General features: G+C 71.2%; 87 protein-coding genes, 2 tRNA genes and 1 pseudogene (2 of these 90 only partly in view). 49 read left to right on the forward strand and 41 right to left on the reverse strand.

Annotated elements, in window-relative coordinates; all coding sequences use genetic code 11:
• A protein-coding gene (locus K377_RS00250; RefSeq protein WP_111660997.1) for a hypothetical protein crosses the window boundary here: on the reverse strand, nt 1-356 show its beginning. Its footprint begins 661 nt before the window's first position; 356 of the gene's 1,017 nt are visible here — the first part of the coding sequence; its start codon is at nt 354-356; its stop codon lies beyond the left edge, outside the window.
• 288 nt (nt 357-644) lie between these two features.
• Here K377_RS00250 and K377_RS00255 point away from each other — a divergent pair, with 288 nt between their 5' ends.
• Nucleotides 645-1,640 carry an AraC family transcriptional regulator gene (locus tag K377_RS00255; RefSeq protein ID WP_111660998.1) on the forward strand — a complete coding sequence of 332 codons (996 nt, stop codon included), beginning with the start codon at nt 645-647 and terminating at the stop codon, nt 1,638-1,640.
• Nucleotides 1,641-1,650: 10 nt separating this feature from the next.
• Here the strand turns inward: K377_RS00255 and K377_RS00260 are convergent, their stop codons facing one another.
• From K377_RS00260 to K377_RS00270, 3 genes are all read right to left on the reverse strand, one after another.
• The gene (locus K377_RS00260; RefSeq protein ID WP_111660999.1) at nt 1,651-2,196 is read right to left on the reverse strand and encodes a type 1 glutamine amidotransferase domain-containing protein; all 546 of its coding nucleotides are present in this window, start codon (nt 2,194-2,196) and stop codon (nt 1,651-1,653) included.
• 7 nt (nt 2,197-2,203) lie between these two features.
• A complete protein-coding gene (locus K377_RS00265; protein ID WP_111661000.1) occupies nt 2,204-2,680 on the reverse strand; it encodes a CBS domain-containing protein in 477 nt (158 codons plus the stop codon).
• 67 nt (nt 2,681-2,747) lie between these two features.
• Nucleotides 2,748-3,143 carry a DUF2795 domain-containing protein gene (locus K377_RS00270; protein ID WP_111661001.1) on the reverse strand — a complete coding sequence of 132 codons (396 nt, stop codon included), beginning with the start codon at nt 3,141-3,143 and terminating at the stop codon, nt 2,748-2,750.
• A 318-nt stretch (nt 3,144-3,461) separates the two neighbouring features.
• Between K377_RS00270 and K377_RS00275 the strand changes: the two genes are divergently transcribed.
• The gene (locus K377_RS00275) at nt 3,462-4,280 is read left to right on the forward strand and encodes an RNA polymerase sigma factor SigF (protein WP_111661002.1); all 819 of its coding nucleotides are present in this window, start codon (nt 3,462-3,464) and stop codon (nt 4,278-4,280) included.
• Between the two features lie 3 nt (nt 4,281-4,283).
• On the opposite strand, the gene K377_RS00280 is transcribed toward K377_RS00275, so the two are convergent.
• Entirely contained in the window at nt 4,284-5,411 is a 1,128-nt protein-coding gene (locus K377_RS00280; RefSeq protein WP_111661003.1) for a PAS domain-containing protein, read from the reverse strand.
• 75 nt (nt 5,412-5,486) lie between these two features.
• Between K377_RS00280 and K377_RS00285 the strand changes: the two genes are divergently transcribed.
• From K377_RS00285 to K377_RS00295, 3 genes are all read left to right on the forward strand, one after another.
• Complete coding sequence (locus K377_RS00285; protein ID WP_111661004.1) at nt 5,487-6,212, forward strand: ANTAR domain-containing response regulator; 726 nt, start codon at nt 5,487-5,489, stop codon at nt 6,210-6,212.
• Between the two features lie 444 nt (nt 6,213-6,656).
• A complete protein-coding gene (locus K377_RS00290) occupies nt 6,657-7,943 on the forward strand; it encodes an aminotransferase class I/II-fold pyridoxal phosphate-dependent enzyme (protein WP_111661005.1) in 1,287 nt (428 codons plus the stop codon).
• Entirely contained in the window at nt 7,940-8,998 is a 1,059-nt protein-coding gene (locus K377_RS00295) for an MBL fold metallo-hydrolase (protein ID WP_111661006.1), read from the forward strand. Before K377_RS00290 ends, K377_RS00295 begins: the two co-directional genes overlap by 4 nt.
• Here the strand turns inward: K377_RS00295 and K377_RS00300 are convergent.
• Complete coding sequence (locus K377_RS00300; RefSeq protein ID WP_111661580.1) at nt 8,978-9,607, reverse strand: DedA family protein; 630 nt, start codon at nt 9,605-9,607, stop codon at nt 8,978-8,980. The genes K377_RS00295 and K377_RS00300 overlap by 21 nt on opposite strands.
• Nucleotides 9,607-10,383 carry an MBL fold metallo-hydrolase gene (locus K377_RS00305; protein WP_111661007.1) on the reverse strand — a complete coding sequence of 259 codons (777 nt, stop codon included), beginning with the start codon at nt 10,381-10,383 and terminating at the stop codon, nt 9,607-9,609. Before K377_RS00305 ends, K377_RS00300 begins: the two co-directional genes overlap by 1 nt.
• Nucleotides 10,384-10,465: 82 nt before the next feature.
• Between K377_RS00305 and K377_RS00310 the strand changes: the two genes are divergently transcribed.
• The 9 genes from K377_RS00310 to dnaK all read left to right on the forward strand — a co-directional run bounded on the left by K377_RS00310 (nt 10,466) and on the right by dnaK (nt 22,793).
• On the forward strand, nt 10,466-10,912 hold the full coding sequence (locus K377_RS00310; RefSeq protein WP_111661008.1) for a hypothetical protein: 447 nt from the start codon (nt 10,466-10,468) through the stop codon (nt 10,910-10,912).
• A 66-nt stretch (nt 10,913-10,978) separates the two neighbouring features.
• Nucleotides 10,979-13,114, forward strand: coding sequence for a phage holin family protein (locus tag K377_RS00315; protein ID WP_111661009.1), 2,136 nt, complete (start codon nt 10,979-10,981; stop codon nt 13,112-13,114).
• Between the two features lie 90 nt (nt 13,115-13,204).
• Complete coding sequence (locus tag K377_RS00320) at nt 13,205-14,575, forward strand: amino acid permease (RefSeq protein ID WP_111661010.1); 1,371 nt, start codon at nt 13,205-13,207, stop codon at nt 14,573-14,575.
• A gap of 777 nt (nt 14,576-15,352) precedes the next feature.
• Nucleotides 15,353-15,778 carry an OsmC family protein gene (locus tag K377_RS00325; protein ID WP_111661011.1) on the forward strand — a complete coding sequence of 142 codons (426 nt, stop codon included), beginning with the start codon at nt 15,353-15,355 and terminating at the stop codon, nt 15,776-15,778.
• A 263-nt stretch (nt 15,779-16,041) separates the two neighbouring features.
• Nucleotides 16,042-17,010, forward strand: a complete 969-nt coding sequence (locus K377_RS00330; protein ID WP_111661581.1) for a sugar ABC transporter permease — start codon at nt 16,042-16,044, stop codon at nt 17,008-17,010.
• Entirely contained in the window at nt 17,007-17,933 is a 927-nt protein-coding gene (locus K377_RS00335) for a carbohydrate ABC transporter permease (RefSeq protein WP_111661012.1), read from the forward strand. Before K377_RS00330 ends, K377_RS00335 begins: the two co-directional genes overlap by 4 nt.
• A 54-nt stretch (nt 17,934-17,987) precedes the next feature.
• Nucleotides 17,988-19,640 carry a hypothetical protein gene (locus K377_RS00340; protein WP_111661013.1) on the forward strand — a complete coding sequence of 551 codons (1,653 nt, stop codon included), beginning with the start codon at nt 17,988-17,990 and terminating at the stop codon, nt 19,638-19,640.
• Nucleotides 19,637-20,818 (forward strand): Gfo/Idh/MocA family protein, encoded by a 1,182-nt coding sequence (locus K377_RS00345; protein ID WP_111661014.1) that lies wholly within the window; start codon nt 19,637-19,639, stop codon nt 20,816-20,818. Before K377_RS00340 ends, K377_RS00345 begins: the two co-directional genes overlap by 4 nt.
• Before the next feature lie 106 nt (nt 20,819-20,924).
• Nucleotides 20,925-22,793, forward strand: a complete 1,869-nt coding sequence (dnaK, locus tag K377_RS00350; protein WP_111661015.1) for a molecular chaperone DnaK — start codon at nt 20,925-20,927, stop codon at nt 22,791-22,793.
• 9 nt (nt 22,794-22,802) lie between these two features.
• On the opposite strand, the gene K377_RS00355 is transcribed toward dnaK, so the two are convergent.
• The 6 genes from K377_RS00355 to K377_RS00380 all read right to left on the reverse strand — a co-directional run bounded on the left by K377_RS00355 (nt 22,803) and on the right by K377_RS00380 (nt 31,265).
• The gene (locus tag K377_RS00355; protein ID WP_111661016.1) at nt 22,803-23,663 is read right to left on the reverse strand and encodes a helix-turn-helix transcriptional regulator; all 861 of its coding nucleotides are present in this window, start codon (nt 23,661-23,663) and stop codon (nt 22,803-22,805) included.
• 27 nt (nt 23,664-23,690) lie between these two features.
• Nucleotides 23,691-24,413, reverse strand: coding sequence for a respiratory nitrate reductase subunit gamma (gene narI / locus K377_RS00360; RefSeq protein ID WP_111661017.1), 723 nt, complete (start codon nt 24,411-24,413; stop codon nt 23,691-23,693).
• Complete coding sequence (gene narJ, locus K377_RS00365) at nt 24,410-25,000, reverse strand: nitrate reductase molybdenum cofactor assembly chaperone (RefSeq protein ID WP_111661018.1); 591 nt, start codon at nt 24,998-25,000, stop codon at nt 24,410-24,412. The genes narI and narJ overlap by 4 nt, the downstream gene beginning before the upstream one ends.
• On the reverse strand, nt 25,000-26,613 hold the full coding sequence (narH, locus tag K377_RS00370) for a nitrate reductase subunit beta (RefSeq protein WP_111661019.1): 1,614 nt from the start codon (nt 26,611-26,613) through the stop codon (nt 25,000-25,002). Before narH ends, narJ begins: the two co-directional genes overlap by 1 nt.
• A 4-nt stretch (nt 26,614-26,617) precedes the next feature.
• The gene (locus K377_RS00375) at nt 26,618-30,304 is read right to left on the reverse strand and encodes a nitrate reductase subunit alpha (protein ID WP_111661020.1); all 3,687 of its coding nucleotides are present in this window, start codon (nt 30,302-30,304) and stop codon (nt 26,618-26,620) included.
• Between the two features lie 130 nt (nt 30,305-30,434).
• Entirely contained in the window at nt 30,435-31,265 is an 831-nt protein-coding gene (locus K377_RS00380) for a helix-turn-helix domain-containing protein (protein ID WP_111661021.1), read from the reverse strand.
• Nucleotides 31,266-31,303: 38 nt separating this feature from the next.
• Here K377_RS00380 and K377_RS00385 point away from each other — a divergent pair, with 38 nt between their 5' ends.
• Complete coding sequence (locus K377_RS00385) at nt 31,304-31,609, forward strand: 4a-hydroxytetrahydrobiopterin dehydratase (protein ID WP_111661022.1); 306 nt, start codon at nt 31,304-31,306, stop codon at nt 31,607-31,609.
• Nucleotide 31,610: 1 nt separating this feature from the next.
• Here K377_RS00385 and K377_RS00390 read toward each other — a convergent pair whose 3' ends face one another.
• The 5 genes from K377_RS00390 to K377_RS00410 form a co-directional block, all read right to left on the reverse strand.
• On the reverse strand, nt 31,611-32,315 hold the full coding sequence (locus K377_RS00390) for a TetR/AcrR family transcriptional regulator (protein WP_237551853.1): 705 nt from the start codon (nt 32,313-32,315) through the stop codon (nt 31,611-31,613).
• A 40-nt stretch (nt 32,316-32,355) separates the two neighbouring features.
• Entirely contained in the window at nt 32,356-33,567 is a 1,212-nt protein-coding gene (locus K377_RS00395) for a serine hydrolase (protein WP_237551854.1), read from the reverse strand.
• Nucleotides 33,568-33,673: 106 nt separating this feature from the next.
• Nucleotides 33,674-34,657: an aldo/keto reductase gene (locus K377_RS00400; RefSeq protein ID WP_111661025.1), complete on the reverse strand. Its 984-nt coding sequence runs from the start codon at nt 34,655-34,657 to the stop codon at nt 33,674-33,676.
• Between the two features lie 109 nt (nt 34,658-34,766).
• A complete protein-coding gene (locus K377_RS00405) occupies nt 34,767-35,255 on the reverse strand; it encodes a hypothetical protein (RefSeq protein WP_111661026.1) in 489 nt (162 codons plus the stop codon).
• Nucleotides 35,252-35,740 carry a hypothetical protein gene (locus K377_RS00410; protein WP_111661027.1) on the reverse strand — a complete coding sequence of 163 codons (489 nt, stop codon included), beginning with the start codon at nt 35,738-35,740 and terminating at the stop codon, nt 35,252-35,254. The genes K377_RS00405 and K377_RS00410 overlap by 4 nt, the downstream gene beginning before the upstream one ends.
• Before the next feature lie 50 nt (nt 35,741-35,790).
• On the opposite strand from K377_RS00410, the gene K377_RS00415 reads away from it, so the two are divergent.
• Both K377_RS00415 and K377_RS42110 read left to right on the forward strand, forming a co-directional pair.
• Nucleotides 35,791-36,792, forward strand: coding sequence for a YafY family protein (locus K377_RS00415; protein ID WP_111661028.1), 1,002 nt, complete (start codon nt 35,791-35,793; stop codon nt 36,790-36,792).
• 36 nt (nt 36,793-36,828) lie between these two features.
• Nucleotides 36,829-37,091: pseudogene (locus tag K377_RS42110) on the forward strand (rhamnogalacturonan lyase); the annotation flags it as partial.
• Between the two features lie 64 nt (nt 37,092-37,155).
• Here the strand turns inward: K377_RS42110 and K377_RS00425 are convergent.
• Together K377_RS00425 and K377_RS00430 are read right to left on the reverse strand one after the other, a co-directional pair.
• Complete coding sequence (locus K377_RS00425; protein ID WP_111661029.1) at nt 37,156-39,813, reverse strand: cellulose binding domain-containing protein; 2,658 nt, start codon at nt 39,811-39,813, stop codon at nt 37,156-37,158.
• A 125-nt stretch (nt 39,814-39,938) separates the two neighbouring features.
• Entirely contained in the window at nt 39,939-42,842 is a 2,904-nt protein-coding gene (locus K377_RS00430; RefSeq protein WP_111661030.1) for a glycoside hydrolase family 48 protein, read from the reverse strand.
• 245 nt (nt 42,843-43,087) lie between these two features.
• Between K377_RS00430 and K377_RS00435 the strand changes: the two genes are divergently transcribed.
• Nucleotides 43,088-44,563 (forward strand): cellulose binding domain-containing protein, encoded by a 1,476-nt coding sequence (locus K377_RS00435; protein WP_111661031.1) that lies wholly within the window; start codon nt 43,088-43,090, stop codon nt 44,561-44,563.
• Nucleotides 44,564-44,592: 29 nt separating this feature from the next.
• Nucleotides 44,593-46,332: a glycoside hydrolase family 6 protein gene (locus K377_RS00440; protein ID WP_111661032.1), complete on the forward strand. Its 1,740-nt coding sequence runs from the start codon at nt 44,593-44,595 to the stop codon at nt 46,330-46,332.
• Between the two features lie 112 nt (nt 46,333-46,444).
• Here K377_RS00440 and K377_RS00445 read toward each other — a convergent pair whose 3' ends face one another.
• The 7 genes from K377_RS00445 to K377_RS00475 form a co-directional block, all read right to left on the reverse strand.
• The gene (locus K377_RS00445) at nt 46,445-47,236 is read right to left on the reverse strand and encodes an aldo/keto reductase (protein ID WP_181512465.1); all 792 of its coding nucleotides are present in this window, start codon (nt 47,234-47,236) and stop codon (nt 46,445-46,447) included.
• Between the two features lie 126 nt (nt 47,237-47,362).
• Nucleotides 47,363-48,100 carry an ABC transporter ATP-binding protein gene (locus tag K377_RS00450; protein WP_111661034.1) on the reverse strand — a complete coding sequence of 246 codons (738 nt, stop codon included), beginning with the start codon at nt 48,098-48,100 and terminating at the stop codon, nt 47,363-47,365.
• On the reverse strand, nt 48,097-50,763 hold the full coding sequence (locus K377_RS00455) for an ATP-binding cassette domain-containing protein (protein ID WP_111661035.1): 2,667 nt from the start codon (nt 50,761-50,763) through the stop codon (nt 48,097-48,099). Before K377_RS00455 ends, K377_RS00450 begins: the two co-directional genes overlap by 4 nt.
• Before the next feature lie 22 nt (nt 50,764-50,785).
• Entirely contained in the window at nt 50,786-52,039 is a 1,254-nt protein-coding gene (locus tag K377_RS00460) for an ABC transporter substrate-binding protein (protein ID WP_111661036.1), read from the reverse strand.
• Nucleotides 52,040-52,127: 88 nt separating this feature from the next.
• Nucleotides 52,128-54,434, reverse strand: a complete 2,307-nt coding sequence (locus tag K377_RS00465; RefSeq protein WP_111661037.1) for an FdhF/YdeP family oxidoreductase — start codon at nt 54,432-54,434, stop codon at nt 52,128-52,130.
• Nucleotides 54,435-54,509: 75 nt separating this feature from the next.
• Nucleotides 54,510-56,336 (reverse strand): long-chain fatty acid--CoA ligase, encoded by a 1,827-nt coding sequence (locus tag K377_RS00470; RefSeq protein ID WP_111661038.1) that lies wholly within the window; start codon nt 56,334-56,336, stop codon nt 54,510-54,512.
• Between the two features lie 244 nt (nt 56,337-56,580).
• On the reverse strand, nt 56,581-58,065 hold the full coding sequence (locus tag K377_RS00475) for an MFS transporter (RefSeq protein WP_111661039.1): 1,485 nt from the start codon (nt 58,063-58,065) through the stop codon (nt 56,581-56,583).
• A gap of 139 nt (nt 58,066-58,204) precedes the next feature.
• Here K377_RS00475 and K377_RS00480 point away from each other — a divergent pair, with 139 nt between their 5' ends.
• Nucleotides 58,205-59,185: an Lrp/AsnC family transcriptional regulator gene (locus K377_RS00480; RefSeq protein ID WP_111661040.1), complete on the forward strand. Its 981-nt coding sequence runs from the start codon at nt 58,205-58,207 to the stop codon at nt 59,183-59,185.
• Nucleotides 59,186-59,403: 218 nt separating this feature from the next.
• Here the strand turns inward: K377_RS00480 and K377_RS00485 are convergent, their stop codons facing one another.
• Nucleotides 59,404-60,261, reverse strand: a complete 858-nt coding sequence (locus K377_RS00485) for a LysR substrate-binding domain-containing protein (RefSeq protein ID WP_111661041.1) — start codon at nt 60,259-60,261, stop codon at nt 59,404-59,406.
• Nucleotides 60,262-60,385: 124 nt separating this feature from the next.
• Here K377_RS00485 and K377_RS00490 point away from each other — a divergent pair, with 124 nt between their 5' ends.
• A complete protein-coding gene (locus K377_RS00490; protein WP_237551855.1) occupies nt 60,386-61,468 on the forward strand; it encodes a bile acid:sodium symporter family protein in 1,083 nt (360 codons plus the stop codon).
• Here the strand turns inward: K377_RS00490 and K377_RS00495 are convergent.
• The 6 genes from K377_RS00495 to K377_RS00520 form a co-directional block, all read right to left on the reverse strand.
• Entirely contained in the window at nt 61,437-62,084 is a 648-nt protein-coding gene (locus K377_RS00495; RefSeq protein WP_111661042.1) for a fasciclin domain-containing protein, read from the reverse strand. The genes K377_RS00490 and K377_RS00495 overlap by 32 nt on opposite strands.
• Nucleotides 62,085-62,286: 202 nt before the next feature.
• Nucleotides 62,287-63,135 carry a formate dehydrogenase accessory sulfurtransferase FdhD gene (gene fdhD / locus K377_RS00500; protein ID WP_111661043.1) on the reverse strand — a complete coding sequence of 283 codons (849 nt, stop codon included), beginning with the start codon at nt 63,133-63,135 and terminating at the stop codon, nt 62,287-62,289.
• A gap of 7 nt (nt 63,136-63,142) precedes the next feature.
• Nucleotides 63,143-64,003 carry a 2Fe-2S iron-sulfur cluster-binding protein gene (locus K377_RS00505; RefSeq protein ID WP_111661044.1) on the reverse strand — a complete coding sequence of 287 codons (861 nt, stop codon included), beginning with the start codon at nt 64,001-64,003 and terminating at the stop codon, nt 63,143-63,145.
• Nucleotides 64,000-65,835: an NADH-ubiquinone oxidoreductase-F iron-sulfur binding region domain-containing protein gene (locus tag K377_RS00510; RefSeq protein ID WP_111661045.1), complete on the reverse strand. Its 1,836-nt coding sequence runs from the start codon at nt 65,833-65,835 to the stop codon at nt 64,000-64,002. The genes K377_RS00505 and K377_RS00510 overlap by 4 nt, the downstream gene beginning before the upstream one ends.
• A 2-nt stretch (nt 65,836-65,837) precedes the next feature.
• Nucleotides 65,838-67,799 (reverse strand): molybdopterin oxidoreductase family protein, encoded by a 1,962-nt coding sequence (locus K377_RS00515; protein ID WP_111661046.1) that lies wholly within the window; start codon nt 67,797-67,799, stop codon nt 65,838-65,840.
• On the reverse strand, nt 67,796-68,776 hold the full coding sequence (locus K377_RS00520) for a 2-dehydropantoate 2-reductase (RefSeq protein ID WP_111661047.1): 981 nt from the start codon (nt 68,774-68,776) through the stop codon (nt 67,796-67,798). Before K377_RS00520 ends, K377_RS00515 begins: the two co-directional genes overlap by 4 nt.
• A gap of 235 nt (nt 68,777-69,011) precedes the next feature.
• Here K377_RS00520 and K377_RS00525 point away from each other — a divergent pair, with 235 nt between their 5' ends.
• From K377_RS00525 to K377_RS00535, 3 genes are all read left to right on the forward strand, one after another.
• Complete coding sequence (locus K377_RS00525; RefSeq protein ID WP_111661048.1) at nt 69,012-70,361, forward strand: OFA family MFS transporter; 1,350 nt, start codon at nt 69,012-69,014, stop codon at nt 70,359-70,361.
• Between the two features lie 256 nt (nt 70,362-70,617).
• Entirely contained in the window at nt 70,618-71,565 is a 948-nt protein-coding gene (locus tag K377_RS00530; protein WP_111661049.1) for a beta-ketoacyl-ACP synthase III, read from the forward strand.
• A 124-nt stretch (nt 71,566-71,689) separates the two neighbouring features.
• Entirely contained in the window at nt 71,690-72,367 is a 678-nt protein-coding gene (locus K377_RS00535; protein ID WP_111661050.1) for a GntR family transcriptional regulator, read from the forward strand.
• Between the two features lie 88 nt (nt 72,368-72,455).
• Here K377_RS00535 and K377_RS00540 read toward each other — a convergent pair whose 3' ends face one another.
• Both K377_RS00540 and K377_RS00545 read right to left on the reverse strand, forming a co-directional pair.
• Complete coding sequence (locus K377_RS00540) at nt 72,456-73,292, reverse strand: NAD(P)H-binding protein (RefSeq protein WP_111661051.1); 837 nt, start codon at nt 73,290-73,292, stop codon at nt 72,456-72,458.
• Nucleotides 73,289-74,518 carry a low temperature requirement protein A gene (locus tag K377_RS00545; RefSeq protein ID WP_111661052.1) on the reverse strand — a complete coding sequence of 410 codons (1,230 nt, stop codon included), beginning with the start codon at nt 74,516-74,518 and terminating at the stop codon, nt 73,289-73,291. The genes K377_RS00540 and K377_RS00545 overlap by 4 nt, the downstream gene beginning before the upstream one ends.
• Nucleotides 74,519-74,774: 256 nt before the next feature.
• Here K377_RS00545 and K377_RS00550 point away from each other — a divergent pair, with 256 nt between their 5' ends.
• From K377_RS00550 to K377_RS00620, 15 genes are all read left to right on the forward strand, one after another.
• Entirely contained in the window at nt 74,775-75,956 is a 1,182-nt protein-coding gene (locus tag K377_RS00550) for an ROK family transcriptional regulator (protein WP_111661053.1), read from the forward strand.
• A gap of 244 nt (nt 75,957-76,200) precedes the next feature.
• Nucleotides 76,201-77,688, forward strand: a complete 1,488-nt coding sequence (locus tag K377_RS00555) for a sugar ABC transporter ATP-binding protein (RefSeq protein WP_111661583.1) — start codon at nt 76,201-76,203, stop codon at nt 77,686-77,688.
• 478 nt (nt 77,689-78,166) lie between these two features.
• Complete coding sequence (locus K377_RS00560; protein ID WP_111661054.1) at nt 78,167-79,186, forward strand: ABC transporter permease; 1,020 nt, start codon at nt 78,167-78,169, stop codon at nt 79,184-79,186.
• 20 nt (nt 79,187-79,206) lie between these two features.
• Nucleotides 79,207-80,268, forward strand: coding sequence for a substrate-binding domain-containing protein (locus tag K377_RS00565; RefSeq protein WP_111661055.1), 1,062 nt, complete (start codon nt 79,207-79,209; stop codon nt 80,266-80,268).
• 118 nt (nt 80,269-80,386) lie between these two features.
• Nucleotides 80,387-81,598: a Gfo/Idh/MocA family protein gene (locus tag K377_RS00570; RefSeq protein WP_111661584.1), complete on the forward strand. Its 1,212-nt coding sequence runs from the start codon at nt 80,387-80,389 to the stop codon at nt 81,596-81,598.
• A gap of 12 nt (nt 81,599-81,610) precedes the next feature.
• Nucleotides 81,611-82,609, forward strand: a complete 999-nt coding sequence (locus tag K377_RS00575) for a sugar phosphate isomerase/epimerase (RefSeq protein WP_111661056.1) — start codon at nt 81,611-81,613, stop codon at nt 82,607-82,609.
• 267 nt (nt 82,610-82,876) lie between these two features.
• Entirely contained in the window at nt 82,877-86,611 is a 3,735-nt protein-coding gene (locus K377_RS00580) for a ThuA domain-containing protein (RefSeq protein WP_375605887.1), read from the forward strand.
• Between the two features lie 139 nt (nt 86,612-86,750).
• The gene (locus tag K377_RS00585) at nt 86,751-87,890 is read left to right on the forward strand and encodes an inositol-3-phosphate synthase (protein WP_111661057.1); all 1,140 of its coding nucleotides are present in this window, start codon (nt 86,751-86,753) and stop codon (nt 87,888-87,890) included.
• Nucleotides 87,887-88,771 (forward strand): SCO3242 family prenyltransferase, encoded by an 885-nt coding sequence (locus tag K377_RS00590; protein ID WP_111661058.1) that lies wholly within the window; start codon nt 87,887-87,889, stop codon nt 88,769-88,771. Before K377_RS00585 ends, K377_RS00590 begins: the two co-directional genes overlap by 4 nt.
• Entirely contained in the window at nt 88,768-89,643 is an 876-nt protein-coding gene (locus K377_RS00595) for a sugar phosphate isomerase/epimerase (RefSeq protein ID WP_111661059.1), read from the forward strand. The genes K377_RS00590 and K377_RS00595 overlap by 4 nt, the downstream gene beginning before the upstream one ends.
• Nucleotides 89,640-90,278 (forward strand): EboA domain-containing protein, encoded by a 639-nt coding sequence (locus K377_RS00600; protein WP_111661060.1) that lies wholly within the window; start codon nt 89,640-89,642, stop codon nt 90,276-90,278. The genes K377_RS00595 and K377_RS00600 overlap by 4 nt, the downstream gene beginning before the upstream one ends.
• Nucleotides 90,278-91,129, forward strand: a complete 852-nt coding sequence (locus K377_RS00605; RefSeq protein ID WP_111661061.1) for a TatD family hydrolase — start codon at nt 90,278-90,280, stop codon at nt 91,127-91,129. The genes K377_RS00600 and K377_RS00605 overlap by 1 nt, the downstream gene beginning before the upstream one ends.
• Nucleotides 91,130-91,132: 3 nt before the next feature.
• Entirely contained in the window at nt 91,133-92,305 is a 1,173-nt protein-coding gene (gene eboE / locus K377_RS00610; protein ID WP_111661062.1) for a metabolite traffic protein EboE, read from the forward strand.
• A complete protein-coding gene (locus K377_RS00615) occupies nt 92,302-93,699 on the forward strand; it encodes a nucleotide pyrophosphatase/phosphodiesterase family protein (protein ID WP_111661063.1) in 1,398 nt (465 codons plus the stop codon). The genes eboE and K377_RS00615 overlap by 4 nt, the downstream gene beginning before the upstream one ends.
• A 151-nt stretch (nt 93,700-93,850) precedes the next feature.
• Entirely contained in the window at nt 93,851-95,017 is a 1,167-nt protein-coding gene (locus K377_RS00620; protein WP_111661064.1) for a sugar phosphate isomerase/epimerase, read from the forward strand.
• 75 nt (nt 95,018-95,092) lie between these two features.
• Here the strand turns inward: K377_RS00620 and K377_RS00625 are convergent, their stop codons facing one another.
• From K377_RS00625 to K377_RS00645, 5 genes are all read right to left on the reverse strand, one after another.
• The gene (locus K377_RS00625) at nt 95,093-96,478 is read right to left on the reverse strand and encodes an OFA family MFS transporter (RefSeq protein ID WP_181512451.1); all 1,386 of its coding nucleotides are present in this window, start codon (nt 96,476-96,478) and stop codon (nt 95,093-95,095) included.
• Between the two features lies 1 nt (nt 96,479).
• Nucleotides 96,480-97,877 carry an OFA family MFS transporter gene (locus tag K377_RS00630; protein ID WP_111661065.1) on the reverse strand — a complete coding sequence of 466 codons (1,398 nt, stop codon included), beginning with the start codon at nt 97,875-97,877 and terminating at the stop codon, nt 96,480-96,482.
• Nucleotides 97,878-97,997: 120 nt separating this feature from the next.
• A complete protein-coding gene (locus tag K377_RS00635) occupies nt 97,998-100,151 on the reverse strand; it encodes an acetate--CoA ligase family protein (protein ID WP_111661066.1) in 2,154 nt (717 codons plus the stop codon).
• A 3-nt stretch (nt 100,152-100,154) separates the two neighbouring features.
• Nucleotides 100,155-101,384 carry a formyl-CoA transferase gene (gene frc, locus K377_RS00640; RefSeq protein ID WP_111661067.1) on the reverse strand — a complete coding sequence of 410 codons (1,230 nt, stop codon included), beginning with the start codon at nt 101,382-101,384 and terminating at the stop codon, nt 100,155-100,157.
• A 12-nt stretch (nt 101,385-101,396) separates the two neighbouring features.
• Nucleotides 101,397-103,094 carry a thiamine pyrophosphate-binding protein gene (locus K377_RS00645; protein ID WP_111661068.1) on the reverse strand — a complete coding sequence of 566 codons (1,698 nt, stop codon included), beginning with the start codon at nt 103,092-103,094 and terminating at the stop codon, nt 101,397-101,399.
• Between the two features lie 188 nt (nt 103,095-103,282).
• Here K377_RS00645 and sucC point away from each other — a divergent pair, with 188 nt between their 5' ends.
• The 10 genes from sucC to K377_RS00695 form a co-directional block, all read left to right on the forward strand.
• On the forward strand, nt 103,283-104,416 hold the full coding sequence (gene sucC, locus K377_RS00650; protein ID WP_111661069.1) for an ADP-forming succinate--CoA ligase subunit beta: 1,134 nt from the start codon (nt 103,283-103,285) through the stop codon (nt 104,414-104,416).
• 11 nt (nt 104,417-104,427) lie between these two features.
• The gene (gene sucD / locus K377_RS00655; RefSeq protein ID WP_111661070.1) at nt 104,428-105,312 is read left to right on the forward strand and encodes a succinate--CoA ligase subunit alpha; all 885 of its coding nucleotides are present in this window, start codon (nt 104,428-104,430) and stop codon (nt 105,310-105,312) included.
• A 141-nt stretch (nt 105,313-105,453) separates the two neighbouring features.
• Nucleotides 105,454-106,989, forward strand: a complete 1,536-nt coding sequence (locus K377_RS00660; protein WP_111661071.1) for an aldehyde dehydrogenase family protein — start codon at nt 105,454-105,456, stop codon at nt 106,987-106,989.
• Between the two features lie 224 nt (nt 106,990-107,213).
• Nucleotides 107,214-107,298: transfer RNA gene (locus K377_RS00665), tRNA-Leu, on the forward strand.
• A gap of 171 nt (nt 107,299-107,469) precedes the next feature.
• A tRNA-Leu gene (locus tag K377_RS00670) sits at nt 107,470-107,557 on the forward strand.
• Nucleotides 107,558-107,774: 217 nt separating this feature from the next.
• Nucleotides 107,775-109,406 carry an ABC transporter substrate-binding protein gene (locus K377_RS00675; RefSeq protein ID WP_111661072.1) on the forward strand — a complete coding sequence of 544 codons (1,632 nt, stop codon included), beginning with the start codon at nt 107,775-107,777 and terminating at the stop codon, nt 109,404-109,406.
• Nucleotides 109,407-109,528: 122 nt separating this feature from the next.
• On the forward strand, nt 109,529-111,565 hold the full coding sequence (locus K377_RS00680; protein ID WP_111661073.1) for a prolyl oligopeptidase family serine peptidase: 2,037 nt from the start codon (nt 109,529-109,531) through the stop codon (nt 111,563-111,565).
• A complete protein-coding gene (locus K377_RS00685) occupies nt 111,562-112,626 on the forward strand; it encodes an ABC transporter permease (protein ID WP_111661074.1) in 1,065 nt (354 codons plus the stop codon). The genes K377_RS00680 and K377_RS00685 overlap by 4 nt, the downstream gene beginning before the upstream one ends.
• Nucleotides 112,623-113,471, forward strand: a complete 849-nt coding sequence (locus K377_RS00690; protein ID WP_111661075.1) for an ABC transporter permease — start codon at nt 112,623-112,625, stop codon at nt 113,469-113,471. The genes K377_RS00685 and K377_RS00690 overlap by 4 nt, the downstream gene beginning before the upstream one ends.
• A protein-coding gene (locus tag K377_RS00695; protein WP_111661076.1) for an ABC transporter ATP-binding protein crosses the window boundary here: on the forward strand, nt 113,471-115,343 show its 5' portion. 32 nt of this gene lie beyond the right edge of the window; 1,873 of the gene's 1,905 nt are visible here — the first part of the coding sequence; the start codon lies at nt 113,471-113,473; its stop codon lies off the right edge, out of view. Before K377_RS00690 ends, K377_RS00695 begins: the two co-directional genes overlap by 1 nt.

A 115,343-nucleotide genomic window follows, 5' to 3' on the forward strand; every position in this document is an offset into this window, starting at 1 on the left:
CACAGCGGTTCCGCGCCGGCCAGGTCCAGCAGCGGAGCGATGTGCGGCAGCGCCGCCCAGCGCACCGACGTCCCCGGCGGCGCCGTGCTCAACGGCGGATCGAGGACCACCTCGCCGCCGGTGGCGAAGAACGCCCGCCCGACCGGATCGGAAGCGTGCCGCAGCTCGTCGAAGGCCATCCGCACCGCATGACACGTGGCCTCGTCCGCCCCGGCCCCGGCGAGCGCCCGCTGCACCGCCAGCGACTCCAGTGAGCGCTCCTCGGCGGTGCAGGCGCGGTGGCGGGCCGCGTCGACGTACACGGACGCCCAGGGACCGGGCCGGTCGCACAGTGGGGTGAGGAACGCCAGGTCCATGTCTGCCTCCCGGAGGTCGTGGGCGCGGCGGGGCGGAATACCGCGTTCGGAAGCGGGTACCCCGTGCGCCCCCCGGCAGACGGGAGTGACACGCACGGGTGAAGGGGGCGTGTCGCCGCGCACCCTCGACATGCGGGACGATATGGGGGCGGTCGCGGACCGGTGCCTGGTGCAGGCGTCGTCGCCATCGCCCGGCGACGGTCGTACGCTGCTGGGTCGGCGGACGAACCGGGACGCGGGATTCCCGTACGCACGGCGCGGCATGACAGGGCATCACGAGGAGTCAGGGTGGCGAGAACGTCCTTGCGGACGGAAGACGTCGACCGGGCCATGGAAGCGATCAAGACCGCTTTCTACAGCAACCGGCTGGACGTGCTGTCGCGCCCCGAACGGTTCGGTGCCGAGTTCGACATGCTCGAACTCGGCGGGATCACCGTCGGGGACCTCAGGTGCGGGGCCGATGTCCGCGTGCGCTGCGGGGAGTTGGGCTCCTACCACGTGAACATCCCGGTCGGCGCCGCCCTGTCCTGGCATCAGGCGAGCGGACCCGGACAACTCACCGTGCCCGGCACGGCCGCCGTGTTCCAGCCGGTCGGCAGCACGTCCGTGGACCAGTGGACCGGCGAGGGCCGGATCCTCGCCCTGAAGATCGAACGGCCGCTGCTGGAACGGCGCGTGGAGGAGCTGACCGGCCGCCCGCTGCGCGGACCGCTCGTCCTCGAACCCGGCATGGACCTGACGCGCGGCCGCGGCCGGGCCTGGGCCCGGCTCATCGGCACGCTCGTCGACGACCTCGACGAGGACGTCCATCTGCTCCAACACCCGCTGGTCGCGGCGCCGTTGCGGGACGCCGTCGTCAACGGCCTGCTGCTGAGCGCCGATCACCCCTGGCGCGACGCCCTGGAGCAGCCCGCCGGAGGACTGCGCCCCGCCCCGGTCAAACGCGCCATGGACGCGATGCGCGAACGCCCCGAACACCCCTTCACCACCGCGGAACTCGCCCGCGAGGCGCGGGTCGGCGTGCGGTGGTTGCAGGAGGCGTTCGCCCGCTATGTGGGGATGCCGCCGATGGCGTATCTGCGCTCGGTCCGCCTGGAGCGGGCCCACGCCGATCTGCTCGCCGCGGACCCGCGTTCGGTCTCCGTCAGCGCCGTCGCCCACCGCTGGGGCTTCGGGCACCTGGGGCGGTTCGCCGAGCAGTACCGGGCCAAGTACGGCCAGGTACCGTCCACCACGCTGCGCGCGGTGGACGGCGACACCCTCTGGATCCCCCGGGGGCCCTGACGGCCGCGGCTCACACGCCGCTGACCTGCTCCAGGAGCGCCGCGTCGAACGCCTTGAGGTCGTCCGGGCGGCGGCTGGTGACCAGCACGTTCGGGCCGCCGGTGCAGATCTTGACCTGCTCGTCGACCCAGGTGCCGCCCGCGTTGCGGATGTCGGTGGCCAGGCTCGGCCACGACGTCAGCGTGCGGCCGCGCACCACGTCGGCCTCGACCAGCGTCCACGCGGCGTGGCAGATCGCCGCGACCGGCAGGCCCCGCGTGAAGAAGTCCCGGACGAACGCCACCGCGTCCGGGTCGGTGCGCAGCTGGTCGGGGTTGGCCACCCCGCCCGGCAGCACCAGCGCGTCGAAGCCCTCGGCGCCGGTGGCCGCGAGGTCGGCGACGGTCTTCTCGACGGGGAACGTGTCCGCCTTGTCGAGGTGATGGAACGCCTGCACCTCACCGAGGCGCGTCGACACGAGCACGGGCTCGCCGCCCGCGTCCCGCACGGCCTGCCAGGGATCGGTCAGCTCCACCTGCTCGACGCCCTCGGGTGCCACCAGGAACGCGATGCGCATCAGTCGCTCAACTCCCTTGTACGAATGGATCTTTCTGTACGGGCCCTGCGGCGGGCCCGCCGGCCGGGGCGTCCGGTACGCCGCCGCTGAGGTCGGCGAGCGTCGAACCCGGATCCCGGGCGACCGCCAGATCGCCCAGGCTCACCATGCCGACCGCCCGGCCGTCCTCGACGACCGGCAGGCGGCGCACCGAGTGCTCCCGCATCAGGGTCACCGCGGCCGACACCGGCTCGTCCGGGCCGACCGACACCGGACGCGGCGTGCAGACGGCCTCGGCGCTGACGGTCAGCGGGTCCGCGCCGTCGGCCACGGCACGCAACGTGATGTCCCGATCCGTGAGCACTCCGACGAGTCCCGCCTCGTCCGCCACCAGGACATCACCGATGCCCTGGGCCCGCATCAGTTGCGCGGCCTCCACCAGGGAGGCGTCGGGACGTACCGCCACGACGCCCGGTGTCATGACGTCCCTGACCACATCGGCCATGGCCCCGGCCTCTCTGCTCCGTCGGGCTGGTCCGTGACCCCGGCCGCGGTACCCGGCCGGGGCCCTTTCATTCCTGGTCGCCGGACTCCTGGTCGCCGATGAGGGCCCTGGCCAGCTCCGACGCCGTACCGAACGTGGTGTCCGGCGGCAGGGCGGCCACCCGGTCGACGAGCCCGTCCGGCGCGGACCGCTCGCGCAGCGTCCCCGCGAGCGCCGCCGGCGCCGCCGGGAACGACGTGCGGCCGAGCAGCCGTCCGAGTTCCAGCCGGAGCGCTTCCGGGCGACCCGGCCCCCGGCCGGGCAGCACCGGGCCGCCCGCCACCTCGGGATCGTCGTCGGCCACCGGCTCCGGATCGTGCCACTCGGCGGTCCGCGTGGGATGACCGGACCGCAACAGGCCCTGCAACTCGTGCTTCATCTCGTCGTCGCGGTGTGCGCTGAGCCGGTCGCTGCCTCGCTGCATCTGTCCCTCCTGTGTCTGGGCGGTGCGCGGTCGCGTACCCGAGTGCCCACCGCTGACACCTGCCGTTCCGCCCGGTCCGCGCGGCGGTGTCCGTCCGGGCGGGGCAGCGGTGTTTGTCCGGACAGGGCAGGGGCAGGCGAAAGTGAGTGCTTCGGACAGGAGGCACGTCCGTGGGACGGACGGGTGCGCACCGCGTATCCGCCCCGGGACAGCGACACGCTGACCCCGCCCCGGGTGTGTCCGACTCCGTTCCGGGGCGCGACTCCCACGGTGACCACCGCCAAGGCACCACGACGCACCACCCAGGGAGTTGCGATCATGCGTACGCGTACCGACGCATCCGTGCACCCGGTCAAGCCGGGGCAGCGGCACCCGCACGACGACGCGCCCGACACCGCCGAGGCCTTCACCCGGCTCTGCGACCTGCCCGACGGACCCGAGCGCACCGAACTGCGCCGTGAGGTCGTCGAGGCCTGGCTGCCGATGGCCGACCGGCTCGCGGGCCGCTTCCGCAACCGCGGCGAATCCCTCGACGACCTGCGGCAGGTGGCCGCCCTCGGCCTGGTCAAGGCCGTCGACCGGTACGACCCCGAGCGCGGCAACGCCTTCGAGAGCTACGCCGTCCCCACGGTCACCGGCGAGATCAAGCGCCACTTCCGGGACCACATGTGGACCCTCCACGTCCCGCGCCGGGTCCAGGACCTGCGCAATCGTGTCCGGTCCGCGCAGCACGAGCTCTCCCAGACCGTCTCGGGGCGGGCACCGACCCTCGGCGAGATCGCCGAGCGGGCCGGAATGACCGAGGACGAGGCCCGCTCCGGTCTCGAAGCCCTGGAGAGCTTCTCCGCGCTCTCCCTCGACGCGGAGCTCCCGGGCAGCGACGACGGCTACTCGCTGGCCGACGCGCTCGGCGCCGCCGACCCCGCGCTCGACACCGTCGTCGACCGGGAGGCCGTCAAGCCGCGGATCGCCGAGCTGCCCGAACGGGAGCAGCGCATCCTCTACATGCGGTTCTTCGGCGACATGACGCAGAGCCGCATCGCCGAACAGCTGGGCATCTCGCAGATGCACGTGTCCCGGCTCATCAGCCGGTGCTGCGACCGGCTGCGCGACGAGGTCCTCGCCGACGCCGCGTAGCGCTCAACGGCCCATGGCCAGCGCGATGTGCCGGGACATCACGTCCAGGGCCTGCGCCTCCGCCATCGAGAACGCCGGGCGGCCCGCGGACCGGAACAGGGTGAGGACACCTTGTACCGGTTCGCCGGGGGACGGGATCAGCGGGACGCACAGCAGCGACGTGACGTCGGCGCGGACCAGCACCGGGGCGCCGGACGCGTCCGGGCCCAGGGCCAGCGGATCCTCGGGGCGCACCAGCAGCGCGGGCGCCCCGCCGCGGGCCGCCTCCACCACGAGCGGGGCCGTGGCCGGATCCTGCGCGGCGATGTCCCGCGCCGTCGCGTCGTCGGCGCCCAGCACGCAGGCCCGGGTGAGGCGGGCGGCTCCCGCGTCGGCCACCACCCAGTCCGCGAACCGGGCGTGCAGGACGCGGGCCGCGCGGCGCAGCACCTCGGACGGATCGCCGGCGGGGGCGCCCAGCAGCTCCCGCGACATCGCGTCCAGCAGGTCCACCACCACCTGATGGCGGCTGGTCTCGGCGAGATCGGGGACCGGCGCGTCCTCGCCGTGCCGGACGGGCGCGGATCCGTCGTCGGCGGGCTGGAGCAGGACGAGGACGGTGGTGCGCGGCTCGTTGCCCGGACGCAGGCCCGTCAGGGTCGCCCGGACCGGCTCGTGCGCGGACTGCTGGAGATGCACGGTCATCCCGCGGTCCCCTTCGCCCCGGGCCACCGCGGCGACCTGTGAGCGGAACGCGGCCCGGTCCGCGTGGGCGAGCAGCCCGGTGAGCGGGCGGCCGCTCGCGTACCCGGCGCGCACACCGGTGAAGTTCGTCGCCGCGAAGTTGAGGCGGCGCACCACGCACTCCCGGTCCACGAGCGCCACCGGCAGCGGAAGCCGCTGGAACACGGCGCGCAGCAACTGAAGCTCCTGCCGGTCGGCGGCTGCCGGGCGCCCTCCGGATCCGCTGCCCTCCGCGGTCAGTTGCTCGTACCAGGGCCACAACTTGGCCACTGCGTGGTCGAGTTCGAAGAGAGCGGCGTCCAGCACTGCGGGCAGGTCGTCGGCCGGCACGGACCGTGCCGCCTTCAACTCCCCGATCCGGCGCACGAAGTCCGCCAGTTCCTCACCGAACTCCTCCGTTCGCGCCATGCCGAGAACCTATCCCGGGGAGCTGTTTCCCGGGACCGAGTGCGGGAAGCCGAAGCTGTGAGGAGGCGTTCTCCGATGCGCGAGGCCGATCGGAACGAAGAAGCCCTGCGGTTCGCCCCCGAGGCGCCCGAGCCCGGACTGCCCGCCCGTCGGCTGTCCGAGCTCGCCGAGGAGGCCGTGCGCTGTACGGCCGACTGCTGCGGGGCCGTCGCGACCGCGTGGGACGGCACCGGCGAGCGGCCCTCGGCCGTCACCCATCCCGACCTGACCGCGCTGGTCTCCGTTCAGCTGTGCTCGGGCGACGGTCCGATACCCGTCGCCGAGGAGCGGGGTACGCCGGTCGACGCCACCGATCTGCTGCGGGACCGGCGCTGGCCGCGTTATCGGGCGGTCGCGCTCGACTCCGGGGTGCGCTCCAGTGTGACCCTCCCGTTCCGCAGCGCGGATCTCACCGTCACGCTCAGCCTGTACAGCTTCCGCGCCGGGGCCCTCGTGGACGCGCCGCACGGGCCGGTCCGCGCGCTCGGAGACCTCGCCGCCACCTGCATGGTCCGCGACCGCTCCTACCGGGCGGCTCTCGCCGAACTGGACCAGTTGGGCGCCGCGCTGCGCAGCCGGCCCGTCGTCGATCAGGCGTGCGGGATCGTGATGCATGTGCTGGGCTGCGACGCGGATGCCGCGTTCGCTGTCCTGCGCCGGGTCTCGCAGGCCACCAACCGCAAGCTGACCGAGGTCGCGTCCGCTGTCGTCGAGCGCCGGGGCCGCGGCCTGGAACGGGAGCTCGCGGCGCTGACCCGGTGACGGCAGGGTTGTCTTTCGCGCGCGGCTCACGTCGTGGCTGGTCGCGCAGTTCCCCGCGCCCCTGAGATGCGCACTTCGTGCGCCATCTCATCAGATGAGGTCCGGCCTCCGTCGGGGGAGAGGCGGCGCGAAGCGCCTGCCTCACAGGGGCGCGGGGAACTGCGCGAGAAGCGGCCGCCGGCCGTCAGATGGGGTGCGGCCCAGGGGCGCGGGGAACTGCGCGAGAAGCGGCCGCCGGCCGTCAGACGGGGTGCGGCCCAGGGGCGCGGGGAACTGCGCGAGAAGCGGCCACCGGGCCGCGGGTGAACGAACGGCCCAGGGGCGCGGGGAACTGCGCGGGAAGCGGCCGCCGGGGCGCGGGTGGTGACGGCGCGCGGAGGTGGGCGGGGAGTGTGAGGCTGGGGGCAGCAGCAAGCACGGCTACCGACACGGCACGGAGGCACCATGCGCCCAGCGGACCCCGCAGAAGGACGCGGCCCCGTGCGCTACGGACCCCCGCTGCCCGAGCCCGGACTGCCGGTACTGCCCGAACTGGCCGCGATGGTCGCCGGCGCAGCGGCCCGCGCCCACCCCGAACCCCCCGGCGGCCCACCCGCCCTGCTCGAAGCCGCCCGAGGCCACGGCGAACGCAGAGGCCTGCCCCCGGAATGCGCCCAGATCGTCGCGGCCCCCGGCGCCGCCCCCCTGCTGCTCGCGCTCACCGCCGCGCTCGGCGGCGACGTCCTGGTACCGCGCCCCTGCCCGGCCTGGTGGACCCCGCAGACCCGGCTGCTCGGCCGCGAGGTGTTCTCGGTGCCGACGCCCGCCGAGTGCGGCGGCGTCCCCGACCCGTACGCCCTGCTGGAGACCGTCCGCCGGGTCAGAGCCGAGGGCGGCGACCCCCGGCTGCTCGTCGTCGCGCCGGCCGACGACCCGACGGCGACCGTGCCACCGCCCGAAGTGCTGCACGAGGCGGTGGAGGCCGCGGTGGCGGAGGGACTGCACGTCGTCAGCGACGAGACCTGGCGCGACACCCTGCACCCGGGCCAGGACACTCTCCTGTTCAGCCCCGCCGAGATGTTCCCCGCCGAGGTCACCGTCCTCACCGATCTCACCGGCGGCTACCTGCCCCCGTCCCTGCCCGCGGCCTTCGCCCGGTTCCCGCCCACCCCCGAGGGCGACCGGCTCGCCGCCCGCGTCCTGGACATCCTCACGGCGACCGGCGCGAGCCTGTCGGCACCGGTCGCGGCAGCGGCCACGTACGTCCTGGACGAGGGCGAGACGGTCACCGCCCGCCGCATCGCCGCCACCGGCCTGCACGCCCGGCTGGCCACGGCCCTGCACGGCATCGTGCTCACGGCCGGCGGCCTGTCCCGGCCGCCGCGGGCGGGCCGTCACCTGTACGTCGACCTGGAGCCGCTGCGCCCCCGCCTCATGGCCCGCGGGGTCACCGACGCCCAGGACCTGGAGGACCACCTCACCTCCCGGCTCGGCCTGCCCGTGCCCGGCGGGCACCGCTTCGGCGACGACCTGGGGGCGCTGCGCTGCCGGCTCGGTACGGGACCGCTGCTCGGATCAACCCCCGACGAGCGCAGGGCGTCCCTCACCTCACCGGACCCTCTGGAATTGCCGCACGTGGCAAGGGCGTTGAGCATGGTCGAGTCGGTGCTCGGCGAGTTGTGCGACCTCGGTGACCGCGCGGGCCCGGAAGGCACGGGTGCGGCCGGCGAAGGATGGGAGTCCGAGCGATGACGCAGGCGTCCGGAGCGACGACCGACGAGAGCCCGGAGCGGCGGGGCGGTCCCACCGCGCCCACCGGACCCCGGGTCGACCCGAAGCCGCTCGGTGGCGGCGAGATCGTGGACGTACCCCGCCGCTGGCCCAAGTCGTTCGCCGACCGCCTCACCGCACCGCTGCCCGGCCTGCGGGCCTTCGCCCGGTTCGCCCGCGAGGGCAAGGTGCGCCCGCCCGCCGAGAGCCTCGCCGACATCCCGAGCCTGCCGTTCGCCCCCGGCCCGCTGCCGGACGTCGACACCCGCACCGTCGCCGTCACCTGGGCCGGACACGCCAGCTGGGTGGTGCGCATCGGCGGCCTGACCGTGCTCACCGACCCCGTCTGGTCCCGCAAGATCCTCGGCACCCCGGCCAGGATCACCCCGGTCGGCGTCGCCTGGAGCGCCCTGCCGCCCGTCGACGCGGTCGTCATCAGCCACAACCACTACGACCATCTGGACTGGCCCACCCTGCGCAGGCTCCCGCGCGACACGCCCGTCCTCGTCCCCGCGGGGCTCGGCCGCTGGTTCACCCGCCGCCGTTTCACCCGCGTCACCGAGCTCGACTGGTGGGAGGCCGCGGAGCTGCGCGGCGTCCGCTTCGACTTCGTACCGGCCCACCACTGGTCCAAGCGCACCCTCACCGACACCTGCCGCAGCCTGTGGGGCGGCTGGGTCCTCACCGACCGTGACGGGCAGCGCCTCTACTTCGCGGGGGACACCGGCTACGGCCACTGGTTCCGCGAGATCGGCCTGCGCTACCCGGGCATCGACCTCGCCCTGATGCCCATCGGCGCCTACGACCCGCGCTGGTGGCTGGAGGACGTGCACTGCTCGCCGGAGGACGCGGTGCAGGCGGCGCGGGACGTGGGCGCCCGCTTCATGGCGCCCATGCACTGGGCGACGTTCCTGCTGTCGGCCGAGCCCGTCCTGGAACCGCTCACCCGGCTGCGCACCGCCTGGGAGAAGGCGGGCCTGCCGCGCGCGGACCTCTGGGACCTCCCCATCGGCGGCTCACGCGTGCTGGCTGCCTGACGACGGCCGCCGTATCCTCCGCCACACCGTCGGGATCGCGCTGACCAGAACGGTCAGCGCGATCGCCGCGACCACGCCCTCCCACGGCTCGTCGAACAGCGAGCCGCCGAGAATCCCGATCACCTGGTACGTCGCCGCCCAGGCGAGGCAGGCCGGGATGTCACCGCGCGCGAACTGCCGCAGCGGCATCTTCGCCAGCAGGCACGCCAGCATCACCGGGATCCGCCCGGCCGGCACCAGCCGGGACAGCACGAGCACCATCACCCCGTGGTCGGCCAGCTTGTCCTGCGCCTGGGCGAGCCGCTCCTCCGGCGCGCGGGACCGGATGGCCTCCAGCCACTTCGACCCGTTCTTCGAGTGCATGCCGCGCCGCCCGAGCCAGTACAGGGCGAGGTCCCCGAGGAACGCGGCGAGCGCCGCCACCCCGAACACCAGCAGCAGGGCGAACGGCAGCGTCTGGTGGAAGGCCACCACCGCCGCCGAACTCACCAGCGCGCCCGTGGGCACCACCGGCACCAGCGCGCCGATGGCCACGAGCAGGAAGAGCGTGGGATAGCCCACGGCCTGCTGCGTGGACTCCGGCGTCACGACCGTCGTCGCGGCGAGGATCACTGGTCCGCCACCTCCGGCCGGACGCTCTCGCCGTGCCCGAGCCGGTGCACCGCCACGCCGGGAGCGCGCAGCGCGGCCTGCCGCACGAACTCGTCGCCGGGCGTGTGGAACTCGTGCGGTCGTACGGCGTCCATCCCGATCGGCCAGTACGTCCCGTAGTGCACCGGGACCGCGGAGCGCGGCGCGATCCGGGCCAGCGCCTCGGCGGCCCGCGCCGGATCGAGGTGGTGCGCGCCCAGATAGGGGCCCCAGCCGCCCACCGGCAGCAGTGCCACGTCGACCTCGCCCACGGCCTCGCCCATGCTCTCGAAGAGGCCGGTGTCACCCGCGAAGTACGTCCGGGCGTCGCCCTCCACGAGATAGCCGAGCGCGGGGGCGCGCTGCGGGCCGACGGGCAGCCGCCGCCCGTCGTGGTCGGCGGGCACGGCGCGTACGACGACGTTCCCCGCCTCGATCCGGTCGCCCGCGTCCACCTCGACGATCTTCAGCGTGCGCAGTCTTCGCAGCCCCGGCACGGCCTTCGTCGCACCGCGCGGCACCACGACCCGGGTCCCCGGCGCGAGCCGGGCCAGCGACGGAACGTGCAGGTGATCGGCGTGCAGATGGGAGACGAGGACGAGGTCGGCGAGGGCCGCGCTGGGCGGCGGGGGAGCGCCGCGGCGCCGCCGCAGATGCGCGAGGCGTCGTGCGAAGAGCGGATCCGTGAGGACGCGCGTACCCCTGTCCTCGACCGTGCAGGTGGCATGACCCCACCAGGTGATCTCCACCGGCACCCGTTGCCTCCTTCGTGCGACTGCCCCGAGCCTACGTCCAGGAGTAGGGTCGTCGGCGAAAGCGCGAGGTGAGGGGGACACCATGGGCACGGAGCAGGGAGAAGCGCGGGCAGCGGGGGAAGCGGGGGAGACGGTACGCGTCATGGCCATCGCCGGCCTGACCCCGCTGGAGCAGCTGGACGCGGACCCCTTCCTGGTGGACTCGCGCAGCCAGTACGCGATGTGCTCCCGCTGGGCCGCCGACCGCGGCTATGTCGTCACGCGGCAGCTCCTGGTGCACGCGCTGCGCGCCGATCACGAGGCACTGTGGGCGGATGTCGACGCGGGCCTGGTCGACGCGTTCGTCGCGCCCAGCGACCGGGTGCTGCGGGTGGCGCTGCGCTCGGTGGACGACTTCTCCGCGGAGTGCGTGCGGCGCGGGGTGCCTCTCGAGCGGGCCGGGCTCGCGGAGCCGCGGTACGACGCCGACATGAAGGCGCGGGTGCACCGCCGGCTGTCGATGCCCACGGCCGGATACGACGGCTGCTAGTCCCAAATGGTATGAAACCCTTACTCGGAACAGATTGCGCACGCACAGGGTGAGGGGAGCCGGAAAGTGGCCGAAGGCCGGTGGCGGCGGGCGGCGAGCCAGGGCTGGCGGTCGCTGACCGTCTGGGCGGCGAGCACCCTCACGATGATGATCCTCGCGGGGCTCCTGCCGGACTTCCAGCTCCAGTCGGACACCGGCGACAGCCTGACCCGCGTCGCGCTGACCGCGGCCTGGGCCGCCGGCGCGTTCGCGGTGCTCTCGGCGCTCGTCTGGCCGCTCCTGGTGCGTGCCCTGCTGCTCGTCCCGGCCCTCGTCCTGGGCCTCGTCGTCTTCTTCCTCAACGGCGCGCTGCTCCTCTTCGCCCTCAAGCTCGTCCCGGAGAACCGGGGAGAGGTCGGCCCGGAGACCGCCGTGGTCGTGGCCGCCGTCATGTCGGCCGTCGCCTCCGCCACCGGCGGTGCCCTCGCCGTACGGGACGACGACGCCTACCGGCGCCGCCTGTACCGCCTCGCCGCGCGGCGACGGCGCAGGGCCGACGGGGAGGGCGCCTGCCCGCCCACCCCCGGCACCCTCTTCCTCCAGCTCGACGGCGTCGGCCACGAGGTGCTGGACCGCATGGCCCGCGACGACGTCATGCCCACGGTGGGCGGCTGGCTGCGCGACGGCGGGCACCGCCTCACCCCCTGGCGCACGGACTGGTCCAGCCAGACCGGCGCCAGCCAGCTCGGCATCCTGCACGGCTCGAACGAGGACGTCCCCGCCTTCCGCTGGTACGAGAAGGACACCGGCGAGATCCAGGTCTCCAACCGGCCGACCAGCGCCGCCGAACTCCAGCGCCGCGCCATCGAGCGCACCGGCGACGGCGGCCTGCTCACCGTCGACGGAGCGAGCCGCGGCAACCTCTTCAGCGGCGGCGCCGAACAGGTCGCCCTGGTGCTGTCCGTGGCCGCCCGGCGCGGCAAGGAGAACCGTTCCCGCGCCGGATACTTCGCCTACTTCTCCGACCCCGCGAACGCCGTCCGCACCGCCCTGTCCTTCTTCGCCGAGGTCGGCCGGGAGATCGGCCAGTCCACCCACGCCCTGATCCGCGAGCGCCGCCCGCGCGTCTCCCGCGGCGGGCTCTACCCGTTCATCAGGGCGTTCGCGACCGTCGTCGAACGGGACGTCGTCGTCGCGGCGGTCATCGGCGACATGCTCGCCGGGCGCAGCGCGGTCTACGCCGACCTCGTCGCCTACGACGAGGTGGCCCACCACTCCGGACCGCTCAGCCGCGACGCGCAGAAGGTGCTGACCCGCCTCGACCGGTCCCTCGCGCTGCTCGCGAAGGTCGCCGAGCACGCCCCGCGCCCGTACCGGATCGTCGTCCTGTCCGACCACGGACAGAGCCCCGGCGAGACGTTCCGCGCCCGCTACGGGCTGACGCTCCAGGACCTGGTCCGCGCCGGCTGCGGGCTGCCCGTGCCGCGCCGGGCACGACGCACCCACTCCGGCGCCGAGGCCCGGTCCGCCGTGCGCGCCGCGCTGCACCGGCCGGTCGAGGAGGGCGCGGGCAGCGGGCACGCCGACAAGCACAGCGAGCCCGTCGTGCTCGCCTCCGGGAACCTGGGCCTCGTCTCCTTCCCCGACGTTCCGCACCGGATGAGCAAGGAGGAGATCGACGCCCGCCATCCGGCGCTGCTCGCGACCCTCGCCAACCATCCCGGCATCGGCTTCCTCCTCGTCCGCAGCGAGGAGCACGACGGCCTCGTGCTCGGCGCGCAGGGCGCCGAGGTGCCCCTCGCCGAGCTGACCGACGGGCGGGGGCCGCTCGCCGACTTCGGGCCCGGCGCCGCCGACGCCGTGCGCCGCACCCACTCCTTCCCGCACACCGCCGACATCATGGTCAACTCCATGTACGACCCGGTCGATGGCGAGGTGCTCGCCTTCGAGGAGCAGATCGGCTCGCACGGCGGCCTCGGCGGCGCCCAGAGCCGTCCCTTCCTGCTGTCGCCGCTCACCCTGTCCGCGCCGGTCGCGGACGGCGCCGAACTCGTCGGCGCCGAGCAGATCCACCGCGTACTGCGCCGCTGGCTGCGCGAGAGCCACGGCCCGCAGGTGCCGCTCGCGGCCCCGCCCGTCGCCGTGGACGATTCGCTCCGGCCCGACCCGGACCCCGCATCATTTGCGGCCGCACCCCGCGACACGCAGGACAAAACCGTCTGATTTGGCGGCGGGTGTCCGCTCACCGGACGATGGGGCGTCGCCCGGCGATCCCGTGGCGGCCTCAGCACCACCGAGAGGCACACCCCCCACATGCACGACACCGGAACCGCACCCCAGCCGGCTCCGGCCGACGGTCCCGACCCGCAGCACAGCCGGCACGCGCGACGCTTCGGACTGCCCGTCGCGACCTGCCTCGTCATCGGGAACATCATCGGCGGCGGCATCTTCCTGCTGCCGGCGTCCGTGGCCCCGTACGGCACGATCGCGCTCATCGCGTTCGGCGTCCTGACCCTCGGCGCGATCGCCCTCGCCCTCGTCTTCGGCCGCCTCGCCCAGCGGCATCCGCTGACCGGCGGCCCCTACGTCTACGCGCGTGAGGCCTTCGGCGACTTCGCCGGTTTCCTCGCCGCGTGGAGCTACTGGATCACGACGTGGGTGAGCAACGCGGCGCTGGCCGTGGCCGCCGTCGGCTACCTGGACGTCCTCCTGCCCCTCCACGGCTCGACGTTCTGGACGATCGTCGCCGCGCTCGCCTGCCAGTGGCTGCCCGCGCTCGCCAATCTGGCCGGCACACGCTACGTCGGCGCCGTCCAACTCGTCTCGACCGTTCTGAAGTTCGCGCCGCTGCTGCTCGTCGCCGTCGGCGGGCTGTTCTTCTTCCGGAGCGACAATCTCGGGCCGTTCCAGGCGAGCGGCGACTCGGCCCTCGGCGCCGTCTCGGCGTCCGCCGCGATCCTGCTCTTCAGCTACCTGGGCGTCGAGTCGGCGTCCGTGAGCGCCGGGGAGGTCCGCGACCCGCAGCGCAATGTCGGCCGGGCCACCGTCCTCGGCACCGGGCTCGCCGCGCTGCTGTACCTGCTGTGCACCGTGTCCGTGTTCGGCACCGTCCCGCACGACCGGCTGGTGGACTCCACGGCGCCGTTCTCCGACGCCGTCAACGCCATGTTCGGCGGGACCTGGGGTGGCAGCGCCGTCGCCGTCGCCGCGCTGGTGTCGATGGTCGGCGCGCTCAACGGCTGGACGCTGCTCAGCGCCCAGACGCCGTACGCCGCCGCGCGCGACGGGCTCTTCCCGAAGGCGTTCGAGCGCAAGCGACGCGGGGCTCCCACGGTCGGCGTCCTGGTGGCCGTCGGCCTCGCCTCGCTGCTCACCGTGTACAACTACACGGCCGGTTCCGCCGCCGTCTTCAACACCCTGGTCCTGGTGACCACGTTCACGGCCACGGTGCCGTATCTGCTGGCGACCGCGGCGCAGGTCTACTTCTTGTTGTCGGGGCGCGCCGACCGCGTCCATGTCCCGCACTTCGTACGGGACCTGATCCTGTCCCTGGCGGCATTCGGCTTCTCGATGTGGCTGGTGGGCGGCGCCGGCTACGCGGCGGTCTATCAGGGAGTGCTGTTCCTGTTCGTGGGCGTGCTGGTGTACGCGTGGATGGCGTCGAGGAAGCAGCGGCGCGCGTAGCTCTGGGCGGGTTCTTCGTGTGCGCGCCTCTCGTCGCGGCTGCTCGCGCAGTTCCCCGCGCCCCTGGGTTGTTCTTCGTGTGCGGGTGGGTCGGGCTTCTCGCGCAGTTCCCCGCGCCCCTAAAACCAGTTCGTCACGCGCGGCTCTCGTCGTGGCTGGTCGCGCAGTTCCCCGCGCCCCTGAGATGCGCACTTCGTGCGCCATCTCATCAAGAGAGGCGCACCGCCGTCACCCCATCGGGAGAGGCGCGCCACCTGCCCTCATCGGAGGCGCGCGGAGCGCAGCCTGAGGGGGAGGCGGCGCGAAGCGCCTGCCTCAGGGGCGCGGGGAACGGCGCGAGAAGCGGCCACCGGGCCGCGCTCGACGAACGACCCAGGGGCGCGGGGAGCGGCGCGAGAAGCGGCCACCGGGCCGCGCTCGACGAACGACCCAGGGGCGCGGGGAACGGCGCGAGAAGCGGCCACCGGGCCGCGCTCGACGAACGACCCAGGGGCGCGGGGAGCGGCGCGAGAAGCGGCCACCGGGCCGCGCTCGACGAACGATCCAGGGGCGCGGGGAACTGCGCGAGAAGCGGCCACCGGGCCGCGCTCGACGAACGACCCAGGGGCGCGGGGAACGGCGCGAGAAGCGGCCACCCGCCGTCAGGTGATCGACGACCCATCAGGGGCGCGGGGAACTGCGTGACGGGCCCCACGGCCCGCGCGTGAACGACAAGCCACGGCCCGGGATGTGTGGTCGGATGAGGGCACACCAGAACAGACTCCGAGAGGAACCAACGTGGCTACCACGCGCTCCGCGCACACCGTGTGGGAAGGCGACCTGCTCAAGGGCACCGGCACCGTCACCTTCGGCTCGTCCGGCATCGGCGACCAGCCGGTCTCGTGGCCGTCCCGCGCCGAGCAGGCGAATGGCAAGACCAGCCCCGAAGAGCTGATCGCGGCCGCGCACTCGTCCTGCTTCTCCATGGCGCTCTCGCACGGCCTGTCCGGCGCCGGCACCCCGCCCACCCGCCTGGTCACGTCGGCCGACGTGACGTTCCAGCCGGGCGAGGGCATCACGGGCATCCACCTGATCGTGGAGGGCACCGTCCCGGGCCTGGACGAGCAGGGCTTCCAGGCCGCGGCCGAGGACGCCAAGAAGAACTGCCCGGTGAGCCAGGCGCTCACCGGCACGACGATCACCCTCACGGCCAAGCTGAACTGACCGCCTGACACACCGTCAGCCAGGCACGACGACGCCCCGGACCCACCCCTCGGGTCCGGGGCGTCGTCATGCCGCAAAGGATCGCGTGATTGAAACTGCAAGATTGGAGCCCATTTCAATCACCTATTGTCACAGTCGGCTTGAGTGGTGCAAGATTCAGCCAGCCTCGCGGGCCGGTGTCGGAGCCCCGCGGCCCCACCCCGCCACCCTCGATGCCGGAGGTGTATGTGACGTCGCCCGCGACCACATCGCCCGGCCAGGCCATGCCCAGGCCGGCCGACCCACCAGACGCGCGGCAGGACTCCGATACCGGGTCAGGCACACGCAAGCCCACCATCCGGCAGCGGCTGCGGCGCGACAGGACGCTCCTGCTCCTGTGCGTGCCCGGCATCGTGTACTTCGCCGTCTTCTTCTACCTGCCGCTGGCCGGCAACATCACGGCCTTCCAGGACTACCAGCCCTACCTGGGCTTCATGCACAGCCTCTGGGTCGGCGTCGACAACTTCCAGGCGCTGGTGCAGGAGCCCGAGTTCTGGACGGCGGTGTGGAACACCCTCCAGATCAGCGCCGTACAACTGCTGCTCTACTTCCCCGCGCCGATCCTGCTCGCGCTGTTCCTGAACTCGCTGATCAGCACCAGGACACGGCGCCTGATGCAGACCATCGTCTACCTGCCGCACTTCCTGTCGTGGGTCGTCGTGGTCAGCTTCTTCCAGCAGATGTTCGGCGGCGTCGGCACCATCAGCAGCGTGCTGAACGACCACGGGGTGCACGTCGGCAACATCATGAACAACCCCGACACGTTCATGTTGCTCCTGACCTCGGAGTCGATCTGGAAGGACGCGGGCTGGGGAGCGATCATCTTCCTGGCCGCGATGGCCTCCATCGACCCCGGGCTCTACGAGTCGGCGGCGATGGACGGCGCAGGATGGCTGCGCCGCATGTGGCACGTGACTCTGCCGGGCATCCGGCCCGTGATGGTCATGCTGCTCATCCTGCGCCTCGGCGACATCCTCTCCGTCGGCTTCGAACAGGTGCTGCTCCAGCGGGACATGGTCGGCGCCGACGCCTCCGAAGTGCTCGACACCTACGTCTACTTCCACGGCGTCGTCGACGGCGACTGGGGCATGTCCACCGCCGCCGGACTGATGAAGGGCGTCATCGGCTTCGTCCTGATCGTGATCGCCAACAAGGTCGCCCACCGCCTCGGTGAGCAGGGGGTCTACCAGTGAGCAGCACCTTCGCCCCGCGTTTCCTGCGCGGCGGCAGCCGTGCGGACCGCCCGGCCTGGATGGAGCGGCCGAGCCCCGCCGGACAGACCCTGAAGCTGATCGTCATCGTCGCGATGATCGTGGCCGTCGGCTATCCGTTCCTGCTCGCGATCGGCACCAGCCTCTCCAGCAAGGCCGAACTCGCCGCGAACGGCGGCTACGTCCTCTTCCCCGAGCACCCCACCCTGGAGGCGTACCGGGTGGTCCTGGCCGGCGGTGTCGTCACCCGGGCCGCCCTCGTCAGCGTCGGCGTCACCGTCATCGGCACCGCCCTGAGCCTGCTGTGCACGGTCTGTCTGGCGTACGGCCTGTCCCGGCCGAAGACGTTCGGCGGCAAGCCGCTGCTGCTCGTGGTCGTCGGCACGTTCCTGTTCACGCCCGGCGTCATCCCCAGCTATCTGGTGGTCCAGGAACTCGGCCTGATCGACTCCTACGGCGCCATGGTCCTGCCGATCATGCTCAACGCCTTCAACGTCATCGTCGTACGGGCCTTCTTCCAGGGCATCCCCGACGAACTCCACGAAGCGGCCCGGCTCGACGGCGCGGGAGAACTCACGATCATGTGCCGGATCGTGCTGCCACTGTCCAAGGCGGTCATCGCGGTGGTCGGCATGTTCTACGCCGTCACGTACTGGAACAGCTTCTTCAACGCGATGCTCTACATCAACGACTCCAACAAGCTGCCGTTGCAGGTCATCCTGCGCTCGTACGTCATCCAGGGCGACACATTCAACGCCAAGGCGCTCGGCGTGAGCGTCCTCCCGGCCACCACGGCGCTGTCCATGGCGGTGCTCATCCTCGCCGTGCTCCCGATCGTCGCGGTCTACCCCTTCCTGCAGAAGTACTTCGTGAAGGGCGTGCTCACCGGCGCCGTCAAGGCCTGACGTCCCGTCACCTAGCGCGTCTCTCAACCTTGTTCACCGCACCCTAGGAGAACCATGCCTTCCCGCAAGCTCGATCGCAGAGGGTTTCTCGGCGCCGCCGGTGCCGCCGGACTGGCCGTCGCGGGCGGCGGCCTGCTCACCGCGTGCGGCGACGGCGGCGCGCAGGCGGGCGGGGCGGCAGCGTCCGCCAAGCTGAAGCTGCCCACGTACGTACCGGCGAAGGTGCCCGCCCCCGACCTCGCGGGCAACGCCCAGGGCCTGGACCCGGCCTATCTGCGCTATCCGAAGGACCTGGTCAAGAGCGTGACCAAGGCGCCGGGCGACGGCAAGGCGATCACCTGTCTGACGGAGACCTTCACGACTCCGGCGCCGGCCATGAACCGCAACGCGTACTGGCAGGAGCTGAACAAGCGCCTCGGCTCCGAGCTGCGCCTGACCATCGTCAACGGTCTCGGCGCGGACAGCGTCTACCGGGAGAAGTTCAACGCCACCATCGCGGGCGGCGACCTGCCGGACCTGATGTGGTTCCCGCCGAACCAGGGCCTGAAGAACGTCCCCGACCTGCTCCGCGCCAAGTTCCACGACCTCACCACGTACCTCTCCGGCGACGCCGTCAAGAAGTACCCGAACCTCGCCAACATCCCCGAGTACGCCTGGAAGACCGCCGTCATCGACGGCCGGATCTGGGGCTACGCCGTGCCGTACGGCCGCATGGGCCAGGTGTACGTCGCCAACGAGGACTTCTGGAAGCCGGTCGGCGGCACCGACTTCGACAGCGCGCAGGACTTCTTCGACAAGGCGAAGGACCTCCTCGACACCAAGCGCAAGAAGTACGTGCTCGAACCCGCCTACGTGAACCACGCGGTGCAGTTCGCGTACTGGCACGGCGCGCCCAACGGGTGGCGTCTCGACGGCGGCAAACTCACCCACCTCTTCGAGACGGACGAGTACCTGGCGGGCATCGAGTTCGCCCTCAAGTGCCAGCGGGCGCAGCTCTTCTGGCCGGACCCGAACCTCACCACCACCCTGGAGAAGATGGAGGGCGGCTTCCTCGGCCTGCACGTGCAGTCCTTCCCCGGCTTCCTCAACGACAGCGCCATGTACGACTGGCCGGAGAAGGTCGTCGTGCCGTTCGCCGCCGAGCAGGGCATGACGCCCACGTGGGGCTTCGGCTACGGCTCCGTCGGCTTCACCGCCATCAACAACAGCGTCCCCAAGTCCCGTATCCCCACGCTGCTCAAGGTGCTCGACTACCTCAGCGCGCCCATGGGCACCGAGGAGCGGCTCTTCCTCGACAACGGCCTGGAAGGCACCCACCACAAGCGGTCCGCGAGCGGCGACGTGTCGCTGACGCAGAAGGGCAACGCCGAGGTGCTCACCACCCGGCAGGCCATCACCTTCTTCGGCAACGCGCCCGAGAGCCTGTACCTGCCGGACAAACCCGACGTGACGCGCTCCATCCACCAGGCGCAGACCGAGCTGATGAAGATCGCCAGGGTCAACCCGACCACCGGCTACTTCTCGGACACCGCCGCACAGAAGGACGCCTCGTCCAAGGACGAGGTCAACACCGCCGTCAAGGACATCGTCGCCGGCCGCAAGCCGCTCTCCTCCTTCCGCAAGGAAGTGCTCCCCAAGTGGCGGCGCACCGCGGGCGACGCCATGCGGCACGAGTACGAGCAGGCCATAGCGAAGGGCACCAAGTGAGCGACGACCTCCGGATCGGCGTCATCGGCCTCGGCCTGCGCCGCAACCTCGCGACCGCCGCCCACCGCCCCGGCCGGGGCTCGGTCGTGGCGGCCGCCGCCGACCTCGACCCGGCGGTCCGGGCCCAGGTCCCCGACTGGTACGAGGGGGCCGTCGCGGTGGAGGACTACCGCAGTCTCCTCGACAGCCCCGACATCGACGCCGTCATCGTCGCCACCCCCGACGACACCCACGAGACCATCGCGTGCGACGCGCTGCGCGCGGGCAAGCCGGTGTACGTGGAGAAGCCGCTCGGCATCTCCGTCGAGAGCTGCGACACGATCCTGCGCACCGCGTACGAGACCGGCACCCGCCTCTACGTCGGCCACAACATGCGCCACATGGGTGTCGTGCGCACCATGCGCGACATCATCGCGCGCGGCGACATCGGCGAGCCGAAGACCGTCTGGGTACGGCACTTCGTCAGCTACGGCGGCGACTACTACTTCAAGGACTGGCACGCCGACCGGCGCCGCACCACGGGCCTGCTGCTCCAGAAGGCCGCGCACGACATCGACGTCGTGCACTGGCTGGCCGGCGGCTACACCACCCGCGTCAACGCCATGGGCGACCTGATGGTCTACGGGGACCTGCCGCGCCGGGCGCCGGACACCCCGCGCCCCGACGGCTGGCTGCGCGCGTTCGACTGGCCGCCCACCGAGCGCAAGGACCTGCACCACGTGGTGGACGTCGAGGACGTGTCGGTGATGAACATGCGCCTGGACAACGGAGTCATCGCCGCCTACCAGCAGTGCCACTTCAGCCCCGACTACTTCCGCAACTACACCGTCATCGGCACCGAGGGCCGCCTGGAGAACTTCGGCGACCGGCCCGGCGACGAGGTGCGGGTCTGGAACACCGGCCCGAGCGGCTACCGCGCCGACGCCGACGTCGTCCACCGGGTGCCGGACGCCTCCGGCTCGCACGGCGGCGCCGACGAGAGCATCATCGGCGAGTTCTGCCGCTTTGCCCGCGACGGCGGAGCCACCGACACCGACCCGGTGGCCGCCCGGATGAGCGTCGCCGCCGGAGCGCTGGCCACCCGCTCGCTCCGCGACGGCGGCACCCCGTACGACGTGCCCCCGCTGGATGCGGGGCTGCGCGCCTACTTCGCCAATGGGCAGGTCGCCCGAGCCTGACCGCCCGGGCCCTTGACGCAGGCCCGCTCACGTTTTGTGCTGAGAGCAGGACAGCGCTGAAAAGCAGGACACGTGAGCGGGCCACTCAGGGGACAGGAGGCGCGTCATGGGGCGTGCGGTCGGTATCGATCTCGGCACGACGAACTCGGTGGTGGCCGTGCTGGAGGGCGGCGAGCCCACCGTCGTGGCCAACGCGGAGGGCGCCCGCACCACCCCTTCCGTGGTCGCCTTCGCGAAGAACAAAGAAGTGCTCGTGGGAGAGGTCGCCAAGCGGCAGGCCGTCACCAACGTCGAGCGCACCGCACGCTCCGTCAAACGCCATATGGGTGACGGCAGTTGGCACTTTCCGGAGAGCGGCACCGTCGACGGACGCCGGTACAGCGCCCAGGAACTGTCCGCCCGCGTCCTGCAGAAGCTCAAGCGCGACGCCGAGTCCTATCTCGGCGAGGACGTCACCGACGCCGTCATCACCGTGCCCGCCTATTTCGACGACGCCCAGCGGCAGGCCACCAAGGAAGCCGGTGGGATCGCCGGGCTGAAGGTGCTGCGCATCATCAACGAGCCGACCGCCGCCGCCCTCGCCTACGGCCTCGACAAGGGCGACGAGCAGACGGTCCTCGTCTTCGACCTCGGCGGCGGCACCTTCGACGTCTCGCTCCTGGAGATCGGCGAGGGCGTCATCGAGGTCAAGGCCACCAACGGCGACACCCGGCTCGGCGGCGACGACTGGGACCAGCGCGTCGTCGACCATCTCGTCCGGCAGTTCAAGGGCGCGCACGGCATCGACCTCGGCAACGACAAGATGGCCGTGCAACGGCTGCGCGAGGGCGCCGAGAAGGCGAAGATCGAGCTGTCCTCGTCCAGCGAGACGACGGTGAACCTGCCCTACATCACGGCGTCCGCCGCCGGCCCGCTGCACCTCGACGAGAAGCTGACCCGCGCCCAGTTCCAGGAGCTCACCGGCGATCTGCTCGACCGGTGCAAGAAGCCCTTCCACCAGGCGGTGCAGGACGCGGGCGTCGAGCTGTCCGCCATCGACCACGTGATCCTCGTCGGCGGCTCCACCCGGATGCCCGCCGTCACCGAACTGGTCCGGGAACTCACCGGCAAGGACCCGCACAAGGGCGTGAACCCCGACGAGGTCGTCGCCGTCGGCGCCACGCTCCAGGCCGGTGTGATCCGGGGCGACGTGAAGGACGTACTGCTGCTCGACGTGACACCGCTGTCCCTGGGCATCGAGACCAAGGGCGGCGTCATGACCAAGCTCATCGAGCGCAACACGACGATTCCCACCCGCCGTTCGGAGACCTTCACCACCGCCGCCGACAACCAGCCCTCCGTCGGCATCCAGGTCTTCCAGGGCGAGCGCGACATCGCCGCCTACAACAAGAAGCTCGGCGTCTTCGACCTGACCGGGCTGCCGCCCGCGCCGCGCGGGGTGCCGCAGATCGAGGTCACCTTCGACATCGACGCCGACGGGATCATGCACGTGTCGGCGAAGGACCTCGCGACCGGGCGCGAGCAGAAGATGACGGTGACCGGGGGATCGGCCCTGCCCAAGGACGAGATCGACCGCATGATGCGGGAGGCCGAGGCGCACGCCGACGAGGACCGCAAGCGGCGCGAGGCGGCCGAGACCCGCAACGAGGCCGAGCAGCTCGTGTACCAGACGGAGCGTTTCCTGCGGGACAACGCCGACCGCATCCCGAGCGATACACGCACCGAGATGGAGTCCGCCGCCGAGGAGCTGAAGGCGACGCTGGCCACGGACGCCCCGGACGTGCACGCCCTGCGGGAAGGCGCGCGGAAGCTGGCCACCGTCAGCCAGAAGATGGGGCAGGCCATGTACGCCCAGGCCGCCGCGTCGGACGGCGGTGGTGGTGCGCGGGAGGAGGACGCGACGCCGTCCGACGATGTCGTCGACGCCGAGATCGTGGACGACGAGAAGAAGGGCGGCGAAGGCGGCGCGGCCTGACCGCGCGCCCTACAGCTCGGCCCGCATCTTCCGCAGGATCTCCAGCGTCCGCTCCGCCCCGGCCGCCTGCGCCGCCAGGTGGTCCAGGACCTCCAGGTGCGCGCCGACCTCCTCGCGGGAGTCCAGGTACAGGGCGCCGGTCACGTACTCGCTGAAGACCATGTCGGGCAGCTCACGGACCGGGAAGCGGAACAGGGTGAACGGGCCGAACGTCGCCGGGTGCGGGCCCGACGCGAACTCCGCGATCTGGAGCGTCACGTGGGGGAGCCGGGCCGTCTCGATCAAGCGGTCCAGCTGGCCGCGGAGCAGCGCCTCGTCGCCGGGCGGACGGCGCAGCGCCGTCTCGTCCATGACGACCCACAGGTGCGGGGCGTCCTCGCGGGTCAGGAGCGACTGGCGGGCCATGCGCAGCGACACGTGCCGCTCGATGTCGGCCGGAGTCGAGCGGCCGACGGTACCGGCGTCGAAGACCGCCCGCGCGTACTCCTCGGTCTGGAGCAGCCCGGGCACGAAGTGCGGCTCGTAGGAGCGGATCATCTCGGCCGCGCCCTCAAGACTGACGTACAGGCTGAACCAGTCCGGCAGCACGTCGTGGTAGCGCTGCCACCAGCCGGGCAGATTCGCCTCCTCGGCGAGCGCGACGAACGCCTCGATCTCCCGCTCGGGAACCCCGTACAGCTCCAGGAGCATCTGCACGTACGGGATCTTCAGCGCGACCTCTGCGGTCTCCATGCGACGGATCGTCGCCGCGGTGACCCGCAGCGCGCGGGCCGCCTCGTCCCGCTTGAGCCCCACCGTCTCCCGCAGGTCGCGCAGGCGTCTGCCGAGGACGACCTGGCCCACCGTCGGGGCGGGCCGACGTTCACTCACCTCTCCACGCCCCCAAGGAGTCGGGAATCAGGAGCCGGTGCGCTCCCACCCCCGTCGCTCCGGCCTGGCGGTCAGGCGCCGCGGGTCGCGGCTGCGATAGACCACGTACGGACGGAACAGGTACTGCACCGGCGCGCTGAACATGTGCACGAGCCGGGTGAACGGTACCAGCGCGATCAGTGACATGCCCACTACCGCGTGAATCTGGTAGAGCACCGGCACCCCGTGCATCAGGTCGATGTCCGGGTTGAGTGTGAACAGGCTGCGGGCCCAAGGGCCGATCGACTCGCGGTAGTTGTAGCCGTCGCCGGAGGCGTGGGTGAGCTTGGCGGTCATGCCGAGCACGATGGCGGCGAGCAGCACGAGGTACATGAGCTTGTCGTTGCGCGTGGTGGCACGGAACACCGGGGCCTTGAAACGGCGCCGGTACAGCAGCATGAAGATGCCGCAGACCGTGAGGACGCCCGCGAACGTGCCCCCGATCAGCGAGAACATGTGGTACGTGTGCTCGCTGACCCCCACCTTCTCGGTCCACGACATCGGAATGAAGATGCCGATGATGTGGCCCGCGAGGACGAAGAGGATGCCGTAGTGGAAGACGGGCGAGGCGATGTTGAGCAGCTTCGACTCGTAGACCTGGGACGAGCGGGTCGTCCAGCCGAACTTGTCGTAGCGGTAGCGCCAGATCGTGCCCGCGATCAGCAGGACGACGGCGACGTAGGGCAGGACGCCCCAGATCAGGGTGGTCACGGGGCGTGCTCCTTCACCATCAGCGGCAGGGTCGCGAAGGGTTCGAGACCGACCTCCTCGCGGGGCGGGCCCGAGCGGGCCAGCGCGAGCGCCGCCGCCCGGTCCTTGGGCGAGGCGCCCGGCAGTGCCCCGCAGACCGCGGAGAGCACGGTCGCGTACGGGGTGCCGTGCTCGGTGAGGGCGAGGCGCAGCAGCTCGATGCCGCTGCGGTGCTCCTCCAGAAGGAACGAGCCGGCCTGGGCGGAGAATTCGAGGACGGCGGGGAGGTAGTCCGGCAGTTCCTCGCCGGTGAACTCCAGGCCGTGCTCGCGGTAGATCTCCTTCATCTCCACCAGCGACATCCCGCGCCTGCGGGTGTCGCCGTCGCGCCACCACGTCAGGTACAGGCTGTGCCGGTTCTTGAAGTCGAAGACCTGCACGTAGTGGGCGGCCAGCTCCGGGAGCGCGGTGGCCTCGGCGTGGTCGACGAACGGCGCGAGCTCCGGGGCCGCGGCGCGCACCAGCGGCAGCCGCTCGTACAGCTCCTCGTCCGGGTACGTGAGACAGAGCGCCGCCGCCTGGAACAGCAGGGAGGTCCGGTCGGTCATCAGGTCTCCTCCGGATCGTCGGCGGTCTGCCGGCGTTTGGTCAGATGGAAGCTCTCGACGGACACGACGGGCAGCAGCTTGCGGCCGCCGGTGGTGGTGGCCCCGGAGTCGCCGCCGAAGGGGCCCTCGCCGCCCATGCCGGGGCCCTCCTCGTAGTCGAGCGAGCAGGAGTCCGGCAGTGCGGACTCCTCCAGGCGCTGCGCGTCGCCGATGGCCGCGGTCGGGATGACGTAGCGGTCCTCGTACTTGGCGATGGCGAGCAGCCGGTACATCTCCTCGATCTCCACCGCCGACATGCCGACCTGTTCGGAGATCGCGGGGTCGGGCCGGTCGCCGAGGTTGATGGCCCGCATGTGGGAGCGCATCGCGGCCAGCTTCTCCAGGGAGGAGCGGACGGGCTTCACGTCACCGGCCGTGAAGATCTCCGCGAGGTATTCGAGGGGGATGCGCAGGGTGTCGATGGCGCCGAACAGGTTCGCCACGTCCTCGCCGTCGTGCCCGGTCTCGGTGAGCGCGTCGACGACGGGGGAGAGCGGCGGGATGTACCAGACCATCGGCATCGTCCGGTACTCCGGGTGCAGCGGGAGCGCCACCTTGTACTTGCTGATGAGCGCGTGCACGGGGGAGCGGCGGGCCGCCTCGATCCAGTCGAAGGGGATGTCGGCCTGCTCGGCCGCGCGCCGCACCTCGGGGTCCTCCGGGTCCAGGAAGACGCCCAACTGTGCCTCGTACAGCGCGTGTTCGTCCTTCGTCTGGGCCGCCTCGGTCACCTTGTCGGCGTCGTAGAGGATGACCCCGAGGTAGCGCAGCCGGCCCACGCACGTCTCCGAGCAGACCGTCGGCAGGCCGACCTCCAGGCGCGGGTAGCACATCGTGCACTTCTCGGCCTTGCCGGTGCGGTGGTTGAAGTAGACCTTCTTGTACGGGCATCCCGTGACGCACATGCGCCAGCCGCGGCAGTGGTCCTGGTCGACGAGGACGATGCCGTCCTCCTCGCGCTTGTACATCGCGCCGGACGGGCAGGACGCCACGCAGGACGGGTTCAGGCAGTGCTCGCAGATCCGCGGCAGATAGAACATGAAGGTCTGCTCGAACGCGAACTTGACCTTCTCCGCGGCCTGTTCGCGGGTCTTCTGCACCATCGGGTCGAGATCGCCGTACTGCGTCGAACCGCCTAGGTTGTCGTCCCAGTTCGACGACCACTCGATCTTCATCGGCTTGCCGGTGATCTGCGAGCGGGGCTGTGCCACCGGGTAGTCGTCGCCGAGCGGAGCGTCGGTGAGGTTCTTGTAGTCGTACGTCCAGGGCTCGTAGTAGTCCTTGATCTCCGGCAGCTTGGGGTTGGAGAAGATGCCGAGCAGCTTCTTGAACCGGCCGCCGCCCTTGAGCTGGAGGGCGCCCTTCTTGTTCAGCTCCCAGCCGCCGCGCCACTTCTCCTGGTCCTCGTAGCGGCGCGGATAGCCCTGCCCGGGACGGGTCTCGACGTTGTTGAACCAGACGTACTCCATGCCGTTGCGGTTGGTCCACGCCTGCTTGCAGGTGACCGAGCAGGTGTGGCAGCCGATGCACTTGTCGAGGTTCATGACCATCGCGATCTGAGCCATGATGCGCATGGGATCAGTACTCCACCTTCTGCGAGCGGCGCCGGATGACGGTGACTTCGTCTCGCTGGTTGCCCGTCGGGCCGAGGTAGTTGAACGCCCAGCTCAACTGCGCGTATCCGCCGATGAGATGGGACGGCTTGAGGATCAGCCGGGTGAGCGAGTTGTGGATGCCGCCGCGCTTGCCGGTCGTCTCCGCCTTCGGGACGTTCACGGTCCGCTCCTGCGCGTGGTGCATGTAGACCGTGCCGGCCGGCATCCGGTGCGAGACGATCGCGCGGGCCACGACCACGCCGTTGCGGTTGACCGCCTCGATCCAGTCGTTGTCCTTCACGCCGATGGACTCCGCGTCCTGCGGGGACATCCAGATGGACTGGCCGCCGCGGGACAGCGCCAGCATGAACAGGTTGTCCTGGTACTCGGAGTGGATCGACCACTTGTTGTGCGGCGTGAGGTAACGGACCGTCACCTCCTTCTCGCCGTCCGGGCCGAGGTTCGGCTCGCCGAAGAGCCGGTTCATGTCCAGCGGCGGCCGGTACACGGGCAGCGCCTCGCCCAGCTCGTGCATCCAGTCGTGGTCGATGAAGAAGTGCTGACGACCCGTTAGCGTGTGCCAGGGCTTCAGATGCTCGGTGTTGAGGGTGAACGCGGTGTAGCGGCGCCCGCCCGACTCGCTGCCCGACCACTCCGGCGACGTGATCACCGGCACCGGGGCCGCCTGGGTGTCCGCGTATGTGACGCGCTTGCCCTCGTGCTCGGCGGACAGATGCGCCATGCCCTGTCCGGTACGGGCTTCGAGGGTGTGGAAGCCCTGGGTGGCGAGCCGTCCGTTGGTGGTGCCGGACAGCGCGAGGATCGTGTTCGCCGCCTTGACCGCGGTGTCGAGCAGCGGGCGCCCGTCGGCGGGCCCGCCGCGCACCACGCCGTTGCGCTCGCGCAGCTCCTCGACCTCCTGGTCGGGCTTGAGCGTGATGCCCTTGGCGGGCAGCCCGAGCTTCTCGACGAGCGGGCCGAGCGAGGTGAACTTCGCGCCGATCGCGGTGTAGTCCCGCTCGACCACGACCAGGTTCGGCATGGTCTTGCCCGGCACCGGCTCGCACTCGCCCTTGCGCCAGTCCAGGACGACCCCGCCGGGCTGCGCGATCTCACCCGGGGTGTCGTGCTGGAGCGGCGCCGCGACCAGGTCCTTGCGCGTGTCGAGGTGGCCCGCGGCGAGCGTGCTGAGCTTCTCCGCGAGCGCCTTGAACGTGTCGAAGTCGGTGCGGGCCTGCCACGGCGGGTCCACGGCCGGGGTGAAGGAGTGCACGTACGGGTGCATGTCCGTCGACGACAGGTCGTGCTTCTCGTACCAGGTCGCGGCGGGCAGCACGACGTCGGACAGGAGCGTCGACGACGTCTGGCGGAAGTCGAGGGAGAGCAGCAGGTCGAGCTTGCCCTCCGGCGCTTCGTCCCGCCAGGTCACCGTCGTGGGCCGCTCCTCGAGCGACGCCTCCTCGGCCCGCAGGGAGGAGTGGGTGCCGAGGAGGTGCTTGGTGAAGTACTCGGCGCCCTTCGCGGAGGAGCCGAGCAGATTGGCCCGCCACAGGGTCAGCACGCGCGGCCAGTTCTCCGGCGCGTCCGGGTCCTCGCAGGCGAACTTGAGGCTGCCCGCCTTGAGTTCGGCGACGGTGTCCTCGACGCTCTGCTCACCGAGGTCCAGGGAGCTGCGGTCGAACGTCGGGTAGGACGGCATCCAGCCCGAACGGGCCGACAGCGCAAGGCAGTCGGCGCCCGTCATCCCCTCGAAGGCGCCCTTGCCGAGCGGCGACGCGAGCACGTCCGCGCCGAACTTGTCGTAGCGCCACTGGTCGGTGTTGGTGAACCAGTACGCGGCGCCGATCATCTGCCGGGGCGGCCGTGACCAGTCGTTGGCGGAGGCCAGCGAGGCCCAGCCGGTCACCGGGCGGCACTTCTCTTGCCCCACGTAGTGCGCCCAGCCGCCGCCGTTCCTGCCCTGGCAGCCGGTGAGCTGGAGCAGCGCGAGGAAACCGCGGTAGATGGTCTCCGAGTGGAACCAGTGATTGGTGCCGGCGCCCATGAGGATCATGCAGCGGCCGCGCGACTTCTCCGCCGTCGCCGCGAACTCCCGGGCGATCTTGACGCACTTGGCGGCGGGCACCGAGGTGTGCGCCTCCTGCCAGCCGGGCGTGCCGGGGGAGTCCCCGTCCTCGTACGACGAGGGCCACTGGCCGGGCAGTCCGTCGCGCCCGACGCCGTACTGGGCCAGCAGCAGATCGAAGACGGTGGTGACCAGCGGCCCGTCGGGGCCGCCGAGCCGCGTCGCGGGCACCCCGCGCCGCACGGTGTCGCCGCGGCCCTGACCGTGCGCGCCGCCGTCGGTGTCGAAGCGCGGGAGCAGCACCTCCACCCCGCTCGCGACATCGCTGCCGTGCAGGCTCAACTGCGGCTTGATGTTGCCCAGTTCGAGGTTCCACTTGCCCGCGCCCGACTCGGTCCAGCGGAAGCCGAGCGAGCCGTTCGGGACGACCGGAAGGCCGGTCGCCTCGTCGAGCACCGCCGTCTTCCACTCCGCGCCCTCGCCGCCCTGACCGAGATCGGCGGCGCGCAGGAACTTCGACGGGACGAACGCGCCGTCGCGCTCGTCCAGCGTCACGAGGAACGGCAGATCGGTGAACTTCTTGACGTAGTCCGTGAAGAACGGCGTCTCACGGTCGACGAAGAACTCCTTGAGGATGACGTGCCCCATGGCGAGGGCGAGCGCCCCGTCGGTCCCCGGGTGCGGGTGCAGCCACTCGTCGGCGAACTTCGTGTTGTCCGCGTAGTCCGGCGACACGGCGACGACCTTCTGGCCGCGGTAGCGGGCCTCGGCCATCCAGTGCGCGTCCGGCGTTCGCGTGACCGGGACGTTCGAGCCCCACATCATCAGGTAGGCCGCGTCCCACCAGTCGCCCGACTCCGGCACGTCCGTCTGGTCGCCGAAGACCTGCGGGGAGGCGACGGGCAGATCCGCGTACCAGTCGTAGAACGACAGCATCGGCGCGCCGATCAGCGACATGAACCGGGCCCCGGCCGCGTGCGACACCATCGACATCGCGGGGATGGGGGAGAAGCCGGCGACGCGGTCGGGCCCGTACGTCTTGATGGTGTGGACGTGCGCGGCCGCGACGATCTCGACGGCCTCGTCCCACGTGGCCCGCACCAGTCCGCCCTTGCCGCGCGCCTGCTGGTACCTGCGGCGGCGCTCGGGATCGCCCTGGATGTCGGCCCAGGCGAGCACGGGGTCCTTCAGCCGCGCCTTCGCCTCCCGGTACAGCTCCAGGAGCACGCCCCTGATGTACGGGTAGCGCACCCGCGTCGGCGAGTACGTGTACCAGGAGAACGCCGCCCCGCGCGGACAGCCGCGCGGCTCGTACTCGGGACGGTCGGGGCCCACGCTCGGGTAGTCCGTCTGCTGGGTCTCCCAGGTGATGATGCCGTCCTTGACGTACACCTTCCACCGGCACGAGCCGGTGCAGTTCACGCCGTGCGTGGAGTTCACGACCTTGTCGTGGCTCCACCGGTCCCGGTAGAAGACGTCCCCGTCCCTGCCGCCCTTGATCCGCACACTGTGCAGGTCCTCGGCGGCCTTCCCACGCCGGAAGAACCGGCCGGCCTTCAGCAGCGCCACGTCCGGCTCGGCCGGGGCGCCCGTCGTGTCAGTCACCGTCTGCTCCCTCGGTATCCGTCCTTCGCAACGTAGGGGCGTGGCGACGGGAGCACATGCGGTGAGGGCCGTACGGGTTGCGCGGGAGGACGGATTCAGGCCGGTCGTCCCCGGCGCTGGGCCGAACGGGTCAGGCGCGCCGGAGGTATGTGACCGTCGCGGGATCGGCCGGGAGCAACGTCTCTATGGCCAGCTCGGCGACCGTCACGTCCATCGGGGTGTTGAACGTCGAGATGGACGACACGAACGACAGCACGTGTCCGTCGTGCTCGATGACCATCGGCAGCGCGAAGTACGGCACGTCGTCCGACGGTTCGGGGTCCTCGTCCCGCTCCGGCACCGGATAGGCGGCCACCTCGTCGTACAGTGCGCGCAGCGGCGCGGACCGGGCCAACGCGATCTGCCGCTCCATCTGCGCGAGGAGATGCCCGCGCCAGGCGCGCAGATTCCGGATCCGCGGCGCGAGACCCTCCGGGTGGAGCGTGAGCCGCATCGCGTTCATCGGCTCGGCCGTCAGCAGGTGCTCGGGCAGCGACTCCGTCAGCAGCGCGACACCGCGGTTCGCCGCGATCACGTCGTACGTCGCGTTCACGATCAGCGCCGGGTACGGCTCGTAGCCGCGCAGCAACTGCTCCAGGCCCGCGCGCAGCGCGCCCAGCGACGGATCGTCGAGGGACGTCTCGGCGAAGCGCGGCGCGTAACCGGACGCCAGCAGCAGCGCGTTGCGCTCCCGAACCGGTACGTCCAGGTGCTCGGCGAGCCGGAGCAGGAACTCCTCGCTGGGGCGCGAGCGGCCCGTCTCCACGAAGCTGATGTGCCGCGCGGAGGAGTCGGCGCGCAGCGCCAGGTCCAGCTGGCTGACCCGCCGCCGCTCCCGCCAGCCGCGCAGCAGCCGGCCCACTTCGGAGGTGGTCCCGCGCGGCGCCTCGGGCGTGCGGGTCGTCGTCGTCCGGGTCGTCATGGGGAGACCGTAACCGCAAGTGGTGGCAGGCTGGAGGCATGCCTACAGAGCCGCTTTCCCAGAAGGAGATCGAGGACCGTCTCGCCGAGCTGCCCGGCTGGTCGCTCGACGGCGCCCGGATCACCCGCACCTACCGCCTGGGCAGCCACTTCGCGGCGACCGCCCTGGTCGTGCACATCGCCCAGACCCAGGAGGAGCTGAACCACCACTCGGACCTGACCCTCGGCTACAACACGGTCGCCCTCGCCGTGCACACCCACGACGCGGGCGGCGCCGTCACTGCCAAGGACTTCGAACTGGCCCGCAAGGTCGAGGAGTTGGCACCGGGACACGGCGCCGCCTGACTCAGCCCCGCGCGGCCCGCAGCTCCACGGCGTCCAGGAGCAGCGCGAGGGTCGTCTCGAACTGGTCGTCCTCGTCTGCGGCGGCCAGGTGCGGGGCGACCGCCGCCAGATCCGGATAGCGGTCCGGCGACACGGCCAGGTACTCGCGCCGCCACGCCAGCCGGTCACCCTCGCGGGAGGCGCTGCCCAGCGCCACGACCGACGCCTCGTACGCGGCCAGCGCGAGCGAGGTGTCGACCAGCGACCGGTAGTAGCGGGCCGCGTCCCGGTCCCCGAAACCGGCGGTGCGCAGCGCGCCGACGACCACGTCCGCGCCGTGGAACTCGGCGTCGCGCCGGGCGACCCGGGTGGCGACGAGCACGGCCACCCGCGGATGCGCCAGACAGGCCGTCCGCATCCGGCGGGCCAGCGACTCCAGCGTGTGCCGCCAGCCGCCGGACGGGGCGAACCCGTCCATCGCCTCCTGGACCAGCCGCTCGGCGAGCCCGAGCAGGATCTCGTCCTTGCCCGAGAAGTGCCGCAGCACCGCCGTGTGGTTGGCGCCCAGGTCCGCGCCGAGGCGGCGCAGCGTCAGGGCGCCGGGGCCCTCACGGTCGACGAGGGAGAGCGCGGCGTCCAGGATCACGCCCTGGTTGAGCGAGGTGGACGGCGGGCGGCCGCGCCGGGCCGTGGCCTGCGGTGCGGCTTTCGCCCGGGATGCGCTCATGTCCGTCATCCTATCGACCGGCGCCCGCCCGCCCCGGGGCTCAGGCGCCCGCCTCCAGACGGGCGACCAGCGCGGTCAGCGCGGCCACCGTCTCCGCGTCCTTGTCGTCGTCCACCGCCGTGTTCCACGCGCTGGTCTTCACCACGACGACATCCGCGTCCGGGTCGACCCACAGGTACTGCCCGTGGATGCCGATCCCGGTGAACGACCGGCGCTCCCCGTCGAGTGTCCACCACTGGTTCGCGTACCCGTAGTGCCGGGGCAGGTCCCCGCCCAGCGCCCCGACCGCCAGGTGCGGGAGGCCGGCGCCGCGGCTGCGCTCGACCCAGGCGGCGGGCACGATCCGGCGCCCGTCCAGCTCGCCGCCGCGCGCCATGACCAGGCCCACCCGGGCCATGTCCCGCACCGCCGCGTTCAGCGAACCGCCGCCGAGCGCGGTGCGCGGGCGGCCCCGGGTCAGGAAGTAGTACGCGTCCCGCTCGGTGCCGATCCGGCTCCACAGACGGCTGTGCGCGTACTGCGCGAGGCTCGTCCCGGTCGCCGCTTCGAGAACCCAGCCGAGGACCTGGGAGTCCACCGTCGAATAGTTGAAGGTGCCGCCGGGCTCGGCCGCGCGCCGCAGCGACTTCACCACGCCGAGCAGCGAGCCGCCGCCCGACACCGCCTGCTCGAACCGGGCGAACGACGACTCGGGATCGGCGTAGTCCTCCACGAACTCCACCCCGCTGCTCATGTGCAGCAGGTCCTCGACCGTCGGCCCGTCGTACGCGCTCCCCGCCAGCTCCGGAAGGTACGAGACGACCTTGTCGTCCAGCGCCTTGATACTCCCTTCCTCCCTCGCGATCCCGATGAGCAGCGACGTCACCGACTTGGTCAGGGAGAACAGCTGGAACCTGGCCCGCGGCGAGGCGAACCGCCCCGGGTACGCCTCGTGCACCAGCGCGCCACGGTGCAGCACGGCGAACCCGGTCGTGTGGGTGCGCGCGTGCAGCTCCGCCAGAGTGCGCCGCGCGCCCCCGTACTCGTACGTGAATCCGCGCAGCCCCGGCTCGAAGGGCAGCGGTCGCGGCGCCGACGACCGTGGCACGGTCTCGCTGGGCAGCACCGCGGACATGTGCGTGAACGCCCACTCGTTGACCGGCCGGGAGAACGCGATCGCCGCCTGGTTCCGCCACAGCCAGCTCGCTCCGGCGCCCAGGCCCGCGACCGCCGCACCGATCGCGAGCGCGCCGCCCGTCCGCCTCGTGCCCATCCCCATACGTCCTCCGTCGTGCCGCTCGTCGACTCCGGATCCGAATTGCGGACCAATGGTGACACCGGAGGTGAGTGCGGGCAAGAGGCGGCCCGGATGCCGGGGCTCAGGCGGCGTTCAGGCGCGCCCGCTCCTCCTCGGTCAGCTCCAGGTCCACCGCGCTCAGGCTCTCCTCCAGCTGCGCGACCGACGAGGCGCCGACCAGCGGAATCGCCGGCACGTCGGCGCCCAGCATCCAGGCGAGGACGACCTGGTTGACCGTCGCGCCGGACGACGTGGCGACCTCCCGCAGCGCGGTGAGCCGCGCCTCACGGCTGCCGTGGTCGTGCCCGGCGCCCAGCGGCTTGTCCTCGCGCACGTACGCCCCGGTGAGCAGCGGTGAATAGGCGACGAGCGCGAGGTCCCGCTCGGCCCGCACCATGCTGAGCAGGTTGCCGTCGGCGGTGGCGCAGACCCCGTCCGGCGACAGCTCGCTCGACAGATCGGTGCGGTGCCGCAGATAGCTGTGCTGGTACTGGAGCACCTCGTACCCGGCCAGTCCCTCGGCGCGCGCGATCGCCCGCGCCCGCTCCACCTGCCAGGCCCAGTGGTTGGAGACGCCGAGCAGGCCCACCGCGCCTTCCTGCACCAGCGCCCCGAACTCCCGCACCGTCTCCACGAGTTCGACCTTGCGGTCCGGGATGTGCGCGTACAACAGGTCCAGGCGCTCGACGCCGAGCCGGGCCTTGCTGCCCTCCACCGCCGAGCGGATCGCCTTCGCCGACAGGCCCTCGGGGTTGTCGAGGTAGCCGGTGCCCGGCGCCAGCGGCGCCGCGCCCAGCTTGGTGGCGATGAAGATCTCGTCGCCGATGCCACGGCTGCGCCGCCAGTTGCCGAGCAGCGTCTCGCTCTCGCCGCCGACCGTGCCGTCCACCCAGAACGCGTAGTTGTCCGAGGTGTCGATGAACGTGCCGCCCGCCTCCACGTAGCGGTCGAGGATCGCGAACGACGTCTTCTCGTCGGTGACGGTGCCGAACAGCATGGCGCCGAGGCTGAGGACGCTGACCTCGCGGCGGCGGGCCGGGTCGCCGCCGATCGTGCGGTACTTCATGGGAGATCCCCCCTGTCGGGCGGCCCGGTCGCCGGATGCGCGCGGGCCACGGAAAGGGAGTCAACGTCTTGAAGTGCACGCGAAGTCAACGCAGTTGGCCAGAGCACTTCTACTGGCCGATGCGCTGCTTCTCGTCGGTGCGCCGGATGAAGTCCATCGACCAGTTCGGCAGCCACGTCCCGCCTCCGTCGACGGAGAACGCCTGCTCCCAGCGGGCCGTCGTCGCGCTGATGCCCGACCATACGAAGCGTGCCCGCACCTCCTTCCCTTCGTGGGTGTCGTCGCCGAAGAACTCGCCGTACCCGTCCTGTGCGAACCGCCCGGTCACCGGTGGGAAGAGGCGGCCCGTCCGGTCGGTCGACCAGTGCAGCGACCACAGACGGGTCGCGGGATCGAACAGGCGCAGCGTCAGACCGGTCCAGCCCTGTGCGGGCACCGCCATCTCGTCGATGTTCGCGGCCCCGCCGAACAGGGGCCGGCAACTGCTCCTCGCACCGAACTCCTCCCAGCCGCTGTCCGGGTCGAGGAAGTCGAGGCGCCGCCGGTGGGCGACGTCCCACTCGCCGAAGAAGAAGTCGAAGTCGTGCGCGGTGCTCATGAGCGTCCTCCGGTCGTGCCCTCGGGCAGGCTGTCGTGTACGTAGGCGTCGAGATCGGGCCGCTCGGGGGCCAGCATGTGCCGCACCCAGGCGTTCCGTTCGTGGAGCAGGGGCGGCAGCTCCCACACGCAGCCGATCCACGGCCGGTCCGCCGGCTCCGTCGGGACGAAGCGGGCCGGGTCGCGGTCCGGGCAGCCGAGCACCGGCTGGCCTGCGGCGGCACCCCGGAAGTGCAGGACGTTGTCCCACACCCAGCTGTACGCGTTGAGGTACGCGCCGTCGTCGCCGCCCCGGTGCAGCACGACGAACGTGGCGGGCGGCGTGCCGTCCGGCTCGGGAAGCAGCGACGGCAGCATCGCGTACGCCGCCTTTTCGACGTCGGGCGCGATCCCGTGCGGGTCGGCGGTCACGTGGTAGCGCTTGATGCGACGGCCCGCCACCTCGACGGGCGGCGGCACGGTCAGCAGTTTCTCCTCGAAGGCCATGGCGGGACGCTAAGGCCGCTTCACTGACATCCTGTGTCAGTGAAGTCCACATGAAGGCCGGCCGACTCCTCTCGATCCTGCTTCTGCTGCAGACCAGGGGCCTGATGACGGCCGGGCAGCTCGCGGCCGAGCTGGAGGTCTCCGTCCGCACCGTCTACCGCGACATCGAGGCGCTGCACACCGCGGGCGTCCCGCTGTACGGGGACGCGGGGCACGCCGGGGGCTACCGCCTCCTCGACGGCTACCGCACCCGGCTCACGGGACTGACCACGGACGAGGCCGAAGCCCTCTTCCTGTCCGGGGTCCCGGGCCCGGCCGCCGACCTCGGGCTCGGCCCGGTGCTCGCGGCCGCCCAGCTGAAGGTGCGGGCCGCGCTCCCCGCCGAACTGCGCGCGCACGCCGACCGGATCAGCGCCCGCTTCCACCTGGACGCCCCCGGCTGGTACGCGGAGGAAGAGGCGACGGAGCACCTGACGGCCGTGGCATCCGCCGTGTGGGAGCGCCGGGTGCTCCGGGTCGTCTACCGTCGCTGGCGCGAACCCACCGACGTGGAAAGGACATTGGAGCCGTACGGGCTCGTCCTGAAGGCGGGCCGCTGGTACGTCGTGGCCTCCGCCGGAAGCGGCCCGCCGCGGACCTACCGCGTGGACCAGATCCTCGAACTGCATCTCACTGACGAGGAGTTCACCACTCCCGCGGAGTTCGACCTGGCGGAGTACTGGCGGGCGTACCAGGAGGACTTCCACCGCCGTCTGCACTCCGGGGAGGCCGTCGTGCGGCTGGCGCCCGGAGCGGCCGACCGGCTCACCGGCGCCGCCGCGCGGGCCGCCCGCACCACGGGCCGTACCGAGAGCGACGGCTGGCTCCGTGCCGTCCTGCCCATCGAGTCGATCGGGCACGCGCACGACGAGTTCCTCCGGCTCGGCGCGTCGATCGACGTTCTCGAACCGGCGGAGCTGCGGAGGCGTCTGGCGGCGACGGCGAGGGCTCTCGCGGAGCTGTACCAGGGGGCGGCAACTGAACTAGAGGCCACGGCAACTGACGGGACGTAGGCCACTCGCACGTCCTCACCCCAAGGGAGCCCGCACATGCCCCGCCCCCACCGCAGACGCCCCCGTCCGCTGATCGCCACCGCCGCTGCCGCCGCCCTCGCCGCGGCCGGGATCACCTTCCTGCCCGGCGACGACGCCTCCGCCGCCACCGCCCGCCAGGCGGAGAGACTGGACCGCGGCCTGGTCAGCGTGCACACCGACGCCGGGAACCCGGCTACAAGGACGTGCCGATCAGCCCGCCCGCCGGCGGCACCACCCCCGACGGCGTCGCCTACACCTACGAGGCGAACGACGCGGCCGGTGATCACCACGCCATGAGAAGTGCGGCCCGCTCGCTCGCGGGCGGGCCCACGCCCCCTCTGATCAGTTCACCGCACAGCTCTGCCCGTCCAGCCTGATCGCCGTCGGCTTCGCGTTCGCCGTCCCCGGCCGCGAGCCCGTGAATCCGAACGCCGCCGAACTCCCGGCCGTCACCGTCCCGTTCCAGCTGACGTTCTTCGCGGTGACCGACGCGCCCGACTGGGTGTACGAGGCGTTCCACAGCTGGGAGACCTTCTGGCCGTCGGCGAAGGTCCAGTCGAGGGACCAGCCGGACCAGTCCGTCGAGCCGGTGTTGGTCACCGTCACATCGGCCTGGAAGCCGCCCGACCACTCGTTGGTGATCTTGTACGTGACCGTGCAGGCCGCCGTCGGCGTGCCGGGGCCGTCCGCCGTGTCGCCGTAGACGACGCCCCGGCCGTTCGTCGAGACGTACACCCGGCCGTACACGCGCGGGTCACCGGTGATCGCCGCACCGGTCCAACCCCACTGGTGGGCGTCGTCGTTGACGCGGGTCCAGGTCGCGCCCGCGTCCGTCGAGCGGAAGATGCCGCGCACCCCGCCGATCTTCGCGCTCGTGTACAGGGTCTGGTACGTGGCGCCGGGCGCCGCCTTGCCGAAGCCGATCGTGTCGGCCTGCTGCACGTTCGACAGCTTGGTGAACGTGGCGCCGCCGTCCGTCGAGTGCCACAGCCCGTACGCGCCCGACGCCGAGCCTCCGGCCAGCCAGATGTCGCCCTTAGTGCCGGGCACCGCCTTGAAGCGGACCGGACCGTCCGTCGGCAGCCCGGTCGACGCCTTCGCCGTGAAGGACCTTCCCCCATCCGAACTCGCATAGAGAGTGCCGGACTTGAAGGCGTAGAAGAGGGAGGCGTCGGCGCGATCCGATTCGACGACCGCACCCGCCGGTACCCCGCTCGCCGCGGTCCACGACGAGCCCGTACCGGTCTGCACGCCCGCGCCGTCCGGGCTCCACACGAGCCGCCCGCCGTCCGCCGACACCGCGACCGTGCCGCCGCCCGTGACGCCCGACGGATCGGTGCCGGCCGCGGACCAGTTGGCGCCGTTGTCCTGGGAGAGGGCCACGTGCGCGCCCGAGTCGACGTTCCCGGCGCGCACCACCACGTCCGGCTTGCCCTCCGCGAAGTCCAGGCTCGTGCTGGAGGTGAAGTTCGGGGAGGTGTACATCATCGACGGCACCTTCGTCAGGTCCGTGTGCCGGAAGCCGCCGATGTCGCCGAGCGCGGAGAGCAGCGGCGCCCCGGAGGGCGGCGAGGCCAGATCGTTGACCGCCGTCTCCTCAAGTCCCTTGACCATGGGGGTGATCGTGAACGTGCCGCCCGAGTCCCACTTCCCGAGATCCTCGGTTCCGTAGACCGTGGCGCCCGTCCCGTACATCATCCGGTCCGAGTCGAACGGGTCGATCTCCAGCGCCTCCGTCATCCAGCCCAGCTTCGGGGTCTGCTCGGGCGGCGAGGGGTTCGCGCCCCACGTCAGCCACGGCACCGACGACACGTCCATGGTGTAGCGGTTCGCGCGGTTCGGGTACGACGTGTAGTCCCACGCCTTCGTCCAGGTGCCGCCGCTGTCCGTCGAGCGGAAGATCAGCGTGTCCGGCCACCAGGAGCTGTAGCCCGACACCATCACCGTGCCGGGGTGCTGCCGGTCGATCGTCAGACCGCTGAAGCCGTAGTAGGTGTCCGCCTCGGCGACCGGGCTGATGTCCTTCCACTCGCCGGTCTTCGTCGCGTACCGCCACACCTGGCCCTTGCCGCCGTCGTACGGGCCGCCCTTGTCGCTGTAGGCGATGTACAGATAGCCGTTCTCGGCGTCGAGGACGCTCTTGTGCGGGAGGTGTCCGGTGGGCTGGCCCGCCACCCGCTCCCAGGTCGCGCCCGCGTCCGTCGAGCGGTAGACGGAGTTGTCCTTGTCGGCGACGCCGACGTAGAGCGTCCGGGTGCGGTCCGAGCCCGTCGCCGACGACTCGTCGAACGTCACCCAGACCACGCCCTGGTTGTCCGAGGCGTAGCCGGAGGTGTCGGACGGGTCCTGCTGATAGTTCCCGACGTTCGGGAAGGACGCCACCTGCGACCAGGTCACCCCCGCGTCCGTCGACCGCCACAGTCCCTCGCCGCTGGGCGCGCCCAGGTAGAGGACCCGGTCGTCGTGCGGGTCGATCGCGAGCCGCTCGCCCATGCCGCGGCCCGGCATGTTGCCGCCCAGCTTGAAGGGCAGGTCGGTCTTCTTCCAGGTGGCGCCGCGGTCGGCCGAGCGCAGCACCGCGCCGTTGCCCGGGTCCCAGTCGTTCGTGTACGTGCCGACGGCCGCGTACACCTTGTCCGGGTCGACGGAGTCGGTGGCGAGGGAGGCCACGCCCGTGTGACCCCAGTCGTCCCAGCCGACCGAGTCGAGGAGCGGTGTCCAGGACGCGGTGTCCTGGTTCCAGCGGTAGGCGCCGCCGATGTCGGTGCGGGCGTAGGCGAGGTTCTTCTCGGAGCGGTTGAAGACGATGCCGGGGACGAAGCCGCCGCCGTCGATGCGGGCGTTCTTCCAGGTGTACGTGTCGGCGGCGAGCGCCGTGGCCTTCGGTTCGGCCGCCGCTGACACCTGAGTGCCTGTCAGCAGGCCTGCGGTGAGCCCGAGTACGACGGTCAGGAGGAGGCGCGTACGTGAAACACGGGCATGGCGAGGTGGTCGTGGCATGGAGGGTCCCGGGGGTGAAGGGGGAGAGGGAGGCGGGGGGAGAGAGAACGTGCGGTGGCCGGGCGGCCCCCGGGGAGAGAGGCCGCCCGGCTCCTCTGAGCACGGAGCCGCTGCCGGGCGGGGCGTTACTCGAGCAGCTCCGCGTACGAACCCATGGCGAGCGCGATGTCCGCCTGGGCCCAGAACCGGTGGTACGTGAACGTCGGTGCGGCGCCGCCCGCCAGATAGGCCTCGACCTTCGACCAGTTGGGATCGTCCTGGTAGAAGGAGCGCAGCGAGGAGAACGTCGACGAGGAGTTGACGGCGTCGCCGTTCGGCATGGTGCCGGTCCAGCCGGACGGCACGTACACCGGGTCGTCGAACCGGCTGTAGTCGGCCCGCGTCTCGGGCACCGCGATGCCGAGCGCGTCCTGGTCGTTCTCCCACATGCCGTCGAGCAGCGCCTTCGCCGTCGACTTCGCCTCCGCGTCACCGGACCTGGCGGCGTAGTACGTCAGCGTCTTCGCGTACGCGGCCGCCACACCCACGTCGTTCGTGTAGTCGGCGACGGAGACGTGAAGGGACGTGTTCGCGCCGGGACTCGACGCGTTCCAGGTGTCGGGCTTGCCCGACCACTGGAGGGTGGAGGGGATCCGGAAGGTGCCGTCGGGATTGACCGTCGTCTCGGACAGGGCCCAGCCGACCCACTTGTCCAGGACCGCCTTCGCGTCGGCGTCGCCCGTCTGCTGGTAGTACTCGGCGACACGCTCCATCGACCACGCCTGGAAGCCGAACCACTGGTTCGACGGCGGGTCGTGGTAGACCGGCGCCTCGTCGTAGTACATGCCGTAGAAGGTCGGCGTGCCGGACGGAGGCGTCGCGTACCGCCCCTGCCAGCTGTTCGTCGCACCGCCCGCGATGGCGCCCTCGTCCGACTGCAGCCAGCGGTAGAACTCCAGCTGCCGGTCGAGCGACGTGGCCCAGTCCTGCTGTCCGGTCGCCGACTTGGGCTTCAGGTCGGCGGACGAGGACAGCGCGTACGCGGCGAGCGGGTTCTGGTACCCGCCGTGCGTGTGGCTGGAGCCGATGCGCCAGGCCCAGCCCGCCGAGGTGTCGGTGGCGCCGCCCCACGCGTAGTACCAGGACAGCAGATAGTGCGAGGCGTCCTTGCCGGTGCCGGCCGGGCAGGCGGCCGGGCCGACGCAACCGCCCACCTTCTTGAAGTACTTGTCGTACATGGCGTAGCGCAGATAGTCGCCCATCTTCGCGGCCTTGCCGACGGTGGCCGACACCTCGGAGCTCTTGCCCTGCTCCTTGGCCCAGATGTCCGCCCAGTACGCGGCCTGCACGGCCCGCGCGTCGGCGTCCGGCGCGTTCGTGTACTTCCACTGCCTGGCGTACGACGAGTCACCGGTGAACAGGTCCAAGTACCCGTTCTTGCCGCCGTACTTGAAGGCGTCACAGGTGGGCTGCGGGACCGTCTCCCACACCGACTCCTGCGCGCCGCGCTGGAAGGTGTTGATGTAGGACGGGCCGGTCGCCGTCGGGCCCGCCTCACACTTCCCGGGTTCGTTGCCGTAGCCGTACGTGTTGTCGACGTCCTGGAGCCAGTGCATGCCGTAGACGTCGTCGGTGCCGTACGCGCTCTTCAGCTCGGCCGCGATCGGGTCCGTGCCGACGGAGACCGACGGGTCCAGCTTCGCCGGGTACTGCGACGGCAGATCCTCCTCGGGCGCGTACGTCGCGGGTTTCGACGCGTTGTAGAAGGAGTTCGTCGGCTGGTCGGCGTGCGTGGGGATCATGTACTTCTCCATGATCTCCCAGGCGCCGTTGAACTTGGACCAGTCGCCGCTGACCTTGCCGTACATGGCCTGGAGCCACAGCAGGTACGAGTACGCCTCGGAGGTCGTCTCGTGGCCCTGGTCCGGCGCCTCGACGATCAGCGTCTCCACCGAGTGGTACGGGATGCCCTCCGGCGAGAAGTAGCCGTTCGCCGGGTCGGTGATCTTCCCGTAGAGGTCCAGGAAACGAGTGTCGTACTCCTTGCCCGCCGCCAGCTGGGTCACCGTGACCGTCGCCTTGGTGTGGCCGGGCGCGCTGACCGTGAAGGTGGCGGCGCCGGTGCCGGAGGCGTCCGCCGCGACGGTCACCTTCTGTGCCGTGTCCCAGTTCGACGCAGTGAAGGTGAGGCTCGCGCCGGAGGAGACGGACAGCCCCGTGTTGCCGCTGGTGCGGGCCGTGGTGACGGTCACGTTCGCCGTCGGTTTCGTGGACAGCTTCACGTCGAATGTGCCCGACTTGCCTTGCTGGACGCCGAGTTGGGACGGCGTCACCGACACGGCGGGGCCCGCCGCGACCGTGATGCCGACCGGTGTCGACTCGCCGGACGCGCCCTGCCCGTCGTACGCCTTCGCGTACAGCGAGTGCGTGCCGGCCGCGAGGGAGTCCGTGCCCAGCGCGTACGGGGACGTGGTGTCGGTGCCGAGCAGTGTTGTGTCGTCGTAGAACTCGACCTTGCTGATGCCCGCGCCGTCGGCCGCCGCCGCGGTCGCCGCGAGCGGCACCGTGTCACCGGCCGTGTAGACCGCCCCGGCCTGCGGGCTGGTGAGCACCGCGACCGGCGGCTGATGGGCTCCTGTGCACGTCGTGCCATTGATCGCGAAATTCGTGGGGGCCGAATTCGAGCCGCTGTACGTGAATTGCGCGCCCGTGGTCGCGGCGGCGCCCGCCGCGATCTTTCCGTTGTACCCGGCGTCCTTCACCGTCACGTTCTTGCCGGATTGCGACCATGTCCCGTTCCAGCCATTGGTGAGTTTCTGGTCACCGGCGTAGGAGTAGGTGAGGGTCCAGCCGTCGATCGCCGCGGAGCCGCGGTTGGTGATCGTCAGATCGGCGGTGAAGCCGGATCCCCAGTCGTTGGTCCTGTAGTCGACGCTGCACTCAACTGCCGCTGCCTGAGCGGTGGTTGGCAGAGCGGCGAGAGTGGCGAGCGGTAGTGCGAGTGCCGCCGTGGCAGCGGTCCATAGCCGCCGGGCCCGTCTCTTGGGCATGCCCTGGTCCTTCGCTTGGTGGGGGTGAACCTGTGAACCAGTGGGAGCGCTCCCAGGATGATGAGGAGTCAAATGGGGGTCAAGAGACTTGAAGAGTCGAATTAATTCGACAGTGGTTTTCCGGAACGCGTCTGTTGCTTGACGGCAGTTCCTTCCCTACAGTCCTCCCAGCAACCAGTGGGAGCGATTCCATCAGTCGACGCGCCGGCTTTCCGCCGTCGCGCCCGAGCTGCAAGGAGTCGCTCATGCGACACCCCCCGCGCCACCTGTCACTGTGGGCGTGCGCCGCACTAGCGGCGGCCACGCTCGTCCCCCTGACCGGATCCGCGTCCGCGGCCGCACCCGCCTGCTCGGTGGAGTATTCCGTCACCTCGCAGTGGGACAGCGGCTTCCAGGGCGCAGTGAAAGTCACCAACAACGGTGCCGCGAAGGACAGTTGGAGCCTGTCCTTCGATTTCGCCGACGGCCAGAAGGTCACCCAGGGCTGGAGCGCCAGATGGTCCCAGTCCGGTACGACGGTCACCGCGGCCAACGAGTCGTGGAACGGCGCGCTCGCCTCGGGCGGCAGCGTGTCGGCCGGGTTCATCGGGTCGTGGTCGGGCGCCAACACGGTGCCCAGGACCTTCAAGCTCAACGGCGTCACCTGCAACGAGGACATCACCGACCCGACGGATCCGACCGATCCCACGGACCCCGGTGACGGCACCGCCCCGGCCCTGAAGGCGTCGGGGAACAAGCTCGTCGACGCCACCAGCGGGGCCACGCGCCGGATCCTCGGCGTGAACCGCTCCGGCGGCGAGTTCATGTGCGTCCAGGGGTACGGGATCTTCGACGGACCTGTGGACGACGCGTCGGTGGAGGCCATCGCCGACTGGAACGCGAACGCCGTCCGCATCCCGCTCAACGAGGAGTGCTGGCTCGGCCTCGACAACATCAAACCCGAGTACGGAGGTGCCGACTACCGGTCCGCGATCAAGGACCTGGTCACCAAGGTCAAGGCGCACGGCATGACGCCGATCCTCGAACTGCACTGGTCCTACGGCCAGTACACCGGGAACTCGGCCGGCTGCTCCGACGTCCACGCCACCTGCCAGAAGCCGATGCCGGACGCCCAGTACACCCCTGCCTTCTGGTCGTCGGTGGCCAGTGCCTACAAGGACGACCCGCAGGTCGCCTTCGACCTGTTCAACGAGCCGTACCCGGACCGTGCCACCTCCACCCTCGATCAGGCGTGGGCCTGCTGGAGGGACGGCGGCACCTGCCCCGGCATCGGCTACGAGGTCGCGGGCATGCAGACCCTCGTCGACGCCGTCCGCACGGCGGGCGCCGGCAACCTCATCCTGATCGGCGGCCTCGCCTACTCCAACGATCTGCGGCAGTGGCTGGCCCACCGGCCGACCGATCCGGCCGGAAATCTCGCCGCCGCCTACCACGTCTACAACTTCAACACCTGCGCCAGTGAGAGCTGCTGGGACGAGCAGCTCGCGCCGGTCGCGGCCCAAGTGCCGCTGGTGGCAGGGGAGATCGGTGAGAACACCTGCTCCCACGCCTTCATCGACCGGGTCATGAAGTGGTTCGACGACCGTGAGCTGTCATACCTCGGCTGGACCTGGAACACCTGGGACTGCGCCTCGGGTCCCTCGCTGATCAGCGACTACGCCGGCACACCGACCGCGTTCGGCGCCGGTCTGCGCGACCACCTGCAAGCCATCGGCAGCTAATCCAAGCGACAGAAAGGGACACCCCCACCATGAGCCGTACCGGAAACAGCCGTACCCGACTGAGAGGCGGCACCGCGCTCACCGCGGCGCTCGTCCTCTCCGGAGCCGCCTGCGTCGGCACCGCCGTCGCCGCCCCCGACAGCGCGGCCGCGGCCGCCTGCACCGTGGACTACAAGGTCCAGAACCAGTGGGACACCGGGTTCACCACCTCGGTCTCCGTCACCAACAACGGCGCCGCGGTCAGCAGTTGGAACCTCACCTGGTCCTTCGCGGGCAACCAGAAGGTCAGCAGCGGCTGGAACGCGGACATCAGCCAGTCCGGCACCGCCGTCACCGCCAAGAGCCTCTCCTACAACGGCACCCTCGCCACCGGAGGCTCCACCTCCTTCGGCTTCAACGGCACGTACAGCGGCACCAACGCCGTACCCACCGCGTTCAAGCTGAACGGCGTCACCTGCAACGAGGACAGCGGCCCGACGGACCCGACCGATCCCACGGACCCGACCGACCCGAGCGGCCGCGTCGACAACCCGTACGCGGGCGCCAAGGTCTACGTGAACCCGGAGTGGAAGGCGAAGGCCGCCGCCGAGCCGGGCGGCAGCGCGATCGCGAACCAGCCCACCGGAGTCTGGCTCGACCGGATCGCCGCGATCGACGGCGTCGGCGACGGCATGGGCCTGCGCGACCACCTGGACGCGGCCCTCGCGCAGAAGGGCAGCAACGAGGAAGTCGTCCAGCTCGTCATCTACGACCTGCCGGGCCGCGACTGCGCCGCGCTCGCCTCCAACGGCGAACTCGGCCCGAACGACATCGACAAGTACAAGAGCGACTTCATCGACCCGATCGCCGCGATCCTCGCCGACTCCAAGTACGCGGGCCTGCGCATCGTGACGACAGTCGAGATCGACTCGCTGCCCAACCTCGTCACCAACGTCACGCCGCGCGCCACGGCCACCCCCAACTGCGACACCATGAAGGCGAACGGCAACTACCAGAAGGGCGTCGGCTACGCCCTCGACAAGCTCGGCGCCATCCCCAACGTCTACAACTACATCGACGCCGGCCACCACGGCTGGCTCGGCTGGGACGACAACTTCGGCGCCTCCGCCGACCTGTTCAAGACTGTCGCCACCAGCAACGGCGCGCAGCTGTCCGACGTCCACGGCTTCATCGTGAACACGGCCAACTACAGCGCCCTCAAGGAGGACCACTTCGGCATCGACGACTCGGTCAACGGCGTCTCGGTCCGCCAGTCCAAGTGGGTCGACTGGAACCGCTACACCGACGAGCTGTCGTACGCCCAGGCCATGCGGACCAAGCTGGTCTCCCTCGGCTTCGACCAGAACCTCGGCATGCTGATCGACACCTCCCGCAACGGCTGGGGCGGCGCGGCCAGGCCGACCGCGGCGGGCGCCAAGACCGACGTCGACACGTACGTGGACGGGGGCCGCTACGACCGCCGCATCCACCTCGGCAACTGGTGCAACCAGTCCGGAGCCGGCCTCGGTGAACGCCCGCAGGCCGACCCGGCCACCGGCATCGACGCGTACGTGTGGATGAAGCCGCCGGGGGAGTCCGACGGCTCCAGCACCGCGATCGACAACGACGAGGGCAAGGGCTTCGACCGGATGTGCGACCCGACGTACACCGGTAACCCGCGCAACAACAACCACCTGTCCGGAGCGCTGCCGAACGCGCCGCTGTCCGGCCACTGGTTCTCCGCCCAGTTCCAGGAACTGCTGAAGAACGCCTACCCGCCGGTCCAGTAGACCGGCCGCGGGCCCCGCTTTTGCGCATGCGGCAAGTCGACTTGCCCTGCGCGGCGGGGCCCGCGCACGCAGCACGTGCCGGGGGGCCTCCCCGATACCGGGGATCCGTGGATCAGGCCACGTCGAACTCGGCCGGGTTCGGGCCGAGCCGCCGGTCCTCGTTGAGCGCCGAGATCGCGCCGAGGTCCTCGGTGTCCAGCTCGAAGCCGAAGACGTCGATGTTCTCCGCGATGCGCGACGGGGTCACGGACTTCGGGATCACCACGTTGCCCAGCTGGATGTGCCAGCGCAGGACGACCTGGGCCGGGGTGCGGCCGTGCTTCTGGGCGATCGCGACGATCGCCGGGACCTCCAGGAGGCCCTTGCCCTGGCCGAGCGGGGACCAGGCCTCGGTGGCGATGCCCAGCTCCGCGTGGCGCTCGCGTGAGACGCGCTGCTGGAGGTGGGGGTGCAGCTCGATCTGGTTCACCGCGGGGATGACCGAGGTCTCGGCGGTCAGCCGGTCCAGGTGCTCGGGCAGGAAGTTCGAGACGCCGATGGCCTTGGCCCGGCCGTCCGCGTAGATCTTCTCGAAGGCCTTGTACGTGTCGACGTACAGGTCCTTGGACGGCAGCGGCCAGTGGATCAGGTACAGGTCCACGTAGTCGAGGCCGAGCTTGTCGAGGGACTGGTCGAAGGCGCGGAGCGTGGCGTCGTGGCCCTGGTCCGCGTTCCACAGCTTGGTGGTGACGAAGAGCTCCTCGCGGGGCACGCCCGACGCGGCGATCGCCTTGCCGGTGCCCTCTTCGTTGCCGTAGATCGCGGCGGTGTCGATGCTCCGGTACCCGGCCTGAAGCGCGGTCGCGACGGCGCGCTCCGCCTCGTCGTCCGGCACCTGCCACACGCCGAAGCCGAGCTGGGGCATCTCGACGCCGTTGTTCAGGATGATCGGGGGAACCTTGCTCACGAGGTGTCGTTCCTTCGCGTTGTGAGACAGCAGTCGTACTCCCATGGTCAACGATCACGGGTGCACGCGCATTCCTGCCCGGGATCACTTCCCTGCCGGGGAGTGATTCTCCTCTGCCCCCAGATACGCCTCACGCACCCTGCGATCCGCCCGGACCGCCTCCGGGGTGCCCTCGGCGAGCACCGATCCCAGGTCGAGGACGACGACCCGCGCGCACAGCTCCATGACGAACGCCACGTTGTGCTCGACGAGCAGCACCGCGCACCCGGACTCCTCGGCGAGGCCGCGCACCACGGACGCGAGCAGCCCGCGCTCCGCGGCCGTCATGCCCGAGGCCGGCTCGTCCAGGAGCAGCACGCGGGGCCGGTCGGCGGCGGCCCGCGCCAGCTCCACCATGCGGGCCCGGCCGACCGGCAGCGTGCCCGCCCACGCGCCCGCGACATCGGTGAGCCCGCACGCGTCGAGCAGCGTCTCCGCGCGCCCGGCGTCCGCGCCGCCGCGCCGCCACTCCTGCGCGACCCGCAGCTGGTCCGCGACGGTGAGCTGCCCGAACAGCTGCTGGCGCTGGAACGTGCGGCGCATCCCGTGCCGCGCCCGCCACACGGGGGAGCGGCGCGTGATGTCCGTACCGTCCAGCAGCACCCGGCCCGCGTCCGGCCGCCGGATCCCCGAGACGACGTCGAAGAACGTCGTCTTGCCCGCGCCGTTCGGGCCGATCAGCCCGCACACCTCACCCGCCGCGAGGCGCAGGTCCACGCCGTCCAGGGCGCGTACGCCGCCGAACCGCACCCCGACGCCCTCGACCTCCAGTACGTGGCTCATGACCGCTCAGCCTCCCTGACCGCGGCGATCCCGAGGTACGCGTCCGTGAGCCGCTCCGTCTCGACCTGGTCGCGCGGCCCGCACCAGGTGACCCGCCCCTGCGCGAGATACGCCACGGTGTCCGCGACGCCGAGGATCTCCGACGCCTTCTCCTCCACGAGCAGCAGCCCGGTGCCCGCGTCGCGGAGTTCGGCGAGCAGCCGGTACACCTCGTCGACCACGCGGGGCGCGAGGCCGAGCGACGGCTCGTCCGCGATCAGCACGCGCGGCGGAGCGTGCAGCAGCGGCGCCAGCGCGAGGAGCTGCTGTTCGCCGCCGGAGAGCGAACCGGCCGCCACCGCGCGCCGCGCCGCCAGCCCGTCGAAGCGCTCGTACACCACCAACCGGTCTTTTTTGAGCGGTAGTTGAAGGGCAAGGTTCTCGTCGACGGTCAGCGACGGGAAGATGCCGCGGCCCTCCGGTGCCAGGACGACCCCGGCCCGCGCCCGGCGCACCACCCCCTGCCGTCCGGCCGCGACCCCGGCGACGTACACCTGTCCGTGGACCGGGGCCAGCAGCCCGGCCGCCACCTTGCACGTGGTCGACTTCCCGGAGCCGTTGGGCCCGAGCAGCGCCACGATCTCGCCGGGGCGGACGGTGAGGCCGACGCCCTGGAGAACGGGCGCGCCGTCGTATCCGGCCTGTACGTCGACGAGTTGGAGCGCGGCGTCCGAGGTCGGGCCGCTTCCGATCGTCGGCTCCGCGCTCACCGGGACCGTCTCGCGGCGCCGGTGCCGGCGCACGGAGAACGCCGCGCAGTACCCGTCCGGGTCGTTGGCGAGCGCCAGCCCGGCGAGGCCGAACAGGATCACCGGGAGCTGTGCCGAATCGGTCACGTAGTCGCTGACGAGGTGCGGGACGACGGCGAAGGTGAGCCCGGCGACCACCGCGAACTGCGGCCTCCGCACCCCGGCCGCGACCACCACCGCGAGCCAGATCAGACCGGTCATCGCCGTGAAGTCGGTTGCGGTGATCCGGGTGTTGTACGACGCGTACATCACGCCGCCGAACCCGGCGAGCCCCGCCGAGAGCGTGAACAGCAGAAGCTTGGTGCGGACGACGGAGACCCCCGACGCCATCGCCGCCGCCGGTGCCGACCGCACCGCCAGCATCGCCCGCCCGGCCCGTGAGCCGCGCAGCGCGCTGAGCCCCGCCACGGCCGCCGCGCACAGCACCAGCATCGCCACGCCCATCGCCCGGTCGTCGCCCAGGTCGACCGGGCCGAAGACGGCCCGGGGCACCTCCCACCCGGTGTCGCCGTTGCGCAACCAGCCCGTCTGGAACAGCACTTGGTCGGCGAGGAAGGCGAGGGCGAGCGTCGCCAGGGCCAGCGAACGTCCGCCGAGCCGCAGCGCGGGCAGCGCCACCAGGGCCCCGAGCACGGCCGCCGCGCACGTCCCGATCAGCGCCGCCCCGAGGAACGGCACCCCATGACTCATCAGCAGCCCGGCCACCAGCGCGGCGCCCGTCACGAACGTCGCCTGCGCGAGCGAGACCATCGCGCCGAGCCCGGTGACCACGGTGAACGACATGAACACCAGCGAGATCGCGAGCCCTTGGGCGAGGATGCCGCTCCAGAAGGGCGTCGTGACGGTGTAGAAGGCCAGGCCCAGCAGGACGCCCGCCACCGCCCACGGCCCCCACCGCCGTGCCCACGGCTTGCCCGCCAGATAGTCCACGGGTGGCGCGTCCACCGCGGCCGTGCCCGCCGTGCGCTGCCGCCGGGTGAGCAGCAGCAGCCCGGCGAACAGGATCAGGAACGGCACCGCCGTCCGGAACCCGGTGATCTTCTCGGCGAAGGTGGCGTACCCGGCGACCAGGTTCTGCAGCACCCCGAGCCCGAGCCCGCCCGCGAAGGCCAGCGGCACGGACAGGAACCGGCCGAGCACCGCGGCCGTCGCCGACACGAACAGGAAGAGCGTGAAGTCGTGCGCGGAGAGGCCGAGCAGGGGAGTGGCGAGCACTCCGGCGAGCCCCGCGAGCCCGGACGACAGCATCCACGCCACCGACGAGAGCCGGTCCGCGCTCAATCCGCGCAGTTCGACGAGCGAGCGGTTGTCGACGGTGGCCCGCAGCCGCAGCCCCAGCGTCGTACGGCGCAGCAGGATCCACAGGCCCAGTGCGACGACGGCGGTCGTCACCCACGTGATCAGCTGGTCGGAGTCGATGCCGACGCCGTTCAGGATCGGCCAGTTCTTCGCCGGGCTCGGCCCGACCCCCGGCAGCCCGAACTGGTTCTCCGCGGGGAGCACCGCCGCGCCCGCGTCGTCGAGTAGTTCGACGACCCACAGGCCGAGCGCGGGCAGCGCCACGAGGAGCCCGATCGTGGCGACGATCTGCGCGGTCTCCCCGACCCGCGCCAGCTTGCGGAACATCAGCCGGTCGAGCCCCCAGCCGAGCGCGGGGGCCACGACCAGGACGAGCAGCATGGCGGTGGGCACCGCGGGCCAGCCGAAGCCCGAGTGCAGCTCGTAGAAGGCGAGCGCGCAGAGATAGGCGGTGGCGCCGTGCGCGAAATTGAACAGGCCCGACGCCGAGTAGGAGAGCACGAGCCCGGTGGCGAGCAGCGCGTACAGCGCCCCCGACACGAGCCCGCTCAGGACGAAGGCAAGCAGGTCGGTCATCCGGACAACCCTTCAGCGGGACCTACTTGAACGGGATCGGCTCGTAGCACTTGAACGGCGACGACACCGTGTACGTCCCGCCCTTGAGCTGCACCAGCGCGCCGCAGCCGAACGACTCCTTCCGCCCGGCGGGCAGCCGGCGGCTCCCGACCAGCGTCCCCGAGTCCGAGAACCCGTCCGCCGCCTTCTGGAACGACGCCACCGTCAGGTCCTTGCCGGCCTTCTGCGCGATCGCGAGGAAGAGGTCCGCGCTCATGTATCCGGTGACCATGTGCATGTTCAGCGGGACCTTCTTGCCCGCGGCCTTCTCGATGTCGGCCTTGAACTGCCGCATCTTCTCCGAGTCCGACTCGAACGGCTCGAAGGACAGCAGCACGTGCACCCCGTCGAGCGCCTGCTTCGTCGCGCTCTTGGCGAGCAGCCCCGGATCGTAGTCCGTCGGATCGGTGAGCACCCCCTTGAAGCCGGTGCGCTTGACGGCCGTGAACAGCCCGATGTTGTACGGGGTCTGCATGACGGAGACGACCACGTCGGGCGCCTTGCCGCCGTCGCCGCGCAGCAGTTCCTTCGTGTACGCGGACCAGTCGCTCGGCACGGACGTCGCGGGCACCGACGCCTTGGCGTACGTCACCTTGTAGCCCGCCGACGCGAACGACTGCTTGTAGGTGCGGACGGCGAAGGTTCCCGCGTCGTTGTCGTTGGCGAGGATCGCGACCGTCCTGCCCTTCGAGCCGTCCGTGACGTTCTTGAGGCCCTCCGGCCAGGTCTGCGAGATGGTCCCGCCCGGCATCGGCACCATGCAGCCGCCGAAGCCGTAGATGTAGGTCGGGCCGCAGAACGACGGCAGGGTGCCCCAGCCGAACGTCGGCACCTTCTGCTTCTGCAGGAAGTCCGCCCCGGAGAACGTCACCGAGCTCATCGGCGCGATGGCGAACACCTTCTCCTGCTGCACCAGTTTGCGGGCTGCGGCCAGGTTCTTCGCCGGGTCCTGGCCGTCGTCCTCCGCGCCCAGGTAGTCGATCGTCCGGCCGTTGACCCCGCCCTCCGCGTTGGCGCGGTCGAAGCGGGCCCTCGCGCCCAGGTCGGTGTCCTTCTTGCTGTACCCGCTCGCGGTCGTCATCGAGACGATGCCGCCGACTTTGATGGAGTCGTCGCTCACTCCCCGTACCGAGGCGCCCTTGCCGTCCGGCGCGGAGCTGGTGGCGGTGGAGTTGCAGGCGGTGGCGAGCAGGAGCGCCGCCACGGTGGCGGTGATGGCGCGGATCGGTCGCGACACGGTCGGTCCCCCTCCGTCGAAGTGAGGGTGATTCTGTGTCCGACCTGATGAACCGTCAATAACTGACGCGGCGGTATTTGATGAACCGTCAGATCCGGTGCGGCCGCACCTCCACCGCCAGGTGCTTCATCAGCGGCTGATCGCTCTGCGGGCTGAAGTCACCGATCGCGCACAGGACGTTGAGCTCCGGCATGTAGCCCACGGCGCAGCCGCGCGGCACGTCGTACGCCACCGCGCGGTAGCCGTGCACCGACCGCCGCGACCCGTCCCGCGCCACCGAGGTGATGTCGACGAGATCCATCTCCGCGAGGCCGCGCTCCCGCATGTCGTCCGCGTTGAGGAACACCAGCGTGCGCAGGTTCCGCACGCCCCGGTAGCGGTCGTCGGAGGAGTAGATCGTGGTGTTCCACTGGTCGTGCGAGCGGACCGTCGCCAGGGTCAGCAGACCCTCGCCGGGGCTGGGGTCCGGCAGCGCCGCGAGCGAGAACTCGGCCCGCCCGGACGGCGTCTGGAAGATCCGCTCCCGGGCCGGCTGGCGCAGCCGGAACCCGTGCGGCCCGCGCACCCGCCGGTTGAAGTCCTCGAAGCCGTCGAGCGCGCGCTGCATGGTGTCGCGGATCCGGTCGTAGTCGCCGGTGTACTCCTCCCAGGGCGTCACCGAACCGGGCAGCGTGGCCCGTGCCATCCGGGCGATGATCGCGGGCTCGGAGAGCAGATGCGAGGACGCGGGCCGCTTCATGCCCCGCGACAGGTGCACCATGCTCATCGAGTCCTCGACCGAGACCGCCTGCGGCCCGCCCTCCTGGAGGTCCTTCTCGGTGCGGCCGAGGCAGGGCAGGATCAGCGCCCTGCGCCCGTGCACCAGGTGCGAGCGGTTCAGCTTGGTGGACACCTGAACCGTCAACTCGCAGTTCCGCAGGGCCTCTTCGGTGTACGTGGGATCAGGGGCGGCCCGCACGAAGTTGCCGCCCATGCCGACGAACACCGTCGCCTCACCGGCGTGCATCGCCTCGATGCCGCGCACCGTGTCCAGGCCGGGATCGCGCGGCGGATCGATGCCGCACGCCTCGGCGAGCCGGTCCAGGAACTCCTTCTTCGGGCGGTGGTCGATGCCGCACGTGCGGTTGCCCTGGACGTTGCTGTGCCCGCGGATGGGGCAGGGGCCCGCGCCCTCGCGGCCGATGTTGCCGCGCAGCAGCAGGAGGTTCACGATCTCCCGGACCGTGTCGACGCCGTGCTCCTGCTGCGTGATGCCGAGACACCAGCTGATCACCGTACGGGCGGAGGAGAGATAGACCTCGGCGGCCTGTGCCATGGCGTCGCGGTCCAGGCCGCTCGCCGCCTCCAGGTCCGCCCACGCGGTCCTCGCGCACAGGTCGCGGTACGCCTCGAACCCTTCCGTGAAGCGGTCGAGGAACTCCTGGTCGACCGCCTTCGGGTCCTGCTCGGCGCGCTCCAGGACGTGCTTGGCGATGCCGCGGAGCACGGCCAGATCGCCGCCGATGCGCGGCTGGAGGTTCAGGGTGCCGGTCCTGGTCGCCTTGAAGGTGGCCATCGCGGCGAACTCGTGCGGCACGATCGTGCGGCCCGCCGCCGCCTCCACCATCGGGTTGATGTGCACGACCTGCGCGCCGCGCTCGTAGGCGTGGGCGAGGCTGGTGATCATGCGGGGTGCGTTCGACGCGGCGTTCACGCCCATCACGAACAGCGCGTCCGCCTGGTCGAGGTCGTTCAGGTCGACGGTGCCCTTACCGGTGCCGACCGCCGCGGTCAGCGCCCGGCCGCTCGCCTCGTGGCACATGTTCGAGCAGTCGGGCAGGTTGTTCGTGCCGAACTCGCGGGCGAAGAGCTGGTAGAGGAACGTCGCCTCGTTGCTCAGCCGGCCCGAGGTGTAGAACAGCGCCCGGTCGGGGGAGTCGAGGCCGCGCAGCGTCTCGCCGACGAGCGCGAAGGCGGTCTCCCACGACACCGGCACGTAGTGGTCGGTCTCGGCGTCGTACGCGAGCGGGCCGACCAGCCGGCCCTGGTCCTCCAGGTCGAAGTCCGCCCACCGCTCCAGCTCGGTCACCGTGTGCCGGGCGAAGAACTCGGCGCCCGCCCGCTTCGGCGTCATCTCCCACGTGGAGTGCTTGATGCCGTTCTCGCACAGGTCGAGCGTCAGCCCGTGCTGGTCGTCGGGCCAGGCGCACCCCGGACAGTCGAAACCGCGGTCCGGGTGGTTCATCCGCGTCATGATCCGCGCGCTGTCGACCGGCTCCTTCGCCTTCGCCAGCACCTTCCCCACGGACATCGCCGCTCCCCAGCCCGCCGTGGGGTGGTCGTAGGGCTCGCGCGAGGGCTCGCCGCCGGACGGTCCGTAGCCGCCGTTCGGGGTCGCGGGGGGTGCGCTGCTCATCGTTCGGCCTTCCGCAGGTTCCGGGTGCCTCACTGACGAACGTACGGGAAGGTCCGGATCGGTGCCTGCCGGAGGTCACCCGCGGTAGAGCGCCTCGACCTCCGTCGCGTACGCCGTCTCGATCGCCTTGCGCTTCAGCTTCAGGGACGGCGTGAGCAGGCCGTGCTCCTCGCTGAACTGGTGGGCCAGTATCCGGAAGGTGCGGATCGACTCGGCCTGCGAGACCAGCGTGTTCGCGGCCACGACCGCGCGCCGCACCTCCATCTCCAGGTCCGGGTCGCGCACCAGCTCCGCCGGATGCATCATCTGCTTGTTGCGCATGCCCAGCCAGTGCTCGACGGCCTCCGCGTCGAGAGTGACGAGCGCGGCCACGTACGGGCGGTCGTTGCCGACGACGATGCACTGGGCGACCAGCGGATGGTCGCGGACCCGTTCCTCCAGTTGCTGCGGCGAGACGCTCTTGCCGCCGGAGGTCACCAGGATCTCCTTCTTGCGGCCGGTGATGGTCAGATAGCCGTCCTCGTCGAGCGCGCCCAGGTCACCGGTGGCGAGCCAGCCGTCGTGCAGGGTGCCGTCGGTCGCCTTCGGGTCGTTGAGATAGCCCTGGAAGACATTGCCGCCGTAGAGCCACACCTCGCCGTCGTCGGCGATGTGCACGGTGGTGCCCGGGATCGCCTGGCCGACGGTGCCGTAGCGGGTCTGCTCGGGCGGATTGGCGGTGGCCGCGGCCGTCGACTCGGTCAGGCCGTAGCCCTCGTAGATCGCCACGCCCGCGCCCGCGAAGAACAGCCCGAGCCTGCGGTCCATGCCGCTGCCGCCGGACATGGCGTGCCGGATCCGGCCGCCCATCGCCTCGCGCACCTTGGAGTAGACGAGCTTGTCGAAGACGGAGTGCTGCATGCGCAGCGACGCGGACGGGCCCGAACCCGTGCCGAACGCCTTCGCCTCCTGCGCGTCCGCGTACTTCACGGCGCACTCGACGGCCTTGTCGAACGCGCCCGATCTGCCTTCCTTCTCGGCCTTTCTGCGGGCCGCGTTGAAGACCTTCTCGAAGATGTAGGGGACCGCCAGGATGAACGTCGGCCGGAAGGCCACGAGGTCGGGCAGGAGCGCCGCCGCGTTCAGCTGCGGCTGGTGGCCCATCTTCACGCCGCCGCGCACCGCCGCCACCTGCACCATCCGCCCGAAGACGTGGGCCAGCGGCAGGAACAGCAGGGTGGACGCCACCCGCTCCCGCTTGGAGGCGAAGACCGGCTCCCAGCGCGCCACCATGGTGTCCGCCTCGAACATGAAGTTCGCGTGGCTGATGACGCAGCCCTTGGGGCGGCCCGTCGTGCCCGACGTGTAGATGATCGTGGCGGTGGAGTCCGGGGTCACCGCCTTGCGGTGCCGGTGCACCGTCTCGTCGTCGATGTGCGCGCCGGACGCGCTCACCTCCTCCACCGCGCCGCCGTCCAGCTGCCACAGCCGGTGCAGATGGGGAAGCTTGTCGATGACCGTCGCGATGGTCATCGCGTGGTCCTCGTGCTCCACGACCGCCGCCGCCACCTGGGCGTCGTACAGCGTCCAGAAGACCTGCTCGGCCGAGGACGTCGAGTAGATGGGGACGACCTGGGCGCCGATGGTCCACAGCGCGAAGTCGAACAGCGTCCACTCGTAGCGCGTACGGGACATGATGGCGACGCGGTCGCCGAACCGGATGCCCTGCGCGAGCAGGCCCTTGGCCAGCGCCAGGATCTGGTCCCGGAACTCGGCCGAGGTCACGTCGCGCCACTGGCCCTCGGCGTCCTTGCGCCCGAAGGCGACATGGTCGGGGTCGTCCAGCGCATGGTCGAACACGGCGTCGGCCAGGCCGCCCACCGGCGGTGCCGACGTCAGAGCGGGGGTGGTGAACTCACGCAATGTTGCTCCTTGTGGCGCTCCGCACAGCGTCGGCGACGGTACCGGACCGCGCGCCCCGGCGGGAGAGGGTCCGTCTCACCGGGGGCGCGCGGAATATGCACAGGTCAGCCGTTTAAATGCGGCCACAAGGGAAGCGGCGGGACAGATTACTTACCTTTCAGTAAGTTTCGGTGGCGTAATCTCCCGGCGCTCTTCACCGTTCGTCAGCGGTCTCCACCGAATCTGTACGGAGAGGTCACTGCGGTCACCGCGGTGTGGGGGCCGTCTTTTTGGACGGAGCGGTCGGTTCCACTACGGGGGCCTCGGGGGACCGTACCAGGACGAGCACCAGGAATCCCGCGCCGATCGCCACACAACCGGCCAGCACCGACGCGGAGTTGAGCCCGTGCGCGAACGCCGTGTGCAGGGCGTGGCGCGATATCCGCCCGCGCAGCCCGTCCGCCCCGCCGCCCGCGAGCGCGTGCGCGGCCCCGCTCGGCAGCGTCTCCTGCATCCGCGAGAGGACGACGGTGCCGAACACGGCGATACCCAGCGCGTACCCCAGCTGCCGGAACGTATTGAGGGAACCGCCCGCCATGCCGGCCCGCCGCGGCTCCACGGCGGCGAGCGCGGCGCCCGCGATCCCGGGCGAGACCAGGCCGACGCCCACCCCGGCGAGCAGCAGCCCGGGGATCAGCGCGGTCCAGGTCGACCCGGCGCCGAGCACCGCCTGGCAGCAGGCCCCGACGCCGACGAGGAGCAGCCCGCCGCCCACCGTGATCCGGGCCGGCACCCCGTGCAGCAGCTTGCCCCCGATGATCGCCACCACCATCGAGGCGCCCGACAGGGACAGGAAGACCAGACCGGCGTGGACCGGGCTCATCCCCAGCAGCGTCTGCAACCACAGCGAGGTGTACGGCAGCACGCCGAACGCGGCCGCGTTGAACGCGAAGGCACCCACCATCACACCCACGAACGCGGGCCGCCTCAGCAGCCCGAGATCCAGCATCGGATGGGCACAGCGCCGCTCCACGACCACGAAGCAGACCAGCGCCACCACGGCGGCGAGGAAGAAGACGACGGCACCCCGGTCGCCCCAGCCCCGCTCGCCCGCCCGGATCACGCCGTACGTCGCCGCGCCCGCGAACGCCGCGAACGCGGCCGTCCCCGCCCAGTCGATCCGGCGCCCCTTCGGCCCGCGCGACTCGGGCACATGGCGCAGCGTCAGCCACACGGCCGCGACGCTCACCGGCAGATTGACCCAGAAGATCCACCGCCACCCCGGCCCCTCGGTGAGCAGTCCGCCGAGGACCGGCCCGATCGCCGCCGCCCCGCCGCTGACCGCGCCGAACGCGCCGAGCGCCACGGACCGCTGCCGCCCCTGGTAGACGGCTCCGATGATGGGCAGGGTCGTCGCGAACATCGCGGCCGCGCCCAGGCCCTGCACGACCCGGGCCGCGACGAGCGTCGCCGGCCCGCCCGCGAGCCCGCACACGAGGGAGGCGGCCGCGAAGACGACCACGCCCACCACGTGCACGCGCCGCCGCCCGAGGATGTCGGCGGCGGCTCCGGTGCCGAGCAGCAGGGCGGCCAGCGCCAGCGCGTAGCCGTCCATCACCCATTGCAGATCACTGAGCGAGGCGTGCAGCGCGCCCGCCATGTCGGGCAGTGCGACGACGGCGATCGTCACGTCGAGCAGCAGCATGAAGGTGCCGAGGCAGACCGCTGTCAGGGGCCCCCAGGTACGCATGGTGGTGGACCTTTCGTCAGGTTCTCGTGGGAGTTCTCATCGGACGTCGTAGTGCTCCGTACGATGGGCCGGGCGCGGCCGACCGCCGTGATCAGCTGCCCCGAAGCGACGGAATCCGACATCGAAGCGAGGCCGGGCCATGGAATCCACCCCGTTCGACGAACTGGACCTCGGTATCCTCCAGGCCCTGGAGACGGACGGGCGGGCGCCGTTCAGCCGGATCGCGGAGCTGCTCGGCGTCTCCGACCAGACCGTCGCCCGCCGCTACCGCAAGCTCGTCGCGGACGGCGGCCTGCGCGTCGTCGGCCTCCAGGACAGCCAGGTCCTCGGCCGCGACAACTGGATGCTGCGGCTGCGCTGCGCCCCGGAGGGGGCCGAGACCATCGCCGCGGCCCTCGCCCGCCGTCCCGACACGTCATGGATTGGTCTGACCTCGGGCGGCACCGAGATCGTCTGCGGCACGGTGCCGCGCACCCCCGGCGACCACGAGGACCTGCTCCTCGGCAAGCTGCCGCGCACCCCGCACATCGTGGAGATCAGGGCGCACCAGGTGCTGCACCGCTTCTTCGGCGGGCCCGAGGGCTGGCTGCGCAAGTACGGCCCGCTCGCCCCGGACCGGTTCGCGGCCCTGCGCCCGGCGGCGGCGCCCGCCGCGGCGGAGCCCGTGTCGATCACTCCGGAGGACGCCCCGCTCCTCGCCGCCCTCCGCCGCGACGGCCGCGCCACCTATCCCGAACTCCAGTGCGCCACGGGCCGCTCCGAGTCGGCCGTCAAGCGGCGGCTGAGCCAGCTCCTCGCGTCCGGGGCGCTCTTCATCGACGTCGAGTACGACACCCTGCGACTGGGGTACGGGGTGACCGCCATGCTCTGGATCACCGCGGCGCCGCGCCATCTCGACGCCGTCGGCCGGGCTCTGGCGGGCCACCCGGAGATCGCGCACGCGGCCGCCACCGCCGGGCCCTCGAACCTGGTGGCCACGGCGCTGGCCCGCGACACGGCTGACTTCTACCGGTACGTGAGCGGGAAGCTCGGGCATCTGGAGGGGGTGGAGCACGTGGAGACGGCGCCTTACCTGCGCCGCGTGAAGCAGCTGACCTACCGGCCTCCGGCCAGGTGGTAGCGGGTCGACTGCGGCCCGGTGGCCGCTTCTCGCGCAGTTCCCCGCGCCCCTGAAGGCGTGCGCTGCGCGCAGCCTTCCCCTGGAGGCCTGCGCGGCGCTCGCACCTCCGGAGGTTGCGCTTCGCTCAGGGCCCCTGGGCGAGCGGAGCTCGCTTCAGGGGCGCGGGGAACTGCGCGAGAAGCCCCACCGGCCGGCAGCCGACCGGCCACCGCCACCGCTCACCCGGCAGCCCGATGCAACCGCTCCCCGCCCCCCAGAATCGCCTGGGCCAAAACCGCTCCGGGCCCCCGCTCGGCGGCCCCCCGGAGCACGAAATCGACCTCCCCGAGCTCCGGCAACCCCACCCGCTCCGGCACCCGCACAAGCCCCGGCGGAATCAGCCCCCGGGAATGCGCCATCACCCCGAGCCCGGCCCGCGCCGCCGCGATCAGCCCGTTCAGCGAACCGCTCGTACAGGCGATGCGCCACGCCCGCCCGTGCCGCTCCAGCGCCTCCAGGGCGAGCGCCCGGGAGATGCCCGGCGGGGGATACACGATCAACGGCACCGGCCGCTCGGGATCGATGCGCAGCCGCTCCGAACCGATCCACACCAGCCGGTCGTGCCACACGGACTGACCGCCCGGATCCTCGGGCCGCCGCTTGGCGAGCACCAGATCGAGCTTGCCCGCGTCCAGCTGCTCGTGCAGCGTGCCGGACAGCTCGACGGTCAACTCCAGATCCACCTCGGGGTGTTCGACCCGGAACGCCTCCAGGATCTCCGGCAGCCGGGTCAGCACGAAGTCCTCCGAGGCACCGAACCGCAGCCGTCCGCGCAGCCGCGTCCCCGTGAAGAAGGTGGCGGCCTGCTCGTGCACCTCCAGGATCCGGCGCGCGAACCCGAGCATCGCCTCCCCGTCCGGGGTGAGGTCCACGGAGTGGGTGTCCCGGGTGAACAGGGTCCGCCCCGTCGCGTCCTCCAGGCGGCGCACATGCTGGCTGACCGTCGACTGCCGCAGGCCGAGCCGGCGCGCGGCCTGCGTGAAGCTCAGGGTCTGCGCGACGGCCAGAAACGTCCTCAGCTGCCCGGGGTCGTACATGCCCCGACCCTACCCGCGCTCATCACGGAACACGATCACAGTCAGAGCGGTATACCGGATTCCCGATCAAGCGGGAGGGGTGGAGGATGGAGAGGGCACGACCTGAACCGAGAGCAAGGAACCAATGAAACGCCTGAGCTGGCCGTCCTGGATGCCGATCGACCCGTACATCCTGGCGTTGATCGGGACCGTGGGCGTCGCCGCCCTGCTCCCCGCTCGCGGTGGTGCGGCCGACGTGGCGTCCGGCGCCTCGACCGCCGCCGTCGCCTTCCTCTTCTTCCTCTACGGGGCGCGCCTGTCGACCCGTGAGGCGATGGACGGCCTGCGCCACTGGCGGCTCCACGTCACGGTCCTGGCCTGCACCTTCGTCCTGTTCCCGCTGCTCGGCCTCGCGGCCCGCGGTCTCGTCCCGGTGCTCCTGCCGCAGAACCTCTACGAGGGCCTGCTCTTCCTCACCCTCGTGCCGTCGACGATCCAGTCCTCGATCGCCTTCACCTCGATCGCGCGCGGCAACGTCCCGGCGGCGATCTGCGCGGGCTCCTTCTCCTCGCTCGCCGGCATCGTGTTCACCCCGCTGCTCGCGGCGGCCCTGCTGGGCAGCAGCGGCGGCGGCTTCTCGGCCGACTCCCTCGTGAAGATCGTGCTGCAACTGCTGGTGCCGTTCGTCGCGGGCCAGTTGCTGCGCCGCTGGGTCGGCGGCTTCCTCACCCGCCACAAGAAGGTCCTCGGCTACGTGGACCGCGGCTCGATCCTGCTCGTCGTCTACACCGCGTTCAGCGAGGGCATGGTCCAGGGCATCTGGCACCAGGTGAGCGCCGTCCGGCTTGCCGGACTGCTCGTCGTCGAGGCGGTGCTGCTCGCCGTGATGCTGGTGGTGACCTGGTACGGCGCGAAGGCGCTCGGCTTCGACCGCGGTGACCGCATCGCGATCCAGTTCGCCGGGTCGAAGAAGTCGCTGGCCTCCGGACTGCCCATGGCGAGCGTCCTGTTCGGCGCCCACGCCTCGCTCGCCGTGCTGCCGCTGATGCTCTTCCACCAGATGCAGCTGATGGTGTGCGCGGTCCTCGCCAAGCGCCGTGCGAAGGACCCCGAGGAGCCCGAGCAAGCCGCGGACGGGACACCGGGCCGCACCCCGGCCGGGTCGGCCGGGGCAGGCGTCGGCGTCAGCTCTCCGGTCAGCTCTTCGGCATCAGGACCGAATCGATGATGTAGACGTTGGCGTTCGCGGTCTTCACGTTGCCGCAGACCACGTTGGCCGAGCCGTTGACCTTGTAGGACTCGCCGGAGCCCGCCGTCACCAGCTTCGACTTCTCCAGCGTCGGGAACGAGCCCTTCTCCAGGTCCTTCGGCGCCAGCTTCTGACCCACCACGTGGTACGTGAGGATCTTCGTCAGCATCGCCTTGTCGTTGAGGACCTTGTCCAGGTCGGCCTTCGGGATCTTCGCGAAGGCGTCGTTGGTCGGCGCGAACACGGTGACGTTCTGCGCGTTGTTGAGCGTGTCGACCAGACCGGCCTTCTTCACGGCGGTGACCAGCGTGGACAGCGCCGGGTTGTTCGACGCTGCGGTGGCGACCGGGTCCTTGGCCATCCCGTCGAAGGAGCCGGAGCCCTCCTTGGGGACGGAGGAACAGCCCGGACCGAACGGCTCGCTCATCGCCGACGCGCCCTCGGAGGGGCTGGACTTGTCCGAGGAACCGGCGGCCGACGAGGAGGAACTGGAGGCCTTGTCCTTGGAGTCGCTGTCCGAGCAGGCGGTCAGGGCCAGCGGGAGCATGCCCGCGACGGCGACTGCGACGGCGACACGGCGTACTCGAGTCTGCATGACGATCCCTCAGAGTTCTGGTCAGCGAGGACGCTCTGTCCCCGTCGCCAGTAATCCGGCGCCCTGCGCCATGCGGATTGGCCGCTTCCCCGAACGAGTGAGAGATCGGTGGTTCCGGGCGCGCCAAAAGACGGGGCCCGGCCGACGCAGGGGGCGCTCCCCGTCGCGCCGGGACCCCGTCCTTCGTGCCGCGGGCTCCGCGTCAGTTCGACGCGGCCGGAACCCGCAGGTCGAGCCGGTGTTCACCCGCGTACACGTTCATGTTGGAGCCCCGCAGGAAGCCGACCAGCGTGAGGCCGGTCTCGGCGGCCAGGTCCACGGCGAGCGACGACGGCGCGGAGACCGCCGCGAGCACCGGGATGCCGGCCATGACCGCCTTCTGCGCCAGCTCGAAGGAGGCGCGGCCCGAGACCAGCAGGACCGAGCGGGACAGCGGCAGATCGCCGTTCTGCAAGGCGCGCCCGACCAGCTTGTCGACGGCGTTGTGCCGTCCGACGTCCTCCCTTATGTCGACGAGCGTGCCCGCCTCGTCGAAGAGCGCCGCCGCGTGCAGCCCCCCGGTCCGGTCGAACACGCGCTGGGCCTCGCGCAGCCGGTCGGGGAGCGAGGCCAGCAGCTCGGGGGTGAGCCGGACCGGGGGAGTGTCGGCGATCGGGAAGCGGGCCGTGGTGCGCACCGCGTCCAGGCTGGCCTTGCCGCACAGCCCGCAGGACGAGGTCGTGTACACATTGCGTTCGAGCGTGATGTCGGGGAGCACGATCCCGGGGGCCGTCCGCACGTCCACCACGTTGTACGTGTTCGAGCCGTCCTGGGTCGCGCCCGCGCAGTACACGATGTTCTGCAGATCGTCGGCGCCGGCCAGCACTCCCTCGCTGACCAGGAAACCGGCCGCGAGCGCGAAGTCGTCCCCCGGTGTGCGCATGGTGATGGCGAGCGGCTTGCCGTTCAGCCGGATCTCCAGGGGTTCCTCGGCGACCAGTGTGTCCGGCCGGGACGAGACCTGCCCGCCCCTGATCCGGATGACCTTCCGCCGTTCCGTGACGCGTCCCATGTCTTGATCAGTCCCGGTTCTGTACGTGCTGGTAGCCGAAGCGGCCCTTGATGCAGAGGTTGCCGTGGGTCACCGGGTTGTCGTGCGGCGAGGTGACCTTCACGATCTCATTGTCCTGCACATGGAGCGTGAGGTTGCAGCCGACTCCGCAGTACGCGCACACCGTCGTCGTCTCCGTCTGCGCCGACGCGTCCCACGTACCGGCCGCCCGCATGTCGAACTCCGACTTGAACGACAGCGCGCCCGTCGGGCAGACCTCGACGCAGTTCCCGCAGTACACGCACGCCGAGTCGGTCAGCGGAGCGTCGTGCTCGACGGCGATACGGGCGTCGAAACCGCGCCCGGCGACGGAGATGGCGAAGGAGTTCTGCCACTGGTCGCCACAGGCGTCGACGCACTTGTAGCAGAGGATGCACTTGTCGTAATCGCGGACATAGAGGTCGTTGTCGACCCGGGGCTCCTCGTCGACGCGGGCCGCGTCCGGTCCGAACCGGTCCGGCTTCGCCTCGTACTCCTTCAGCCAGTCGGCGACATGGGGAGTTGTCGACAGATCCACACTCGACGCGAGCAGTTCGAGGACCACCTTGCGGCTGTGCCGGACCCGCTCGGTGTCGGTGCGGACCTCCATGCCCGGCTCGGCCCGGCGCGAGCAGGCGGGCGCCAGGGTCCGCGCGCCCTCCACCTCGACGATGCACACCCGGCAGGCGTTCTTCGGGGCGAGGGTGTCGCCCTGGCACAGCGTCGGGACGTCCTTCCCGGCGGCGCGGCACGCGTCGAGGAGCGTGGACCCCTCGGGCGCGCGCACCTGCTCTCCGTCGAGGGTGAACTCCAGCAGGCGCCGGGGGATCCCCAGCGGCACGGTCGTCATGATGCGTATGCCCCCAGACGGTCGATGGCGGACTCGATGGCGTTCCAGGCGGTCTGGCCGAGACCGCAGATCGAGGCGTCCTTCATGGTCCGCCCCACTTCGCGCAGCAGTGCGAGGTCGTCCTCGGCGTCGATGCCCCGCTTCTCGGCGATCCGGTGCAGGGCCTCCTGCTGGCGCACCGTGCCCACCCGGCACGGCACGCACTGCCCGCACGACTCCTCGCGGAAGAACTGGGCGATGCGCAGCAGGATCCGGGGCAGCGGGAGCGCGTCGTCGAAGGCCATGACGACACCGGAGCCGAGCGTGGTGCCCGCCTCCCGGGTGCCCTCGAAGGTCAGCGGGATGTCCAGCTCGTCGGGGCGGACGAAGCCGCCCGCCGCGCCGCCGAGCAGGATCGCGCGCAGCGGCTCCGGGGTCCCGGCGAGGGCGAGCAGCTCGCCGAGGGTCGCGCCGAAGGGCAGTTCGTAGACGCCGGGGCGGGCCACGGCACCGGAGACGCAGAACAGCTTGGGTCCGGTGGACCGGCCGGTGCCGATGGCCGCGTACGCCTCGGCGCCCAGGGTCAGGATCGGCAGCACGTTGACGAGCGTCTCGACATTGTTCGCCGCCGTCGGCTTCCCGAAAAGCCCCTTCTCCACGGGGAACGGCGGCTTGGAGCGCGGCTCGCCCCGGTACCCCTCGATGGAGTTGAACAGGGCCGTCTCCTCCCCGCAGATGTACGCGCCCGCGCCCCGCCGGATCTCGATGTCGAAGGCGAAACCCTGCCCGAGCACGTCGTCCCCCAACAGCCCACGGGCACGGGCCTGTTCGACGGCGTGGCTCATCCGGGCGAGGGCACGCGGGTACTCGCCGCGCAGGTACAGATAGCCGTGGTGGGCGCCGGTCGCGTACGCCGCGATCGTCATCGCCTCGACGAGCGCGTACGGGTCGCCCTCCATCACCACCCGGTCCTTGAAGGTGCCGGGCTCGGACTCGTCGGCGTTGCACACGAGATAGTGCGGCCCGTCCGGCTGCGCGGCCGTGGCCTGCCATTTCCGCCCCGTGGGGAACGCGGCCCCGCCCCGCCCGACGAGCCCGGCGTCGGTGACCTCCCGGATCACACCGGCGGGCCCGAGCGCGAAGGCCCGGCGCAGGGCGGTGTACCCGCCGTGGGCCCGGTAGTCGTCGAGGCTGGCCGGATCGACGATGCCGACGCGCTGGAGAAGGACGAGCCCGGGATCACCGGCCTGGGGCAGTTCAGGCGCCTCCGGCGCCTTGAGTTCTTCAAGATCCTCCGGTGATTGAGGAGCGGGGTCCGGGGCGGAGCCCCGGGACAGCAGCACATGCTCGGCGGAAGGAACGGCCCCGGCCGAGACGCGCAGAGCAACAGGCGCCTGCTCGCACAACCCCAGACACGGTGACTCCTCGACATGAACATCCCCGCCCCGCGCCTTCAACCCCGTACAAAGATCGGCACCGCCCACCCGCGCACACGCCAGATCGGTACAGACGTGCAGCACCGTTGAGGCCCGCGGCCGCACCGAGAACATGGAGTAGAACGTCGCCACCCCGTACGCCTCCGACGGCGGCACGGTCAGCCGTCGGCACAGATAGGCGAGCGCGCCCTCGCTGATCCATCCCACCCGGTCGTTGATCGCGTGCAGCCCCGGCAACAGCAGATCGCGCCGATCACGGGCCGCGCGCCCGCCCCTGGCCCACCGCAGATCGGCGTCCGGCCGGTCGACCCACTCACCGGCGGGTGCCTCCCACGCGGAGGCCGGCGGCCCGAGCAGTGCGTCGACCGCCGCCCGCTCCTCGTCCGTCGGCTTGCTGTCACCGAAGCGCAGATCCACGGTCAGCCCCTCACTCCCTGTGCGGTCAGCTTCTCGATCCGGATCGCCGACGCCTTGAACTCCGCCGTCCCGGCGATCGGGCAATTGGCCTCGATCGTCAGCGCGTTGGTGTCCACCTCGTCGGGGAAGTGCATGGTCATGAAGGCGAGCCCGGGCCGCAGCCCCGGATCGACCCAGACCGGCGCGGTCACCACGCCGCGTCGGGACGACACCCGGACCTGCTCGCCGACGACGACGCCGTACCGCTCTGCGTCCTCCGGGCACAGCTCGACGTACTCGCCGCGGCGCAGCGGCGAGGCGAAACTCCCGCTCTGCACACCGGTGTTGTACGAGTCGAGGCGGCGCCCGGTGGTCAGCCGGATCGGGTACGCCTCGTCGGTCAGGTCGACCGGCGGATCGTGCTCGACGAGCCCGAACGGCGCCCGGCGGCCGCGCTGTTCGGGATCGGTCTCCCACAGCCGCCCGTGCAGGAACGACGACGGCAGTTCGTCGACGTCCGGGCACGGCCACTGCAGCCCCTGGTGCGCGTCGAGCCGGTCGTAGGTCATCCCGAAGTGGTCGGGGGACAGGGCGCGCAGCTCGTTCCAGACCGTCTCCGCGTCCGGGTACTTCCAGTCGTGCCCGAGCCGCGCGGCCACGTCGCAGATGATGTCGATGTCCTCTCGTGCCTCGCCCGGTGCCCGCAGCGCGGCCCGCACCCGCTGGACCCGGCGCTCGCTGTTGGTGGTGGTGCCCTCGGTCTCCGCCCACGAGGCGGTGGCGGGCAGTACGACGTCGGCCATCTCCGCGGTCTTCGTCAGGAAGATGTCCTGCACCACCAGATGGTCGAGCGCGGCGAGCCGGCGCGCCGCCTGCTCGCTGTCGGCCTCCGACTGGGCCGGGTTCTCCCCGATGCAGTACACGGCGTGCAGGGAGCCGTGCTCCATCGCCTCGAACATGTCGGTGAGCGTCATGCCGTAGCGCGGCTGGATGACGGTGTCCCAGGCCCGTTCGAACTTCAGCCGGTGCCCGTCGTCGAGGATGTCCTGGAAGCCGGGCAGCCGGTTGGGGATGGCGCCCATGTCGCCGCCGCCCTGCACGTTGTTCTGCCCGCGCAGCGGCTGCACCCCGGCGCCGTACCGGCCGACGTGCCCGGTCAGCAACGACAGGTTGATCAGCGCGCGGACGTTGTCGGTTCCGTTGTGGTGCTCGGTGATGCCCAACGTCCAGCACAGCTGGGCGCGTTCGGCCGTCGCATAGGCGTGCGCGAGATCCCTGACGGCCGCCGCCGGGACACCGGTGACCTTCTCGGCGAGGGACAGGGTCCACGGCTCGACCAGCGCCTTGAACTCCGCGAACCCGGTCGTCGCCCGTTCCACGAACGCCTTGTTGTGCAGATCGGCGGCGATGATCTCGCGGGCGACGGCGTGCGCCAGCGGAATGTCCGTACCGACGTTGAGCCCGAGCCAGCTCTCCGCCCACTCGGCGGTCGACGTGCGGCGCGGGTCGACGGCGTACATCCGGGCGCCGTTGCGGATCCCGCGCAGCACGTACTGGAAGAAGATCGGGTGCGCGAAACGGGCGTTGGAGCCCCACATCACGATCAGGTCCGTGTGCTCGACCTCCTCGTACGAGGAGGTGCCGCCGCCCGAGCCGAAGACGGCGGAGAGGCCGGCCACGCTCGGCGCGTGACACGTCCGGTTGCAGGAGTCGACGTTGTTGGTGCCCATGACGACCCGGGTGAACTTCTGCGCCACGAAGTTCATCTCGTTCGTGGCGCGGGCGCAGGACAGCATCGCGAACGAGTCCGGCCCGTGCGCGGCCCGCGCCCGCCGGAACCCGGCCGCCGCAGCGTCCAGTGCCTCGTCCCAAGTCGCCTGTCTGAAGGGTGAGTCACGGTCGCCCGGCACCTCGCGCAGCAGCGGATGCGTGAGCCGGGTGTAGCTCTTCGGGGTACGGTCGCTCGTGCGGCGACTCTGCTTCATGCGGCGTCCCTCCTCATGCCGTGGGCGAGCAGATCCGAGAGGGCGTGCACGGTGCGCAGGGTCGGCACCTCGACGCCGGTGATGTCGGCCAGCTCCACCACCGCGGCCAACAACACGTCCAGTTCCAGGGGCTTTCCGCGCTCCAGGTCCTGGAGGGTGGAGGTGCGGTGGTCGCCGACCCGCTCGGCACCGGCGAGCCGCCGCTCGACGGAGATGTCCGGGCGGCAGCCGAGAGCCGCGGCGACGGCCAGCGTCTCGGTCATCATGATCTCGATGACCCGGCGAGTCCCGCCGTGCCGGCACATCTGCCGCATCGTGGCGCGCACCAGTGCACTGATCGGGTTGAACGAGATGTTGCCGAGCAGCTTGATCCAGATGTCGGCCCGCAGATCGGGTTCGACGGGGCACTTCAGGCCACCGGCCTTCATCGCGTCGCTGAACTCCACGCACCGCGCCGACCTGCTCCGGTCCGGCTCCCCGACGGAGAACCGGGTGCCTTCGAGATGCCGGACAACTCCCGGCCCGGAAAGCTCTGTTGCGGCGTACACGACGCAGCCGATCGCCCGCTCGGGCGCGAGCACCGCACTGACCGCGCCCTGCGGATCGACACTGTCGAGCCGGTGCCCGTCGTGCGGGCCGCCGTGCCCGTGGAAGTACCACCAGGGGATGCCGTTCTGCGCCGCGATCACCGACGTACGGGCGTGCAGAAGGGGCTCGATCAGCGGCCCGCACGCCGCGTACGAGGTGGCCTTCAGGCCCAGGAAGACATGGTCGACCGGACCGATGTCGGACGGGTCGTCGGTGGCGTGGACCCGGGCGGTGAAGTCGCCGCGCGGACTGCTGACCCGGACACCGTCCCGCCGCATGGCGGCCAAGTGCGGTCCACGGGCGACGAGATGGACGTCGGCGCCCGCACGGTGCAGCGCGGCTCCGACATAGGCGCCGATCGCTCCGGCGCCGAGGACTGCGACTTTCACTGGAGCGCTCCGTTCGGTCGAGGGTGCCGGATCCGACCCGCTCGCACGGGCGGTGGCGGTCCGGAGGAGCCGAATCTCAGGAGAACGAGCCGACTGAGTCGATGGAATATTGTCTACAGTATGGAAGTTGGGTCGACAAGACTCCGCGCAGGGATGTGCAGGTTCATTGCATACCGTCGACCAATCGAGTTCTCCCTCTTCCCAACCCCCTTGGCCCTGCCTACGGTTCTGGATCATGAGGCCCCCTGTTGCACCCCCCGGCTGGAGCCGCTGGCTCGTCCCCCCGGCCGCTCTCGCGGTCCATCTGTCCATCGGCCAGGCCTACGCCTGGAGCGTCTTCAAACCCGCCGTCGAGGACGCCCTGCATGTGAGCGGCACGCAGAGCGCGCTGCCGTTCCAGCTGGCCATCGTGATGCTCGGTCTCTCCGCGGCGTTCGGCGGCACGCTCGTCGAGCGCAACGGACCGCGCTGGGCGATGACCGTCGCCCTCGTCTGCTTCTCGTCCGGCTTCCTGATATCCGCGCTGGGCGCGGGACTCGAACAGTTCTGGCTGATCGTCCTCGGCTACGGCTTCGTCGGCGGCATCGGCCTCGGCATCGGGTACATCTCGCCGGTCTCCACGCTGATCAAGTGGTTCCCCGACCGTCCCGGCATGGCGACCGGCATCGCGATCATGGGCTTCGGCGGCGGCGCGCTGATCGCCTCCCCGTGGAGCGCCCAGATGCTGGAGTCGTTCGGCTCGGGCAACGGTGGCCTGGAACTGGCCTTCCTGGTGCACGGCGTGGTGTACGCGGTCTTCATGTCGCTGGGCGTGTTCCTGATCCGCGTCCCGTCCGGTACGCCGGAGGCGCGGGGAGCCGCGCGCCAGGCCGCCACCGGCCCGCAGGTGTCGGCGAACCAGGCCATCCGCACCCCCCAGTTCTGGTGCCTCTGGCTCGTCCTCTGCATGAACGTGACCGCCGGTATCGGCATCCTCGAAAAAGCCGCCCCGATGATCACCGACTTCTTCCAGGACTCCAGCACCCCCGTGTCGGCCTCCGCCGCCGCGGGCTTCGTCGCCCTGCTCTCCGCCGCGAACATGGCGGGCCGCATCGGCTGGTCCTCCACCTCGGATCTCATCGGCCGCAAGAACGTGTACCGCCTGTACCTCGGCGTGGGCGCCCTGATGTACCTCCTCATCGCCCTGTGGGGCGACTCCTCGAAACCCCTCTTCGTGCTCTGCGCCCTCGTGATCCTCTCCTTCTACGGAGGCGGCTTCGCGACCATCCCCGCCTACCTGAAGGACCTCTTCGGCACCTACCAGGTGGGCGCCATCCACGGCCGCCTGCTCACGGCCTGGTCCACGGCCGGCGTCCTCGGCCCGCTCATCGTCAACCGGATCGCCGACAGCCAGGAGAGCGCGGGCAAGCACGGCGCGTCCCTCTACGGCCTGTCGCTCATCATCATGATCGGCCTGCTCGTCGTCGGCTTCGTCGCCAACGAACTCGTACGACCGGTCCACGCCCGCCACCACCACGTACCCGCCCCCAGGGAGCCCGCCGATGACGCAGCCAGCACCGCCCGAGACCAGCAGCAATCCGCCTAGGCGCCGCGCCCTCATCGCCGTCGCCTGGCTCTGGGTGGGCGCCCCCCTCGCCTACGGACTGTACGAACTGGTGCAAAAGGCCACACAGCTCTTCACGGGCTGATCGCCCGGCCGATCGGTCGGAACTCTCCAAGCCTTGCCCCGCATTCCTGTCGCATACGTCACCGGTTACTCGCCGGTCGCTGACCAGACTGGAATGTCCGCAGCTCGGACGGGGACACAGGGCCCGCGGGCAAGGCACATGAGGGGACCCTCCATGAACGGTTCGCGCATCGTCGGCATCGGCCACTACCAGCCCGCCAAGATCCTGACCAACGAGGATCTGGCGGGCATGGTCGACACCAACGACGAGTGGATCCGCTCGCGCGTCGGCATCCGCACCCGGCACATCGCGGGCCCCGACGAACCGGTCGACGAGCTCGCCGCGCACGCCGCCGCCAAGGCGCTGGCCGCGGCGGGCCTGACCGCCGACGCCGTGGACCTGGTGATCGTCGCGACCTCCACCGCCGTCGACCGCTCACCCAACATGGCGGCCCGCGTCGCCCACCGCCTCGGCGTCCCGTCGCCGGCCGCCCTCGACCTGAACGTCGTGTGCGCCGGATTCACGCACGCCCTCGCCACCGCCGACCACACGCTGCGCGCCGGGGCCGCCCGCCGCGCCCTGGTCGTCGGCGCCGACAAGATGTCCGCCGTCACCGACTGGACCGACCGCACCACGTGCGTGCTGACCGGCGACGGCGCGGGCGCCGTCGTGATCGAGCCGTGCGCGGAGGGGGCGGAGCCCGGCATCGGCCCGGTCCTGTGGGGCTCGGTCCCGGAGATGGGCAACGCCGTACGCATCGAGGGCGAACCCGCCCGCTTCGCCCAGGAGGGCCAGTCCGTCTACCGCTGGGCCACCCGCTCCCTGCCGCCGCTGGCCCGCGAGGCCTGCGCACGGGCCGGCCTCGCCCCGGCCGACCTGGCCGCCGTCGTCCTGCACCAGGCGAACCTGCGCATCATCGAACCCCTCGCGGAGAAGATCGGTGCCGTGAACGCGGTGATCGCCCGGGACGTCGTCGACTCCGGCAACACCTCCGCCGCGAGCATCCCGATGGCCCTGTCCAAGCTGGTCGAGCGCGGCGAGGTGGAGAGCGGAGAACCCGCGCTGCTCTTCGGCTTCGGCGGAAATCTCTCCTACGCCGGCCAGGTCGTGCGCTGCCCGTGACGTACGGATTCCAGGGGTACCCGGGGCGTCCGGATGTGACGAGTCCAACTGCCCCTGGCTGTAGCGATTGTGCTCGGTAAACTGTATTCCAAAGACAATCCGTCGGAATCGTAGGGGGACCGCGATGTTGTCCACAGGACTGCCGCAGGGGGCCGTGCCCAAGCTGGAGCGCCCCGGACCGCTGCGCGAGCGGGTCTACGAGGCGTTGCTGGAGCTCATCACCACGCGCGCCCTGCAGCCCGGTCAGCACCTGGTCGAGAGCGAGCTCGCCGGACATCTGGGCGTCTCCCGTCAGCCGGTGCGCGAGGCGCTGCAGCGGCTGAACACCGAGGGCTGGGTGGACCTGCGCCCGGCCCAGGGCGCCTTCGTGCACGAGCCCACGGAGGAGGAGGCCGACCAACTCCTTGCGGTCCGTACACTGTTGGAGGCCGAGGCGGCCCGGCTCGCGGCGGCCAACGCGGGCAAGACCGGGATCACCGCCCTGGAGGACCTGTGCGCCAAGGGCGAGCGGGCCGTGGCTGACGGGGACGTGGACCTGGTCGTCGCGACCAACGCCGCGTTCCACGCGAAGGTCATGGAGCTGGCGGGCAACGTCGTCCTCGCCGAACTGGCCGGCCAGGTCGACCGCCGGGTCCGCTGGTACTACCAGCCGGTCGCCCGCCAGCGCGGCAAGCAGTCCTGGATCGAACACCGCGAACTCATCGCGGCCATCTCGGCCCGCGACGAGTCCCGCGCCACATCGATCATGCGCACCCACACGGAACACACACGGGAGACGTATCACCACCGGGACAGGGACTGAAAAGCCCCGTAAGGGGCGCGTGGCGGTGTCGATATGCGGCTCCGCCGCAGGGGCGCGCTCAACCAACCACGACCCGCACCCACCCGGGCTACCGCCCGCCGAACACCCCGGCATGCTCGGCGCCCCACTCCGAGAAGGCCCGGGGCGCCCGCCCCGTGACCTTCTCCACGGTGTCCCGCACGGGAGACTCGTCCAACGTCCCCTCCCCGTAGAACCGAAAGAACGCATCGACAAAAGCCGCAGGCATCCGCGCCGAAAGATCAGCCCGAGCCTCCTCCTCGGACAGCCCCTCGAACCGCAGCGCCCGCCCGAGCACCTCCCCGAGAACGCGCACCCGCTCACCCGGCGTCAGCGCCTCCGGCCCCGACAGCGCGAGCGCCCGCCCGTCGTACCCGCCCGAGACCAGTACCCGGGCCGCCACCTCACCGATGTCGTACGGATCCACGACGGCCGCCCGCACCGAGGGGAACGCGGCCCGCACCAAGTCGCCCTTGCGCAGCTGCTCCACCCACTCGAAGGCGTTGGACATGAACGCGCAGGGCCGCAGAAACGTCCAGGCGATCCCGGAGGCCCGGACCGCGGCCTCGGCCTCCATCATGTAGCGGGTGACGGCGTTCGACTCCTCGCCGCCCGGTACCGAACTGCTGGACAGCAGGACCACCCGCCGCACCCCGGCCACCCGCGCGTCCGCGAGGATCTGCCGCTGCCCCGCGTAACCGGGCAGCAGAAACACACCGGTCACACCGGACAGCGCGGGCCGCACCGTCTCGAACCGGTTCAGGTCGCCGGCCACCGCCTCGACCCCGGGCGGCAGCCCCTCCGTCGCTCCGGAACGGCTCAGGGCCCGTACCGGAGTGCCGGTCGCCGCGACCGCGCGGGCCACCTGCGAGCCGACGTTCCCCGTCGCACCTGTCACGAGAATCATGCGGTTTCCCCTGCCTCGCCTGTCTCGGTCCGTGCCGCACACGGCGACCAGCGCGCCTCGGCGGCCAGCATGAGCACCAAGGACACTACGAGACACAGGAGTTGAGCCAGTGCCGAGATGTGAATGCCGAGCACCGCCGTCGCGAGCACCACCGGAACGGCCGCCGCCCGGAACCCCACGGGGAACAGCCGCATCGACGCGCGGAACGCCACGTCACCGGCGAGGAACAGCGCCACACCACCGGCCAGCGCGAAGGCGGGACCGGTGTGCAGCGGCTCGCCGATGTGCCCGAGGGCCTTCTTGATCCCGGCGGCCAGGAACGCCACACCGAGCAGCATCGGCAGGAACGCGTAGTAGTACGCGATCATCGCCAGCCACCAGCGCCGCTCGGGCGGTGTCGCCGCGAACGCGTGCTCGGCGCCGCCCTCGTCCCGCACGAAGTACGTCCACCACAGCGCCCCGGCGAGTGTGAGCGCGAGGAAGACCCCGCTGAACACGCCCGCTGTGAACGGCAGATCGCCGATCCCCACCCCGATCGCGATGACGGACTCGCCGAACGACACGATGAGCAGCAGACCGTGCCGCTCCACGAAGTGCCCCGGATGCAACTCGCCCAACTGGGCGCGGAGTTCGGACGTGGACCGGCTGCTGCGCCGCGCCGGACCGTACTCCGCGATGCGCGGCGTCAGGAACTGCACCACGATCGCCAGCACCCACAGCCCGTCGGCGAGCGGCCCCGACCACACGCCCGCGCCGGTGACGGCCAGCGCGGCCAGGGAGTTGGGCACGGCGTACCAGATGACATCGCCGCCGTGGCTGCGCGTGTACAGCACGCTGTGCACGAGGACGACCAGCAGGAATCCGAGGCCGAAGACGACGCCCGCGTTCGAGTCCGGGTCGAAGACGTGCGGGATGGACAGGGCGCAGATCATGAACGCCCCCATGCCGAACAGCATCAGCAGCCGCCGGGACGGCCGGTCCGGGGGCACCTGGTTGGTGAGGTACGCGTAGGCCGAGTACATCCAATAGATCACGGCGAAGAGCAGCGTGACGCGGACCGCCGTGGACCAGGTCAGATCGTGGGCGATGACCACGGTGAGCTGGGTCAGGGTGTAGACGAAGACCAGATCGAAGAACAACTCGAGCGTGGTGACGGGCTGCGGGCCCTCCGCACCCCGTGCGGCCGATATGTCTGCGTGCTGCGGCGATGCCGCCTCCGGTGTCATCCCCCGGACCCCCTCCGACGTGGCGCGTTGTGGCGGCGGACAGCCTACGGGCCGGGCGCCGGAAGATGTTCAGGACCGGGCTTTGTCCTGTGACGGGAGAAAGTCATGGGTAATTCCTGTGCAACTTCTTCCCACTCCCGGCAGCCACTGCTACGTTCCCCATCGAAAGCCGGACGGAGCTGCCGGGCGCGACGCCGGCGGACACGAGCGACGGTCCGACGGAGCCCGAAGAGGCGGGGAGGGGCACGTGAGACGCATGACGGCTCGGCCCGCGAACGCGCATCAGGCGCGACTGCTGCGACTGCTGCGTGACGGCGGGCCCAACTCCCGTGCCCAGCTGGGCGATCAGGTCGACCTCTCGCGGTCGAAGCTGGCCGTCGAGGTGGACCGGCTTCTGGAGACCGGACTCGTGGTCGCCGACGGACTCGCCGCATCGCGCGGCGGCCGCCGCTCCCACAACATCCGGCTCGCACCCGAACTCCGCTTCCTCGGTGTGGACATCGGCGCGACCTCGGTCGATGTCGCGGTCACCAACGCCGAGTTGGAGGTGCTCGGACACATCAACCAGCCCATGGACGTTCGCGAGGGGCCGGTCGCGGTCTTCGAGCAAGTACTCGCCATGGCAGCCAAGTTGAGGGCTTCCGGGCTCGCCGAGGGATTCGACGGAGCAGGCATCGGCGTGCCTGGTCCGGTCCGCTTCCCCGAGGGCGTCCCGGTCGCCCCGCCGATCATGCCCGGCTGGGACGGCTTCCCGGTCCGCGAGGCGCTCAGCCAGGACCTGGGCTGCCCGGTGATGGTCGACAACGACGTGAACCTGATGGCGATGGGCGAGCAGCACGCGGGCGTCGCCCGCACCGCCCGCGACTTCCTCTGCGTCAAGATCGGTACCGGTATCGGCTGCGGCATCGTCGTCGGCGGCGAGGTCTACCGCGGCACGACCGGCTCCGCGGGCGACATCGGGCACATCCAGGTCGAGCCCGACGGCCGCCAGTGCGCCTGCGGCAACAAGGGCTGCCTGGAGGCCTACTTCAGCGGCGCGGCGCTCGCCCGCGACGCCGAGGAGGCCGCCCGCGACGGCCGCTCACCCGAACTGGCCACCCGGCTGGAAGCCTCGGGCCGGCTCAGCGCCTCCGACGTCGCGGTGGCGGCGGCCACCGGTGACGGCACCTCCCTCGACCTGATCCGCGAGGGCGGCAACCGTACCGGTCAGGTCATCGCATCGCTCGTCAGCTTCTTCAACCCCGGCCTGGTCGTCATCGGCGGAGGTGTCACCGGACTCGGTCACACCCTCCTCGCCGCGCTGCGCACCCAGGTCTACCGCCAGTCACTGCCACTGGCCACCGGCAACCTCCCCATCGTCCTCGGGGAGTTGGGCCCCACCGCCGGAGTCATCGGCGGGGCCCGCCTGATCAGCGACCATCTCTTCTCACCCGCGTAGCGACACCTTCACCCGCGGAACCATCCATCGCCGCGGGACCGGCATCTCAGTACAGCGCTCTGCTCCGCCCTGCCCTGCCGCACCCTTGCTCCGCCGCACCTCGTTCCGTCGCACCCTGTTCCGCCCTGCTCTGCCCTGAACCCGGCCCGCACCCGTTCATAGGGGAACCGCCATGGCACCCACGGCACCATCGGCATCTCAGGCACCACAGGAACCACCGGCACCAGAATTGCCGCTGCTCACCATGTCCGGCATCACCAAGTCGTTCCCCGGTGTCCGCGCCCTCGACGGCGTGGACCTGGAGGTCCGCGCGGGTGAAGTGCACTGCCTGCTCGGCCAGAACGGCGCGGGCAAATCCACCCTGATCAAGGTCCTCGCCGGCGCCCACCAGCCCGACGAGGGAACCATCACCTGGCGCGGAGAAACGGTCACTCTGCGCTCGCCGATCGCCGCGATGCGTCTCGGAATCGCCACCATCTACCAGGAACTGGACCTGGTGCAGCACCTGTCGGTGGCCGAGAACGTCCACCTCGGGCACGAGCCGACAGCGGCCGGATTCGTCGTACGCCGCCGCGACGCCAAGACTTCAACGGCCTCACTGCTCAAGCGACTTGGGCACGGCGAGATCGATCCGGGCACTCTGGTCGGCGATCTTCCGGCCGCCGGGCAGCAGATCGTCTCCATGGCCCGCGCCCTCTCCCACGACGTGCGTCTGATCGTCATGGACGAGCCGTCGGCCGCGCTCGACCCCGACGAGGTCGACAACCTCTTCCGCATCGTCGCGAACCTCACCGCGGACGGCGTCGCCGTCGTCTACATCTCGCACCGCCTGGAGGAGATCCGCCGCATCGGCGACCGGGTCACGGTCCTCAAGGACGGCCGCGCGGTGGCCGACGGACTCCCGGCGAAGGATACTCCGACCCGTGACGTGGTCGCCCTGATGACGGGCCGCACCGTGGAGTACGTCTTCCCGGACCGGCCGGCCACGGCCGCCACCGCCGAGCCCGTTCTGAGGGCGCGGAACCTGTCCCGCGCCGGTGAGTTCGCCCCGCTCGACCTCGACGTGCGCCCCGGCGAGATCGTCGGCCTTGCCGGTCTGGTCGGCTCCGGCCGCTCCGAGATCCTGGAGACGATCTACGGCGCCCGCAAGCCGACGTCAGGTCAGATCACCGTGGACGGCGCGGAGTTGCGGACCGGCAGCGTCCGCGCCGCGGTCCGCGCGGGTCTCGGGCTCGCCCCCGAGGAACGCAAGGCGCAGGCCCTGCTGATGCTGGAGTCGGTGACCCGCAACGTCTCCGTCTCCTCCATGTCCCGCTTCGCGCGCGCCGGCTGGCTCGACCGGCGCGGCGAACGCACGGCGGCGCTGGAGGCCACCCGCGAGCTCCACATCCGCCCGGACAACCCGTCGGCCCCCGTCCGTACGCTGTCCGGCGGCAACCAGCAGAAGGCGGTCCTCGCCCGCTGGCTGCTGCGCGGCTGCAAGGTCCTCCTCCTCGACGAGCCCACCCGCGGCGTCGACGTCGGCGCCCGCGCCGAGCTCTACGCCGTGATCCGCCGCCTGGCCGACGAGGGCCTCGGCGTCCTCCTGGTCTCCAGCGAGGTCCCCGAGGTCCTGGGCCTGGCCGACCGCGTCCTGGTCCTCCGCGAAGGAACGATCGTCCACGAATCCCCGGCCCGCGACCTGACCGAACACCGAGTCCTGGACCTGGTGATGGAGGGCGCACCGACGTGACCACCCACGCACGCCCTGCCCATGACCCCGGACGGACGAGCCCCGCAAGGGCCGCGAGCGCCCACGTACGACCTGCACGTGACGCCGGACGGATGGGCCCCGTAAGGGGCGCGGGGAACGGCGCGAGCACCCACACACGACCCGCACCTGACATCGGGCGGATGAGCCCCGTAAGGGGCGCGGGGAACGGCGCGAGCAACCACGTACGACCTGCACGTGAAGCCGGACGGAAGGGCCCCGTAGGGGGCGCGGGGAACGGCGCGAGCACCCACACACGACCCGCACCTGACATCGGGCGGATGAGCCCCGTAAGGGGCGCGGGGAACGGCGCGAGCAACCACACACGACCCGCACCTGACACCCGGCGGATCACCCCCGCAAGGGGCGCGGGGAACTGCGCGACCAGCCCGCCACCACCCGCACTCGGCACCCCACAGACCACCCCCCAGCCGCATCCCACAAGAAGGGCCCCGGCGCCATGACGCACCCCGCCTCACCCACCCGCCCGGCGGAGCCGAAACGCGCCGCCGCCCCACAACGCCCCCGCACCCTGGGCGCCCTCCGCATAGACATCCGCACCCTCTCCCTGCTCGGCGTCCTCGCCGCCCTGATCGTCATCGGCGGCATCACCCAGCCCGACAGCTTCCTGGACGGCGACAACGTCCAGCTGATCCTGACCCAGGCCTCCGTGATCGGCGTCGTCACCGTCGGCATGACCTTCGTGATCATCTCCGGCGGCATCGACCTCTCCGTCGGCGCGATCGTGGCGCTCGCCAGCGTGTGGGCCTCGACCGTGGCGACCCAGGAGTACGGCTTCGTCGGCATCCTGTTCACGGCGATCCTGGTCGGCGTCGGCTGCGGCCTGGTGAACGGCGTCCTCGTCGCGTACGGCAACATCGTCCCCTTCATCGCCACCCTGGCGATGCTGGCATCGGGCCGCGGTCTCGCCCTCCAGATCACCGACGGCAAGACCCAGATGATCACGGTCGACGGCGTGCTGAAACTCGGCGAACGCGACTCCTACATCCTCGGCATCCCGCCGCTGGTCCTCGTCTTCGCGGCGGTCACCGTCATCGGCTGGCTCGTCCTGAACCGCACCACGTTCGGCCGCCGCTCCGTCGCGGTCGGCGGCAACCCCGAGGCGGCCCGGCTGGCCGGCATCGACGTACGCCGGCAGCGCCTGTACCTGTACCTGCTGTCCGGCCTGTGCTGCGGCATCGCCGCGTTCCTGCTGCTCGTCCTCGCCGGGTCGGGCCAGAACACCAACGGAAACCTGTACGAACTCGACGCCATCGCTGCCGCCATCATCGGCGGCACCCTGCTCACCGGCGGCCGCGGCAGCATCGTCGGCTCCGTCCTCGGCGTCCTGATCTTCATCACGATCCAGAACATCTTCGCGCTGAACAACCTGGAGACGGCGACGCAGCAGATCGCCAAGGGCGCGATCATCGTCGCCGCCGTCCTGCTTCAGCGACGTACGGCCAACACCACTTCATGAGTCCGGGAAGGGACGACGCCATGCCAGAGCCGACAAGCGTGTCGAGCCGCAGAAGCCTCCTGTTCGGCGCGGCCGCCGCGGTCACCGCCGGTGGCCTGCTCACCGCCTGCACCAGCAATGAGCCGAGCGACAAGAGCGACGACGGCAGCAAGGCCGCGGACCAGCCGGTCGCGGACAGCAAGCCGGGCAAGCAGGTCACCATCGGGTTCGCGGGACCGCAGGCCGACCACGGCTGGCTCAACGCGATCAACGACAACGCCAAGGAGCGGGCGAAGAAGTACTCCGACGTCACGCTGGAGGCGACCGAGGGCTCGAACGACACGGCCGCCCAGATCGGCCAGGTCGAGACCCTCATCAACAAGAAGGTCGACGTCCTGGTCGTGCTGCCCGCCGACGGCAAGGCGCTGACCCAGGTCGGCCTGAAGGCGATGCGCGCGGGCATCCCCGTCGTGAACCTCGACCGGATCTTCGACACCCCGCAGGCGTACCGCTGCTGGATCGGCGGCGACAACTACGGCATGGGCCTGTCGGCCGGCAACTACATCGGCGAGAAGCTCAAGGACAAGAAGAACGCGAAGGTCGTCGAGCTGGCCGGACTCGACAACCTCGAACTGACCAAGCAGCGCAGCCAGGGCTTCGACGACGCCCTGAAGAACTACCCGAACATCAAGAAGGTGGCCCGCCAGGCCGCCGACTTCACGGTCGAGTCGGGCCAGGCCAAGATGTCCCAGCTGCTCCAGGCGCAGAAAAACTTCGACGCGCTCTGGAACCACGACGACGACCAGGGCGTCGGCGCCCTGCGCGCCATCGAGCAGGCGGGTCGCGACGACTTCCTGATGGTCGGCGGCGCGGGCGCCCGCTCCGCGTTCGACGCGATCAAGAGCGGCCGCGGCGTGCTGAAGGCCACCGTCCTCTACCCGCCCACGATGGCCGCGTCCGCCATCGACCTGGCCCGCGCCCTCGGCCAGGGGAAGGGGATCGGCGGCATGGCCGAGTTCGAGATCCCGGCCCACGTGACCCTGTACTCGGCCGTCGTCGACGAGTCGAACATCGACAAGTACATGTCCACCGGCTTCAAGTGATGCGGCCCGCGGGCACGGCGCATCAGGCGAACCCGGCGTGGACGAGGAGGACTTCGGCATGGCAGGAAGCAGCACCGGCACGACGGCCCGTGAACCGGGCGGTGACGACGACGCGGAGATGAAGCCGGCGACGCCCGGCGGTCCGAAGCCCGTCCTCGGCGTCGGCATGGTCGGCTACGCGTTCATGGGCGCCGCCCACTCCCAGGGGTGGCGCACCGTGGGCCGCGTCTTCGACCTGCCGCTCGCCCCGCGCCTCGCCGCGGTCTGCGGCCGCGACGGACAGGCCGTGCGCGCCGCGGCCGACCGGCTCGGCTGGGCCGCGGCGGAGACGGACTGGCGGGCCCTGATCGCCCGCGACGACGTCGACCTCGTCGATGTGTGCACGCCCGGCGACAGCCACGCGGAGATCGCCATCGCCGCGCTGGAAGCGGGCAAGCACGTGCTGTGCGAGAAGCCCCTCGCCAACTCCGTCGAGGAGGCGCAGGCGATGACGGAGGCCGCCGAACGCGCCCAGCGGCGCGGCCAGGTGGCGATGACCGGCTTCAACTACCGGCGGGTCCCGGCCATCGCCCTGGCCCGCCGCATGATCGCCGAGGGGCGTCTCGGCACCCTGCGGCACGTGCGCGTCAGCTATCTCCAGGACTGGCTCGTCGACCCCTCGTTCCCGCTGACCTGGCGGCTGCAGAAGCCGTACGCGGGCTCGGGCGCCCTGGGCGACCTCGGCGCGCACGCCGTGGATCTCGCCCAGTTCCTCGCGGGCGAGCCGGTGGCCGGGGTGTCGGCGCTCACCGAGACGTTCGTCCGTGAACGCCCGCTGCTGGCAGGCGCCTCCTCCGGTCTCTCGGCGGCCGGCGGCCCCGGGGGAGGGGAGCGGGGCCTCGGCCAGGTCACCGTCGACGACGCGGCGCTCTTCACCGGCCGCTTCGCCTCCGGCGCCCTCGCCTCCTTCGAGGCGACCCGCTTCGCGACCGGCCGCAAGAACGCCCTCAAGGTCGAACTCAACGGTGAGCGCGGCTCGCTCGCCTTCGACCTGGAGCGCCTGAACGAACTCTTCTTCCACGACCAGACCGAACCCGGTGTCAGCGCGGGCTTCCGCCGCATCCTCGTCACCGAACCCGAGCACCCCTACCTGGAGGCGTGGTGGCCGCCGGGCCACGGCCTCGGCTACGAGCACACCTTCACGCACCAGGCCCACGACCTGGTGCGGGCGATCGCCGAAGGCGCACAGCCGGCACCGTCGTTCGCCGACGGACTCCAGGTGCAGCGCGTGCTGGCCGCCGTCGAGGAGAGCGCGGCGAAGAACTCGGTCTACACCCCCGTACCGGTCTGAGGAGGCCCACCCGTGCCACGTCAGTTCACCCTGTTCACCGGTCAGTGGGCGGACCTGCCCCTGGAGGAGGTCTGTCGTCTGGCCCGCGACTTCGGCTACGACGGACTCGAACTCGCCTGCTGGGGAGACCACTTCGAGGTCGACAAGGCGCTGAAGGATCCCGGATATCTCGACAGCCGGCACGCGCTGCTCGACAAGTACGGGCTCAAGTGCTGGGCGATCTCCAACCACCTCGTCGGCCAGGCCGTCTGCGACGCCATCATCGACGAACGCCACGAGGCGATCCTGCCCGCCCGTATCTGGGGCGACGGTGACGCCGAGGGCGTCCGGCAGCGCGCCGCCGCGGAGATCAAGGACACCGCCCGCGCGGCGGCCGCGTTCGGCGTCGACACGGTCATCGGCTTCACCGGCTCCTCGATCTGGCATCTCGTCGCGATGTTCCCGCCCGCTCCCGAGGCGATGATCGAGCGCGGCTACGAGGACTTCGCCACGCGCTGGAACCCGATCCTGGACGTCTTCGACGCCGAAGGGGTCCGCTTCGCCCACGAGGTCCACCCGAGCGAGATCGCGTACGACTACTGGACCACGCACAAGGCGCTCGAAGCCGTCGACCACCGCCCGGCCTTCGGCCTCAACTTCGACCCCTCGCACTTCGTGTGGCAGGACCTCGACCCGGTCGGCTTCCTGTGGGACTTCCGCGACCGCATCTACCACGTCGACTGCAAGGAGGCCCGCCGGCGGCTCGACGGCCGCAACGGCCGCCTCGGCTCCCATCTGCCGTGGGGCGACCCGCGCCGCGGCTGGGACTTCGTCTCGGCCGGACACGGCGACGTGCCGTGGGAGGACGTCTTCCGCATGCTCCGCTCGATCGGCTACGAGGGCCCGGTCTCCGTGGAGTGGGAGGACGCGGGCATGGACCGCCTCCAGGGCGCTCCTGAGGCGCTGCGCAGCCTGAAGTCCTTCGACTTCGACCCGCCCACCTCCTCCTTCGACGCGGCCTTCAGCAGCTAGCGCCCCGCAAGGGGCGCGGGGAACTGCGCGACCGGCCACGACGGTCGCGCAGTCGCTGAACCCTGCCCGAAACCCCCTTTGTCCACGGGCAGGAGAAAGAGAAACGAACCCGTGCACAAGGTCTATCGGCGCAAGACAAACGCGGCTAACTTCCTGCCGTGTACATGGCCTAGATGAACCTTCCGGGGTGACGGCGCACCCCGGCGCCCGCACCGCACGTCTACGCACCCATCCCATACGGCCCACCCCGTTCCCGGAGGGACTTTCGTGCACAGCAGCAAGAACAGAACCCGCAAGCGCACCAGAATCGGGCCCGCCCGGCACTCCAGATTCCGCACCGGCCTCGCCCTGCTCACCGGTTCGGTACTGATCGGCTCGTCCCTGGCGCTCTCCGTGCCCGGCACGGCCAGCGCCCACCCGGACCACCCCGACGAGCCCGCCGCCGCATCGGACTTCCAGCAGGTCACCCTCGCCAAGGGCGCCGACGAGACCGGCGAGCCCATGTCGCTCGCCGTGCTCCCGGACCGCAGCGTCCTGCACACCTCCCGCGACGGCACCCTGCGCCTGACCGACGAGGGCGGCAGCACCTCCGTCGCCGGCAAGCTCGACGTGTACAGCCACGACGAGGAGGGCCTCCAGGGCGTCGGCGTCGACCCGGGCTTCAAGGACAACCGGTTCATCTACCTCTACTACGCGCCGCCGCTCGACACCCCGAGCGGGGACGCCCCGGAGACCGGCACCGCCGCCGACTTCGCCGCGTTCGACGGCGTGAACCGGCTGGCCCGCTTCGTCCTCAAGGAGGACGGCACCCTCGACAAGGCCAGCGAGAAGAACATCATCGAGGTCAAGACCTCGCGCGGCACCTGCTGCCACGTCGGCGGCGACATCGACTTCGACGCCGACGGCAACCTGTACCTGTCGACCGGCGACGACACCAACCCCTTCGCCTCCGACGGCTACACCCCGATCGACGAGCGGGCCGACCGCAACCCCGCCTTCGACGCGCAGCGCAGCTCCGGCAACACCAACGACCTGCGCGGCAAGGTCCTCCGCATCAAGGTGAAGGCCGACGGGACGTACGACATCCCCGAGGGCAACCTCTTCGCGCCGGGCACCGACAAGACCCGCCCCGAGATCTACGCGATGGGCTTCCGCAACCCGTTCCGCATCAGCGTCGACAAGCCCACCGGCACCGTCTACGTCGGCGACTACGGCCCCGACGCCGGCGCGGCCGACCCCAAGCGCGGTCCCGCGGGCCAGGTCGAGTTCGCCAAGATCACCAAGGCGGGCAACTTCGGCTGGCCGTACTGCACCGGCGACAACGACGCCTACGTCGACTACGACTTCGCCACCAAGGCCTCCGGCGACACCTTCGACTGCGCCGCGCCGAAGAACACCTCGCCGAACAACACCGGCATCACCGACCTGCCGCCGGCCCAGGCCGCCTGGATCCCGTACGACGGCGGCAGCGTCCCCGAGTTCGGCTCCGGCTCCGAGTCGCCGATGGCCGGTCCCGTCTACCGCTACGACGCGGACCTGGACTCCCCGGTGAAGTTCCCCGAGGAGTACGACGGCGACTTCTTCGCCGGCGAGTTCGGCCGCCAGTGGATCAAGCGGATCGAGCAGGACGGCGACGGCAACGTCTCGAAGATCAACGACTTCCCGTGGACCGGCACCCAGGTCATGGACAGCGCCTTCGGCCCCGACGGCGCCCTGTACGTCCTCGACTACGGCCTCTCCTGGTTCGGCGGCGACGAGAACTCGGCGCTGTACCGCATCGAGAACGCCACCGGCGGTCACTCGCCGATCGTCGAGGCCAAGGCCAGCAAGACGTCCGGACAGTCGCCGCTGCGCACCACGTTCACGGCGACCGGCACCGACGCCGACGACGACCCCATCACCTACAGCTGGGACTTCGGCGACGGCTCCAAGGGGACCGGTGCGAACCCGAGCCACACGTACCGCAAGGACGGCACGTACACGGTGACGGTCACGGGAGACGACGGCACCGGCCGTACCGGCTCCGCCAACGTCCGCGTGGTCGTCGGCAACACGGCGCCCAGCGTGAAGTTCCAGTCCCCGGCGAACGGCTCGCTGTTCAAGTTCGGCGACACCATCCCGTACAAGGTCGCCGTCAGCGACCCCGAGGACGGCACGATCGACTGCTCGAAGGTCACCGTGCGCTACCTCCTGGGCCATGACAACCACGCCCACGAGCTGACCTCGGTCAAGGGCTGCGAAGGCACCATCACCGTGCCCGCGGACTCCGAGCACGACCCGAACGCCAACATCTACGGCGTGCTCGACGCCGAGTACACCGACGGCGGCGGAGGCGGCCAGGCCGCGCTGACCACGCACGACCAGGTCCAGCTCCAGCCGCGCCACCGCCAGGCCGAGCACTACAGCAAGCAGCAGGGCACCACACAGCAGAGCAAGACCTCGGCCAACGGCGGCAAGACCGTCGGCGACATCAACGACGGGGACTGGATCTCCTTCACCCCGTACAACCTGACCGGCGCCAAGAAGCTCACCGCCCGGGTCTCGTCCGCCGGCGCGGGCGGCTTCCTGGAGGTGCGCACCGGCTCGCCGACCGGCACCCTGCTGGGCTCCACGACCGTCCCGGTCACCGGCAGCTGGGACACCTTCCAGAACGTCGACGTCGCGCTGAAGAACGTCCCGAAGAAGACCACCGACCTGTACCTCGTCTTCAAGGGCGGTGACGGCGCGCTCTACGACGTCGACGACTTCGAGATCTCCAGTGACGCCCCCGTGAAGGGCGCCAAGCGGGTCCTCGTCTTCTCCAGAACGGCCGGCTTCCGCCACGACGCGATCCCCGAGGGCATCGCCGCCCTGAAGGAACTCGGCACGTCCAGTGACATCACCGTCGACGCCACCGAGTCCGCCGACCAGTTCACCACCAACAACCTCGCCCGCTACGACGCGGTGGTCTTCATGTCCACCACGGGTGACGTCCTGAACGACGCCCAGCAGAAGGCGTTCGAGGAGTACATCGCCAAGGGCGGCGGCTACATGGGCATCCACGCCGCCGCCGACACCGAGTACGACTGGTCCTACTACGGCGGCCTCGTCGGCGCCTACTTCGACTCGCACCCGGCCATCCAGAAGGCCACCGTGCGCGTCGAGGACAAGACCAACCCGGCGACGGCCCACCTCGACGACGCCTGGGAGCGCACCGACGAGCTGTACAACTACCGCACCAACCCGCGCGACAAGGTCCACGTCCTGGCCACCCTCGACGAGACCACGTACTCGGGCGGCACCATGAAGGGCGACCACCCGATCGCCTGGTGCCAGAGCTACGGCGGCGGCCGCTCCTTCTACACCGGCCTCGGCCACACCAAGGAGTCCTACGCCGACGACGCCTTCCGCACCCACCTGCTCGGCGGCCTGAAGTACGCCACCGGCCAGGCCACGGCGGACTGCAAGCCGAACAAGGACTACCGGCCGATCTTCAACGGGCAGTCCCTGGACGGCTGGAAGCAGGCGGGCCCCGGAAAGTTCAACGTCAAGGACGGCACGCTGGAGTCCGAGGGCGGCATGGGCCTGCTCTGGTACCAGGCCAAGGAGCTGAAGTCGTACTCCCTCAAGCTGGACTGGAAGATGCGGGGCGACGACAACTCCGGAGTCTTCGTGGGCTTCCCCGCCTCCGACGACCCCTGGTCCGCGGTGAACAAGGGCTACGAGATCCAGATCGACGCCACCGACGCCGCCGACCGCACCACCGGGTCGATCTACACCTTCAAGGCGGCGAACATCAAGGCCCGTGACGCGGTCCTGCGCCCGCCCGGCCAGTGGAACTCCTACGAGATCAAGGTCCAGGGCGAACGCCTCCAGGTGTTCCTCAACGGAGTCAAGATCAACGACTTCACCAACAAGGACCCCGAGCGGAGCCTGACCGACGGCTACATCGGCATCCAGAACCACGGCGCCGACGACCAGGTCTCCTACCGGAACATCCAGCTCAAGGAACTGCCCCAGTAGGGCACCCCGAACGGCGGCGGGCGGAGGACGCCGGACCTCCGCCCGCCGTCCCGCCCGGCACTCTGCCGGGCGCAGCACCCCGCACATTCCGGCCTGCTCTCGCGCCACCCCCGGTTCGCGTACGACAAGGAGGCTGCCCATGTCCGCCGAACCGTCCCTCCCCACCCCCACCCCCCGCTTCGGTGTCTGGCTGATCGGAGCACGCGGCTCCGTCGCCACGACCGCGATCGCCGGCTGTGCCGCCGTCGCCGCCGGACTCCACCCGCCCACCGGCATGGTCACCGAGACCACCCCCTTCCTCTCCTGCGGCCTGCCGCCGCTGTCCTCCCTCGTCTTCGGCGGTCACGACACCGTCGACTGCCCGCTGCCCAAACGCGCCGAACACCTCGCCGCCGGCGGCGTCCTGCCGCACGGCCTGCCCGCCGCCGTCCACGCCGAACTCACCACCGCAGAACGGGAGATCAGGCCCGGTGGCCCGCTGACCGGCCACGACGACCCCCGCTCGCAGGACGAGCTCATCGACGCGTTCGCCACCGACATCGTTGCCTTCGTCCGGGACCAGCACCTCGCCGGCGCCGTCGTCGTGAACGTCGCCTCCACCGAACCCGTCCCCACCGGCGACACCCTGCCGCCCAGCTCCCTCTACGCGGCCGCCGCCCTCCGCGCCGGCTGCCCCTACGTCAACTTCACCCCCTCGTCGGGCCTGCACCACCCCGCCCTCGCCGTCGACGCCGAGGCCGCCTCCGTCCCGTACGCGGGCCGCGACGGCAAGACGGGACAGACCCTCCTGCGCTCCGTGCTCGGCCCGATGTTCCTGCACCGCGCCCTCGCCGTCCGCGCCTGGTCCGGCACCAACCTCCTCGGCGGTGGCGACGGCGCCGCCCTCGCCGACCCGGCCGCGGCCGCCGCCAAGAACGCGGGCAAGGAACGCGTCCTCGCCGACACCCTCGGCGCCGCCCCGCAGGGCGAGGTCCACATCGACGACGTCCCCGCCCTCGGCGACTGGAAGACCGCCTGGGACCACATCGCCTTCGACGGCTTCCTCGGTGCCCGCATGGTCCTGCAGACCACCTGGCAGGGCTGCGACTCCGCGCTCGCCGCGCCCCTCGTCCTCGACCTGGCCCGGCTCCTGCTGCGCGCGCACGCTGCCGGACTCACCGGCCCGCGCCCGGAACTCGGCTTCTACTTCAAGGACCCCGACCCCGGCGCGGGCGCCGCACTCGGCGAGCAGTACGCCGCCCTGGTGGACTTCGCGGACCGGCTGCGAGACGCCCGATGAGCCGCACGGCCCTGCGCGCCTGGGCCGAACTCCTGCGGCTCCCGGCCCTCTTCACCGTCCCCGGCGACGCCCTCGTGGGAGCGGCCTCCGTCGGTGCACGCCCCGGCCGCGGCACCTTCCTGGCCATCGGCTCCTCCCTGTGCCTGTACGAGGCGGGCATGGCCCTCAACGACTGGGCGGACCGCGCCGAGGACGCCGTCGACCGCCCCCACCGGCCCATCCCCTCCGGCCGCATCCGCCCCGGCGCCGCCCTCGCGGCGGCAGGGGCGCTCACCGCGGCCGGAGTGGGGCTCGCCTCCCGGGCAGGGCGGCTGCCCGCGGCGCTCGCGACCGCGCTGGCCGCCACCGTCTGGGCGTACGACCTCGGCCTGAAACACACCCCCGCCGGACCGGCCGCCATGGGCGCAGCCCGCGGCCTCGACGTCCTCCTGGGGGCGGGCGCCTCCCAGGACGCCGGTGCGAAGTCCTGGAGCTCGGCCACCGGCGCCGCTCTCACCATGACCGTCCACACCACGGCCGTCACCGCGGTGTCCCGCCACGAGACGACGGGCGGCAACGCCCTCGCACCGGCAGCGGCCCTGGCCACCACCGCCACCCTGGCCGGCGCCCTCCTCAGAACCCCGGTAGGCCGAGGCGCCGCAGCCCCCCTCGGCCTACCGGGCCCCACCGCGTACGCCCTGACCGCCGCCCGCCCCCTGCTCCACGCCGCGCTCAACCCCTCCCCACCCCTGACCCAGCGCGCCGTGGGCGCCGGCATCCGCGCGATGATCCCGCTCCAGGCAGCCCTGACGGCCCGCGCGGGAGCCCCGGCGGCGGCCCTCCTCACCGCCGCCCTCGCCCCGCTCGCCCGGCGCTTCGCGAAGAAGGTGAGCGTCACATGACCCACCCCGCGCAGCCCGCCACCCCACGCTGGGGCTACGGCACCAACGGCCTCACCGACCTCCGCCTCGACGACGCCCTCGCCCTCCTGGCCGACCTCGGCTACGACGGCGTCGGCCTCACTCTCGACCACATGCATCTCGACCCCCTGGCCCCCGACCTCGCGACCCGCACCCGCCAGGTCGCCCGCACCCTGCACCGCCACCACCTCGACGTCACCGTCGAGACCGGCGCCCGCTACGTCCTCGATCCGCGCCGCAAACACGGCCCCTCCCTCCTCGACCCCGACCCGGACGCCCGCGCGGCCCGCGTCCGCCTGCTCCTGCGCGCGGTCCAGGTCGCCGCCGACCTCGGCGCGCACGCCGTGCACTGCTTCAGCGGCATCACGCCGGACGACACCGACCGGGACACGGCGTGGAAGCGCCTCGCCGACGCCCTCGAACCCGTCCTGCACGCGGCCGACGGCGCCGGCGTCCCGCTCGCGATCGAGCCCGAGCCCGGCCACCTCCTCGCCACGCTCGACGATTTCCACCACCTGCGCCGCGCGCTCGGCAGCCCCGACGCGCTCGGCCTCACCCTCGACCTCGGCCACTGCCAGTGCCTGGAGCCCGAACCACCCGCCGACTGCGTACGCGCGGCGGCACCCTGGCTGCGCCACGTCCAGATCGAGGACATGCGCCGCGGCGTCCACGAACACCTGCCCTTCGGCGAGGGGGAGATCGACTTCCCGCCCCTCCTCGACGCGCTCGCGGCCACCGGCTACCAGGGCCTGACCGTCGTCGAACTGCCCCGCCACTCCCACGCGGGCCCGCGCCTCGCCGCCGAGTCCCTCGCGTTCCTCCGCACCGCGGCACAAGGAGGCGGCAGCGCATGAGCGGACCAACCACCATCGCCACCCTCCGGGGCCACCTCGACACCGCGCTGCCCGGCGCCGCCCGCGCCTGGCTCGACCAGGCCCTCGACGAAGCGGCGGCCACCGGCTCCGCCCGTGACCACACCCAGCCCACGCTCTGGGAGTCACGGTTCGCCGAAGCCGGCCGACGCACGGGCCAGGACCACGCCGACACCGCCCGCGTCCTGCTGCTGCACGCCGCCCGCGCCGACACCGCCACCCTCACCCGGCTGTACGCGCAGGGCACCGCCGCCGAACGCCGCGCCGTCCTGCACGCGCTGCCCCACCTCGTTCCCGGACCCGAGGGCCTGCCCCTCGTCGAGGACGCCCTGCGCACCAACGACACCCGCCTGGTCGCCGCCGCGGTCGGTTCGTACGCCGCCGAGCACCTGCCCGCGCACTCGTGGCGGCACGCCGTCCTCAAGTGCCTGTTCACCGGAGTGCCCACCGACACCGTGGCCGCACTGGGCGAACGCGCCCACGGTGACGCCGAACTCGCCCGCATGCTCGGGGACTTCGCGCAGGAACGCACGGCCGCGGGCCGGCCCGTCCCCCCGGACCTGCCCCGGGTCCTCGCCCTGACCTCCCCGGCAGCCCCCACGGCGAAGGAGTCCTGATGCGCATCTTCGACCCCCACATCCACATGACATCGCGCACCACCGACGACTACGAGGCCATGTACGAGGCGGGTGTGCGCGCCCTCGTCGAACCCGCCTTCTGGCTCGGCCAGCCCCGCACCTCGCCCGCGTCCTTCTTCGACTACTTCGACGCGCTCCTCGGCTGGGAGCCCTTCCGGGCCGCCCAGTACGGCATCGCCCACCACTGCACGATCGCCCTCAACCCCAAAGAGGCAAACGACCCCCGCTGCACCCCGGTCCTCGACGACCTGCCGCGCTACCTCGCCAAGGACGGCGTCGTCGCCGTCGGCGAGATCGGCTACGACTCGATGACCCCCGCCGAGGACACCGCCCTCGCCACCCAGCTCCAACTCGCCGCCGACCACGAGCTGCCCGCCCTGGTGCACACTCCCCACCGCGACAAGCTCACCGGCCTGCACCGCACCCTCGACGTCGTCCGGGAATCCGCGCTGCCCGTCGACCGGGTCCTGATCGACCACCTCAACGAGACCACGGTCAAGGACGCCAAGGACGCCGGGAGCTGGCTCGGCTTCTCCGTCTATCCCGACACCAAGATGGACGAGGACCGCATGGTCGAGATCCTGCGCACCTACGGCACCGAGAAGGTCCTCGTCAACTCCGCGGCCGACTGGGGCAAGAGCGACCCGCTCAAGACCCGGCGGGTCGGCGAGGCGATGCTGAAGGCCGGCTTCGGCGACGACGACGTCGACCTGGTCCTGTGGCGCAACCCGGTCGCCTTCTACGCGCTCAGCGGCCGGCTCCAACTCGACCCCACCGAACCACCGTCGCCCACGCACGAGGGCAACTCCATCCTCCGCGGCGGAGCGTGACCGATGCGCTTCCGCCATCCCGACGGCTCCACCGTCCACCTCGCCTACTGCACGAACGTGCACCCCGCCGAGACCCTCGACGGCGTCCTCGCCCAACTCCGCGACCACTGCGAACCCGTCCGCCGCCGCCTCGGCCGCGACCGCCTCGGCATCGGCCTGTGGCTCGCCAAGGACGCCGCCCGCTCCCTGACCACCGACCCGGCGGCACTGCGCGGACTGCGCACCGAACTCGAACGGCGCGGCCTCGAAGTCGTCACCCTCAACGGCTTCCCCTACGAGGGCTTCGGCGCCGAAGAGGTCAAGTACCGCGTCTACCAGCCCGACTGGGCCGACCCGGAACGCCTCGCCCACACCAGCGACCTGGCGCGCCTGCTCGCCCAACTGCTGCCCGCCGACGTCACCGAGGGCACCATCTCCACCCTCCCGCTGGCCTGGCGCACCGCCTACGACCCCCCGCGCGCCGAGGCCGCCCACACCGCGCTCGTCACCCTCGCCGAACGTCTCGACGCCCTCGAAGAACTCACCGGACAATCCATCCGGATCGGCCTCGAACCCGAACCGGGCTGCGTCGTCGAGACCACCGCCGACGCCATCGCCCCGCTCACCGCCGTCGACCGGCCCGACCGCATCGGCCTGTGCCTCGACACCTGTCACCTCGCCACCTCCTTCGAAGACCCGAAGACCGCACTGGACGGCCTCGCCGCCGCACACGTCCCCGTCGTCAAATCCCAGCTCTCCGCAGCCCTGCACGCCGAACACCCCCGGACTCCCGCGGTGCGCGAAGCCCTCGCCGCCTTCGACGAGCCCCGCTTCCTGCACCAGACCCGCACCCTCACCGACCAGGGACTGCGGGGCACCGACGACCTCGGCCCCGCCCTGAACGGTGCCGAGCTGCCAGACGCCGCCGCCTGGCGCGCCCACTTCCACGTCCCCCTGCACGCGGCTCCCGCCGCCCCGCTCACCTCCACACTCGACGTCCTCAAGGACACGCTGACCCGCCTCGTCGGCGGCCCGCACCCGCTCACCCGGCACCTGGAGGTCGAGACCTACACCTGGCAGGCGCTCCCGCCGGAACTGCGCCCACGGGCCCGCCCCCAGCTCGCCGACGGCATCGCCGCCGAACTCACTCTCGCCCGCGACCTGTTGACGGACCTCGGCCTGAAGGAACTGCCATGACGGACACGCCCTCCCGGCCGACCCCCCTCCTCGTCCTGGACGTCGTCGGCCTCACCCCGCGGCTGCTCGACCACATGCCGCACCTCAAGTCCCTCGGCCAGTCCGGCACCCGCGCATCCCTGGGCACCGTGCTGCCCGCGGTGACCTGCGCCGCCCAGTCCACGTTCCTCACCGGTACCATGCCGAGCGAACACGGCATCGTCGGCAACGGCTGGTACTTCCGCGAACTCGGCGACGTACTGCTCTGGCGCCAGCACAACGGCCTCGTCGCCGGCGACAAACTCTGGGACGCCGCCCGCCGCGCCCACCCCGGCTACACCGTCGCCAACATCTGCTGGTGGTACGCCATGGGCGCCGACACCGACATCACCATCACCCCCCGTCCCGTCTACTACGCCGACGGCCGCAAGGAGCCCGACTGCTACACCCGGCCCCCGGCCCTGCACGACGAACTCACCGAGAAATTCGGCACGTTCCCCCTCTTCCACTTCTGGGGCCCGGGCGCCGACCTCGTCTCCAGCCAGTGGATCATCGACGCCACCCGACACGTCATGGCCACCCGCCACCCGGACCTGACCCTGTGCTACCTCCCCCATCTCGACTACGACCTCCAGCGCTTCGGCCCCGACGACCCCCGCTCCCACCGGGCCGCCGCCGAACTCGACAGCGCCCTGGCCCCACTGCTCGACGACGCCAGAGCCGAGGGCCGCACGGTCGTCGCCCTGTCCGAGTACGGCATCACCCGCGTCGAGCGAGCCATCGACATCAACCGGGTGCTGCGCCGGGCCGGCCTGCTGGAGGTGCACACGCAGGACGGCATGGAGTACCTCGACCCGATGGCCTCACGCGCCTTCGCCGTCGCCGACCACCAGATCGCCCACATCTACGTGCGCCGTCCCGAAGACCTCGACGCCACCCGCGCGGCCCTCGACGGCCTGCCCGGCATCGACCAACTCCTCGACGACGAGGGCAAGAAGGCCCACCACCTCGACCACCCGCGCTCCGGCGAACTCGTCGCCGTCGCGGAACCCGACGCCTGGTTCACGTACTACTACTGGCTCGACGACGCCCGCGCGCCCGACTTCGCGCAGCTCGTCGAGATCCACCGCAAACCCGGCTACGACCCGGTCGAACTGTTCATGGACCCCCACGACCCCTACGTCAAGGTGAAGGCCGCGAGCGCGCTCGCACGCAAGAAACTCGGCCTGCGCTACCGGATGGCGGTCGTCCCGCTCGACCCGTCACCTATTCGCGGCAGCCACGGCCGCCTCCCCGCAGACACCGACAGTGACGACGGCCCTGTCCTCATCAGCTCCACCCCCCATGCGTTCCCCGGTCGCGTCCCCGCGACCGCCGTGAAGTCCCTGCTCCTGGAACTTGCAGGCCTGGGCTGAGGCATACGCCGCCCCAGGCCCGCTCACCGAGGAGCAGTTACAGAGAGTGAAGCACACGCCACCGACGACACGCCAGTGGCGTCCGACCCGCACAGCGAAAAGCGCCGACGCATCCGCACCCATCCCGCACGAGAACCGGAAAGAGGCACCCGTGACCGACTTCCACGAGGCTCCCGCCACCACCTCGGCCGACGACGCCCTCAGACGACGCCTCGGCATCGACCGCCGCCGTTTCCTCAGCACCTGTACCGCCGTCGGCGCGGGCGCGATCGCCGCCCCCGTCTTCGGCGCCGCACCCTCCTTCGCCCAGCCCCGGCACGAAGGCCACAGCCACGGACGCGGCCAGGAGCTGGTGCCGGCCGACAAGCGCGGCATCATCCTCTACACCGTGCGCGACGCCACCGGCCGCGACCCGCTCGCCTCCGACCTGCCCTCCGGATTCCGTGAGGTGTTCAAGGAACTGGCCCGCTACGGCTACCGCCAGGTCGAGTTCGCGGGCTACGGCCAGCACGCGAACGCTCCGGGCGGCGCCAACCTCGAATCGGTCGAGGGCGCCAGACTGCTCCGCTCCTGGCTCGACGAGTACGGGCTGCGCGCCCAGGGCAACCACGGCTTCATCCCGTCGTCCTGGCCGTTCACCCAGCCCGACCTCGACACGTTCAAGAAGCACCTGGAGATCGCCAACATCCTCGGCATGGACCACATGGGCACCGGCGGCGACCCCACCGGCAGCTCCTACAAGGCGGACTGGGACGTCGCCGCCGACAAGTGGAACGCCCTGGGCGAGATCGCCCGCCGCGCCGGGATCAAGCTCTACACCCACAACCACGACGCGGCCTACGGATTCCTCCTGGACGGCGGACCGCTGGACGCCCAGGGCCGCCCGACGCGCAGCTCCGGCATCCGCAAGCTCGAATACTTCTTGAAGGTCAGCGACCCGAAGACCGTGTGGCTGGAGATGGACATCTACTGGGCCCACGTCGCCCAGTACAAGTTCCACACCTACACGGCGCACGACGGCTCCCAGCGCAAGGACGTCTTCGACCCGGCGGCCCTGGTCCGCTGCCACACCAAGCGCTACCCGCTCTTCCACGCCAAGGACGGCACGCGCAACGACACCAGCGGCGAGGGCTACGACATGGTGCCCTTCGGTACGGGAGTCATCGACTACAAGACCTTCTTCAGCCGGGTCGGCGCGAAGAACTACCACAACCCCATGGTCGAGCAGGACAACGCGCCGTCCGCCACGGACCCCGCCCAGTCCCTGAAGCACGCGAAGATCGGCTACGGCAACCTGGCGGCCCTGCGCAAGAAGTGATCGCCGCACCACGCGCGTGAGAGGCACGCAGAGGGCCCGGCCGACCGGCCGGGCCCTCTGCGTGCGGTGCGTGACTCAGCCGTGGGTCACGGCCGGCTCCACCTCCTTGCGCCCCGGCTGGCGCAGCAGCAGCGCGAAGGCGGCCGCCACCATGGATATCCCGCCGGCCAGCGCGTACGCCCCGTTGTAGCCCCACGCGGCGACCACCATCGAGCCGAGCCCGCCGCCGAACAAGCCGCTGATCAGCTTGCCGCTGTAGACGAGCCCGTAGTTGGTGGCGTTGTAGTTCTCACCGAAGTAGTCCGGGGTCAGGGCCGCGAACATCGGGTAGAACGCGCCGCCGCCGAAGCCGGACAGGAACGCGAAGAAGAGGAACAGCCACTCGCTCTTGATGTCCCCGGCCCAGATGATGCCGAACTGGGCGAGACCCAGCACGACGATCACGAAGACCAGGCTCCTCTTGCGGCCCCAGATGTCCGACAGCCAGCCGACGACGGCCCGGCCGACGCCGTTGATGACGGCCATGACGCCCATCGAGGAGGCCGCGACCAGCGGTCCGAAACCGACCTCTTTGGCGAAGTCCACCTGGAACGAGATGCCGAAGATGGACACCCCCGCGGTGAGCACCAGGCTCAGCCACATGACCGGCAGCATTCCGGTCCTGATGGCTTCCATAGGCGTGAACTGGCGTACCGCGGGCGGATTCATGGCCAGCGACCTGGCCCGCTTGCTCGTCCCGGACTTGTCGAGCGGATCGACGTCCTGGGGCCACCAGTTCTTCGGCGGATCGCGGAAGAAGAACGCGCAGACCAGAACGACCACCAGGACATACGCGCCGATCATGTCCAGCACACGGTGGTAGTTGGAGGTGTCGAAGGCGTAGTTGAAGATGAAGATGAAGGGCAGCGAACCGTAGGCGAATCCGCCGTTGACGAAACCGGTCTTGCCGCCCTTTCGCTCCGGGAACCATTTGCCGACCATGTTGATGCAGGTCGAATAGACGAGGCCGGAGCCCAGCCCGCCGATGACTCCGAATCCGAGGATCGCGAGCCACACATTGTGCAGGTGCGACAGCGCGATGAAGCCGATCATGCACATGAACGCGCCGAGCATCACGGCCCGTTTGGCGGGCAGGATATTCTTCTCCCGCAGCCACCCGGCCGGAAAGGCGATTCCCGCCTGGAAGAACACCCAGACGCTCAGGATCCAGAAGGTGTTCGACTGGGTCCAGCCGTGGGCGGCGGACAGGGTGTCCTCCGCCGAGCCGTACGCGTACTCGGAAACGCTGATGGCCATCATCGCGACCCATGGCAGGTACACCATGAACTTCCGTGAATGGCCGAGGATGTCGCGGTCCGTCTCCCCGATGCGGTAGACGCGGCCGTTCTCATCCGTGATCTCTTGATACCTGGCGCCGGTCGACGATCTCGAATTTCCTGCGGCGATGGGCTCCGCCGTCATATCAGGCCATCTCCTCACCGAGCGGTTGCGGGTTGGGTACGATCCGGCGCTGCCTCTGGGGTCTGGGCTTGCCGGGAGCCTTGAGGAAGAGTGCGAGCACGGCCGAGCCGAGTCCGATGGAACCGGCGAACGCGAAGGCGCCTCCGTATCCCCAAGCGTCGACGAGGAAGGCCCCGCCGCCGGCGCCCACCAGGCCGGAGATCAGCTTCGAGCTGTAGACCATGCCGTAATTGGAGGCATTGTTGTTCTCGCCGAAGAAGTCGGCGGTCATGGCCGCGAACAACGGGAAGATCGCTCCGCCGCCGAATCCCGAGACCATCGAGCAGAACAGGAAGAACGGCATCGAGCCCATGTTTCCGGAGAAGAACACACCGAACTGCGCCGTTCCCAGGACGAGACAGACGATGATCAGTGTGTTGCGACGCCCGGCGCGGTCCGAGATCCAGCCGATCACTCCGCGGCCGGTCCCGTTCACGATGGCCTTCAGCGACATGGCGGTGGCCACGATGCCGCCGGCGAATCCCATCTCCTTGCCGAACGGAACCTGCATGGCGATGCCGTAGATGTTGATTCCGGCGGTGCACAGCAGGCAGAACCACATCATCCACAGCACGGGCTGACGGGCCGCCTCACGCGGGGTGTACTGGTGCACGGCGGGCGGGTTCTTCTTCAGGGCACGCCGCACGCGCGGGTCGTCCGTCACCTTCAACGGGTCCACGTGCGCGGGCCACCAGTACTTGGGCGGGTCCTTCAGGAACCAGCCGGCGAAGGCCACCACGGCGCAGCAGATCACGCCGACCATGACCAGGACGCCCTGGTAGTTGGACAGGTCCATGAAGGACGTGAAGACGAACACGAAGGGCACGGAACCGTAGGCGAAACCGCCGTTGACCAGCCCCGTCTTGCCGCCCTTGCGCTCCGGGTACCACTTGCCGACCATGTTGACGCTGGTCGCGTAGACCAGGCCGGCCCCGATACCGCTGAACACACCGAAGCCGAGATAGGCGACGGTCACATGTGGTGCGTAGGCCAGGGACAGATAGCCGCACAGTGTGCCGCCGGCGCCCAGCATCATCGCGTACCGGGCCGGCAGCCTGCCGCTCTCCCGCAACTGCCCGGCGGGAAAGGCCACGGCCGCCTGGAAGAAGATCCAGACACCCATCAGCCAGAAGATGTGCCCGCTGTCCCACAGGTGGGCCTCGTGCAGGGTGTCCTCGGCCGAGGTGAACGCGTACTCCGAGGAACTGATGCCCAGCATGCCCATCCAGGGAAAGAGCACCATGGTCCATCGTGGTCGCCCCAGGATGTCCCGATCGGTCTGTCCGATCCGGTACAGGCGGCCGTTCTCGTCCCTCACCTCCCTGACGGGGCCGGACGAGGATAGGTCGGTGGTCGTCATGACGGTCGCACCCCTTGCGTCGAAAGATCTGGCCAGCGCCCCCTGTCCAAATTGCTTTCGTGCGCGCACGGGTCCTGGGTCCGGCCGACGCGCACCGCCGACCGGACCCGCCGGGTCACCTCATCGACCGCCCCCCATCAGCCCCGCCGCGCGAGCCCACCGGTACTTGGCCCCGAGCACCGCGACCGGCTTCTCGGTCGTGTACGGATAGGCGACCACGCCCCGCTCGAACAGGTACTGGCACGCCTCCTCGACCTCGACGTCCCCGGCCAGCGAGGCGACCACGGGCTTCTCGATGCCGCGCTCCCGGAACTCCGCGACCACGCGGGCCGTTACCTCCGCAAAGACCATGGGAGGGGTGACGATGGTGTGCCAGTAGCCGAGCACGAGCGCGTGGATGCGCGGATCCTCCAGGCCGAGCCGGATCGTCGCCTCGTACGTCGACGGGGGCTCGCCGCCCGTGATGTCGACGGGATTGCCGGCGGCGCCGAAGGGCGGGATGAACGCCCGGAAGGCCGCGTCCAGATCGTCCGGGATCTCCATGAGTTGGAGCCCGTTGTCGGTCACCGCGTCCGAGAGCAGGACGCCGGAGCCGCCCGCACCGGTGATGATCACGACGTTGTCGCCCTGCGGGGTGGGCAGCACGGGCAGGGCCCGCGCGTACTCCAGCATGTCGTTGAGGCCAGGGGCCCGGATGACGCCTGCCTGCCGGAGGATGTCGTCGTACACCGCGTCGTCGCCCGCGAGCGCGCCCGTGTGCGACCCGGCGGCCTTCGCGCCGGCCGCCGTACGGGCCGCCTTCAGGACGACGACGGGCTTCTTGGGCACCGTCGCCCGAGCGGCCTCCACGAAGGCACGCCCGTCCTTCAGGTCCTCCAGATGCATGGCGATGCACTGCGTGTGCGGATCCTCGCCGAACCAGGTGAGGAGGTCGTCCTCGTCCAGGTCCGACTTGTTGCCGAGGCCCACGATCGCCGACACCCCGGTCCCGGTGGTGCGCGCGAAGCCCAGGATCGCCATCCCGATGCCCCCGGACTGCGAGGTCAGAGCGACCCCGCCCTTCACGTCGTACGGGGTGCAGAACGTGGCACACAGGTCCTGCCACGTCGAGTAGTAGCCGTAGATGTTCGGTCCGAGGAGCCGTACTCCGTGCCGCTCCGCGATCGCCACGATCTCGTCCTGGAGCGCCTGTTCACCGGTCTCCGCGAAGCCGGAGGGGATCAGCACTGCGTTCGGCACACCCTTGCGCCCCACCTCCTCCAAGGCCGCTGCCACGAACTTGGCGGGGATCGCGAAGACCGCCACATCCACCTCACCGGGGACGTCCGTGACACTCTTGTACGCCTTGCGGCCCAGGATGTCATCGGCCTTGGGGTTCACCGGATGGATCTCCCCGGAGAAGCCGCCGTCGACGAGGTTGCGCATCACCGAATTGCCGATCTTGCCCTGCTCGTTGGAAGCGCCGATCACCGCCACCGACCGCGGCTGCATGAGCCGACGCATGCTGGTCAGGATCTGCTCGCGCGTGTAGGTGCGCCGCGGTGCGGCCGTGCCCTCGGCGAGGATCACCCGGATGTCCGCCGCGACCGCGCCCTCGGGCGTCGCGATCACCGGATTGAGATCGACCTCCGCGATCTCCGGGAAGTCGTCGACCAGCCGGGAGACACGGCGGATCTGCTCGGCGAGCGCCCACCGGTCGACGCCCCGGGCGCCGCGCACCCCGCGCAGCACCTCGGCCGCCCTGATGGAGTCGAGCATCCCGACGGCCTCGTCGGCGTCGACGGGCGCGAGCCGGAACGTGACGTCCTTCAGGACCTCGACCAGCACACCGCCCAGCCCGAAGGCGACGACCTTGCCGAACGTCGGATCGGTGACCGCCCCGACGATGACCTCCTGCGAGTCGCCGCCGGTCGGCAGCATCTCCTGCACCTGGATGCCCTCGATCCGGGCGTCCGGCGCGTACGCGCGCGCGTTGTCGATGATCCGGTGGAACGCGGCCCGGATGTCGGCCGCACCTTCCACGCCGACCACGACACCGCCCGCGTCGGTCTTGTGCAGGATGTCGGGGGAGACGATCTTCAGTACCACCGGCTTGCCGAAGCGGGCGGCGGCGGCCACCGCCTCGTCGACATCGGTCGCCAGCTCCTCGCCGGGGACGGCGATCCCGTACGCGTCGGCGATCACCTTGCCCTCGGGCGCGGTGAGCGCCGTGCGTCCCTCGGCCCGCACGGTGTCGAGCAGTGCCCGCACCGTCAGCGTCCGGTCCTCGGCCATCAATCAGATCACTCCGTTCGACTTGAGCAGACGCAGCTCCTCGTCACCGAGACCGAGTTCGCCGATGAAGACCTCTTCGTTGTGCTCGCCGAGCAGGGGCGAACTGCTGACGTCCACGGGGGAGTCGGAGAGCTTGAGCGGGGAGCCGACGGTGGTGAAGGTCCCGCGCCGCGGGTGCGGAACCTCGACGACCATCTCGTTGGCCACCAGCGAGGCGTCCTCGATGATCTCCTTGGTGGACAGGATCGGCCCGCACGGGATGTTGTGGGCGTTGAGCTGCTCCAGGACGTCCCACTTGGGCAGCGTCGAGGACCACTCCTCGATCAGCTGGAACATCTTGGTGAGCTGCGGCAGCCGCGCCTCCGGAGTCGCCCACTCGGGGTCCTCGGCGAGCTCGGGCCGCCCGATGAGCCGGGTGAGCGGCTCCCAGCCGACCGGCTGCACGATGACGTACACATAGTCGTTGGGCCCGCCCGGCGCGCACTTCACGGCCCAGCCGGGCTGCCCGCCGCCCGACGCGTTGCCGGAGCGGGGCACCTCGTCGCCGAAGTCCTCGTTCGGGTACTCGGCGAGCGGCCCGTGCGTGAGCCGCTGCTGGTCGCGCAGCTTGACCCGGCACAGGTTGAGGACCGCGTGCTGCATGGCGACGTTCACCCGCTGCCCGCGCCCGGTGTTCTCCCGCTGGAAGAGCGCGGCCAGGATGCCGGCCACCGCGTGGACGCCGGTGCCCGAGTCGCCGATCTGGGCGCCGGTGGCGAGCGGCGGTCCGTCCTCGAAGCCGGTGGTGGACATCGACCCGCCCATCGCCTGGGCCACGACCTCGTACGCCTTGAAGTTGGTGTACGGGCCTTCGCCGAAGCCCTTGATGGAGGCGTAGACGATCCGCGGGTTGATCTCCTGGATGCGGTCCCAGGTGAAGCCCATGCGGTCCACGGCGCCCGGCCCGAAGTTCTCGACCATGACGTCCGAGCGCCGGATCAGCTCGGTCAGGAGTTCCTTGCCGCGCTCGGACTTGGTGTTGAGGGTGATGCTCCGCTTGTTGCAGTTGAGCATGGTGAAGTACAGGGAGTCGACGTCCGGGATGTCGCGCAACTGCTTGCGCGTGATGTCTCCGGTCGGCGCCTCCAGCTTGATCACGTCGGCGCCGAGCCACGCGAGGAGCTGGGTGGCGGAGGGGCCCGACTGGACGTGGGTCATGTCGAGGACGCGGATGCCTTCGAGGGCCTTGGTCACGAGGGACTCACCTCACTTGTACATCGTCTGGTTCATGGTTCCGGGGGCGTACGCGTCCGGATCGACCCAGACGTTGATCAGGGACGGCTTGCCCGACTTGCGCGCGCGGCGCAGCGCGGGAGCGATGTCGGCCGGATCGCTGACCTCTTCGCCGTAACCGCCGAGCATCTGGGCGAACTTGTCGTAGTGGACGTCGCCGAGGGTGTTTCCGACGCGCTCGCGCGCGTCGCCGTACTTGGCCTTCTGGCCGTACCGGATCTGGTTCATCGAGGAGTTGTTGCCGACGATCCCGACGAAGGGCAGGTCGTAGCGCACGAGCGTCTCGAAGTCCCAGCCCGTGAGGGAGAACGCGCCGTCGCCGAAGAGCGCCACGACCTCCTTGTCGGGCCGCGCCTGCTTGGCGGCGAGGACGAACGGGATGCCGACGCCGAGGGTGCCGAGCGGCCCCGGGTCCATCCAGTGCCCCGGCGACTTGGGCTGGACGACCTGACCGGAGAAGGTGACGATGTCGCCGCCGTCACCGATATAGATCGAGTCCTCGGTGAGGAAGTCGTTGATCTCGCTGACCAGGCGGTACGGATGGATGGGGGAGGCGTCGGAGCGCAGGTTCGGCAGCCGCTTCTCGATGGCCGTCTGTTCGGCGGCGCGCAGTTCGTCGAGCCATTCCTTGCGCCTTGCGGCGCCCCCGTTGATCCGTCCCGAGGCGGCCTCGGTGACGGACTTCAGGACGAGGCCGGCGTCGCCGACGATCCCGAGGTCGATGTCGCGGTTCTTGCCGACGGTGCGGTAGTCGAGGTCGATCTGGACGACGGTCGCGTCCGGCGACAGCCGCTTGCCGTAGCCCATCCGGAAGTCGAAGGGCGTGCCGACGATGACGATGAGGTCGGCGTTGGAGAACGCGTAACGGCGCGACAGCTGAAAGTGGTGCGGGTCGCCGGGCGGCAGGGTGCCGCGGCCCGCACCGTTCATGTAGGCGGGCACGTTCAGGGTGCGCACCATGTCGATGGCGGCCTCCGTGCCGCGCGTCGTCCACACCTGGCTGCCCAGCAGGATCGCCGGCTTCTCGGCGTGCACCAGCAGGTCGGCGAGCTTCTCGATCGCCTCCGGGTCGCCCGCCGACTTGGTGGAGGCCCGGTACCGGCCCGCCTTCGGGACACGCGCCTTGTCCACCGGCACCTTGGCGTCGAGCACGTCCCGGGGTATCTCGAGGAAGGAGGGCCCGGGCGCTCCGTGGTAGCACTCGCGGAACGCCATGGACACCATGTCGGCGGCGCGCGCGGTGTCCGGCACCGTCGCCGCGAACTTGGTGATGGGCGTCATCATGTCGACGTGCGGAAGGTCCTGCAGAGACCCCATCTTGTGCTGCGTGTGGGCGCCTTGGCCGCCGATGAGCAGCATCGGTGACTCCGCGCGGAAGGCGTTCGCGACACCGGTGACCGCGTCCGTGGTGCCGGGGCCCGCCGTGACCACCGCGCAGCCCGGCTTGCCGGTGATGCGGGCGTATCCGTCCGCCGCGTGCGCGGCGACCTGTTCATGGCGCACGTCGACGACCTCGATGCCCTCGTCGACGCAACCGTCGTAGATGTCGATGATGTGGCCGCCGCACAGGGTGTAGATGACCTCCACCCCCTCGGCCTTCAGTGCCTTGGCGACCAGATGGCCTCCGGAGATCTGCTCCTGGCCGTTGTCCGCGGTGGACGACTGGGGCATGGCGAAGTCCCGTCCCTTCGTAGGGGATTGGCGAGCCGCTTCGGCCGAGGTTCAGCACGGCTGGAGCACGGCTCTCGTGCGTCGCTCGTACATTGCATACAGTCGACGAATACTGTATGAACCTTGTTATCCCGCATCCGATGGGTGGTGTCCAGGGGGCGTGCGGCACTTTCAAGTCAGGAGCCGAAATGGACCTGTACGAACACCAGGCAAGGGAACTCTTCGCGGAACACGGCATCTTGGTGCCGCGCGCGGAGATCACCGACTCCTCGAAGGAAGCGCGCGAGATCGCCCGCAGGCTCGGCGGGCGTGTCGTCGTCAAGGCCCAGGTCAGGACCGGTGGGCGGGGCAAGGCCGGCGGCGTGAAGGTGGCCGCCGACCCGGCCGCCGCCGAGCTCACGGCACGTCAGATCCTCGGCATGGACATCAAGGGCCACACCGTCGGCACGGTGATGCTGGCCCAACCGGTCGACATCGAGGACGAGTTCTACGTCTCCTACGTGCTCGACCGCACCGCCGGAACCTTCCTCGCCATTGCGTCCGCCGAGGGCGGCATGGAGATCGAGGAGGTCGCCGCCGCACGGCCCGAAGCCGTAGCCCGGATCCCCGTCGACCCGGCGGAGGGCGTCACCACGGCTACAGCCGCACGGATCGCCGAGGCCGCCGGACTGCCACCGCAGACCGTCGACGTCCTCGTACGCCTCTGGAACGTCCTCACCCGCGAGGACGCCGTCCTGGTGGAGGTGAACCCCCTGGTGCGCACCGCGCAGGGACAGATCCTCGCCCTCGACGGCAAGGTCACCCTCGACGACAACGCCCGCTTCCGGCGCGAGCGCTGGGGCGCCCAGGAGACCGCGCACGACGACCCGCTGGAGGCGGAAGCGGCCGCCAAGGGCCTCAACTACGTCAAGCTCGACGGCGAGGTCGGCATCATCGGCAACGGCGCGGGACTGGTCATGTCCACCCTCGACGTCGTCGCCGGCTGCGGCGCCCGCCCCGCCAACTTCCTCGACATCGGCGGCGGCGCCTCCGCCCGGACGATGGCCGACGGACTGAACGTCATCCTCTCCGACCCGTCCGTGAAGTCCGTCCTCGTGAACGTCTTCGGCGGCATCACCGCCTGCGACGCGGTCGCCGACGGCATCGTCAGCGCCCTCGACAGCGTCCGGCTGACCAAGCCGCTCGTCGTCCGGCTCGACGGCAACAACGCCGCCCGGGGCCGCGCCGTCCTCGACTCCCGCGCCCACCCGCTGATCCAGCAGGTGCCCACCATGGACGGCGCCGCGCGCCGCGCCGCCGAACTCGCGACCGACGTCGACTGAGGAGACCGGACATGGCCATCTATCTCACCCAGGAGAGCAAGGTTCTCGTCCAGGGCATGACGGGCGCCGAAGGCATGAAGCACACCAGCCGGATGCTCGCCGCGGGCACGAACGTGGTCGGCGGCGTCAACCCCCGCAAGGCCGGCCGCACCGTCGACTTCGACGACCGGGCCGTCCCCGTCTTCGGCGGCGTCGCGGACGGTATGGCCCGCACCGGCGCCGACGTCACCGTCCTCTTCGTCCCGCCCGCCTACGCCAAGGCCGCCGTCGTCGAGGCGGCCGACGCCGGCATCCCCCTCGCCGTCGTCATCACCGAGGGCATCCCGGTCCACGACTCCGTCGCCTTCCACGCGTACGCCCGGAGCAAGGGCACCCGCGTCATCGGCCCCAACTGCCCCGGCCTGATCACACCGGGCGAGTCCAACGCGGGCATCATCCCCGCCGACATCACCAAACCCGGCCGCATCGGACTCGTCTCCAAGTCCGGCACCCTCACCTACCAACTCATGTACGAGCTCCGGGACATCGGCTTCTCGACATGTGTCGGCATCGGCGGCGACCCCGTCGTCGGCACCAGCCACATCGACTGCCTCGCCGCGTTCCAGGACGACCCGGAGACCGAACTGGTCGTCCTCATCGGGGAGATCGGCGGCGACGCGGAGGAGCGGGCGGCGGCGTACATCCGCGACCACGTCACCAAGCCCGTCGTCGCCTACATCGCCGGGTTCACCGCCCCCGAAGGCAGGACCATGGGGCACGCCGGAGCCATCGTCTCCGGCTCCTCGGGTACCGCGCGGGCCAAGAAGGAGGCGCTGGAAGCGGTCGGTGTGCGGGTCGGCTCGACACCGACCGAGACGGCACGGCTCGTGACGGAGTGCCTCGCCGACGGCGAGTGACGCGATTCATACGTGCCGACCGCCGTTCCCCGTACGGTCCTTGGCATACGGGAGGTGTCCAGCGGGCACCTCCCGTCCACAGCACCAACAGCCAGCAAGACGCCCGCCCCGACTGTGCACCGTGAGCGGAGACCGAACGCAATGGCAACCACCCTCAAAGCAGGAACGTCCTGGAACGACGCCTGGCAGCGCTGCCTCGGCGCGGCCCCCGAGGCCTTCCGTGACGACCGCGTCCTCAACCTCTGGAACGGCGACTGGCAGGCCGACGGCCGTACGCTGCCCGCCACCACCCCCGTCGACGGCAGCCCCATCGCAGGCCCGCCGCGCCTCGACGCCGACACCGCCCACCAGGCCGTACGCGCCTCCCTCGACCAGCACCGCGCCTGGCGGCACGTACCCCTGAACGAACGCCGCGCCCGCGTCGCCGCCACCCTCGACGCCCTCACCCAGCACCGCGAACTGCTCGCCCTGCTCCTCGTCTGGGAGATCGGCAAGCCGTGGCGGCTCGCCCAGGCCGACGTCGACCGGGCCATCGACGGAGTGCGCTGGTACGTCGACGGCATCGACGAACTCCTGGGCGACCGCACGCCGTTGGCCGGGCCGGTGTCCAACATCGCCAGCTGGAACTATCCGATGAGCGTGCTCGTTCACGCCATGCTGGTGCAGGCACTGGCAGGAAACGCGGTCATCGCCAAGACCCCGACCGACGGCGGTGTCTCCTGTCTGACCCTGGCCTGCGCCCTCGCCGCCCGCGAGGGGATCCCCGTCACCCTCGTCAGCGGCAGCGGCGGGCAGCTCTCCCAGGCGCTGGTGCGGGCGCCCGAGATCGGCTGCGTCTCCTTCGTCGGCGGCCGTGACACCGGCGCGGCCGTGGCCACCGCCGTCGCCGACCTCGGCAAGCGGCACATCCTCGAACAGGAAGGACTCAACACCTGGGGCATCTGGAACCACACGGACTGGGACGCGCTGACAGCCGCGATCCCCAAGCTCTTCGACTACGGCAAGCAGCGCTGCACCGCCTACCCGCGGTTCGTCGTGCAGCGCGACGCCTTCGACGCGTTCCTCGCCGCGTACCTGCCCGCGGTGCGCACCCTGCGCGTCGGACACCCGCTCGCCGTCGAGGACGCCGAGGACCCGTACCCGCAGCTCGACTTCGGCCCGCTCATCAACGCGGCCAAGGCCAAGGAACTCACCGACCAGGTCGGCGAGGCGATCGACCGCGGCGCCGTGCCGCTGCACCGCGCCGTCCCCGACCCGGACCGCTTCCTGCCGGGCCAGGACACCAGCGCCTACGTCCATCCGGTGACGCTCCTCGGCCCGCCCCCGTCCTCGCCGCTGCACCACGCGGAACCCTTCGGCCCGGTCGACACCATCGTCCTGGTCGACACGGAGGCGGAGCTGCTCGCGGCCATGAACGCGTCGAACGGCGCCCTGGTCGCGACCCTCTCCACCGACGGCGAGGAAACCTACGAGCGGCTCGCCCCGCAGATCCGCGCCTTCAAGGTCGGCCACGGCAAGCCCCGCTCGCGCGGCGACCGCGACGAACTGTTCGGCGGCTTCGGGGCGTCCTGGCGCGGCGCGTTCGTCGGCGGCGAGCTGCTGGTGCGCGCCGTCACGCAGGGACCGGCGGGGGAGCGGCTGCCCGGGAACTTCCCCGACTACCACCTGATGCCGTGATCACGCGGACCTCCGCCCGGCGGGCCTAGCGGCCGATCCGCCCACCGACGGCGAAACCCGAGGTCGAAGCCCCTTTCCGTGCACTGACGCGATCATGCGGTCACGCACGGTGAAGGGGTGCCGGCCGGTCTCCGGCGGGCGGATACGCGGGTGAAGGGCACCCGCAAGTCTTGGTATTGTTGTCCATGTCGCCGCGGGCATCGCCTCGCGAGCGCCAACACCTTGTCCGGGTGGCGGAATGGCAGACGCGCTAGCTTGAGGTGCTAGTGCCCTTTATCGGGCGTGGGGGTTCAAGTCCCCCCTCGGACACACAGGGCCACACAGGTGGCCGGAGTGCCGATCGGAAGAGATTCCGGTCGGCACTTCTGCGTTGTGCGGACGCTCCGCAAGAGGGGCGTTTATGCAGGTGAGAGGTGCCGCGAAGTCTTGGTATGGTTCTCCGTGTCGCCGCGGGCATCGCCCCGTGAGCGCCGACACCTTGTCCGGGTGGCGGAATGGCAGACGCGCTAGCTTGAGGTGCTAGTGCCCTTTATCGGGCGTGGGGGTTCAAGTCCCCCCTCGGACACCAGTAACCAGCAGCATCCAGTTGTACGAAGGCCCCGGCCGGGAGCGATCCCGGGCCGGGGCTTTTTGCTGTCCGCTCACCCCGCCCGGTCACCCTTGTCCCTTCACCCTCACGAAGTCGATAAGCCGACCTTTGACATCCCCCAAGCCTCCCGTATACCGTCCACGCCCAGATGGGCTCACGCAGTGGACGCGAGGGTCGATGGCGATAGGTGGATACGGTGAACTCCGAGGCCGGCGGACGGTTCAGCAGGCGTGGTGTGCTGCGGATGACGGGAGCGGGCGCCGGTGTGCTCGCCGCGTCCATGGTCGTCTCCGCGTGTTCGCCCCAGCGTAAGGACGACGGCGCGGACGGAACGGCCGCCCGGGGCACGGACACGCCCGTCGACAAGCTCACCCTGGCGCTGCCCTCGTCGCTGTCCAGCCTCGACATCAGCCGTGAGGCGGGCATCCTCAACTACCTGGTGGCCGCGCTCGTCCAGGAGTCCCTGCTCGCGGTGAGCCCCACCGGAGAGCTGGAGCCCGGGCTCGCCACGTCCTGGAAGCAGCCCGACGCCAAGACGTACGTGTACACGCTGCGTTCCGGCGCCACGTTCTCCGACGGCGCCGAGGTCACCACCGACGACGTCATCGCCTCCATCGAGGCCGCCCGCGCCGAGGGCAGCGCCCTCGCCTACGCCTGGGCGAACGTGGCCTCGGTGAAGGCCACCGGCGACCGCGAGATCACGATCAGGCTGAAGACGGCGGACGCCGCGTTCGCCTGGACCCCGACGCCCGGCACCCTGCTCATCAGCAGCAAGGCGTTCCTGGCCGAGAACAAGGGCAAGGTCGGCACCGCCAAGACCCTGCTCCTCGGCACCGGCGCCTACAAGGTGACCTCGTTCGTGCCCGACGACCACGTGCAGTTGGAGCGCAACGGCGACTGGTGGGGCGACACCCCCTCGGTGCGGACGCTGAAGCTGTCGTTCATCCCCGACGCGGGCACCCGCCTCGTGGCCATGAAGTCCGGCTCCGTCGACGGCGCCCTGAACCTGCCCTCCGACGAGGCCCGCAGCTGGGAGTCGACGGCCGAGGTCACCTACACCGGCGACCGTTCCGTCGTCGCGCTGGCCTTCGACACCGCCAAGGCCCCCTTCGACGACGTGCACGTACGCCGCGCGTTCGCGTACGCCGCCGACCGGTCCGGCATGGTCCGCGGCATCCTGCACGGCAAGGCCGAGGTCGCCTCGACGCTCGTGTCCCCGCAGATGTGGGGCGCCCTGCTCGACGAGAGCAAGGTCAAGCGCGGCTACGCGGCACTGCCCGCCTTCGACCACAGCATCAAGGCCGCCAAGGCGGAACTGGCCAAGTCGCGGCACAAGGACGGCTTCAGCCTCGACCTCTCGTATCCCAACAGCGGCCCGCAGCTCGGCAAGGCGGCGCTCGCCCTCGCCGACGCGCTCAAGGAACTGGGCATCACGCTCAAGGTCAAGGAGGTCACGCTGGAGCAGTGGATCGCCGACCTGGTGCCGGGCAAGAAGCCGTTGCAGTTCCTCTGGTACTTCCCCGTGACCGGCGACCCCGCCGAGCTGACGGACTCGTACCTCGCGAGCGCGGCCTCGGCGACGAACCTGCCGCACTACGAGAACAGCGACGTCGACGACGCGCTGGCCCGCGCCAAGACGGAGACCGGCAAGGCGGAGCGCGGCCGGCTGCTCCTCGGCGCGCTCCAGGACGCGGCGCCCGACCTGCCGTACCTGCCGCTGTGGTGGGCGCAGACCGCGACGGCCCTCGCGAAGGAGTACGTCTTGGAGGAGCCCGGCGCGTTCGCCCTCGTCGGCCCCTGGGCGACCCGCGTCAAGAAGACCGCCTGACCGGAACCACCCCTGCGCGGTCCGGCCGGACCGCCCCTCGACCGCGTGTGCCGGGTGCACCCCCGCATCCCCCTCCCGCGCCCGGCACACGCACCCCACCAGGCACCACGAACGGACCGAGCATGCCCCGCCCCGCCCACTCTCCCGACCGTGAACGCCCCACGGCAGCCGCGGTCCGGCACGTGCTGGAGGCGGTGCTCGACCTCGACCATCCGCTGGAGGCGCGGCCGAGCCCCGACGGGCGGCGAGTGGCGGTGACCGTCGCCGGACCCGGCGGCACCCACGTCCAGCTCGTGGACACGGAGGGCCGCGCGGCGGGCGGCACCCGCTCCGGACAGTTCCCGCGCTGGCTGCCCGACTCCCGCACCCTGCTGCTCGTCACCGAGACGGACGCCACCGGGCTGCCCGCGCTCACCCTCTGGGACAGTCTCGACGGCCGTACGACGACGCTCGCTTCGATACCCGGCGAGACCGAGGACCTGCTCGTCGCCGACGACGGGAGCGAGGTGCTGCTGCTTGTCGCCGACGACGGCGCCGAGCGCGACGGCATGCACCTCGGGCTCCCGGTGCGGCTGGGCCAGGACCCCGCCCCCGAGTCCTTCCGGCCCGCCGCCGGACGCCGCCGGCTGCTGCACGGCACGCTGCCCGAGCAGCCGGGGACCGTCGTGCTGCGCGAGGCGGGCCCGACGGACCTCACCGTGTGGAACGTCGCCTGGCGCGGCGGCACCCGCGCGATCGCGACCGCCTCGCCCGAGAACCTGCCGAGCGGCTACTACCGGGGCCGGCTCGTCGACGTCGACCTCACCGACGGCGGCACCCGCACCCTCTACACGCCGCAGGGGCAGTTGGCCGCCCCCGCCCTGACGCCGGACGGGCGGCGCGCCGTCGTGGTCGAGGGGATCTCCATCGTCGCGGGGCGACCGGTTCTCGTGGATCTCACCGACGGCACCGTCACCCGGCCGACCGCCGCCGAGGACGCCACCTGGCTGCTGCCCGATCCCGACGACCCGGACCGGCTGCTGCTGGCGGGCTGGGCCGGGACCGGCAGCCGGGTCGCACGCGTCCGTCTCGATCCCGAAGCCGACGGCGGCGCCGACGTCACGACCGTGTGGCAGGAGCGGGCCGTGCTCGGCGGGCCGGCCTTCCAGCCCGCGCTCGCCCTCAGCGCCGACGGCACGCTCGCCGCGGCCGTCCTCGACGCACCCGGCCGCCCGCCGCAGGCCGTCGTCGCCGCCACCGCCGGTCCCGACGCCTGGGCCTGGCGCCCCGTCACCGCGCTGAACCCGGACTCCGCGGCCTCGACCGCACTCGCCCCGGTCCGCACCCGCGAGACCTCCTGGACCTCGGCCGACGGCCGCCCCGTGCACGGCCTCCTGCTCGACGCGCCCGGCACCCCGGCTCCCGGCGGCGACAGTCCCGGCCCGCGCCCCCTGGCCGTCCTCGTGCACGGCGGCCCGTCCTGGCAGTGGTCCGCGGGACACGCGCCCGGCGACGTCCTCGGCCTCGCCCCCGCGCTCGCCGCGGCGGGCTGGCTGGTGCTGCTGCCCAATGTGCGCGGCAGCAGCGGCTACGGCCTCGACCATGCGCTCGGCGTCGTCGGCGTCGTCGGCCGCGGCGACTTCGACGACCTGCTCACCGGCGTCACGGCCGCCGTCGAGCGCGGCGAGGCCGCACCCGGCAGGGCAGCCGTGCTCGGGCACAGCTACGGCGGCTACCTCGCCGCCATGGCCGCCCGCAGCGGCGCCTTCCGCGCCGCCGTCGTCGTCTCTGCGCCCACCGACTGGCTCAGCTTCGCCCACACCTCGAACATCGGCGGCGGCTACGAGCACACCTACGGCATCGGCGACGCCCGGACGCCCGAGGGCCGTGCCGCGCTCGTCGCGCACTCACCCGTCTTCCGTCCCGCGCCCGACACCCCCGTCCTGGTGCTGCACGGCGAACGCGACCGGGTCACCCCCGTCTCCCAGGCCCACGAGCTGTACCGGGCCTGGAGCCGGGGCGGCGCCGCGCCAGTGGAGCTGCACGTCTACCCCGGCGAGGGCCACGAGTTCACCGACCCCGCGCACCTCCTCGACGCCGCGGCCCGCGCCGAGGCCTGGCTCGCCCGCCACGTCGTCGGCGAGGACGCCGCACAGCCCCCGAAGGACCGGACCCCGTGACCGCAGAACTCCCCGCCACCGGCGCGCCGTTCGGCGGCCGGCCCGTGCCCGTGCCCCGGCTGCGCGAGCGGCTCGGCACGGCGCTGCCCTGGCGCTACGTGGCCCGTCGGCTCGCCGGGACCGCGGCGCTGCTCGCCGTGCTGTCCGTCGCCGTGTTCGCCCTGGTGCGGCTCGCGCCCGGCGACCCGGCCCGCACCCTGCTCGGCGCCCGCAGCGCCACCCCGGACGCCCTGGCCGCCGTACGTGCCAGGTACCGGCTCGACGAACCGCTGGCCGCGCAGTACGGACACTGGCTGCTCGACGCCGTCCACGGTGACCTCGGGGTCTCCATCCGCACCGGCGCCGACGTCACCGCGGTGCTCGGCGACCGGTTCGCGCTCACCGTCCAACTCGTCCTGCTCGGCTTCGCCGTGGCGCTCCTGGTGGGGCTGCCTCTCGGGGTGCTCGCCGGGCTGCGTGCCCGCCGTGCGAGCGACCGGGTGGCGCAGAGCCTCGGCGTCGTCGCCCTGTCCACGCCCGCGTTCGCCGGGGGCCTCCTCCTCATCTACGTGTTCTCGCTGCTGCTGGGCTGGTTCCCCGCCTACGGCACCGGCGACGGCGGCGCGGGCGACCGGCTGCTCCATCTGATCCTGCCCGCCGTCACCCTGGGCCTCGCCGTCACCGGCGTGCTGCTCAAACTGACCCGCGCCGCGGTGATCCGCGAACTCGACCGGGAGCACGTGACCTTCGCGCGCGCCCGCGGCGTCCCCACCCGCACCGTCCTCACCCGCTACGTCCTGCGCGGCACGGTCGTGCCCGTCACCACCGGCATCGGCCTGGTCCTCGCCTATCTGCTCGCGGGCACCGTGATGGTCGAACAGGTCTACGCCCTCCCGGGGCTCGGCCAACTGCTCGTGTCGTCGGTGACGTTCCGGGACGTGCCGGTCGTCCAGGCCGAGGCGCTGCTGATCGCCGCGCTGATCTGTCTGGCCAACCTCGTCACCGACCTCCTCCACCCGTTGGCCGACCCGCGGCTGCGCCCCGCACCGACGGCGCCCCACCGCGCGAAGAGGCAGGCATGACCACCGACACGCTCACCGAAGCCCCCGGCCGCCGCAGGCGCCGCCGCTTCTCCCCGCTCACCCTCGTGTGCGCGGCCGTCGCCCTGCTGCTCGCCGTCGCCGCGATCGCCGGACAGTGGATCTTCCCGGACTACGGGGCGCAGGACCTGTTGACCGGAGCCGCCATGCCGGGCGGCGCACACCTGCTCGGCACCGACGAACTCGGCCGCGACATCGCGCAGATGGTCGTCGCGGGCGCCCGCTCCACGCTCGCCGGAGCCGCCCTCGTCGCCCTCGGATCGATGGTCATCGGCAACGTCCTCGGCCTCGCCGCCGGATACCTCGGCGGCCTCACCGACGTCCTCGTACGCCGCTGGGCCGATCTGCTGCTCGCCCTGCCCGCCCTCCTCGTCACCCTGGTCGTGGCGGGCATCGGCGGCGGAGGCTATCTGCTGGCCGTCGCCGTCCTGGTGGTGCTGACCTCGCCGGGCGACGTCCGCCTCGTCCGGTCCGCGGTCCTGGAGCAGCGCCACCGCGCGTACGTGGAGGCGGCCGAGACCCTCGGCCTGTCCCGCACCACCGTGATGGTCCGGCACATCTGGCCCAACGTGCTGCCGGTGGTCGTCGCGAACACCATGCTGAACTTCGCCGGCGCGATCGTCGCCCTGTCGTCCCTGTCCTTCCTCGGCCTGGGCGTGCTGCCCGGCGCCCCCGACTGGGGCCGGATGCTCGCCGAGAACCGCACGCTGCTCTACGACAACCCGTCCGCCGCGCTCGCCCCCGCGCTCGCGATCGTCGTCTCCGCCGTGGTGCTCAACCTGCTCGGCGACCGGCTCTTCGAAATCTTCTCCGACCGGAGGTCCTGATGGCTCAGCTGTCCGAGGCGACGGACCCCGGGCGGACCGACGCCGGCGAACGCGGCCCCCTGCTGGACGTCCGCGGTCTGCGCGTGATCGCCACCGCCGGACCCGGCGCGCCCGTCACCCTCCTCGACGGGGTCGATCTGCGCGTCGGGCCGGGCGAGAGCGTCGCCGTCGTCGGCGAGTCCGGCAGCGGCAAGTCCCTCACCACTCGGGCCGTCGTCGGCCTGCTCCCCGAGGGCACCGCCGTCGCGGGCGGCAGCGTACGGCTCGGCGGCGAGGAGGTCCTGCACCTGCCCGAGCGGGCCCGGCACGCCCTGCGCGGGCGCCGCGTCACGCTGCTCATGCAGGACCCGTTCACGATGCTGCACCCCCAGCTGACCTGCGGCCGGCAGATCGCCGACGGGCTCCGCCCCGACCTGCCCGCCCTCGCCGCGGCCACCGGCCGCCGGGCCCGGAGCGCGGCCCGGCGCGCCGAGGTCGCCGCGCGCCTGGCCGAGGTGGGGCTCGGCCCCGAGACCGCCGACCGCTACCCGCACGAGCTGTCGGGCGGTATGCGCCAGCGCGTCGCCGCCGCGGCCGCACTGGCGGGCGACCCCGAACTGCTCATCGCCGACGAGCCGACGACCGCCCTCGACGCCGCCAACCAGCAGGCCGTCCTCGACCTGCTGCGCGGCCTCCAGCGCGACCGGGGCATGGGCCTGGTCCTCATCACCCACGACCTGCGGGTCGCCTTCTCCTCCTGCGACCGGGTCTACGTCCTGTACGCGGGCTCCGTGCTCGAACAGGGACGCTCCGCCGACCTCGGCAAGAACCCCCAACACCCCTACACCCAGGGTTTGTTGCTCGCCGAGCCGTCCGTCCGCGAGCGTTACGAGCGGCTGCCCGTCATCCCCGGCTCCGTCCCCGCACCCGGCGGCCGGGGTCCCGGCTGCCCCTTCGCCGACCGCTGCGCCCACGCCGCCCCCGTGTGCCGTACCACCCCGGCGCGCCTGTGGCCCGAGGAGCCCGACGGGCGGCAGAACGCCTGCGTCCGCGCCGCCGACCTCGGCGACCGGCCCGCCGCGCCCCGCCTCCGGGCCACGACCCTGCCGCAGGAGCGCACGAGTGCGCCCACGGACGACACCCCGGCCCTGCGGTTCCAGGGCGTGCACCGCGTCTTCGGCTCGGGCGCGCAGCGGCACACCGCCGTCCGCGACGTGTCGCTGAGCGTGGCGCGCGGCCGGGTCACCGCCCTGGTCGGCGAGTCCGGATCGGGCAAGACCACCCTGGCCAGGATCGCCGTCGGCCTGGAGACCTTCTCCGCGGGCGCCGTCGAGGTCGGCGGCGTCCCGCTGGCCCCCGGCCGCCGCCCGGCCGGTGCCGCACGGGCCGCGCTCGCCGCCCGGACGCAGATCGTCTTCCAGGACCCGTACTCCTCCCTCAACCCGCTGCGCAACGTCGGCGCCACCCTGCGCGAGGCGCTGTCCGCCGCGGGACGCCTCGACGCGACCGGCCGCCGCGCCCGCGCCGGACAGGCCGCCGCCCTGGTCGCCGAACTCCTCGGCCAGGTCGGGCTGCCCGGCCACTACGCCGACCGCAGACCCGGCGTGCTCTCCGGCGGCGAGCGCCAACGCGTCGCTGTCGCACGGGCGTTGGCCGTCCGCCCGGAACTGCTGATCTGCGACGAGGCGGTCGCCGCGCTCGACGTCTCGGTGCAGGCCCAACTCCTCAATCTGCTCGCGGACCTGCGCCGCACGGAAGGGTTCGCGGTGCTGTTCATCACCCACGACCTCGGCGTGGTCCGGCAGATCGCCGACGACGTCGCCGTGATGTACCGCGGGGAACTCGTGGAGCGGGGACCGGCCGCCGAGGTCCTGGACCGGCCCCGGCACGCGT

The organism is Streptomyces sp. PsTaAH-137 (genome assembly GCF_003259365.1).
Taxonomy (GTDB): domain Bacteria; phylum Actinomycetota; class Actinomycetes; order Streptomycetales; family Streptomycetaceae; genus Streptomyces.

Bases quoted from the DNA above. Each gene is read 5' to 3' on its own strand.
- K377_RS00260 (WP_111660999.1), bottom strand. From the start codon at position 2,196: ATGCGCATCGCGTTCCTGGTGGCACCCGAGGGCGTCGAGCAGGTGGAG.
- K377_RS00265 (WP_111661000.1), bottom strand. From the start codon at position 2,680: ATGGCCGATGTGGTCAGGGACGTCATGACACCGGGCGTCGTGGCGGTA.
- K377_RS00270 (WP_111661001.1), bottom strand. From the start codon at position 3,143: ATGCAGCGAGGCAGCGACCGGCTCAGCGCACACCGCGACGACGAGATG.
- K377_RS00275 (WP_111661002.1), top strand. From the start codon at position 3,462: ATGCGTACGCGTACCGACGCATCCGTGCACCCGGTCAAGCCGGGGCAG.
- K377_RS00280 (WP_111661003.1), bottom strand. From the start codon at position 5,411: ATGGCGCGAACGGAGGAGTTCGGTGAGGAACTGGCGGACTTCGTGCGC.
- K377_RS00285 (WP_111661004.1), top strand. From the start codon at position 5,487: ATGCGCGAGGCCGATCGGAACGAAGAAGCCCTGCGGTTCGCCCCCGAG.
- K377_RS00290 (WP_111661005.1), top strand. From the start codon at position 6,657: ATGCGCCCAGCGGACCCCGCAGAAGGACGCGGCCCCGTGCGCTACGGA.
- K377_RS00295 (WP_111661006.1), top strand. From the start codon at position 7,940: ATGACGCAGGCGTCCGGAGCGACGACCGACGAGAGCCCGGAGCGGCGG.
- K377_RS00310 (WP_111661008.1), top strand. From the start codon at position 10,466: ATGGGCACGGAGCAGGGAGAAGCGCGGGCAGCGGGGGAAGCGGGGGAG.
- K377_RS00320 (WP_111661010.1), top strand. From the start codon at position 13,205: ATGCACGACACCGGAACCGCACCCCAGCCGGCTCCGGCCGACGGTCCC.
- K377_RS00330 (WP_111661581.1), top strand. From the start codon at position 16,042: ATGCCCAGGCCGGCCGACCCACCAGACGCGCGGCAGGACTCCGATACC.
- K377_RS00340 (WP_111661013.1), top strand. From the start codon at position 17,988: ATGCCTTCCCGCAAGCTCGATCGCAGAGGGTTTCTCGGCGCCGCCGGT.
- dnaK (WP_111661015.1), top strand. From the start codon at position 20,925: ATGGGGCGTGCGGTCGGTATCGATCTCGGCACGACGAACTCGGTGGTG.
- narJ (WP_111661018.1), bottom strand. From the start codon at position 25,000: ATGACCGACCGGACCTCCCTGCTGTTCCAGGCGGCGGCGCTCTGTCTC.
- narH (WP_111661019.1), bottom strand. From the start codon at position 26,613: ATGCGCATCATGGCTCAGATCGCGATGGTCATGAACCTCGACAAGTGC.
- K377_RS00380 (WP_111661021.1), bottom strand. From the start codon at position 31,265: ATGACGACCCGGACGACGACGACCCGCACGCCCGAGGCGCCGCGCGGG.
- K377_RS00385 (WP_111661022.1), top strand. From the start codon at position 31,304: ATGCCTACAGAGCCGCTTTCCCAGAAGGAGATCGAGGACCGTCTCGCC.
- K377_RS00390 (WP_237551853.1), bottom strand. From the start codon at position 32,315: ATGAGCGCATCCCGGGCGAAAGCCGCACCGCAGGCCACGGCCCGGCGC.
- K377_RS00395 (WP_237551854.1), bottom strand. From the start codon at position 33,567: ATGGGCACGAGGCGGACGGGCGGCGCGCTCGCGATCGGTGCGGCGGTC.
- K377_RS00400 (WP_111661025.1), bottom strand. From the start codon at position 34,657: ATGAAGTACCGCACGATCGGCGGCGACCCGGCCCGCCGCCGCGAGGTC.
- K377_RS00405 (WP_111661026.1), bottom strand. From the start codon at position 35,255: ATGAGCACCGCGCACGACTTCGACTTCTTCTTCGGCGAGTGGGACGTC.
- K377_RS00410 (WP_111661027.1), bottom strand. From the start codon at position 35,740: ATGGCCTTCGAGGAGAAACTGCTGACCGTGCCGCCGCCCGTCGAGGTG.
- K377_RS00415 (WP_111661028.1), top strand. From the start codon at position 35,791: ATGAAGGCCGGCCGACTCCTCTCGATCCTGCTTCTGCTGCAGACCAGG.
- K377_RS00425 (WP_111661029.1), bottom strand. From the start codon at position 39,813: ATGCCACGACCACCTCGCCATGCCCGTGTTTCACGTACGCGCCTCCTC.
- K377_RS00430 (WP_111661030.1), bottom strand. From the start codon at position 42,842: ATGCCCAAGAGACGGGCCCGGCGGCTATGGACCGCTGCCACGGCGGCA.
- K377_RS00435 (WP_111661031.1), top strand. From the start codon at position 43,088: ATGCGACACCCCCCGCGCCACCTGTCACTGTGGGCGTGCGCCGCACTA.
- K377_RS00440 (WP_111661032.1), top strand. From the start codon at position 44,593: ATGAGCCGTACCGGAAACAGCCGTACCCGACTGAGAGGCGGCACCGCG.
- K377_RS00445 (WP_181512465.1), bottom strand. From the start codon at position 47,236: ATGCCCCAGCTCGGCTTCGGCGTGTGGCAGGTGCCGGACGACGAGGCG.
- K377_RS00450 (WP_111661034.1), bottom strand. From the start codon at position 48,100: ATGAGCCACGTACTGGAGGTCGAGGGCGTCGGGGTGCGGTTCGGCGGC.
- K377_RS00455 (WP_111661035.1), bottom strand. From the start codon at position 50,763: ATGACCGACCTGCTTGCCTTCGTCCTGAGCGGGCTCGTGTCGGGGGCG.
- K377_RS00465 (WP_111661037.1), bottom strand. From the start codon at position 54,434: ATGAGCAGCGCACCCCCCGCGACCCCGAACGGCGGCTACGGACCGTCC.
- K377_RS00475 (WP_111661039.1), bottom strand. From the start codon at position 58,065: ATGCGTACCTGGGGGCCCCTGACAGCGGTCTGCCTCGGCACCTTCATG.
- K377_RS00480 (WP_111661040.1), top strand. From the start codon at position 58,205: ATGGAATCCACCCCGTTCGACGAACTGGACCTCGGTATCCTCCAGGCC.
- K377_RS00485 (WP_111661041.1), bottom strand. From the start codon at position 60,261: ATGTACGACCCCGGGCAGCTGAGGACGTTTCTGGCCGTCGCGCAGACC.
- K377_RS00490 (WP_237551855.1), top strand. From the start codon at position 60,386: ATGAAACGCCTGAGCTGGCCGTCCTGGATGCCGATCGACCCGTACATC.
- K377_RS00495 (WP_111661042.1), bottom strand. From the start codon at position 62,084: ATGCAGACTCGAGTACGCCGTGTCGCCGTCGCAGTCGCCGTCGCGGGC.
- fdhD (WP_111661043.1), bottom strand. From the start codon at position 63,135: ATGGGACGCGTCACGGAACGGCGGAAGGTCATCCGGATCAGGGGCGGG.
- K377_RS00505 (WP_111661044.1), bottom strand. From the start codon at position 64,003: ATGACGACCGTGCCGCTGGGGATCCCCCGGCGCCTGCTGGAGTTCACC.
- K377_RS00515 (WP_111661046.1), bottom strand. From the start codon at position 67,799: ATGAAGCAGAGTCGCCGCACGAGCGACCGTACCCCGAAGAGCTACACC.
- K377_RS00525 (WP_111661048.1), top strand. From the start codon at position 69,012: ATGAGGCCCCCTGTTGCACCCCCCGGCTGGAGCCGCTGGCTCGTCCCC.
- K377_RS00530 (WP_111661049.1), top strand. From the start codon at position 70,618: ATGAACGGTTCGCGCATCGTCGGCATCGGCCACTACCAGCCCGCCAAG.
- K377_RS00535 (WP_111661050.1), top strand. From the start codon at position 71,690: ATGTTGTCCACAGGACTGCCGCAGGGGGCCGTGCCCAAGCTGGAGCGC.
- K377_RS00540 (WP_111661051.1), bottom strand. From the start codon at position 73,292: ATGATTCTCGTGACAGGTGCGACGGGGAACGTCGGCTCGCAGGTGGCC.
- K377_RS00545 (WP_111661052.1), bottom strand. From the start codon at position 74,518: ATGACACCGGAGGCGGCATCGCCGCAGCACGCAGACATATCGGCCGCA.
- K377_RS00550 (WP_111661053.1), top strand. From the start codon at position 74,775: ATGACGGCTCGGCCCGCGAACGCGCATCAGGCGCGACTGCTGCGACTG.
- K377_RS00555 (WP_111661583.1), top strand. From the start codon at position 76,201: ATGTCCGGCATCACCAAGTCGTTCCCCGGTGTCCGCGCCCTCGACGGC.
- K377_RS00560 (WP_111661054.1), top strand. From the start codon at position 78,167: ATGACGCACCCCGCCTCACCCACCCGCCCGGCGGAGCCGAAACGCGCC.
- K377_RS00565 (WP_111661055.1), top strand. From the start codon at position 79,207: ATGCCAGAGCCGACAAGCGTGTCGAGCCGCAGAAGCCTCCTGTTCGGC.
- K377_RS00570 (WP_111661584.1), top strand. From the start codon at position 80,387: ATGAAGCCGGCGACGCCCGGCGGTCCGAAGCCCGTCCTCGGCGTCGGC.
- K377_RS00585 (WP_111661057.1), top strand. From the start codon at position 86,751: ATGTCCGCCGAACCGTCCCTCCCCACCCCCACCCCCCGCTTCGGTGTC.
- K377_RS00590 (WP_111661058.1), top strand. From the start codon at position 87,887: ATGAGCCGCACGGCCCTGCGCGCCTGGGCCGAACTCCTGCGGCTCCCG.
- K377_RS00595 (WP_111661059.1), top strand. From the start codon at position 88,768: ATGACCCACCCCGCGCAGCCCGCCACCCCACGCTGGGGCTACGGCACC.
- K377_RS00600 (WP_111661060.1), top strand. From the start codon at position 89,640: ATGAGCGGACCAACCACCATCGCCACCCTCCGGGGCCACCTCGACACC.
- K377_RS00605 (WP_111661061.1), top strand. From the start codon at position 90,278: ATGCGCATCTTCGACCCCCACATCCACATGACATCGCGCACCACCGAC.
- eboE (WP_111661062.1), top strand. From the start codon at position 91,133: ATGCGCTTCCGCCATCCCGACGGCTCCACCGTCCACCTCGCCTACTGC.
- K377_RS00615 (WP_111661063.1), top strand. From the start codon at position 92,302: ATGACGGACACGCCCTCCCGGCCGACCCCCCTCCTCGTCCTGGACGTC.
- K377_RS00625 (WP_181512451.1), bottom strand. From the start codon at position 96,478: ATGACGGCGGAGCCCATCGCCGCAGGAAATTCGAGATCGTCGACCGGC.
- K377_RS00630 (WP_111661065.1), bottom strand. From the start codon at position 97,877: ATGACGACCACCGACCTATCCTCGTCCGGCCCCGTCAGGGAGGTGAGG.
- K377_RS00635 (WP_111661066.1), bottom strand. From the start codon at position 100,151: ATGGCCGAGGACCGGACGCTGACGGTGCGGGCACTGCTCGACACCGTG.
- K377_RS00645 (WP_111661068.1), bottom strand. From the start codon at position 103,094: ATGCCCCAGTCGTCCACCGCGGACAACGGCCAGGAGCAGATCTCCGGA.
- sucC (WP_111661069.1), top strand. From the start codon at position 103,283: ATGGACCTGTACGAACACCAGGCAAGGGAACTCTTCGCGGAACACGGC.
- sucD (WP_111661070.1), top strand. From the start codon at position 104,428: ATGGCCATCTATCTCACCCAGGAGAGCAAGGTTCTCGTCCAGGGCATG.
- K377_RS00660 (WP_111661071.1), top strand. From the start codon at position 105,454: ATGGCAACCACCCTCAAAGCAGGAACGTCCTGGAACGACGCCTGGCAG.
- K377_RS00680 (WP_111661073.1), top strand. From the start codon at position 109,529: ATGCCCCGCCCCGCCCACTCTCCCGACCGTGAACGCCCCACGGCAGCC.
- K377_RS00690 (WP_111661075.1), top strand. From the start codon at position 112,623: ATGACCACCGACACGCTCACCGAAGCCCCCGGCCGCCGCAGGCGCCGC.